The 115,343-nt window shown below is 49.0% G+C and carries 112 protein-coding genes and 1 tRNA gene (1 of these 113 only partly in view); 44 read left to right on the top strand and 69 right to left on the bottom strand.

What is annotated here, in order from left to right; genetic code table 11:
• Positions 1-308: 308 nt before the first annotated feature.
• The 6 genes from tig to TERTU_RS07170 all read right to left on the bottom strand — a co-directional run bounded on the left by tig (position 309) and on the right by TERTU_RS07170 (position 8,025).
• A complete protein-coding gene (gene tig, locus TERTU_RS07195) occupies positions 309-1,634 on the bottom strand; it encodes a trigger factor (protein WP_015817344.1) in 1,326 nt (441 codons plus the stop codon).
• 43 nt (positions 1,635-1,677) lie between these two features.
• Positions 1,678-1,762, bottom strand: a tRNA-Leu gene (locus TERTU_RS07190).
• Positions 1,763-1,947: 185 nt separating this feature from the next.
• Entirely contained in the window at positions 1,948-3,123 is a 1,176-nt protein-coding gene (gene fadA, locus TERTU_RS07185; protein WP_015817011.1) for an acetyl-CoA C-acyltransferase FadA, read from the bottom strand.
• Between the two features lie 4 nt (positions 3,124-3,127).
• Positions 3,128-5,290, bottom strand: a complete 2,163-nt coding sequence (gene fadB / locus TERTU_RS07180; protein WP_015818783.1) for a fatty acid oxidation complex subunit alpha FadB — start codon at positions 5,288-5,290, stop codon at positions 3,128-3,130.
• Between the two features lie 134 nt (positions 5,291-5,424).
• A complete protein-coding gene (locus TERTU_RS07175) occupies positions 5,425-6,027 on the bottom strand; it encodes a helix-turn-helix domain-containing protein (protein ID WP_015817942.1) in 603 nt (200 codons plus the stop codon).
• Positions 6,028-6,036: 9 nt separating this feature from the next.
• Positions 6,037-8,025, bottom strand: coding sequence for a beta-ketoacyl synthase (locus TERTU_RS07170; RefSeq protein WP_080516695.1), 1,989 nt, complete (start codon positions 8,023-8,025; stop codon positions 6,037-6,039).
• 21 nt (positions 8,026-8,046) lie between these two features.
• Between TERTU_RS07170 and TERTU_RS07165 the strand changes: the two genes are divergently transcribed.
• Positions 8,047-9,036, top strand: coding sequence for a GlxA family transcriptional regulator (locus TERTU_RS07165; RefSeq protein WP_015819420.1), 990 nt, complete (start codon positions 8,047-8,049; stop codon positions 9,034-9,036).
• 115 nt (positions 9,037-9,151) lie between these two features.
• Here TERTU_RS07165 and TERTU_RS07160 read toward each other — a convergent pair whose 3' ends face one another.
• The 3 genes from TERTU_RS07160 to TERTU_RS07150 all read right to left on the bottom strand — a co-directional run bounded on the left by TERTU_RS07160 (position 9,152) and on the right by TERTU_RS07150 (position 11,559).
• Entirely contained in the window at positions 9,152-9,790 is a 639-nt protein-coding gene (locus tag TERTU_RS07160; RefSeq protein WP_015817930.1) for a class I SAM-dependent methyltransferase, read from the bottom strand.
• 62 nt (positions 9,791-9,852) lie between these two features.
• Entirely contained in the window at positions 9,853-10,377 is a 525-nt protein-coding gene (locus TERTU_RS07155; protein ID WP_015818881.1) for an Hsp20 family protein, read from the bottom strand.
• Positions 10,378-10,632: 255 nt separating this feature from the next.
• Positions 10,633-11,559 (bottom strand): TIGR01777 family oxidoreductase, encoded by a 927-nt coding sequence (locus TERTU_RS07150; RefSeq protein WP_015820909.1) that lies wholly within the window; start codon positions 11,557-11,559, stop codon positions 10,633-10,635.
• A 396-nt stretch (positions 11,560-11,955) separates the two neighbouring features.
• On the opposite strand from TERTU_RS07150, the gene TERTU_RS07145 reads away from it, so the two are divergent.
• The 5 genes from TERTU_RS07145 (at position 11,956) to TERTU_RS07125 (ending at position 17,924) form a co-directional block, all read left to right on the top strand.
• Entirely contained in the window at positions 11,956-12,273 is a 318-nt protein-coding gene (locus TERTU_RS07145) for an HPF/RaiA family ribosome-associated protein (protein ID WP_015817645.1), read from the top strand.
• 641 nt (positions 12,274-12,914) lie between these two features.
• A complete protein-coding gene (gene speA / locus TERTU_RS07140) occupies positions 12,915-14,834 on the top strand; it encodes a biosynthetic arginine decarboxylase (protein WP_015818116.1) in 1,920 nt (639 codons plus the stop codon).
• A 19-nt stretch (positions 14,835-14,853) separates the two neighbouring features.
• Positions 14,854-16,053: a saccharopine dehydrogenase family protein gene (locus tag TERTU_RS07135; RefSeq protein WP_015817875.1), complete on the top strand. Its 1,200-nt coding sequence runs from the start codon at positions 14,854-14,856 to the stop codon at positions 16,051-16,053.
• On the top strand, positions 16,053-17,240 hold the full coding sequence (gene nspC / locus TERTU_RS07130; protein WP_015819501.1) for a carboxynorspermidine decarboxylase: 1,188 nt from the start codon (positions 16,053-16,055) through the stop codon (positions 17,238-17,240). The genes TERTU_RS07135 and nspC overlap by 1 nt, the downstream gene beginning before the upstream one ends.
• A gap of 18 nt (positions 17,241-17,258) precedes the next feature.
• Positions 17,259-17,924 carry a GGDEF domain-containing protein gene (locus TERTU_RS07125; RefSeq protein WP_015820890.1) on the top strand — a complete coding sequence of 222 codons (666 nt, stop codon included), beginning with the start codon at positions 17,259-17,261 and terminating at the stop codon, positions 17,922-17,924.
• Between the two features lie 41 nt (positions 17,925-17,965).
• On the opposite strand, the gene TERTU_RS07120 is transcribed toward TERTU_RS07125, so the two are convergent.
• The 3 genes from TERTU_RS07120 to TERTU_RS07110 form a co-directional block, all read right to left on the bottom strand.
• Positions 17,966-18,868 carry a hypothetical protein gene (locus tag TERTU_RS07120; RefSeq protein ID WP_015817143.1) on the bottom strand — a complete coding sequence of 301 codons (903 nt, stop codon included), beginning with the start codon at positions 18,866-18,868 and terminating at the stop codon, positions 17,966-17,968.
• A gap of 24 nt (positions 18,869-18,892) precedes the next feature.
• Complete coding sequence (gene msrA, locus TERTU_RS07115) at positions 18,893-19,546, bottom strand: peptide-methionine (S)-S-oxide reductase MsrA (protein WP_015817261.1); 654 nt, start codon at positions 19,544-19,546, stop codon at positions 18,893-18,895.
• Positions 19,547-19,709: 163 nt separating this feature from the next.
• Positions 19,710-20,348, bottom strand: a complete 639-nt coding sequence (locus tag TERTU_RS07110) for a class I SAM-dependent methyltransferase (protein ID WP_019602337.1) — start codon at positions 20,346-20,348, stop codon at positions 19,710-19,712.
• A gap of 221 nt (positions 20,349-20,569) precedes the next feature.
• Between TERTU_RS07110 and TERTU_RS07105 the strand changes: the two genes are divergently transcribed.
• From TERTU_RS07105 to TERTU_RS07095, 3 genes are all read left to right on the top strand, one after another.
• Positions 20,570-22,054 carry a Ppx/GppA phosphatase family protein gene (locus TERTU_RS07105; RefSeq protein ID WP_015820418.1) on the top strand — a complete coding sequence of 495 codons (1,485 nt, stop codon included), beginning with the start codon at positions 20,570-20,572 and terminating at the stop codon, positions 22,052-22,054.
• Entirely contained in the window at positions 22,054-22,788 is a 735-nt protein-coding gene (locus tag TERTU_RS07100; RefSeq protein WP_015819042.1) for a J domain-containing protein, read from the top strand. Before TERTU_RS07105 ends, TERTU_RS07100 begins: the two co-directional genes overlap by 1 nt.
• Before the next feature lie 150 nt (positions 22,789-22,938).
• A complete protein-coding gene (locus tag TERTU_RS07095) occupies positions 22,939-25,215 on the top strand; it encodes a YfiR/HmsC family protein (protein ID WP_041590098.1) in 2,277 nt (758 codons plus the stop codon).
• On the opposite strand, the gene TERTU_RS07090 is transcribed toward TERTU_RS07095, so the two are convergent.
• The 13 genes from TERTU_RS07090 to TERTU_RS07030 all read right to left on the bottom strand — a co-directional run bounded on the left by TERTU_RS07090 (position 25,212) and on the right by TERTU_RS07030 (position 40,646).
• Complete coding sequence (locus tag TERTU_RS07090) at positions 25,212-27,722, bottom strand: two-component system response regulator (protein ID WP_015818085.1); 2,511 nt, start codon at positions 27,720-27,722, stop codon at positions 25,212-25,214. The two genes, TERTU_RS07095 and TERTU_RS07090, sit on opposite strands and share 4 nt — an antisense overlap.
• Positions 27,723-28,164: 442 nt before the next feature.
• Positions 28,165-31,032 (bottom strand): endo-1,4-beta-xylanase, encoded by a 2,868-nt coding sequence (locus TERTU_RS07085; RefSeq protein WP_015816809.1) that lies wholly within the window; start codon positions 31,030-31,032, stop codon positions 28,165-28,167.
• Positions 31,033-31,409: 377 nt separating this feature from the next.
• A complete protein-coding gene (locus TERTU_RS07080; RefSeq protein WP_015820410.1) occupies positions 31,410-31,952 on the bottom strand; it encodes a flavodoxin in 543 nt (180 codons plus the stop codon).
• A gap of 187 nt (positions 31,953-32,139) precedes the next feature.
• Positions 32,140-33,435, bottom strand: a complete 1,296-nt coding sequence (gene clpX / locus TERTU_RS07075) for an ATP-dependent Clp protease ATP-binding subunit ClpX (RefSeq protein WP_015820140.1) — start codon at positions 33,433-33,435, stop codon at positions 32,140-32,142.
• Positions 33,428-34,309 (bottom strand): nitrogen fixation protein NifM, encoded by an 882-nt coding sequence (gene nifM / locus TERTU_RS07070; protein ID WP_015819482.1) that lies wholly within the window; start codon positions 34,307-34,309, stop codon positions 33,428-33,430. The genes clpX and nifM overlap by 8 nt, the downstream gene beginning before the upstream one ends.
• A gap of 32 nt (positions 34,310-34,341) precedes the next feature.
• Positions 34,342-34,782, bottom strand: coding sequence for a nitrogen fixation protein NifZ (locus TERTU_RS07065; protein ID WP_015819040.1), 441 nt, complete (start codon positions 34,780-34,782; stop codon positions 34,342-34,344).
• Between the two features lie 5 nt (positions 34,783-34,787).
• A complete protein-coding gene (gene nifW / locus TERTU_RS07060; RefSeq protein WP_015820512.1) occupies positions 34,788-35,117 on the bottom strand; it encodes a nitrogenase-stabilizing/protective protein NifW in 330 nt (109 codons plus the stop codon).
• On the bottom strand, positions 35,117-35,650 hold the full coding sequence (locus tag TERTU_RS07055) for a hypothetical protein (protein WP_015819931.1): 534 nt from the start codon (positions 35,648-35,650) through the stop codon (positions 35,117-35,119). Before TERTU_RS07055 ends, nifW begins: the two co-directional genes overlap by 1 nt.
• 43 nt (positions 35,651-35,693) lie before the next feature.
• Entirely contained in the window at positions 35,694-36,515 is an 822-nt protein-coding gene (gene cysE / locus TERTU_RS07050) for a serine O-acetyltransferase (RefSeq protein ID WP_015816849.1), read from the bottom strand.
• A gap of 2 nt (positions 36,516-36,517) precedes the next feature.
• Positions 36,518-37,666: a homocitrate synthase gene (gene nifV / locus TERTU_RS07045; protein ID WP_015817451.1), complete on the bottom strand. Its 1,149-nt coding sequence runs from the start codon at positions 37,664-37,666 to the stop codon at positions 36,518-36,520.
• Between the two features lie 437 nt (positions 37,667-38,103).
• Positions 38,104-39,312, bottom strand: coding sequence for a cysteine desulfurase NifS (gene nifS, locus TERTU_RS07040; protein ID WP_015820185.1), 1,209 nt, complete (start codon positions 39,310-39,312; stop codon positions 38,104-38,106).
• Between the two features lies 1 nt (position 39,313).
• The gene (gene nifU, locus TERTU_RS07035; protein ID WP_015820765.1) at positions 39,314-40,267 is read right to left on the bottom strand and encodes a Fe-S cluster assembly protein NifU; all 954 of its coding nucleotides are present in this window, start codon (positions 40,265-40,267) and stop codon (positions 39,314-39,316) included.
• A gap of 55 nt (positions 40,268-40,322) precedes the next feature.
• Positions 40,323-40,646 carry a HesB/IscA family protein gene (locus TERTU_RS07030; RefSeq protein WP_015820778.1) on the bottom strand — a complete coding sequence of 108 codons (324 nt, stop codon included), beginning with the start codon at positions 40,644-40,646 and terminating at the stop codon, positions 40,323-40,325.
• Positions 40,647-40,877: 231 nt separating this feature from the next.
• Between TERTU_RS07030 and TERTU_RS07025 the strand changes: the two genes are divergently transcribed.
• Entirely contained in the window at positions 40,878-41,147 is a 270-nt protein-coding gene (locus tag TERTU_RS07025) for a nitrogen fixation protein NifZ (RefSeq protein WP_015820783.1), read from the top strand.
• Between the two features lie 533 nt (positions 41,148-41,680).
• On the opposite strand, the gene TERTU_RS07020 is transcribed toward TERTU_RS07025, so the two are convergent.
• From TERTU_RS07020 to TERTU_RS06970, 11 genes are all read right to left on the bottom strand, one after another.
• Positions 41,681-42,046: a hypothetical protein gene (locus TERTU_RS07020; RefSeq protein WP_015820533.1), complete on the bottom strand. Its 366-nt coding sequence runs from the start codon at positions 42,044-42,046 to the stop codon at positions 41,681-41,683.
• Positions 42,046-42,555, bottom strand: a complete 510-nt coding sequence (locus tag TERTU_RS07015; protein WP_015820072.1) for a hypothetical protein — start codon at positions 42,553-42,555, stop codon at positions 42,046-42,048. The genes TERTU_RS07020 and TERTU_RS07015 overlap by 1 nt, the downstream gene beginning before the upstream one ends.
• 31 nt (positions 42,556-42,586) lie before the next feature.
• Positions 42,587-42,907, bottom strand: coding sequence for a 2Fe-2S ferredoxin (locus tag TERTU_RS07010; protein ID WP_015817666.1), 321 nt, complete (start codon positions 42,905-42,907; stop codon positions 42,587-42,589).
• Between the two features lie 178 nt (positions 42,908-43,085).
• Positions 43,086-43,391 carry a ferredoxin III, nif-specific gene (gene fdxB / locus TERTU_RS07005; protein WP_015816838.1) on the bottom strand — a complete coding sequence of 102 codons (306 nt, stop codon included), beginning with the start codon at positions 43,389-43,391 and terminating at the stop codon, positions 43,086-43,088.
• Positions 43,392-43,423: 32 nt separating this feature from the next.
• Positions 43,424-43,630, bottom strand: a complete 207-nt coding sequence (locus tag TERTU_RS07000) for a CCE_0567 family metalloprotein (RefSeq protein WP_015819742.1) — start codon at positions 43,628-43,630, stop codon at positions 43,424-43,426.
• A gap of 33 nt (positions 43,631-43,663) precedes the next feature.
• A complete protein-coding gene (locus TERTU_RS06995; RefSeq protein ID WP_015819540.1) occupies positions 43,664-44,134 on the bottom strand; it encodes a NifX-associated nitrogen fixation protein in 471 nt (156 codons plus the stop codon).
• 17 nt (positions 44,135-44,151) lie between these two features.
• Positions 44,152-44,619, bottom strand: coding sequence for a NifB/NifX family molybdenum-iron cluster-binding protein (locus TERTU_RS06990; protein WP_015820826.1), 468 nt, complete (start codon positions 44,617-44,619; stop codon positions 44,152-44,154).
• A gap of 2 nt (positions 44,620-44,621) precedes the next feature.
• A complete protein-coding gene (gene nifN, locus TERTU_RS06985; RefSeq protein WP_015820369.1) occupies positions 44,622-46,007 on the bottom strand; it encodes a nitrogenase iron-molybdenum cofactor biosynthesis protein NifN in 1,386 nt (461 codons plus the stop codon).
• Positions 46,008-46,010: 3 nt separating this feature from the next.
• Positions 46,011-47,426 (bottom strand): nitrogenase iron-molybdenum cofactor biosynthesis protein NifE, encoded by a 1,416-nt coding sequence (gene nifE / locus TERTU_RS06980; protein ID WP_015819985.1) that lies wholly within the window; start codon positions 47,424-47,426, stop codon positions 46,011-46,013.
• A 156-nt stretch (positions 47,427-47,582) separates the two neighbouring features.
• Positions 47,583-47,837, bottom strand: coding sequence for a hypothetical protein (locus TERTU_RS06975; protein ID WP_015818354.1), 255 nt, complete (start codon positions 47,835-47,837; stop codon positions 47,583-47,585).
• A 2-nt stretch (positions 47,838-47,839) separates the two neighbouring features.
• Positions 47,840-48,313: a NifB/NifX family molybdenum-iron cluster-binding protein gene (locus TERTU_RS06970; RefSeq protein ID WP_015819376.1), complete on the bottom strand. Its 474-nt coding sequence runs from the start codon at positions 48,311-48,313 to the stop codon at positions 47,840-47,842.
• Positions 48,314-48,625: 312 nt separating this feature from the next.
• Here TERTU_RS06970 and TERTU_RS06965 point away from each other — a divergent pair, with 312 nt between their 5' ends.
• Together TERTU_RS06965 and TERTU_RS06960 are read left to right on the top strand one after the other, a co-directional pair.
• Positions 48,626-48,952: a hypothetical protein gene (locus tag TERTU_RS06965; RefSeq protein WP_015819830.1), complete on the top strand. Its 327-nt coding sequence runs from the start codon at positions 48,626-48,628 to the stop codon at positions 48,950-48,952.
• Positions 48,953-49,254: 302 nt separating this feature from the next.
• On the top strand, positions 49,255-49,704 hold the full coding sequence (locus TERTU_RS06960; protein WP_228378284.1) for a hypothetical protein: 450 nt from the start codon (positions 49,255-49,257) through the stop codon (positions 49,702-49,704).
• A gap of 35 nt (positions 49,705-49,739) precedes the next feature.
• On the opposite strand, the gene TERTU_RS06955 is transcribed toward TERTU_RS06960, so the two are convergent.
• The 3 genes from TERTU_RS06955 to TERTU_RS06945 are packed head-to-tail and all read right to left on the bottom strand — an operon-like array spanning position 49,740 to position 51,287.
• A complete protein-coding gene (locus tag TERTU_RS06955; RefSeq protein WP_015818202.1) occupies positions 49,740-50,120 on the bottom strand; it encodes a GreA/GreB family elongation factor in 381 nt (126 codons plus the stop codon).
• A 7-nt stretch (positions 50,121-50,127) separates the two neighbouring features.
• Positions 50,128-50,892 (bottom strand): ankyrin repeat domain-containing protein, encoded by a 765-nt coding sequence (locus TERTU_RS06950; RefSeq protein ID WP_015818813.1) that lies wholly within the window; start codon positions 50,890-50,892, stop codon positions 50,128-50,130.
• A 2-nt stretch (positions 50,893-50,894) separates the two neighbouring features.
• Complete coding sequence (locus TERTU_RS06945) at positions 50,895-51,287, bottom strand: bacteriohemerythrin (RefSeq protein ID WP_015818335.1); 393 nt, start codon at positions 51,285-51,287, stop codon at positions 50,895-50,897.
• A 257-nt stretch (positions 51,288-51,544) separates the two neighbouring features.
• On the opposite strand from TERTU_RS06945, the gene TERTU_RS22435 reads away from it, so the two are divergent.
• The 3 genes from TERTU_RS22435 to TERTU_RS06935 are packed head-to-tail and all read left to right on the top strand — an operon-like array spanning position 51,545 to position 53,564.
• The gene (locus TERTU_RS22435) at positions 51,545-51,754 is read left to right on the top strand and encodes a (2Fe-2S)-binding protein (RefSeq protein ID WP_015818927.1); all 210 of its coding nucleotides are present in this window, start codon (positions 51,545-51,547) and stop codon (positions 51,752-51,754) included.
• Positions 51,751-52,227, top strand: coding sequence for a bacterioferritin (gene bfr / locus TERTU_RS06940; protein ID WP_015819766.1), 477 nt, complete (start codon positions 51,751-51,753; stop codon positions 52,225-52,227). The genes TERTU_RS22435 and bfr overlap by 4 nt, the downstream gene beginning before the upstream one ends.
• A 14-nt stretch (positions 52,228-52,241) precedes the next feature.
• Positions 52,242-53,564 (top strand): (Fe-S)-binding protein, encoded by a 1,323-nt coding sequence (locus TERTU_RS06935; protein ID WP_041590097.1) that lies wholly within the window; start codon positions 52,242-52,244, stop codon positions 53,562-53,564.
• 70 nt (positions 53,565-53,634) lie between these two features.
• Here TERTU_RS06935 and TERTU_RS06930 read toward each other — a convergent pair whose 3' ends face one another.
• The 5 genes from TERTU_RS06930 to TERTU_RS06910 are packed head-to-tail and all read right to left on the bottom strand — an operon-like array spanning position 53,635 to position 58,202.
• Positions 53,635-54,045 (bottom strand): hypothetical protein, encoded by a 411-nt coding sequence (locus TERTU_RS06930; RefSeq protein ID WP_015817369.1) that lies wholly within the window; start codon positions 54,043-54,045, stop codon positions 53,635-53,637.
• Between the two features lie 4 nt (positions 54,046-54,049).
• Positions 54,050-55,024 carry a DUF364 domain-containing protein gene (locus TERTU_RS06925; RefSeq protein WP_228378283.1) on the bottom strand — a complete coding sequence of 325 codons (975 nt, stop codon included), beginning with the start codon at positions 55,022-55,024 and terminating at the stop codon, positions 54,050-54,052.
• Positions 55,005-55,358, bottom strand: a complete 354-nt coding sequence (locus tag TERTU_RS06920) for a hypothetical protein (protein ID WP_015817412.1) — start codon at positions 55,356-55,358, stop codon at positions 55,005-55,007. Before TERTU_RS06920 ends, TERTU_RS06925 begins: the two co-directional genes overlap by 20 nt.
• A complete protein-coding gene (locus TERTU_RS06915) occupies positions 55,339-57,009 on the bottom strand; it encodes a nitroreductase family protein (protein ID WP_015816965.1) in 1,671 nt (556 codons plus the stop codon). Before TERTU_RS06915 ends, TERTU_RS06920 begins: the two co-directional genes overlap by 20 nt.
• Positions 57,010-57,011: 2 nt before the next feature.
• The gene (locus TERTU_RS06910) at positions 57,012-58,202 is read right to left on the bottom strand and encodes an NnrS family protein (RefSeq protein WP_015819526.1); all 1,191 of its coding nucleotides are present in this window, start codon (positions 58,200-58,202) and stop codon (positions 57,012-57,014) included.
• 207 nt (positions 58,203-58,409) lie between these two features.
• Here TERTU_RS06910 and ald point away from each other — a divergent pair, with 207 nt between their 5' ends.
• From ald to TERTU_RS06880, 6 genes are all read left to right on the top strand, one after another.
• On the top strand, positions 58,410-59,522 hold the full coding sequence (ald, locus tag TERTU_RS06905) for an alanine dehydrogenase (protein ID WP_015819074.1): 1,113 nt from the start codon (positions 58,410-58,412) through the stop codon (positions 59,520-59,522).
• A 17-nt stretch (positions 59,523-59,539) separates the two neighbouring features.
• Complete coding sequence (locus TERTU_RS06900) at positions 59,540-61,246, top strand: AAA family ATPase (RefSeq protein WP_015820514.1); 1,707 nt, start codon at positions 59,540-59,542, stop codon at positions 61,244-61,246.
• Positions 61,239-61,583 carry a NifB/NifX family molybdenum-iron cluster-binding protein gene (locus TERTU_RS06895; RefSeq protein WP_015819994.1) on the top strand — a complete coding sequence of 115 codons (345 nt, stop codon included), beginning with the start codon at positions 61,239-61,241 and terminating at the stop codon, positions 61,581-61,583. Before TERTU_RS06900 ends, TERTU_RS06895 begins: the two co-directional genes overlap by 8 nt.
• Positions 61,580-61,951: a hypothetical protein gene (locus TERTU_RS06890; RefSeq protein ID WP_019602353.1), complete on the top strand. Its 372-nt coding sequence runs from the start codon at positions 61,580-61,582 to the stop codon at positions 61,949-61,951. Before TERTU_RS06895 ends, TERTU_RS06890 begins: the two co-directional genes overlap by 4 nt.
• Positions 61,952-62,149: 198 nt before the next feature.
• Complete coding sequence (locus TERTU_RS06885) at positions 62,150-62,704, top strand: leucine-rich repeat domain-containing protein (protein WP_015817225.1); 555 nt, start codon at positions 62,150-62,152, stop codon at positions 62,702-62,704.
• A gap of 20 nt (positions 62,705-62,724) precedes the next feature.
• The gene (locus TERTU_RS06880) at positions 62,725-62,931 is read left to right on the top strand and encodes a hypothetical protein (RefSeq protein ID WP_015819981.1); all 207 of its coding nucleotides are present in this window, start codon (positions 62,725-62,727) and stop codon (positions 62,929-62,931) included.
• Between the two features lie 45 nt (positions 62,932-62,976).
• Here the strand turns inward: TERTU_RS06880 and TERTU_RS06875 are convergent, their stop codons facing one another.
• Complete coding sequence (locus tag TERTU_RS06875; RefSeq protein ID WP_015817425.1) at positions 62,977-63,258, bottom strand: DUF6156 family protein; 282 nt, start codon at positions 63,256-63,258, stop codon at positions 62,977-62,979.
• A 47-nt stretch (positions 63,259-63,305) separates the two neighbouring features.
• Here TERTU_RS06875 and TERTU_RS06870 point away from each other — a divergent pair, with 47 nt between their 5' ends.
• The 6 genes from TERTU_RS06870 (at position 63,306) to TERTU_RS06845 (ending at position 67,613) form a co-directional block, all read left to right on the top strand.
• Positions 63,306-63,635: a YegP family protein gene (locus TERTU_RS06870; protein WP_015820786.1), complete on the top strand. Its 330-nt coding sequence runs from the start codon at positions 63,306-63,308 to the stop codon at positions 63,633-63,635.
• 7 nt (positions 63,636-63,642) lie between these two features.
• The gene (locus TERTU_RS06865) at positions 63,643-64,263 is read left to right on the top strand and encodes a hypothetical protein (protein ID WP_015820205.1); all 621 of its coding nucleotides are present in this window, start codon (positions 63,643-63,645) and stop codon (positions 64,261-64,263) included.
• A gap of 407 nt (positions 64,264-64,670) precedes the next feature.
• On the top strand, positions 64,671-65,306 hold the full coding sequence (locus TERTU_RS06860; RefSeq protein ID WP_015816852.1) for an alpha-ketoglutarate-dependent dioxygenase AlkB family protein: 636 nt from the start codon (positions 64,671-64,673) through the stop codon (positions 65,304-65,306).
• The gene (locus TERTU_RS06855; RefSeq protein ID WP_015818819.1) at positions 65,306-65,929 is read left to right on the top strand and encodes a glutathione S-transferase family protein; all 624 of its coding nucleotides are present in this window, start codon (positions 65,306-65,308) and stop codon (positions 65,927-65,929) included. Before TERTU_RS06860 ends, TERTU_RS06855 begins: the two co-directional genes overlap by 1 nt.
• A 265-nt stretch (positions 65,930-66,194) precedes the next feature.
• Positions 66,195-66,845: an LON peptidase substrate-binding domain-containing protein gene (locus tag TERTU_RS06850; protein WP_015820704.1), complete on the top strand. Its 651-nt coding sequence runs from the start codon at positions 66,195-66,197 to the stop codon at positions 66,843-66,845.
• Between the two features lie 384 nt (positions 66,846-67,229).
• The gene (locus TERTU_RS06845; RefSeq protein ID WP_015820313.1) at positions 67,230-67,613 is read left to right on the top strand and encodes a NifB/NifX family molybdenum-iron cluster-binding protein; all 384 of its coding nucleotides are present in this window, start codon (positions 67,230-67,232) and stop codon (positions 67,611-67,613) included.
• Between the two features lie 49 nt (positions 67,614-67,662).
• Here the strand turns inward: TERTU_RS06845 and TERTU_RS06840 are convergent, their stop codons facing one another.
• The 9 genes from TERTU_RS06840 to nifH all read right to left on the bottom strand — a co-directional run bounded on the left by TERTU_RS06840 (position 67,663) and on the right by nifH (position 75,166).
• A complete protein-coding gene (locus TERTU_RS06840) occupies positions 67,663-67,881 on the bottom strand; it encodes a Nif11-like leader peptide family natural product precursor (protein WP_015819303.1) in 219 nt (72 codons plus the stop codon).
• Positions 67,882-67,910: 29 nt separating this feature from the next.
• Positions 67,911-68,360 carry a hypothetical protein gene (locus TERTU_RS06835; RefSeq protein ID WP_015820800.1) on the bottom strand — a complete coding sequence of 150 codons (450 nt, stop codon included), beginning with the start codon at positions 68,358-68,360 and terminating at the stop codon, positions 67,911-67,913.
• A gap of 403 nt (positions 68,361-68,763) precedes the next feature.
• Complete coding sequence (locus TERTU_RS06830; protein ID WP_015818081.1) at positions 68,764-69,525, bottom strand: 4Fe4S-binding leucine-rich repeat protein; 762 nt, start codon at positions 69,523-69,525, stop codon at positions 68,764-68,766.
• A gap of 9 nt (positions 69,526-69,534) precedes the next feature.
• Entirely contained in the window at positions 69,535-69,801 is a 267-nt protein-coding gene (locus TERTU_RS06825) for a DUF6129 family protein (protein ID WP_015819100.1), read from the bottom strand.
• Positions 69,801-70,505, bottom strand: a complete 705-nt coding sequence (locus TERTU_RS06820) for a dinitrogenase iron-molybdenum cofactor N-terminal domain-containing protein (RefSeq protein ID WP_015816974.1) — start codon at positions 70,503-70,505, stop codon at positions 69,801-69,803. Before TERTU_RS06820 ends, TERTU_RS06825 begins: the two co-directional genes overlap by 1 nt.
• A gap of 15 nt (positions 70,506-70,520) precedes the next feature.
• Positions 70,521-70,730: a putative nitrogen fixation protein NifT gene (gene nifT / locus TERTU_RS06815; RefSeq protein WP_015818714.1), complete on the bottom strand. Its 210-nt coding sequence runs from the start codon at positions 70,728-70,730 to the stop codon at positions 70,521-70,523.
• A 244-nt stretch (positions 70,731-70,974) separates the two neighbouring features.
• A complete protein-coding gene (nifK, locus tag TERTU_RS06810) occupies positions 70,975-72,546 on the bottom strand; it encodes a nitrogenase molybdenum-iron protein subunit beta (RefSeq protein WP_015820326.1) in 1,572 nt (523 codons plus the stop codon).
• Between the two features lie 141 nt (positions 72,547-72,687).
• A complete protein-coding gene (gene nifD / locus TERTU_RS06805) occupies positions 72,688-74,169 on the bottom strand; it encodes a nitrogenase molybdenum-iron protein alpha chain (RefSeq protein ID WP_015817787.1) in 1,482 nt (493 codons plus the stop codon).
• 118 nt (positions 74,170-74,287) lie between these two features.
• A complete protein-coding gene (nifH, locus tag TERTU_RS06800; RefSeq protein ID WP_015818692.1) occupies positions 74,288-75,166 on the bottom strand; it encodes a nitrogenase iron protein in 879 nt (292 codons plus the stop codon).
• 404 nt (positions 75,167-75,570) lie between these two features.
• Between nifH and TERTU_RS06795 the strand changes: the two genes are divergently transcribed.
• From TERTU_RS06795 to modC, 5 genes are all read left to right on the top strand, one after another.
• Positions 75,571-76,419: an SIR2 family protein gene (locus TERTU_RS06795; RefSeq protein WP_015819810.1), complete on the top strand. Its 849-nt coding sequence runs from the start codon at positions 75,571-75,573 to the stop codon at positions 76,417-76,419.
• A 38-nt stretch (positions 76,420-76,457) separates the two neighbouring features.
• Positions 76,458-77,021 carry a hypothetical protein gene (locus tag TERTU_RS06790; RefSeq protein ID WP_015818518.1) on the top strand — a complete coding sequence of 188 codons (564 nt, stop codon included), beginning with the start codon at positions 76,458-76,460 and terminating at the stop codon, positions 77,019-77,021.
• Between the two features lie 381 nt (positions 77,022-77,402).
• The gene (gene modA, locus TERTU_RS06785) at positions 77,403-78,164 is read left to right on the top strand and encodes a molybdate ABC transporter substrate-binding protein (protein WP_015818035.1); all 762 of its coding nucleotides are present in this window, start codon (positions 77,403-77,405) and stop codon (positions 78,162-78,164) included.
• Positions 78,165-78,175: 11 nt separating this feature from the next.
• On the top strand, positions 78,176-78,868 hold the full coding sequence (gene modB, locus TERTU_RS06780) for a molybdate ABC transporter permease subunit (RefSeq protein ID WP_015817327.1): 693 nt from the start codon (positions 78,176-78,178) through the stop codon (positions 78,866-78,868).
• Between the two features lie 5 nt (positions 78,869-78,873).
• On the top strand, positions 78,874-79,947 hold the full coding sequence (modC, locus tag TERTU_RS06775) for a molybdenum ABC transporter ATP-binding protein (protein WP_015816855.1): 1,074 nt from the start codon (positions 78,874-78,876) through the stop codon (positions 79,945-79,947).
• Positions 79,948-80,053: 106 nt separating this feature from the next.
• On the opposite strand, the gene TERTU_RS06770 is transcribed toward modC, so the two are convergent.
• The 8 genes from TERTU_RS06770 to rsxA form a co-directional block, all read right to left on the bottom strand.
• Positions 80,054-80,779 (bottom strand): dinitrogenase iron-molybdenum cofactor biosynthesis protein, encoded by a 726-nt coding sequence (locus TERTU_RS06770; RefSeq protein WP_015817356.1) that lies wholly within the window; start codon positions 80,777-80,779, stop codon positions 80,054-80,056.
• 349 nt (positions 80,780-81,128) lie between these two features.
• Positions 81,129-81,395 carry an RnfH family protein gene (locus TERTU_RS06765; protein WP_012779308.1) on the bottom strand — a complete coding sequence of 89 codons (267 nt, stop codon included), beginning with the start codon at positions 81,393-81,395 and terminating at the stop codon, positions 81,129-81,131.
• Between the two features lie 323 nt (positions 81,396-81,718).
• Positions 81,719-82,480, bottom strand: a complete 762-nt coding sequence (locus TERTU_RS06760) for an electron transport complex subunit E (protein ID WP_015820915.1) — start codon at positions 82,478-82,480, stop codon at positions 81,719-81,721.
• A complete protein-coding gene (rsxG, locus tag TERTU_RS06755) occupies positions 82,477-83,133 on the bottom strand; it encodes an electron transport complex subunit RsxG (RefSeq protein ID WP_015820283.1) in 657 nt (218 codons plus the stop codon). Before rsxG ends, TERTU_RS06760 begins: the two co-directional genes overlap by 4 nt.
• Positions 83,130-84,230: an RnfABCDGE type electron transport complex subunit D gene (locus TERTU_RS06750; RefSeq protein WP_015819734.1), complete on the bottom strand. Its 1,101-nt coding sequence runs from the start codon at positions 84,228-84,230 to the stop codon at positions 83,130-83,132. Before TERTU_RS06750 ends, rsxG begins: the two co-directional genes overlap by 4 nt.
• Positions 84,227-85,744, bottom strand: coding sequence for an electron transport complex subunit RsxC (rsxC, locus tag TERTU_RS06745; protein ID WP_015818707.1), 1,518 nt, complete (start codon positions 85,742-85,744; stop codon positions 84,227-84,229). The genes TERTU_RS06750 and rsxC overlap by 4 nt, the downstream gene beginning before the upstream one ends.
• Before the next feature lie 173 nt (positions 85,745-85,917).
• On the bottom strand, positions 85,918-86,445 hold the full coding sequence (locus TERTU_RS06740; protein ID WP_015817771.1) for an RnfABCDGE type electron transport complex subunit B: 528 nt from the start codon (positions 86,443-86,445) through the stop codon (positions 85,918-85,920).
• A 42-nt stretch (positions 86,446-86,487) separates the two neighbouring features.
• A complete protein-coding gene (gene rsxA, locus TERTU_RS06735; RefSeq protein WP_015817194.1) occupies positions 86,488-87,069 on the bottom strand; it encodes an electron transport complex subunit RsxA in 582 nt (193 codons plus the stop codon).
• A gap of 395 nt (positions 87,070-87,464) precedes the next feature.
• Here rsxA and nifL point away from each other — a divergent pair, with 395 nt between their 5' ends.
• The 9 genes from nifL to TERTU_RS06690 all read left to right on the top strand — a co-directional run bounded on the left by nifL (position 87,465) and on the right by TERTU_RS06690 (position 95,458).
• The gene (nifL, locus tag TERTU_RS06730; RefSeq protein ID WP_015820457.1) at positions 87,465-89,075 is read left to right on the top strand and encodes a nitrogen fixation negative regulator NifL; all 1,611 of its coding nucleotides are present in this window, start codon (positions 87,465-87,467) and stop codon (positions 89,073-89,075) included.
• A gap of 65 nt (positions 89,076-89,140) precedes the next feature.
• On the top strand, positions 89,141-90,718 hold the full coding sequence (gene nifA / locus TERTU_RS06725) for a nif-specific transcriptional activator NifA (protein ID WP_018013627.1): 1,578 nt from the start codon (positions 89,141-89,143) through the stop codon (positions 90,716-90,718).
• Positions 90,719-91,037: 319 nt separating this feature from the next.
• The gene (nifB, locus tag TERTU_RS06720; protein WP_015820366.1) at positions 91,038-92,534 is read left to right on the top strand and encodes a nitrogenase cofactor biosynthesis protein NifB; all 1,497 of its coding nucleotides are present in this window, start codon (positions 91,038-91,040) and stop codon (positions 92,532-92,534) included.
• A gap of 27 nt (positions 92,535-92,561) precedes the next feature.
• Complete coding sequence (locus TERTU_RS06715) at positions 92,562-92,840, top strand: 4Fe-4S dicluster domain-containing protein (RefSeq protein WP_015819691.1); 279 nt, start codon at positions 92,562-92,564, stop codon at positions 92,838-92,840.
• Positions 92,840-93,256 (top strand): ArsC/Spx/MgsR family protein, encoded by a 417-nt coding sequence (locus TERTU_RS06710; RefSeq protein ID WP_015819235.1) that lies wholly within the window; start codon positions 92,840-92,842, stop codon positions 93,254-93,256. The genes TERTU_RS06715 and TERTU_RS06710 overlap by 1 nt, the downstream gene beginning before the upstream one ends.
• Positions 93,256-93,846, top strand: coding sequence for a nitrogen fixation protein NifQ (locus TERTU_RS06705; RefSeq protein WP_015818508.1), 591 nt, complete (start codon positions 93,256-93,258; stop codon positions 93,844-93,846). The genes TERTU_RS06710 and TERTU_RS06705 overlap by 1 nt, the downstream gene beginning before the upstream one ends.
• Positions 93,843-94,589, top strand: coding sequence for an ankyrin repeat domain-containing protein (locus tag TERTU_RS06700; protein ID WP_012779309.1), 747 nt, complete (start codon positions 93,843-93,845; stop codon positions 94,587-94,589). The genes TERTU_RS06705 and TERTU_RS06700 overlap by 4 nt, the downstream gene beginning before the upstream one ends.
• Positions 94,590-94,612: 23 nt before the next feature.
• A complete protein-coding gene (grxD, locus tag TERTU_RS06695; RefSeq protein ID WP_015817230.1) occupies positions 94,613-94,939 on the top strand; it encodes a Grx4 family monothiol glutaredoxin in 327 nt (108 codons plus the stop codon).
• Positions 94,940-95,188: 249 nt separating this feature from the next.
• Positions 95,189-95,458: a BolA family protein gene (locus TERTU_RS06690; protein ID WP_015820517.1), complete on the top strand. Its 270-nt coding sequence runs from the start codon at positions 95,189-95,191 to the stop codon at positions 95,456-95,458.
• Between the two features lie 229 nt (positions 95,459-95,687).
• Here the strand turns inward: TERTU_RS06690 and TERTU_RS21245 are convergent, their stop codons facing one another.
• Positions 95,688-96,446 carry a metallophosphoesterase gene (locus TERTU_RS21245; RefSeq protein WP_015816789.1) on the bottom strand — a complete coding sequence of 253 codons (759 nt, stop codon included), beginning with the start codon at positions 96,444-96,446 and terminating at the stop codon, positions 95,688-95,690.
• A gap of 766 nt (positions 96,447-97,212) precedes the next feature.
• On the bottom strand, positions 97,213-97,518 hold the full coding sequence (locus TERTU_RS06685) for a phosphopantetheine-binding protein (protein WP_015819415.1): 306 nt from the start codon (positions 97,516-97,518) through the stop codon (positions 97,213-97,215).
• 235 nt (positions 97,519-97,753) lie between these two features.
• Between TERTU_RS06685 and TERTU_RS06680 the strand changes: the two genes are divergently transcribed.
• The gene (locus TERTU_RS06680) at positions 97,754-98,464 is read left to right on the top strand and encodes a 4'-phosphopantetheinyl transferase family protein (protein ID WP_228378282.1); all 711 of its coding nucleotides are present in this window, start codon (positions 97,754-97,756) and stop codon (positions 98,462-98,464) included.
• Positions 98,465-98,623: 159 nt separating this feature from the next.
• Here TERTU_RS06680 and TERTU_RS06675 read toward each other — a convergent pair whose 3' ends face one another.
• The 3 genes from TERTU_RS06675 to TERTU_RS06665 form a co-directional block, all read right to left on the bottom strand.
• Positions 98,624-101,863: an NACHT domain-containing protein gene (locus TERTU_RS06675; RefSeq protein WP_015818816.1), complete on the bottom strand. Its 3,240-nt coding sequence runs from the start codon at positions 101,861-101,863 to the stop codon at positions 98,624-98,626.
• A 796-nt stretch (positions 101,864-102,659) separates the two neighbouring features.
• Positions 102,660-103,925: a sensor domain-containing phosphodiesterase gene (locus TERTU_RS06670; protein WP_015817844.1), complete on the bottom strand. Its 1,266-nt coding sequence runs from the start codon at positions 103,923-103,925 to the stop codon at positions 102,660-102,662.
• A gap of 530 nt (positions 103,926-104,455) precedes the next feature.
• Positions 104,456-105,211 (bottom strand): SDR family NAD(P)-dependent oxidoreductase, encoded by a 756-nt coding sequence (locus TERTU_RS06665; RefSeq protein WP_015819701.1) that lies wholly within the window; start codon positions 105,209-105,211, stop codon positions 104,456-104,458.
• 527 nt (positions 105,212-105,738) lie between these two features.
• Between TERTU_RS06665 and TERTU_RS06660 the strand changes: the two genes are divergently transcribed.
• Positions 105,739-108,696, top strand: coding sequence for a TonB-dependent receptor (locus TERTU_RS06660; RefSeq protein WP_015820392.1), 2,958 nt, complete (start codon positions 105,739-105,741; stop codon positions 108,694-108,696).
• Between the two features lie 570 nt (positions 108,697-109,266).
• Here the strand turns inward: TERTU_RS06660 and TERTU_RS06655 are convergent.
• Entirely contained in the window at positions 109,267-112,239 is a 2,973-nt protein-coding gene (locus tag TERTU_RS06655) for a TonB-dependent receptor domain-containing protein (RefSeq protein WP_015820771.1), read from the bottom strand.
• Positions 112,197-112,616, bottom strand: coding sequence for a hypothetical protein (locus TERTU_RS21975; RefSeq protein ID WP_041590096.1), 420 nt, complete (start codon positions 112,614-112,616; stop codon positions 112,197-112,199). Before TERTU_RS21975 ends, TERTU_RS06655 begins: the two co-directional genes overlap by 43 nt.
• 462 nt (positions 112,617-113,078) lie before the next feature.
• On the opposite strand from TERTU_RS21975, the gene TERTU_RS06645 reads away from it, so the two are divergent.
• Positions 113,079-115,343, top strand: partial view of a TonB-dependent receptor gene (locus TERTU_RS06645; protein ID WP_015820107.1) — the 5' portion only. It continues 588 nt past the right edge of the window; the window shows 2,265 of its 2,853 coding nt (coding positions 1-2,265); the start codon lies at positions 113,079-113,081; its stop codon lies off the right edge, out of view.

The raw sequence follows: 115,343 nt of genomic DNA, 5'->3' as shown, positions 1-115,343 counted from the left end.
GCCCATGGAAAAACGGCCGACAACAATTATTTGGTACTGCCGACAAACTTTGAGTCAGCGAACAAACGAGGCGGTGACAGCAGGCATACCTGTTTTCTTAGCTAAAATTCATTATAAGGCGAGTTAACTCGGTTACAACGCCTTGATTCCACGGCGACGCAAAAAAATCCTGAAAACGCCTACAAAACCGCCAGAATGAGCGTTTCACGCCCACCTATCAGCACTAAATTTGGAGTGCGCAATGCCTTATTTCAACCCCAGTCAAAAAAAAACCCCTCCGAGGAGGGGTTTTTTTAGATCGTTACAGATCAGGCTTCTTCTGCTTGAGGCTCTTGCGGCTTGATCACTTCGTCGTAGCTCACTGTTGCATCCGTAACAGTCGCTTTTTCGAGCAGCAATTCAACAACCTTCTCTTCCAGCGCAGCAGCCTCGACATTCGCCAACAGTTGCTCGTTGCTGTAGTAGTAGTTGATCACTTCCTGAGGGTCTTCATAGGTCGAAGCGGCCTCTTCGATCAAGGAGCGAACAATATCCTTGTCTGCCTTCACTTCATATTTTTTCACTACTTCGGAAACAATCAGCGCCAGCGCTGTGCGTCGCTCAGCCTGAGCTTTGAACATATCGTCCGGCAACAGCGCCTGAAGATCCAGGTTCTGCGCGCTCTGACCGTATTGCTGAACCATCTGTTGACGCATTGCACCAATTTCGCTCTGTACCAACGCAGCGGGCAGATCGACCGAATTTGACTCGAGCAACGCATTCATTACCTGCTCTTTTACTTTAGCCTTGATAGCACGCTGCTTCTCACGCTCCATATTAGACTTAACCTCTTCGCGGAACTTCTCTTCTCCACCTTCGGTTACGCCAAATTTGGCATAAAATTCTTCGTCGAGCTTAGGCAGCTTTTCGCCGAGCACTTCGTGAACGGTGATTTCAAACTCTGCATCTTTACTGCGCAAATCTTCGACGTGATAATCATCTGGAAAAGTCACGTTAATCGGCTGTGTTTCGCCAGCCTTCATGCCAGTAATGCCTTTTTCGAAGCCAGGAATCATACTGCCGGAACCAAGCTCCAATTGATGCCCTTTTGCTTCTCCGCCATCAAAGGCTTCGCCATCAATTTTGCCCAGAAAATCGATAGTGACTTTGTCACCTTTTTTCGACTTGCGCTTAACGGGCTCCCAAGAGGACTGACCTTTTTGCAGTGTCTCGACCATTTTGTCGATGTCTGCGTCGGTGATTTCCGCGTCGTAGCGGGTAATTTCGATGTTGTCGAGTTCTTTTAACTCAACTTCTGGGTAGACTTCGAAGGTGGCGATGTATTCAACATCCTTACCTTCATCCATCTGCTTTGGCTCGATACTAGGCTGACCGGCAGGGCGCACAGATTCCTGGCGAACCGCGTCGTAAAAGCTGCGCTGGATGGTATCGCCCAACACTTCCTGACGAACGCCTTCACCAAAACGCTGCTTGACAACTTTAAAAGGAACTTTGCCTTTGCGAAAACCATTGATTCTGACGGTTTTAGCGGCCTGCTTAAGACGCTTTTCTACTTCCTGATCGATTATCTCGGCGGGAATACCAACAGTTAATCGACGCTCCAAACCGGAAGTCGTTTCGATAGAAACTTGCATTTCGTTCCTCTTACAATTTGCAGATAGATTTCAAAATAGAGTGTGGTGCGGTCGGAGAGACTCGAACTCTCACACCTTGCGGCACTGGAACCTAAACCCAGCGCGTCTACCAATTCCGCCACGACCGCGTTGCTTCACAAGCTACAATTTTTCTGACCTCACTTCCGTAAGCTATTGTTTTTAAAGGACAATTAAACGGTTTCTTGAGGTGGGTCAGTTTGAAGGGTGGCAATTGTGCCACAGTCCATTAAGGGGTTCAACAACAAAACTGTTTTGGACTGTGATGCGGGCCAAAATCGACCCGCAGGTGGGGCTATACGCGCTCGAGTATCGTCGTAATACCCTGCCCCAAACCAATACACATAGTCGCGACACCAAGAGATTTGTCTTCTTCCTGCATCACAGACAGGAGCGTTCCGGTAATTCGCGTACCCGAGCAACCAAACGGGTGCCCCAACGCAATAGCGCCACCATATAGGTTGACCTTTTCGTCCATGCTTTCCAGGAGATCGAGGTCTTTAAGCACTGGCAAAGATTGCGCAGCAAAAGCTTCGTTAAGCTCTATCGCATCAATATCGCCAATTGACATACCGAGCTGTTTCAACGCCTTCTGGGTAGAAGGCACCGGGCCATAGCCCATGATGGACGGGTCCACGCCAGCTAATGTCATCGCGCGGATTTTGGCGATAGGCGCCAAACCCAATGCTTTCGCTTTTTCAGCCGACATCACCAGCATGCCTGAAGCGCCATCGGTGATTTGCGAGGAGGTTCCAGCAGTGACGGTCCCACCCTTGGGGTTGAACACCGGTTTCAGGGTCGCGAGCACCTCAACCGTGGTATCCGCCCGAATCGTCTCGTCATCGACCACCGTGAAGGGGGTACCGTCAGAGTCGTGCCCACGCATGGGCACAATTTCCCGTTTAAACTTTCCGGCAGCGGTTGCCGCCGCAGCGCGTTGATGGGACCGCGCGCCGAACGCATCCATCTGCTCCCGTGAAATACCATGCAGCAAGGCCAAAAACTCGGCCGTCATGCCCATAGAACCAGCAGCCTTAGCCACCGTGTGCCCCATTGCCGGGTTGATATCGACACCCTCGTTCATATCGATATGCCCCATGTGCTCTACCCCGCCAACCACATAGACATCGCCCAACCCCGCCATGATATTGGCCGCGGCGGTATGCAGCGCAGACATGGATGAGCCGCATAAACGATTAATTGTCTGCCCAGGCACCGTGTGTGGCAGACCAGCCAACAAGCCGACATTGCGACCCAGGTTGAAACCCTGCTCACCCCGCTGCATAACACACCCCCAAAGAAGATCATCGATTTCGGCGGGGTCCAAGGCATCGTTTCGTGTGACTAGCGTCTTCACCAATTGAGCGCTCATGTCATCCGCACGCAAAAAGCGGAAGCAACCATTTTTGGAGCGCCCCATAGGGCTGCGGGCATAATCGACAATTACTACATCTCTCGCTTGTAAACTCATCGCGTTACACCTCGGCTTTTGGATAATAAGTTTGGCCAGTTTCCACAATCTTTTGCAGCCCGGGCGTGAGTTGGTATAGAGGACCAAGCGTTTCGCAGGACGACGCCATCTCTGCAATGACTTTGGCGCCAGCTTGATCTATCCAACGGAAAACCCCACCACGGAACGGCGGAAACCCTAAACCATAGACCAGAGCCATATCCGCCTCGGCCACCGAGGCGACAATTCCTTCCTCGAGACATCGGGCCATCTCGGTCACCATGGGTATCATCATCCGCGCGATGATATCTTCATCAGTAAAGTCCCTTAATGCCGCGCAATGAGGTTTGAGTAGCTCATAGCTTTCTTCGGTAGGTACTTTCTGCGGCTTACCCTTTTTATCTGGAGCGTAGTTGTAGAAGCCCTTTTCGTTTTTCTGTCCCAAACGGCCTGCCTCAAACAAAACATCGCTGGCAGCCTTGAAGGACTTGCCCATGCGGTCAGGAAAGCCTTCAGCCATCACCGATTCGGCGTGTACGCCCGTATCGATCCCCACAACGTCAAGCAGATACGCAGGCCCCATGGGCCAGCCCCACCGCTCCATTACCTTATCAACCTTTTGAAAATCTGCGCCGTCACGCAAAAGCATTGCAAAACCCGCGAAATAGGGGAAGAGCACACGGTTTACCAGAAACCCAGGGCAATCTTTAACCACCACCGGTTTTTTACCTAGCGCGCTGGCATAGGCCACCGTGGTGGCAACTGCAGAATCAGAGGTGTGCGTGCCGCGTATAACCTCAACGAGAGGCATGGCGTGTACGGGGTTAAAGAAGTGCATACCGCAAAAGTTCTGCGGCCGCTGCAGAGGCTCAGCGAGAAAATCAATGGAGATCGTCGAGGTGTTCGAGCAGAGTACGGCGGTGTCCGAGAGGTGTTTCTCTACTTCCGTGAGCACCGCGTGCTTGATATTTGGATTCTCAACAACAGCTTCGACGACAATATCGACCGCTCCGAACCCTTCGTAACTCAGGGTAGGTTGAATTCTGTTGAGGACCTCGGCCATCTTGGCTGTGTCGATACGGCCCCGCGTAACCTGTTTATTAAGCAGCTTCGCCGCCTCTGCCATGCCGAGATCCAACCCCTGGGTGGCGATATCTTTCATTACGACCGGTGTGCCTTTATAAGCACTTTGGTAGGCTATGCCGCCACCCATGATACCTGCGCCAAGCACCGCCGCTTTTTTTACTTCGCCCGGCGCGGACTTGATAAACGACTTGGCTTTTTTACCGAGAAGCTGATCGTTAAGAAACAGGCCAACGAGGCTCTCAGCCACCGGCCCTTGAGCGAGTTCGGCAAACAGCTCCGTCTCTACCGCCAGCGCAGCGTCCCGCTCCAGTTTGGCGCCATTCTGCATTGATTGAACTGCCGCTACCGGCGCGGGATAATGGCGGCCCGCCTGCCCTTTAATAAACATCTTCGCGCCTTCAAACGCGAGCAGGCCCTCCGTATCATTGATTCGAAGAGGGGACTTTTTCAGCTGCCGTCGGGGAAGATAAGGCAATGAACCCGAGATGGCATCGCGCAAAACTTTAATTGCTGCGTCATGCAGTTTTTCCGGTGCGACCACGCCATCGGCGACGCCCGCCCGCAGCGCAGCATCTGGTCGCTGATCCTTGCCAGAGGCGATCCAGTCAATCGCAACATCAAGACCCGCCAGGCGCGGCAAGCGGACCGTTCCACCCCAGCCCGGAATAATACCAAGCTTGGTTTCAGGCAGCCCGATTTTGGCTTTGTGACTTAAAATTCGAAAATCGCAGGCGAGACTGATCTCCATACCGCCGCCCAGACAATAGCCATTGATCGCGACAACAGTCGGTACCGGAAGATCTTCCAAGCGGGAAAACAGCGCATTGGTTTTGCCGTTATACGCCTTTACTGCATCGGTGCCCCCGGCAAATACTTTGCCGAATTCATTGATATCGGCACCAACAATAAACACCTCTTTCGCACTACTGAAAAGCAGGCCTGACAAACCTGGGTGGCTCTCCAATATATCCAGCGCATCGCCCAGCTCGGCCATGGCCTGCATACTAAATTTGTTAACCGACTCACCCTGTAAATCGAATTGCAGTTCCACAATTCCATCCTCTAGGGGGATCAACTTGAACGCCTTGCCATCGAAAATCATGCTCACCTCGAACAGGTAGTTGCTGCAGTGCCATACCTTAAATTCGCTGGTAGCACCGTGCAGTGAAAAATTCGCTTGAAACGTCTGTCGTAAACGATCATAGCACCCCCACCGGCGGGTTGCCGGGGAGTGTGCTAGGCTCGGCGATCGCTAAAAGATACCGTAATAACAACGCAGTCGTGGGCAGACTGATTGGCCAGACTGTGTGAGCGATGAAGTGAAAAGTGGAAGCCTTCGCCAACACCCAACTGATATTCATTGCCGTCAAGGCGCAATACCAATTCACCTTCGACAACAATACCGCCGACGAATCCCTTGCGGATCATCCATTCAGTCGAAATCTGGCTGCCAGGGCTGTATGTTTGGCGCGAGAGGTAAACCCCATCATGCCCCGCCTCCGGCAGCGGCATAATAAGATTTTCGGTGCCATCTTTGCGAATAGAAAGAAAATCCGCCGCCCGGTAAATAGGCGGCAAAATCTCCAATGTATCTGAAAAAAACTCCTGCAGAGTCATGGGGATTGCAGAAAGCACTTTCTCTAGAGATGCGACCGACGGGCTCACCTTGCCCTGCTCGATCATTGACAAAGTACTGTTAGTCACCTCTGCCCGACGCGCCAACTCCCGCTGGGAAAGTCCGTGCTGCTTGCGAACCGCCTGCAGCCGCTCGCCGAGTCGATTGTTGGCGGAAACCGCCGTTTGCTCCGACAGAACTGCTTGCGGAGATTGCTCTTCCATGATGGCTCCTTAAAAGTCATACCCCTCGTTATCTCCCAAGCTGACGGGATTAGCGAAACCGGGGAGTGTTATTTCGGTATTGCTGATCGAGATTTCCTCTTCATCGATCACCCGAGTCCCGAACTCGTATATCGGGCGTAAATCACCTTTGTCGGCCGCGGCTAAATAGCGTGCTGCATCGTCTCGGCTCTGCACCTGTTTATCCTGAAAAGCGGTCCATTGACCACCGGAATAATGGCGCTCTAGATAGCGGTTAACAACAGTCGGTGACAGCACTGTGGCAGTCGCATTGTTTCCACCAAAACCTTTCGAGTTCAGGAACGCAACGTCGATGTTACCGCATCCCAGGTCAATATCCTGGTTGGAGATGTGTAGCCGCGCCCCAAAAACGTCGTCTGCCACACCGTCAATTGTTTTGATGCCGGGCACCACGCCCTGCGCGAAGGCACCGAGCGTGGCCGCCATTTGATCGCCACTGGCGGGGCCCAAGGAATGCCCAAGGTATGACTTCACCGCTGCGACAGGCCAATGCTCAATGCCAAATGCTCGCGCGACCTGATCGAATATTTTGGATTCGGTAGTGCGGTTGTGCGGTGTACTGGAGCCGTGCGCCTGCACAAAACTCCGCTGTTGTATAGCTTCGTCACCTAACAGCGAACGCGCCAGACCAACTGCTTTTGCCATCGTCAGATAATTACCTGCGCCCGGCGCAGAAATAGACTTTTTAAACCCGTCAGCATTGATATAAACGCCGGGAACCGCGCCAAACACTTGCGCGCCCAGCTGCACGGCCAGGTCATCCGCCATCAACACCACATACTGAGCCGATTCCGCCAGAGTAAAGCCACAGTTTTCGCCAAAGGGACGACTGGCCCGGCGAAAATCAGGGCTTGCACCGACAGCAAGACCATCCAATTTGCATAAATCAGCATCGGTCGCGAGCGCACTCATTGCGGCATAGCCGTCGATAATTTCTGGAATAATAGGCGCCTCAGCGGAGCCTACAACCACAACCTTGCGACGACCTGACTTTATTTCAGCAACGCCCTGGTTAAGGTTATATAAAAAAGTGGCACAGGCGCCCGTCATACCGCCAGTGATACCCACACTACCCAGTACATAAGCGTTAATAAAATCTGCTGGCATGGTGTTTAACCCGAGAGCCAGCTGCTTTGACGTCACCCGACTCGCAAGCGCGCGCGACTGCATCATCCCACCTAAGCCAGTATTGTCTAACTGACTCATTACACTACTGCTGTAAACACCAATCTCATCTGGCGCAACCGCCGAGACAATACGCTGCCAATCGATACCCATCGATTGAACCGCATCGCTCGCAGCCAAAATAGCGAGCTGCAAGCCACGGGGATGATGCTGTGAACGATAGTGGGAGCCAGGATCGAAACCAGTAGGAAGCTGGCCAGCGGATTGAACCGCCATTTTACTGCGGCACTTCAATAACAGTGTCTGATCAGAGTCGATAGTGATTTTGTAGCGTCGCCCGCCTTCATCAAGCGGGTCTGCACGCCAGTGCTCGGGGATCGGGTGCGGCAAATCGCGACCGGCAATATCAAAGCTCACGGGCGATGTCGACTCGGCTTTTAAGGTGATATTTTTACCAATCGCGGTGTTGTCCACATCGAAAAACGACGATTCGATTCTTCGAATCAGGGTTCCGTCCAACACCGATTGAGGGTCTAGGTCCGGGCTCCCCATCAAGTGGGCAAGCGAGTCCAGTGTTGCGGCTTTGTCGCCTGCTGAAAGACTCTCGAAAATCATCCGCTGGTACGCCTGGTGACCGGAGCTTCTACCGGCGGCGTTATATCCACCAAATCCAACAATAAGAGGTAACGGAGTAGGCATAAAAAAGGGCTCGAAAATAGCTTCAGGGTTTTTGCGCACAGTGTATTGCCCAGCTTCCCCAAACACACAAGCCTTTTTGGACACCAAATGATGCCATTTTGGCCACGCAGTCGTACAATTAATCAAGCTGACCACTAATTCGACTGAGCACCTCCGATGCTACAAATTTGCTTTCTGCTCTACCCTAATATGCTGGCAACCAGCACGACTTTGCCCATGGAGCTGCTGGCGTCAGCGACCGCTCTGGCAAAGACACAACACCCCCGCAAGCGCGAGCACATAGAGATAACCCTGGCATCGTTGGATGGCAAAGCGGTGGTGACCCATACGGGAATTACACTAACACCCGATTGCCCGCTCGATGCAGTACCGCCCCCAGATATCGTTTACCTACCCGCGCTGTGGCGAAACCCCGAGCCGGTTATCGCAAAACAGCGTGAGCTACTCCCTTGGTTGCAGCGCGAACAGCAGCGAGGCGCTGCTCTCGCTGCGGTTGGAACCGGCTGCTGGTTTCTCGCTGAAGCCGGACTGCTCGACGGTAAAGCCGCGACAACTCACTGGTACTACTTCGACCGGTTCCAGGCCCGTTATCCAAAAGTGCAGCTAAAACGAAGTAATTTCATTACCCAGGCAGACAACATATTTTGTGCTGGCAGCGTCAACTCGCTGGCTGATCTCACCGTCTACTTTATTCAGCAACATTTCGGGCAGTCCGTCGCTCACCATGTGGAACGGCATTTCTTTCACGAAATACGGCGACTGTATGAAACAGCACATGCAGGCGACCAAATAGCCAAAATGCATCCGGATGAGGTGATAGTGCAGGCGGTCCACTGGCTGAGCGAAAACTATCACACCGATGTCAACGTGAGTGAGCTCGCTGCTCGATTTGATATGAGCGTGCGCACGTTCAACCGACGATTCAAACTGGCGACGGACACCACGCCGCTCAGCTATTTACAGGATCTTCGCGTAAAAAACGCACAAGAACTATTGAAGAGTACCAATCTGAATCTCTCGGAAATCATGTTTCGCGTTGGCTACCAGGACATCGCCCACTTCACGCGTCTGTTCAAGCGAATACTGGGGCTTACTCCCACCCAGTACCGGGTGACCGTGAGGGCAAAACTTTTTTCAGCAGATTAATCGTCCAGATTTATCCGATTCAGAGAGAAGTCGCTGGTGCCCGGGCCTGAATTAATGAACGCACGGAATAGTTTGGGCAGGAATGCACTGAGCGATTCAAGCGTCGTGCAAGGGTTTAGCAACCTTTAATAAAAACAAATGCGTCCGCCGCGAAAAATACCAGTGTCGCATTCCAACGCGAAGCAACCCACTGCAGAGTTTCGCGAGAAAAGAACGCGACGTGTGTAGGATCGTTTTTGTAATGCCAGTTTGCAAAAGCCTGCTGGCTAATTACGAGCTTGGACATAGCACCAAAATGACCACCTGGTTTGACGCACTGCCAAACCTGCGCTAAAGATACTGCTGGATTACGGAAATGCTCTATAACCTCGGTCGCGATAACAAAATCGAATTGCTCGCTTAAAAAAATCGGGTTGTTTGCGTAAATCGGATCGTAATTTTTTACGTTATATCCGTTCGCTCGCATCATTGATGCTACAGCTGGACCAGGTCCACACCCAAAATCCAAACCGCGGGCACCCTCCTGTAAACGCGCCTGCAGAGGCACTACCAGTCGGCTTAAAAAATTAACGTAGCCTGCGTCCTGAGGATCGTTTTCGTGCTTGTCGTACTCGGCTTGCTCATCGGTGTGGTTCAGATGAAATTGGTCTGGCACAAAAACCAGCCAGCAATTAAAACAACGCTTGTAGTGTCGCCGAGAATCCCGGTAAAAAACCACGTTGGAGTTGGACGAACAGAGAGGACATTTATTCATAAAAAAACCGGAGCCTTTAAGGCCCCGGTTCCTGCGTCAATTAGTACAGACGATTTTACAACTTAAGCGACTTTGTGTTGTGCCGGCTGGTTGTGGCTCGGCTCAATCACGGTTTCAGATTGGCTACCGCTCGCGTGCTGATCGATCACTTCTTGCTTTCTGTTGCCGGAGATCGATATGGTTCGCGGTTTCATCGCGTCGGGTATCTCGCGAACTAACTCGACATGGAGTAAACCATTTTCCAGAGACGCTCCGGTGACAATCACATAATCCGCGAGCTGAAAGCGGCGCTCGAAATTTCTTGCGGCAATTCCCTGGTGCAGGAATTTTCTTTCTGCCTGCCCGTCAGTAGATTTTTTCCCGGTGACGGACAAGGTATTTTCTTTCGTCTCAATCGACAGTTCTTGCTCGGAGAATCCGGCCACTGCCATCGAAATTCGGTATTTGTCTTCACCGGTCAATTCAATATTGTACGGTGGATAACTTGGTTGGCTCTGTTCAGATCGGGAAATCGCATCCAGCATATTTGCCATGCGGTCAAAACCAATCGCAGAACGGTAAAGGGGAGTAAAGTCGATGTTACGCATAATTCTATCCTCATAATTGAGCAATATTTTGGGTAGCCCATCCGCAGATCGGGCAATGTAAGCGAGCCACGCACTAGCCAGTTTTATTATCGAAGCCTGCTCCACACCTGATAACTTTCAGCGTGTGCAACGTGTAAACTTTCGAAAAAAACAACTAAGGTGCTCACTTGTTTCGGTTAGAGCCGCATATATACCTGCTCTGATAACCAATGTAAGGGCCAGTTTTCTGGCTTCAAGTGTGATCAAGAAAAAATTTTAATTTAATACTGACTTTAGCGCAGTCTCCAACCTGTCATATTCAAACTTGAAGCCCGCGGCAGATACACATCCTGGCAAAACATATTGCCCTCCGATCAGCAGTTCCTCCGCCATCTGCCCGTAAACCAGGCGCAATACCGATGCTGGCGTTGGCAAGCAGGCAGGACGCCCCAGCTGGCGACCGAGTTCGCGAGCAAACACACGCTGTGGAACGGGGTGGGGAGCCGTGCAATTAAGTGCCCCTGTGTATTCGGGGTTAAAGAGAGCCGTCATAAACAGCCGACAAAGATCGTCGATATGAATCCAGGACATTCCCTGCTTGCCATGCCCAATTGGGCCACCTAATCCCATTTTAAACAGGGGCAGCAATTTGGCGAGTACGCCGCCATCGCCAAGTACAACACCAATCCGCATCAAGCAAACACGCGTGCCCAGCCTGGAGAATCCCATCGCCGCCGTTTCCCAGCTCGCGCATAAGTCAGCGGCGAAACCCTCACCCCGGCCAGCATTTTCGTCTATTTCACCGGTTGTATTTGACCCGTAAAAGCCGACGGCAGACGCATTCAGCAGGGTATCAGGCATGTGCCCTGCTGCTTCCACCGAAGCCAGCAAGGCCTCAGTCGCAGCCACTCTGGAATCCTGCAGCATTTGCTTGCGCTTGTTTGACCAACGTTCATCAGCAATCGGCGCTCCCGCGAGATTAATAATCGCATCCGGGGCTACAGCTTCCGGCAGCTGTTGGTAATTTTTGACGAATTTAATGACGCGATGCCGATGATGTTCCGGCCGTCGAGTCTGAACGTATAGAGTTACGCCCGCTGATTCACTGCCTGAGATGTGCGGGGCGCTCTTAAGTATATGAGCGCAGAGCGCTCTACCGACAAAGCCAGTGCCTCCGGAAATGTATATCGTCCTCGGTAACATTGGGCTTCTCCCCGGGCTTTCGGACAACTGTTATCGTGTTAACTACGCTTGTTAAATACGATTGTTAACTGCGCGTAATAACTACGCGTGATCACCACCACGAGATCACTGCGGAGCGGCGCTTTTCTCAAGTCGAGAATTAAGCATCAGCGGATGCCCCAGAGTATAGGAGACAAAAACCACCTCCACGACGTTCAGCACCTCAAAGCACTTGGATACGCTTTCAAATCGCTAAAGGGTGTAAAGCAACCTCGTTTTTATTACCATTTATTTATAAAACACCCTTTGGATATGATTAAAAAATACTTGAAATAAAATCTGAAAAGACGATGATTAAGGCGTGGGCCCACCTTTCTAAACATTTATTTCATCGTAACCACTGATGGAGGTACGCCTATGAAGTCCAACGCCGATGTTGTATATCGCGACCTTGACGCATCCCCTGCGTTAAATGACATCATCTCTAAGAAAATTGAAAAACTACATCGTTTTTCAGATTCCATCATTCACAGCCGCGTCGTACTGGATAGCCCGCACAATCACAAACACAAAGGCAAAATGTACCGCGCATCAATAGAACTTGGCATAAAAGGTGCTCCTATCACAGTCACCAGCGACGACCCTTCCGTTCATATCGCAGTTCGCGAAGCCTTCGCAACCTGTGAACGCAAGCTCAAAGAGGAGTCCAATCGCAAGAAGTCGACTCGTCACTAGACTTCACACACTTCAATACAGCCAAGTCACCGCATGCCCGGTCATGAGCTGCATGCGGCCCCCAGCGAACTGCGTACCCCATCGCTGGGGGAGGACAATACCCACATCCAACCGTCGATGTTTGATCCAAGAGCCCCTATGTTCGATTGTATGGCCGTATCTGTGTTGAATTAACACAGGCAATTGCTGTCATAATTAGTCGCTGTTCTAGTCAATCAATGTCCAGTACTACCAAACACCCGATGAGGCACTAATTTGCCACCCACGTGTTGTGTTAACGGGGTAGGCTGCGTCAACGGTTTACAGCTGACTCCAAGCCAAATGACCGCTTCGCCAGCCATAGTGCTGATCAGGAAAGCAGGCCAGCACGCAGAATGGTAGCGACTACGAACCAGCGGTATGAGACTTAAATTGAGCCCTGCTTTGGATCGCTCGATATTCTGTAACAACTGGGAGTAATTATGCGGCTGAACCCTAGTATTTCCGCTACATATCTGCGATAGTTCGCGCCTTCCGGCGCTACCCCGGCTTCGACAAAATCCCTAACTTCCAACAATTTACCTGTGGGTCTGTTCACCCCCGCAGTAAGCGCTATGCTTGCGGTAATACATCCCACCTTGTGAACCGAGAGAGAACAAGAATTGAACAAACTGTTAAATAAGCAATGGACTTCAGCCGACTCAGCCGATCTTTACGGCATCCGTGATTGGGGTGCCGGATATTTCGATGTCTCAGATAAGGGGCTGCTTACTGTTACCCCAGAACGCGCCGGCAACAAGGTTGCACTGCCATTGCTTGATATCGTTCAGGAGATTCGCGAGCGAGGCATGGATATGCCCGTGCTGGTGCGTTTCGAAGACTTGCTGGAACAGCAGATTGGGCGATTAAACAACGCATTCCGCAAAGCGATCGCGGATACAGGGTATCAGGCGCCCTACCGTGGCGTGTTCCCGATCAAGGTGAATCAGCAGTGTCACGTGGTGGAGGAAATCTGCAACGTCGGCGCTCAGTTTGGGCATGGGCTGGAGGCTGGCTCCAAGCCAGAGCTGATTATTGCGCTCGCTCACCTGGAATCTCCAGACGCCCATATTGTATGTAATGGCTATAAAGACCAAGAGTTTATCGACCTTGGCCTGCATGCATGCAAAATGGGTTACAGCTGCTTCTTTGTTGTGGAAACGCCTACAGAGCTGCCGATCATTATTGAACGCAGTCGCGCCCTTAACATCAAGCCACTTATTGGTGTACGCGTTAAGCTCGCATCTATGGTGGGCGGGCACTGGACCGCCACCAGCGGCGATCGCAGCATTTTCGGCTTGTCTATCACGCAGCTGGTAGAGGTTGTCGACACACTGAAAGCAGAAGGCATGCTCGATTGTTTGCAGCTGCTGCACTACCACCTCGGTTCGCAGATTCCCAACATTCGCGACATTCGCACCGGCGTCACCGAAGCCTGTCAGGTCTATATGAACCTGGTGCGCGAAGGTGCTGCCATGGGCTTTTTGGACCTGGGTGGCGGCTTGGCGGTTGACTACGATGGCAGCAACACCAACTACATTCACTCGCGCAACTATACGCTCGAAGAATATTGTGCCGACATCATCGATGTCATTATGAGTACGCTCAACCCAGAACAAATTGCTCACCCGACAATTATTACTGAGTCTGGGCGGGCGCTGGTTGCCTACTCGTCGGTGCTACTGTTTAACGTGTTGGATGTAGCCAGCTTTCAGGTAGGGCAATTGCCGGAATCCATTCCGCGGGAAGAACACCGCTTGATCCACAGCCTGAAAGAAGCATTGGAAACAATGAGCGGAAAAAACATGCAAGAGTGCTTTAACGATGCGCTCTTCTACCGCGATGAAGTGCGCGAATTGTTCAAGCGCGGCCAGATTGGCCTGCGCTCACGCTCACTCGGCGAGAACCTCTTTTTGGCAGTAATGCAGAAAGTGCTAACCCTGACCGAAACATCGCCGAAGCAGTTTCAGGAAGCTGACAAATTGCGGGAGCAACTGTCGGATATTTATTACTGTAACTTCAGTTTGTTCCAATCGCTTCCGGATGTATGGGCCATCGACCAGGTCTTTCCTATCGCACCCATCCATCGTCTTGATGAATGCCCGACCAGAGAGGCAATTATCGCAGACATTACCTGCGATTGTGATGGCAAGGTAGACCGATTCACCAATATGCACGACACCAAAACCACTATCCCTTTGCATACACTGAAGGATGGGGAAGAGTATTACATTGGTGTATTTTTAGTCGGAGCCTACCAGGAAACACTTGGCGATTTGCATAACTTATTCGGCGATACGAACGTTGTCAGTGTGCGCCTAAACGATGACGGCAGCCACGAATTTGCCGACGAGCTGGAGGGCGATTCCATTGCCGACGTACTGAGCTATGTGGAGTATCAACCTCAGCAGCTGCGCGAGCGCTTTCGAAAAATTGCCGAACGCTCTACGCGCGAAGGCCGCATTACCGCAAGCGAACGCCAGGAAATAATGAAAGCCTTTTCCGAAAGCATGCTTGGCTACACCTACTACGAAAAAGTTTAATACCACGAGGAATAATGTTATGAGCAAAGTAATCATTGTTGGTGCCGGCGGCGTTGGCGGCGTAGTTACTCATAAGTGCGCACAGCTCCCCGAGGTATTTACCGATATTATTCTGGCGAGCCGCAACGAAGAAAAATGTAAGGCAATCGCGGCACAGCTGCCGCGAGCAATTCGTACGGCACAGGTGGATGCCGACAACGTAGCGCAGATGACTGCTCTGCTGGAAGCCGAAAAGCCTGACCTGGTTATCAACGTTGCCCTGCCGTACCAGGATCTGCCGATCATGGACGCCTGTCTGGCTGCCGGAATCGACTACCTGGACACTGCGAACTACGAGCCACCTGAAGAAGCCAAGTTTGAATACAGCTGGCAGTGGGCTTATCAGGACAAATTTAAAAATGCCAACATTATGGCGCTACTCGGCAGCGGGTTTGATCCCGGCGTAACCAACGTGTACACCGCGTACATCAAAAAACACTACCTCGATGAAATTCACGAGCTGGATATTATTGATTGCAACGCTGGCGATCACGGGCAGCCGTTTGCGACAAACTTTAACCCGGAAATCAATATCCGCGAAGTCACCGCCAAGGGCCGCTTCTGGGAAAATGGCCAATGGGTTGAGACCGACCCACTGTCGGTAAAAGACAGCTACGATTTCCCTGAAGGTATTGGACCGAAAGACATCTACCTGATGTACCACGAGGAGCTGGAATCCATTACCAAGCACTTCCCGGAAATTAAGCGTGCGCGCTTCTGGATGACCTTCTCGCAGAACTACCTGAAACACCTTGAAGTTCTGCAAAACGTAGGGATGACGGGTATTGAACCCGTAGTTTACGAAGGCAAAGAGATTATCCCATTGCAATTTTTGAAAGCGGTGCTGCCAGACCCTTCAAGCCTTGGCCCTTTGACCAAAGGCCGCACCTGCATCGGCTGCGTGGCTAAAGGCATCAAAGATGGCAAAGAAAAAATTGTTTACATCTACAACATCTGTGATCACGAGAAGTGCTACGAAGAAGTACAGTCGCAGGCGATTTCCTATACCACGGGTGTTCCTGCAATGATCGGGGCCAAAATGATTTTGGAAGGCAAGTGGAAAGCTTCTGGGGTATGGAATATGGAACAATTCGATCCAGACCCCTTTATGAACGACCTGAACCAGTACGGCCTGCCCTGGCAAGTGGTGGAGCTCGACGCTACCGGGCTGACCGATTAATGGATAAAGTTTTAATGGGCAATACAGGATACCCAGGCTTCGAAAACTTCGACAAAAGCACGGTGCAAACACCGTGTTACGTTGTCGACGAATGCCGCGTAGAGCACAACTTGAAGATTCTGCATCACGTGCAAAAAGCCAGTGGTGCGAAAGTATTGCTCGCGCTCAAAGCCTTTTCGATGTATTCGCTGGCACCGTTGGTCATGCGTTATCTCCACGGTGTTTGTGCCAGTGGTATTAACGAAGCGAGGCTGGGGCGAGAGGAGTATCAGGGTGAGGTGCATACCTATTGCGCGGCATTCCGGCCCCACGAGTTCGACGATATAGTCGCCCTCTCCAATCACGTCATATTTAATTCGGTAAGCGAATGGCAACGCTACCAGGCCCGCGCGCTGGAGCACCTGGACGCACGCGATAATCTGGCCTTTGGGCTGCGTATCAATCCGCAGCACAGCGAAGGGGAAACACCAATGTACGATCCCTGCGCGCCTTGCTCACGCATGGGGATTCCGCTGGCGTCACTCGACGGGGTTGATTTAACCGGGATTTCCGGGCTGCATTTTCACACCCTGTGCGAACAGGATTTCGCACCTTTGGCGCGTACGCTTGACGCCGTCGAAGAAAAATTCGGGCATCTGTTAACTAAAATGCGGTGGATTAACTTTGGTGGAGGCCACCATATCACTCGTGAAGGCTATAATGTAGAAGGTCTTATCGAGCGGGTTAAACTTTTTAGTAAAACCTATGGGGTACAGGTGTACATCGAACCCGGCGAAGCCATCGCGCTTAATGCAGGTGTGCTGATTACTGAAGTCCTCGATACCTTGCACAACACCATGGATCTCGCCATCACCGATACGTCCGCCACCTGTCATATGCCGGACGTACTCGAAATGCCTTATCGCCCTCGTATTACAGGGGCTGGCGAACCAGGCGAAAAACCACACACTTATCGGCTGGGCGGCCCGAGCTGTCTCGCCGGAGATGTGATTGGAGACTATAGCTTCGACGAACCACTGCAACCAGGCAGCCGGCTGCAGTTTGAAGATATGGCGATTTACACCATGGTGAAGAACACCACATTTAACGGCATTAATCTGCCGGACATTATGGTGTGGAATAGTGAAACACAGTCTCTCCGCCTGGTAAAAAGTTTTGGCTATGAGGACTTTAAACGACGGTTATAACCTGGAACCTCAGAGCCAATGAACGACTCGACGGCTGATACCCCAGTATCTCTGCACTGCCCTCGCGGCAACGATTGCCCAATCAGTGCAGAACTTTCGCAATTGCGGGATCGCGTGACTGAGCTGGAACAGCACGCGCAAACCGATCCGCTGACCGGCCTGTACAACAAACGCTATTTTGACTCTGTACTGCACCGGGAACTTGAGCGCACGCAACGCACCGGTATGCCAACCACACTGATCATGCTCGATGTTGATCATTTCAAGCGTTTCAATGACACCCATGGGCACGTCGCTGGTGACCACGCCCTCAAACACCTCGCCCGCACACTGCGTTCAAATTTACGTAATTTGGATATCGCCTGCCGGTTTGGAGGTGAGGAATTTGTGGTTGTTCTGCCCTCTACGCCGCTCCTGGTCGCGATTCAGGTTGCTGAGCGGCTGCGGCAACAATTAACCAACAGCACCCTCGTGATTGATGCGTCAGCAATGAAGCTCACCGCCAGCTTTGGCGTCGATACCTACACTCACGAACACAGAGATAATCTTTTGGATTTTGTCGAGCGCGTCGACAAACAGTTGTATCTTGCGAAGAGCGCTGGGCGTAATTGCGTAAAACACGCCACCAACGCTCCCCGCAGTGCCCATGAGGTAACCCCCGAAGAGCGGGACGCGTTGTTCTAAAAACTATTGTTTTAAAAACTGTTGTTTTAAAACCTATCGCTTTAAAAACTGTTGCTCTGAGCCTGGGAACTGGCGGGCATTGGGTTTGCCTCTGTCTCCACAGCAGCCGACGATTCGGTTTCCGGCGTACAGCCGGGCTTGAGCTCGGCCTTGCTGGCCGCCACCGCACCAGTAACATGCCCCGGTAGCGCAAACGCGGCAGTCAGGTAGGTTACCGGCACAACATAGCCGAAGGTGCCACCAACATAGGTGCCGTAAGCCGGATGCAGCGCGTGATACGCCGACTTCTCTTGCGATAAATCGCAATTGTCGTGCAGATAACTCAACGCCTCATTGCTGGCTACAGCTTCATGGTAAAGCGCCACACCGGGAATACCGTAAATCGCGGAGTAAATGCCTTTATATTTTCGCGAATTGAAATCCTTGGCGTGGCCACCTTCATGCAACAACACACTCGGGATATCCGAGTAGATGCTAATGGTGTTCGAATAGGGGTTGAAGTGATCGCCACCAAAAAACCGCCCGGGTAAAATTGTATAGCCAACCGCATTAAAAATGCCCAGGGTAAATCGCCAAAAACCGCCTATCTCCCGATTTCGAAAGGTGCGCGACCACTGTACTCCAGGCTTGTAGGTATTAACCAATACCTGAACATCATCCAGTTCATTACGCTCCAGATATTCGGCCAGAACATCAATTGTTTCTGCTGATACTTCATGGCTATCGACTTTTTTGTTCCACAGCACCAGCTTCGCCAGCAGGCTACCAGGCCAGATCCAATCGGATGCATCGAGAAAACGGTGCGGTTCGCCAACAATTATGGGATTGATGGTTCGCGGTCCTTCCCCATCAATGGCGTCTCGTCCCTGAGTGCCGTAAACGTAGGTATTCGAAGCGCAGCCGCTCAGCCAGAGCAGCGCAATAAGACAACATCCAAATTTCACGGGTGTTCCTTTTTGTGGTTGTATTTATGAGCAGTATTTCAACCCGATTCCGCCCAAACCACAATAGCCACCAGGATTTTTGGCAAGATATTGCTGATGATAATCCTCGGCATAATAGAACTCAGTGCGCGCCACGATCTCTGTCGAAATCTGACCGTGGCCTTCTGCGGTGAGCACCTCCTGATATTTTACCTTCGACGCTTCAGCCACCGCGCGCTGCTCGGGTGTGACATATAACCCGGAGCGATACTGGGTACCTATATCGTTGCCCTGACGCATCCCCTGGGTCGGATCATGCGCCTCCCAAAAGCGCGCCAGCACATCCTCGAGCACTACCTTCGCCGGGTCAAACACCACCAGCACCACTTCGTTATGGCCGGTTTTTCCGGTACACACCTCTTCATACGTGGGGTTGGGGGTAAACCCACCACTGTAACCAACAGCCGTGGTATGGATGCCTTCCATTGTCCAGAAGCGACGTTCGACTCCCCAAAAGCAGCCACACCCAACAATCAGCGTTTCTGTGTTCTCTGGGAAGGGCGCAACAATACTGTTGTGCAGTACATAATGAGTTGACGGTTCCACAATCGGCGTTGTACGCCCCGGCAGCGCCTCTTCAGGCGTGGGCATCTGTTGCTTTTTTGCCATGCGGTCATTCATACGATCAAATAGGTCCATAGACAATAACCTCGTTTAAGAGCGCGGCAAAGCCGCACTCGCTCAGTGACATGTTACAGCTCACTATACGCATCACAGGTCAACGGGAGATTTCTAGCGAGCCAGGAATCACAACAATCTTTCTCTGGAAATCCGCACGCGCTCCCCAAACGCTTAGCTGTCATTAATCCTCAACCCAATTAGGGTCCAGATCCATTATCCAGCCAGACGCATTCTCTGGATGTGGTACCGACCAAGGCTCTAAAAAGGCGCCCAGTTTTGCAGAGCACTTCTCTGCCATGGCAGTAAAGGTTGGACGACCTGGATCCGCCAGCACCACGCGCAGGCCCGGTACTTTACTGGCGCGGCGCACCAGGTTGTATAGCGGGTCTACCATTTCATCCCAAAAACAAATGTCGGCACCAATCACCAGATCGAACGCCTCGAGGTCAGCTTTGCGTACCTTTTCGTAGCGACACTTCCAGGTTGCCACGTCCACGTCGTTGATAATGGCGTGGTGCTCCATGTAAGGAAACACCGTCTCGTCAGCATCAAGCCCCGTGACTTTTGCATCGAATACCTTCGCACAGTAAATGCCAGACAGCCCCCAGCCACAGCCTATCTCGAGCACTTTCAACTTCTTTTTGTTGCGCGTAATTTGCGGCGGATACTCTTTTAAATAATCCATGACCAACAAACTGGATTTCCAAACTTTGTTGCCATGAATATTCGGCACGCCCGTCGCTTTGCGGATACGCTTAATATCGGGATGACTGTTTTGTTGAATTTTTAGGCCGTAAGCTTGCCTCTCGTATTTCGGCATCTGGCTCCCCTTGAAGTACAACCGAGTTTTTGAAGGCATTGTGGCAAAATCAGTAGTAAAATCCCAGCCGCAGCTCTCTTGCTGATGCAAAATGAACGAAGAAACCGCAGAATAACGCCAATACACGTAACAACTCTTTGGTGTTGAGCGGCGGTTGCTCAAAGACACATCAAACTGGCGCATCGCAAGCGGGTGCCATCGTCCAGGAGTAGTATGGCCCTATGACACAATTCCCCTCCCCGTACTTCGCCGCGATTGATCTGGGTTCCAACAGTTTTCATATGCTGGTCGTACGCATGCAGGACGCCCGCATTGAGATCGTCGACCGCGAGAAAGAAATGGTTCAAATCGCTCGCGGGCTGGATAAAGAAAATAATCTCAGCGAAGAAGCTCAAGAACGCGCGCTCGCGTGCCTGCATCGCTTTTCCGAACGTTTACGCGGTATCCCCCAAGAACAAATCCGCGCGGTTGGTACGAAAACCCTGCGCGCAGCGCGCAACTCCAGGCGTTTTTTAAGGCTCGCGGAGGAAGCCTTGGGCACCCCCATCCAAATCATCTCCGGCTACGAGGAAGCACGCCTGGTGTATATCGGCCTGTCCCAGGCTGTCGTGAACGAGCATGATCAGCGTTTGGTAATTGATATTGGCGGCGGTAGCACCGAATTTATTATTGGCAAGGGGCATAACACCCTCTGTATGGAGAGCCTGGGCATGGGCTGTGTCGCGTTTACTGCTGCGTTTAAACTCGACCCGGACAAACTGTCTGCCAAAGCTATGAATGCGGCTACTCTGGCCGCCTGCGGCAAACTTGAGCTGATTCGCTCGCAATACCTTGCGCAGGGCTGGGAGGTTACCTACGGAACTTCGGGCACCATGCGCGCGGTTGCCGAGCTGTTAGGCGCAACAGATGGCGGCGCAGTCATTACCCGAAGTTCGTTGGAGGATTACGTCCAAAAAGCAATCGCGAACAAGCAGCTGGACGCGCCCGGAATCACTAAGCTCCGCCGCGATGTGCTGCCCGCTGGCCTCGCGATACTGCGAGCCATATTTGAACAGCTGCAACTGGAAAAAATACACGTGGCCGACGCGACCCTCAAGGAAGGGCTCATTTACGATAATATCGGGCGGTTTAACAACCAGGACAGTCGCGTCCACGCGGTCAAACTTCTTCAAGACAAATACCGTATCGACAAAGATCACGCAACACGGGTTAGCGAGACCGCGCTGCACCTTTGGCGACAAATCGACAATGCTCCAATATTAATAGGGTTATCGCGTACCAAAATTCTCGATTGGGCCGCGAAACTACATGAAATCGGCCTCTCCATTTCTCACTCCAGCCACCATAACCACGGCTATTACATTCTTCGTCACTCGGATTTGGGCGGGTTCTCACGGCACGAACAATACATGATGGCAAACCTGGTGCGCTCCCACCGCAAAAAAATACTGGCGAGTCGATTTGAAGATATGGACAGCGCCGCGTTGGCCGCATTTTACCCGCTCCTTTTTTGCTTGCGTATCTCCGCTCTCGTGCACAGACGGCGGGAAACTGTCGCTATCCTGCCAGAGCTGCGGGTCAAGAAAGAAAACTTTGTGCTCAAACTCAGTGATACCTGGTTAGATCAACACCCATTAACCCGCGCTGGTCTTGAGCAAGAAGTCCATCAGCTGAAAAAAATAGATATCCAATTGAGTTTTGACTAATGCTGTTCCGATTGCTACTGGCCGCAGCCGTTATTGCGGTGTTGTACTATTTTATGGGGCGTTACAAGCGGCTCGCCCCGGAAGAGCGAAAAAAATGGCTCCTGCAAGCTGCACTGATCGGCACGTGCGTATTGTTGTTGCTGGGCGCCGTTACTGGCCGCATGCATTGGATCGGTGCGGTGATTGCCGCGCTCTTAGGGTTCGCACGTTTCGGCTTGCGATTGTTTGGCGGTTTATCACCGTTCCTCGGGCTGCTCGGCAAAGGTGCCGGTCTCGCTAACCCGATTTTTTCAACGCCTCACCTGCGAGTGACCCTCAATCTGGAAAAAAAACAGTTAAGCGGAGAAGTAATCGCAGGGCCATATACGGGTAAGAATCTGGCGGATTTAACTGATACTCAATTACTCGAGCTTGAAAAGTTATACGAAACTGATGACAAACGCTCCTATTACCTGATTAGGCTTGTACGTCAGCAATCCACAGCTCACGGCTTTAATCATGCGCACCAGAACCAGAATTACGCTGAAGTCGGCAATCCCAGCTACAACGAAGCCCTTCAGATATTGGGGTTGGAGGCTTATGTGGACCAAACACCGCCAGATCGGGCACTTGTAATCAAAGCTCACAAGCGCTTGATGCAAAAACTCCATCCCGACCGTGGCGGCAACGATTATCTTGCTTCCCGAGTAAACCAGGCGAAAGACACCGTACTCGCTCGATTGAACAGGCCATAGCACCTGTTCCGCACAGAAAAACGGAACAGCTCAACACTACATCACTCGATCATGCAGAACTGCCACAGATCGGCAAGTGCGGGCTCGCTTCTTACTTGTGAACTACACTTAGCAGGTTAAATGCCATCCACCTGTATATAAAGCGGTTTCATGACCATCTCCCCTATCAGATCCTGCGTCGCGGCTATTCTGCTTGTCTTTAGTACGCTTCCGGTGTTCGCCCAGACATTTAGTCAAGACCAAATTACTGCGTCTTATTTGTATAACTTCATAAAATACACCGACTGGCCAAACACCGAGACCAGCAGCCAGATGAGCATTGGAATTTTTCGGCCTGTCGATAGCGACTACACAAGCAGACTCGCGAAGCATTTACAAGGCGTTGAATTAAATCAACACACTGTCGTCGTATCAGAATTCGATGATATTCAAAAAGCCGCTGATTTTCAGATTGTATTCGTTGAGCAAAAAAACAATTCTGCAATTTTAGATTTGCACCGTGTTATTCAGGACAAGCCCGTACTACTCGTAACAACAAACCTCGCTAACAAGCAGTTGGTGATGATCAACTTATACACGACGTCTAGCGAACATATGCGCTTTGAAATTAACAAAGCCAACCTTTTAGTTCACCATCTGCGAGTGCAAGATGCCATCATATTTAACGGCGGAACAGAAATTGATGTAGCCAAACTTTATCGCGAAGGGCAGGATTCGTTAATTGCCATGGAACAAACGCTCCGTGAACACGAGCGTAAATACCATCTCCTCAGTAAAGAAAACAGCTCTCTTAACGAAAAATTGGCTGAATTACGTAAAGCCATCGCTGAAAGCAGTGAACAAATCGTCAGCCAAAAAAATCGCATTGCAGAGCAACAAGCCCAACTGGCGGATAACCGACGACAGCAATTTCAATTACAGGAAGAAATATCAGCGAAAACCGCAGAGCTGGAACGACGTCGACAGGAACTCAATGCCCACCAGCTAGAGCTCAATAAAATTTCTGACATTATCGCCAGCAAGGAAATTCAGCTAACAAACCTGAATAGCACCCTCGCGCGCCAGCAAAAACGCATCTCCGAAATGGACAACACCATCAGCACGCAGGGCACCATGCTGGTCAACATCGGCATTTTGGCGGCAGGCGCCTTCCTCTTAGTGGCTGTAATCATCTGGGCTTACCTCAATAAACGACGGGATGCGGAGCGTTTGGAAGCCCGTACACGAGAACTAAATATTACTCAGGACCGCCTGGTTATCGCAAAAGCCAAGGCTGAAGAGGCCAATCTCGCAAAAAGTGAATTCCTGTCGTTAATGAGCCACGAATTACGCACGCCACTACAAGCCATAATCGGTTACACCGACGTAGTTATAGAGGATCTGTACGTTGAGGGAATGGATCACCTTTCAACGGACCTGACCAGGGTTGTCAACAACAGCCAGCGACTGTTGCGACTTATAAACGGCGTACTCGATCTCGCTAAAATTGAATCCGGGCATATGGATCTTACCCTTGAGCACCTGGAACTTCACAGCCTTGTAAACGAGGCAATAGACAATGTTAAGCCACAATTCGATGAAAAAAACCTTCCGCTTGAAACCGATCTCGAGTCCATACCCGAAGCGGCACTCGTCGACCGCGAAAAATTGCTCCACATCATACTTAATCTGCTAAGCAACGCCTGCAAATTTACTGATCGAGGAAGAGTCACCCTCGCAGTGAAACACAACGCAAACGCTATTACGATTACTTGCCGCGACACGGGAATGGGGATAGATGCGGCGGCATTACCATTTGTGTTTGATCGCTTTCAGCAGGTGGACAGCTCTGCAACGAGACAACATTCAGGTAGCGGGCTCGGGTTGGCAATCACAAAACAGTTCTGCGAACTCATGGGCGGGCACATTACAGTGAACTCCGAGCCGGGGCGAGGAACGCATTTCAAGGTGGAAATTCCACTACCAATTAAACCAACACCTAAGGCACTTGAAGCTCCATTGGTTGGCGCGCATACAGATCGCCTCGCCAGCGCAATCAATTTACCATCAATTACCGATGGCCCCACATGCATCCTGATGATCGATGATGACCTGGAGTACCTGGAGCTAATGTCGCGCATGTTGGGCAAGGCTGGTTACCGGGTGCACACCGCCACTAGCGCGGCAGAAGGCTTTGAACTCAGTGTACGATTGCAGCCGCGGCTGATCATTCTCGGATTACTGTTACCAGATGAGAACGGCTGGCAACTACTGGCCAGGATAAAAGCCCAACCTACACTGGCAGACACGCCGACGATTGTTGCTTCAATTTCCGATGAGCGCGGTAAAAGCCAAGCCAATGCGGCCGACGCGTTTCTCGCCAAGCCAGTTTCCCCTGCGCGCCTCAAAAAAGCAGTAGAAAAACTGATCTCGGCCGCGTCGGTTTAAGCCATCATATTTTTATCCAGGCATTCGTCCATCAAGCTTTCGAAGGGTACCGGACGACCAGTGTGATAACCTTGAACACAATCCACGCCGAATTTGCGCAGAATATCCAGAATTTGTTCGTTCTCAACAAACTCGGCAACGGCTTTTTTACCCAACGCTTGTACAACCTGGATGAGCGATCTAACCAATGCTTTATCTACATCATCCTGGTGCAGATTTTTAATAAACGAACCGTCGAGCTTAATAAAGTGCGCTGGTAACTCTTTTAAATACGCAAAGCTACTGAAACCAGAACCAAAGTCATCAATGGCAAACGTGCAACCAATCTCGTTGAGCTGGGTAATCATATTGCGGGTGATCGCCAAATTAAACAAACTCGCGCTCTCTGTCAGCTCAAAAGTAACACATTCCGGCGCTACGCCATTTACAGCCAAAGCCTCTTTAACCACCGGTACTAGATTCTCGTCTTTAAATGCCTGAACAGAGAGGTTAATGGCCACACGCTCAATCTTTTTACATTCTCGAACCGAACGAATCGCAAGTTTAACAATCCAGCGGTCCAGCAGGTGCATCTCACCGGTATTCTCCAACGCTGGGATAAATTGATTCGGGTAAACCAGATTACCCTCCTCATCTCGCATACGTACCAAGGCCTCGTAATACACGATATTTTTATTGTGCGCGTCAAACACCGGCTGAAAATGCAACACAATGCGATCTTCAGAAATTGCCTTGCGCATGCGTTGCGTCCAGTTAATCCGACTGCGCAATTCTTCGCTCTCCTGGTCTTGCGGGTCATAAAGATGAATTAAATTTCGTCCGCGTCCTTTGGCCACGTATAGTGCGATATCCGCCTGCATTAAATACTCTTCGGCACAAACGGCCTCGCCATCGATAACACTCAGGCCGATACTACACCCCAGATTGACCCGGTGGTTTTTTGCCTGATACACAAAATCGTTAACAATCGCCTGCAATTCACGGGCGATTTCAAGCAGCTTTTTACTGCAGACGTCGTGCACCAACACGGCGTATTCGTCGCCGCCCAGGCGACAAAGCAGGTCCGCTGCACGTATGCGACGTTTCATTAGGTGCGCGACTTGGCGCAGCACCTCGTCCCCTTCGTGATGACCAAAGGTATCGTTAATCACCTTGAAATAATCAAGATCGATGTAAATAAGACCGTGTTGGCGTTGATTGCGAATTGCATCCGCAAACGACTGACGCAAGGATTCCTCAAAATAGTGCCGATTAAACAGCCCTGTGAGTGAATCGTGCATCGCCAGATATTCCAGCTGCCGCTGAGCTTCTTTGCGTTTTGTAATATTATCGAGACAGACCGTGAGCGATGCCGCGTTGTGATTTTCACTACGCCGAATTTTCACTTGTGCCCATAATTTTTGGCCACGGCTATCGAGCAGGCAGAGTTCCAATTCAGCCAATTCACGTGCGCCACTCAGCACTTCCTGCAATTTGGCTTCCAGGCCCACCCCATAACTGTCGTCGTCATCGAACACAAACTGGGTGAGCTTACAACCCAGCGATGCATCGAGATCGTAGCCAGTGAGCCCACGCCAAGGCACATTTAAAAATCGAATTCGGAAATCCGCGTCCAGCTCCATGACCACCGTCTGCAGGTTGTCGAGCAGCAGTTGATGTGTTTCGGATATATGGCGGAAATCACTTTCGCTGCGCTGCAGCGACTCCACTTTTTCCGCAAACTCGCGGTTACTGGTTAGAAAGTCATCGCGCCGGATAGCCAGCTCGCACACTTTGCGGAGCGCCTCGGTGCGAAACGGTTTTGGCAGAAAGTCGGTCACACCCGACATCATCATCTGTTCTGCGAGTTCCGGAGATGAGTGCGCCGTCATCATGACAACCGGCTGCGTTGGGTCTTCTTTTAATATGTGCGCTAAAATATCTTTGCCCGACATTTGCGGAAGCATGTAATCCAACAATATCAAGCGATGTCGGCCCTCCCGCCACAGACGTAGCCCATGTTCACCGTCGTTTGCGACATCGATGGCAAACTGCCTGTCGAGCACCCGCCGAATCAGATCTGCGGTATCGGGAGCATCTTCAATAACCAGTAAACGCGGCTTGTCGTATGGAATAGCAGCACCATCAAGACACTCTTCAATAACGGGCACAATTTTATGGAGCTGCGATTCGGGAATGAGACGGTTCACACCGTATTCCCGCGCCGTCACTTCTGCGATGCGTTGACACCATACTTCTGTCACAACCACGATGGGCAACTGAGTATTCCCCCCCAGGGCACCGCTGCGAATCAGGCGGGCCATCCGCCATCCGTCGATATCCGGTAGGTCAATACCGCACAGCAGAAGATCATACCCACCAGCCTTGAGCAGACCTAGTGCCTGCGCGGCCGATTTTGCCGGTGTTACCTGGATGATGCCCCCTCGCTGCAGTTGATGGGTGAGATCGCGCAGCTTGTGCGGGTACTGATAGGCAACAAGTATTTTTATCCCTTCCACATTTATCATCAGTGAAATCTTGCCTCTGTATATCTAGCTATAACCAAAAGAGCGTTTATGAAGTTTAGCTGACATGCGCGAAGACTGCTTCAAAAGTGCGCTCTAACATGTTGTTAGCAAAGAAAAAATTGTATGGGTGAGCAGTACAGCCCTCGCGTATAGCAGCAAATCCGGCAACAAAAACGAATATTGCGGCGATAGAAGGCTAACTTAAGCGCCTACCGGACGTCACCAGAGTTATTTTGATTCCTCCCAGCAAGGTTTAAGCATCGGTGAACTGACCCCCATCACGTACTATTTAATCGCGCACCGTTGAAGTACTGGCGTAAATGTGTGAATTTTCTAATACTTCAGGGGCTTACATTGCCAAGTTAATAGGACTCGTCACCAGCCGTTACTTGAGCAAAAAAAACCGCTGCACAGCAGCGGCTTCTGATTCTGGTGAAGAAACTTAGTTCACTTGGACATTATCCAGGTAGATTTCCGCACCGCCGGATGGTCCCTGAACATACATCATCAAATCGGTGAGTTCACAATCGGGAACGGTAATTTCACCAGCCAAGGTAAACCACTCGTCGGCGGCAACACCTTCAGCATTGGCAATCCAGCTGTAAACATCCTCTCCATCACAACTGGTCTTTAGCACCAATTGCAGATCAGACGAGTCTGCGCCGCGCACCAATAAAGCCAACGACGTGCTATAGGTGAGACCGGGACTAAGTAATCCCAGCAGGCTTGTTGCAGCAGGACTGTCGGTTGATTCACGATCGGTCAATGCCATCGCGTAGCTGCCGTCGTAAACAATGTCGGAAGTCACGTTCAGCTCCCCACTCCAGGTAAACCACCCTTCCGTACTTGCGTTTTCGAAAGTACCGTTGACCAGTAGTCCTGAACTTTCTCCTGCATCAAGTGAGCGAAGACTTACATTGTCTAACAATAGCGCAACCCCTGCTCCAGGTCCTTCGACAATTAACTGCGCGCCGGTGAAATCACAGTCGGGAATAGAGAATTCAGTCGTCAGCTCCTGCCACTCACCGTCCACCAGCATCGTCGGGTTAACGATCCAGCTATAAGCCGTCTGATCACCACAGACGGTACTGAGTGTCACGTTCACGTCCGCAGTTACCTCACCAGTGATGGCTGCAGCAAGACTGAGGGTGTAAGTTCCACCTGCGGCCACCAGGGATGAGATATCGTAAGCTGCGGGAGCGTTACCTTCTCTCTCCGCAACCTGAAGGGCGTAGCTGCCGTCAAAAACACGCGCGATCTGCGCGCTTACGACCCCACCACCCCAGGTGTACCAGCCCGATGCAGTACCATCTTCGAAATCGCCGTTTGACATCAGCTCTTCACCAAGACCTGCAGGCAAGCCGAAGCGGACGTAATCTACGTTGCCGCCACCATAAGAACCGTTAAAACGGAAAAACACGTCGTGCTCACCGGCAACCGCAGGAATGTCGACGATGAGTTCTTTTACCGTACTCCAGTCACCGCTGTTGGGCATATCGATACTGGCGATCGCAGGGCTGTCCAGTGAGTCCAAATGCACGCTGAGCGATGTTTCTGTGTCCATTCCCTTTGCGTAACCAACGGCAAAGGTATCCCATGTAGGCTCAAAATTGACCTTTGCATAGCTGAACCAGTCTCCACCATCGGTGTAGCCGATGTTCTCCCCAAGTACAGCTAAACCAACAGCGTCATCGTACAGCTCCGCTTCCAATGTGAGCCCCTCGGGTGTGCCCTTCCAACCCGCTGGTACGTACTCCGGTAACACACAGTCAGTGCCACCCGTTGAATAGCAAAGCATCCAGGACATTCCCGCGCGCAAGGAACCATCACGGTCGATAAGGTAACCATTTTCCCGCCACATCTCGCCGCGCAAATGCCCCCAATGGGTCACACCAACAACAGAGGGGTTATCCCAAAAGATTTCAAACAAACCAGCGAGGCGTTGCGCGTGGCGTGCATCATCCGCAAAATCTACATCGAGCTCTGTGATATAGATTGGAAGCCCCGTAGCCGCCAAGGTTTCCACGTTCGCTTGCACAATGGCGAGATCAGCGCGCTCCAGAAAATGAGATTGCAGGCCGATACCATCAAGCAGCCCCCGCGCCTGTAACAGTTCAATGATTTCCAGATACTCTGCGGTGTACGCCTCTAAAATCAGTATGTTGTAATCGTTGATCAGCAACTCTGAATCTGGAAAGTACTCGCGGGCCAGTTCGAAAGAGCGGATCACCCAATCCCAACCGGTTTCACCGTCGCCACCAAGGGCGTCACGGAAAGTCGCGGGCGCGTGCAACGCCTCATTCACCACATCGATCATCTCCGCATCCGGGTAGCGCGAGGCAAGTGCTGCGTACCACTCTTCAACTTCTGCCAGTTGTTCAGCAGGCGATAAATTATCGATCCAGGTGGGTGCTTGCTGGCCCCACACCAGTGTGTGGAGTTTCATCGGAATGCCGTTTTCGCGGGAGTAGGTATAGGCCTTGTCCATTCCCGACCAATCCATCACGTCGCGAACAGCTTCCACACTCCCCCATTTACCCGCATTTTCCGGCGTCAGCTGCTGAAAATAGGGCGACATCGCAGCAAACGATTTATCGCTGGAGGCCGCGCTACCTAAAAACCTCGCACCGACTTTCGCAAATACCGGCTTGCTCGCTGCCGTTGCTTCATTGCCGTTCAAATCCACCGCAGTCGCGGTAAACGCAAACTTGCCATTCATGGATGCATCGATTGGCATAGAGAACGTGTAGGGCGCGTTGTAATCTTCTGCAATCACTTCTCCGTTCTGCTTAAACACCACTTTGTTGACGGCTACATTATCTGCCGCATCCGCATTCAAGGTCAGCGTACCTGCGCTTGTGAATACGGTCTGGTTTGCGCTGAGGGAGACAACTGGCAGGTCTGTATCACAGGGATTACCGTTTATGGAAAGCACGTAAGGCGTTACCGCACTATCGAATACGCCCTCGCTGATATAGCCAAGCCGATAACCTGTACCGCGGGGTATCGTTTGATAACGCAGCCACTCGGGGGCAGACAATATGTAACCGCCATCAACAGCGCGGTACTCAGCCTGCATCGATTCGGTGATCGCAGAATTAGCGAGTCGGTAAAAAATTTCAAAATCCGTGGCGGTTTCACCGGATTCATTGGTCAAATGGGTCCATGCTTGATACCCGGATTCCCATACCGAATCCGTTCCTGTCGCTAAACTAAATCCACAGTTTGCTGGCCTTACGTCTTGCGATACGGCCAAGGCTGAGCTCGACGCTAAAACAGCGGCAAGCACACTTAGATGTGCGATTTTCATTGGGCATGTCTCCTATGTTCGAGTGTGCCATTCGAGGTCCCATGGATGAAAAGCATCCAATTACCACAAACCTCTATACATCTCTTATTCCATATCGAAATAAGAAATATATTATTAACTCGAAATATTTATTGATACATGCTGTTCGACGACCGAATTACACATTTTGTTAACTAGCAAACAGTACGACGAGAAACTTTGTGAGGGGTGTTAAATTATTATTGATTCGCGCCAAAACAATGAATACATTGACGTGTGCGGCCTGGGTATTAGAGCGTGTGAAATATAGGCTGAAAGGGATTGTAATAGGCTCAACGCCGGCACTGCAGAGCGCACCGGACTAAGAGCCCTGAAGAGGTGGTTAATTCGTGATCGTATTAGAGCGGTAAACCAAATTCTGGAGCAATCTGGTTGAGCCAAGTACCCAGACGCTCTTCGGACATACTGCTCTGATTGTCCTGATCAAGTACCAAGCCAACAAACATATCGTCCACAACAGCTTCAGAGTGTTCGAACTCATAGCCTTCGGTCGGCCAGGCTCCTACAATGGTTGCGCCGCGCTCTTTTACGAACTCATAAATCTCGGCCATTGCGTCAACGAATTCATCCGGGTAGCCAACCTGATCACCCAAGCCGTAGATCGCAACCGTTTTACCAGAAAAATCCACATCTTCGATTTTAGGCAGAAACTCTTCCCAGCTTTCATTCTCACAGTCTGAAGAGAGCCCTGGCAGATCCCCTTCACCCAGGGTTGGCGTACCCAGAATGAGGTATTCATAAGACGCGAATTCGTCCACTTCCACTCGGTTAACGTTAAGCGGTTTCGCCATTAACTCATCGTCGAAGCGCTTCTTGATGAGCTTTGCAATTTTCCGGGTATTGCCGGTATTTGAACCGAAAAATAAGCCAATTTTTGCCATGTTCCACTCCTGATTGTGCGGGTCGTTTTTATGGGTCAACAACGATAGAGCAGGAAACACGCCATATTGTAAGATCGCTATCTTACTGATAAAAAAGGCTTTTTTTTCCGACAATTCGTGCTTGTCGCAAAGACGACAGGCTGATGATCGCGTCCCCTTGATCGATTGTCAGCTTACGGACAAACAACTACAGCGAAGCGGAACTCTCAAGCGCCGGCGGTACTTCAGCATCCGCATCCAGGTCGTCGAACAAATTACGTACTACCAAAGCACGTGGCTCTTCGGTTGTAACATCCAAAACGCATCCTCGTAAACCTTGCAGCGATGGCATTTCGAACATGGTTTTATGCAATGCAGCCTCTAGTACAGAGCGTAATCCACGAGCGCCGGTATTCCGACTGACCGCTTCTTCGGCGATAAACGTTAATGCGTCGTCGGTCATCTCAAGTGTTTTACCCTGATACGCAAACAGCTGACGGAATTGCTTAACCAGCGCATTTCGCGGTTCGGTCAATATTTTTAACAGCGCTTCCACATCCAGTTCCTGCAAGAAGGTGGTTATGGGAAAGCGACCAATAAATTCTGGGATTAACCCAAAGCCTTGAAGGTCATCTGGCAACAGATTTTCAAGTAACTCGTTAACATCAGGCTTCGCATTTTCGGTTCTGGAATGAAAGCCTATGCTGGTATCACGTGGTTTAACGCGATTGCAAATAAGTTCTTCCAAACCTGGAAACGCACCGCCGACGATAAACAAAATGTTGCGCGTATCGACAATGACCTCTTCGCTGTTTTCGCGACGTCGACCAGATTTGGAAACCTTTTGCTCAGTACCCTCAACAAGTTTCAACAATGCCTGCTGGACGCCTTCACCAGACACATCACGCACGCTGGTAGTACCGCCACCGCGGCGCGCGATTTTGTCAATTTCGTCAATATAAACAATACCCCATTGGGCCTGATTTACATCCCCCTCTGCAGCATCCAGTAAACGATGGATGATGGAGTCCACGTCATCACCCACATAACCTGCTTGGGTTAAAGAAGTCGCGTCGGCGGATACAAACGGTACCCCAAGAATTTTCGCCAGACTGCGGACAATCAACGTTTTACCAGTACCAGATGGCCCAACCATCAGTACATTAGATTTGTCCAGTTCAATATTGCTGTCGGATTCTTCCAGCGTTTCACGGCGAGTATTCATCAGCCGCAAGTAGTGGTTGTACACTGCGATAGCTAGCGTTTCTTTTGCCTGTTCCTGACCAATCACATAGTCATCCAGATGCTTTTTAATAGCCTCAGGAGTACGCAACTGGGGCGTAAGCGCACTGGTTTTTTGAGTGTGCCCCCAACTTGTGACCACTTGATGCGCAAGCTTTACACAGGCCTCACAAATGCGCCCTTCGTTGCCAGAAATTAGTGGCACCTGCGCACTTTTTTCAACCCCACAGAATGAACAGTGAATCGCGTCTTGCTTAACCATTGGCGGCCTCCCCATTTTCATAGTGACTATCGTTGCTGCTCGTCAAGATACTTTCGAGCCATTGTCGCTGGCGCTGCTTACGTTTACGATTTAGCAAAAACTCTTCGAGTCGCGGGTAGACGTCCTGCAGCGGCAACGTACCTTCCTGCTGAATTTCCTCGCACAGTACAATATGGAAACCCAGTGGCGATTCAACCACTTCGCTCAACTCCCCAACTTTGAGCGCAAATAATGCCTGCTCAATTTCCGGATATAAAACACCGCGTTTAACCTTGCCCATCAACCCACCCTGTAGCGAGGTTGGACATTCGGAGTGTTTTAGCGCCTGCTCGGCAAAACGATCAGGTTTTTTATCCAAGCGCGATACGATCTGGTTGATTTTTTTAAGTGAGTTGGCTCGTGAATTCTCAACATTGTCTTCGTTGATTGTCACAAGAATATGCCGAGCGGTACGTACTTCCGGCATTTGAAATTTGGCTACATTCATGTAGTAGTAGAGACTGATCTCGGTTTCAGTGACGCCATCGCAATCACTGCTAATAAAATCGAGAATTGCTTCGACGTGAAGCTCGCGTGATAACGCTTGATAAAAGAAGGTTTCGTCGACGCCAACTCGCTGTATGTCGGTGTAGAAATCGCTTTCTTCTTCATATCGGCCCCGTATCTGATCCAGGGCCTCATCAATTTGATTGCTTGGAACAGACACTTTTGCAGCGGCGCTGCTTGAAAGTACTGCTTCCTCTATTCGGATTTTGCGCTGCGCTATGCGCAATGCATCGTCGTACTGTGGCTTTTCCAGTTTATCGATGGCCTCTCCGTATTTCTCTTGGGCCACCTTAAACAGTTGGAATGCCAAGTCCTGCTGTTCAGGCATAGTGTGTCCTCTTGGTGTGACTGCGTTATCTGCTATTCAGCGGCCTCTAACGCAGCTTCCGGCATTTGGAACATACGGTTAGCGAAATGCACGTGATAGTTCACGATGCCTTTCTCGCAATCCCTCAGTACTTTCATAACCAGGCCCTGACGGTTTTCTTCAACCACGGTCTCACCGTCAATCACAATCGGCACTAGCGTAACCACTTTCTGGTTAAAGTCGTATTTGTTCGGTACCCATGGGTCGCTGGCCAGAATAAGCTCCTCTTCCCTGCAACCCACCGTCTTCGCTTCATCGAGAAAGTGCACGCGGTAAATGATCTGATCTTGAAGGTAGGAGCCCACATCGTATATGCAGCCAACAGCGCCTCGCTTAATCAGCAACTCCCCAACCGCCGTACCAGGATATGTGCCATCGTTACGCACGTTACGGGTCAGTCGAACTTCAGTTCCATATTCGAAAGCTGGCTGCATGTCTTTTACCCCTGCAATTGATCAATCGAAACAAAGGTCGTTTGAGGTTCTTGCATTTTGAAAACTTTGAACACTTTTTCGGTCGCTGCATCCGAGTCTACGAAATCCCGATACGCGCGTTCTAACAATGCTTTGTGTACTTTTTTCAAAGCGTCTTGCGTATCCGCCTCCGCCACAGCATCTCCGGCTTTATCGAGATAATCGTGATACCGCTGCATAATGTGCAGGCGGTTCACGTGCACGACCTTCTGATCGAACTCGATTTCAAAGTAAGTGAGAAAATCTTCAGCGGAGCTGAGTTCGTCCATATCTTCATCTAATTCGAACTGAGTCATTAACAGGCCTCCTGTTTTAAACTACCCGGGAAAGACAATACATCTGCCTTATTGTTATCCAACACCTGGAGCAACAAACGCGCACCGACGCGGTCAGCGCTATCCATCGCCACAACTTTTTCAAGCATTTCGCGGCCTTCTTCGAAGTGCGACATCCGTAAATGCAGGTAACCTGCGGCTTTTAGCGCAAAAAAGTACAATCGCACCAAGCAAAAAGAACGGGTCAAACCGTTGACCACCGAGTACATACTGATATCGCGCCAGTTAGCTGGAAATTCAATTCGCTCGCCAACAACCGACATCACCTGATGGGCTATTTCAACGCCGTCGGCGTAACGGTTTTGGTAATAATAGAATCGGTATAAGCCGATAAGCGCTAATAAATTACCGCTGTCGATAGCGAGCGCTTCTTTCAAAAGCTCTTCGCTCTGCGGACCGTAATTCGAGGCGGCCTGTGCTACCAACTCTTCAATGGCAGGATTTATCTCTTCCTGAAAGTAAAGCATCTCGGCACTAAATTCTTGTAAGTCCATGGCTCTGTACCCGTAAGTAAGAATAAAATCGATGGATTGGCTGTTATGATTTTGCCGCAGCGATTTTCATACCAATTGCGCAACTTTCTGCGCAAAATTCGTTATCTGGCTCACAACTCTCTTCTAACGTGTTGTAATGACACACAGCTTCACGTGAAAGTTGATTCAAGCGCCCCTCAAGGGTGTCTATTCGTTCAAGCAGGCAAGAAATTGCCTTGCCGACCGGGTCTGGAATGAGATGGTGGTTGAGGTCTATACCATGCGCAAACTGACCGCCAGATTTACCGACATTCACAACCCGGCCAGGAATGCCAACAACCGTGACATCATCGGGCACGTCTTGCACCACGACAGAGTTCGCACCGACCCTGACATTGTTGCCAAGGGTGATAGCACCAAGTATTTTCGCTCCAGTACCAACAAGTACGCCGTCGCCTAAAGTTGGGTGGCGCTTGCCTTTATTCCACGTGGTGCCACCAAGCGTAACTCCGTGATAAAGCGTGACGTCGTTACCAATAACCGCTGTCTCACCTACAACCACACATGCGCCGTGGTCGATAAAGAGTCGTTTACCTATTTTTGCACCTGGGTGGATATCCACATTACTTAAAAAGCGGGCAAAGAATGCGAGCAGCCGCGCTGGATAACGCCAGCCAGCGCGCCAAAGTTTCGAACATACCCGGTGCAGCAATAACGCATGTACGCCAGGATAGGTCGTGAGTACTTCCAGGACAGAACGAGCCGCCGGATCGCGATCAAATACGCATTGCACGTCGGCACGCCATTGTTGCCAGAGTGAGCTCTCGCGAGTTGGCGTGGCATCCTCTGTATAGCAGCGAGTGGAATTTTCAGTTGAACTAACCATGACTACACGCCTCCTTCAATCTCTAACAACGGTTGATCGTGCAAATCTTCGTAGAAAAGGAACAGCTCACCGCGACTCGGAGAACGTTTATTCTCAGTAGAAAAACGACGTACGCGTGTTAGCAAGTTAGTTGCCTCGTACTCACTGAGGGAGATCCCGAGATCAAGATATGAATCTCTAAGCAGGCGAGAACCGGAATGTTTTCCCAACACTAAATGGTGAGAGCGCCCCAATTCTTCTGGGTTAAGCCCTTCATAATTTCGGCGGTCTTTGATCAAACCATCCACGTGAATACCTGATTCGTGCGTAAAAACACCTTCGCCAACCACGCTTTTCTGCCAGCTCACTGCTCGCCCTGATGCAAGCTCAACCAAGTGGGACAATGTGGGAATTTTCCTCGGATCAATGCCCGTATCCACGTTGTGTAAATGCTTTAACGCCAATACACATTCCTCGAATGGCGCATTGCCTGCACGCTCACCTAAGCCATTCACGGTGGTGTTTATATGCGTCGCGCCCGCAGCTACCGCAGCCAGCGTATTTGCGGTTGCCAGCCCGTAGTCATCGTGTGCGTGCATTTCCAACTGAATATCGGTTTCGCGGCGCAGCCGTGAAATTCGTTCAAATACACCAAACGGTTCAAGGACACCGAGAGTATCAGCGAACCTAATTCGCACCGCGCCAGCGCCCTGGGCCACGTTTGCCAACTGCGCCAAAAAGTCAGGATCGGCCCGAGAGGCGTCCTCACAGCCAATACAAACTTGCAGGCCGGCGTTTAACGCTTTCGGCACCAGCCTGCATATTTCGGCAAGTACCCAATTTCGGTCTTTCTTTAATTTGTTGGTAATTTGTTGATCAGATGAAGGCACAGACAGATCCACCATCTGTACGCCGGTGGACATCGCTGCCGCCAGGTCGTAATCGTGTAGCCGACACCAGGCAATTAATTGCACCGGTAAACGAAGCAAAGCAATTGCTCGCATTACCTCACACTCATCATCCCCCATTGCGGGAATGCCTACCTCAAGCTCACCGACACCGGTTTCAGCAAGCAACCGAGCTATCGCAATTTTTTCTTCTGCCGTAAAAGCTACGCCAGCGCTTTGTTCGCCGTCACGTAAAGTCGTGTCATCAATCACAACTGATTTCATATTTAATCACCAAACAGCAAATGTTTTTGCAGCAATATGTTTCAGGTTTTGGTTGATACAAATCATTGATCGATATTGCTAACTGTATATGGACAGGAGCAATTCTTATACCCGCAGCTTGACTTATATTTTATTTATATTTTTCAACAACTTAGAGTTTTTAGCTCAAAGCCGGGCAGGACAAAAGCCCACAACTGCCGACAATTGTCATTAATACGACATGTTACTTTCTGCTTCGAGAAATACTGCGCACGTTGGCGTAAAAGATTCTGCGAAAACAACTAGATTAAATAGTAGAGGCTCAGGATGGGACACAAAAAAAGCCGCTAGTTAGCGGCTTGGTTTTACTCCAGAAATACGCGGCGCAGGCTTCAATACGCCACGCGTAGAGTAAAGAGCTTAAAGCGTATTTCAGCCAAAGCTCGAGGAGGAAGAGTTTACGCGTATACGGGTGCGAATGCCTGCTCTGGCTCAGCAACCGGACCTTCACCATCCCAATACGGAGAAAGCTTACGCAGTTTTGCAACTATGGGTGGTATCGCTTCGATAACGCGATCCACTTCTGCCTCTGTATTGTAGCGAGACAGCGAAAAACGCACGGTTCCATGGGCTGCAGTATAGGGAATGCCCATCGCTTTCATTACGTGTGATGGTTCCAGCGAGCCTGAAGTACAAGCAGAACCACTGGACGCAGCAATACCATGTTTATTCATTAACAACAAGATCGCTTCACCTTCAATATATTCGAACGCAATATTTGCGGTATTTGGAAGACGATTTTCGGGATCCCCAGTTACAAAACAGTTGGGAACCGACTTCAAAATACCTTCCTGCAGACGGTCGCGCAAACCAGCCACGTAAGTATTTTCGTTTGCCATGTTTTCCATAGCTAGCTGAGCGGCTTTCCCCAAGCCTACAATTGCTGCAGCGTTCTCAGTTCCTGCTCGGCGCCCCCGCTCCTGATGCCCACCGCGCAATAAAGGACGAAAACGTGTGCCGCGCTTCAGGTAAAGCACACCAATACCTTTAGGCGCGTGGAGTTTATGGCCAGAAAGCGACAGCATGTGTATTGCACTGTCTTTCAGGTTGACTGGCAGTTTACCCACCGCCTGCACGGCGTCAGTGTGGAACATAATGCCTTCTTCCTGAGCCATTTCAGCCATTTTTTCGACTGGGAAAATAGTTCCGGTCTCGTTATTGGCCCACATGACACTGACAATTGCGACGTTCTCTGTCAGCAACTTTTGGTAAGCGTTCAGATCGAGGCGTCCCTTACCATCTACCTTCAGGTAATGAACGGTGTAACCTTGAGTTTCAAGATTTTCACACAGATTCAGTATCGCTGGGTGCTCAACTTCTGTGGTAATTATTTCTTTGCGTTCCGGCTGTGCGCGCAGCGCCGACAGGATAGCCGTCGAATCCGACTCAGTACCACAGGAAGTGAAAATAATTTCCGAATCGTGCTCAGCGCCTAACAGCGTTTGTACTGTTTTACGCGCTTTTTTTACTGCGAATCCTACCTTGTTACCAAAGCTATGCAACGATGACGGATTACCAAACTGTTCAGTAAAAAACGGTAGCATTTCTTCCACAACAACCGGATCGACCATTGTGGTTGCGTTGTTGTCCATGTAGATATCGTTCATTTTACGCTCCTACAAGAGTGGTCAATTGCTCTTCTGTAACAGGGGTGACCTTAACGAATTCACCAAGCGCTTCCATCAGCTTTTGTTGGATACCGCCAACGGTGGCCGTAGCCAGCTGGCAGCCTGAGCAGGCACCAATAAGCTTGATATAAATATTTTTACCGTCGACATCAAGTAATTCGACATCGCCATGGTCGCGCTGAAGTGTCGGGCGAATTTCGTCGAGCGCTTTTTCAATAACTTTAATACGCTGTACAGAAGTCAGCTTGCGTGCTGAAACAGCTTTTTTCTCCTCAGCAACAACGGGCTCAGGTTTCGGCTCTTCTTTCTTGATTTTCACTACTTTCTTCTTGGAAACTACGGGCGCAGGTATAAAAGTTTCGCCTCGCGCGGTCATTTCCTCTGAAAGAATATTTTCGATAGCTTCATGACAAGAAGAACAACCACCACCCGCTTTTGTATAGTTGGTGACTTCTTCTACAGAAGACAGGTTGTTTGCGCGAACGGTATCGCGAACCATTACCTCATCAATGGCAAAACACTTACAGACTAAAGCACCTTCTTCGTGATCATCTTCCAGCTCAATGCCGCGATAATCGGCAACCGCTGCTTGCAAAGCCTCACGCCCCATGACCGAACAGTGCATTTTTTCGGGTGGCAGTCCATCCAGGTAGTCTGCAATGTCCTGGTTGCTGATTTTTAGTGCTTCATCAACATGTAAGCCCTTGATCATCTCAGTGAGTGCTGACGATGACGCAATCGCAGAACCGCAACCAAAGGTCTGAAAACCCGCATCTTGAATAATATCGGTAGCCGGATCAACCTTGAGCGTTAACCGCAATGCATCCCCGCAACTCAACGAACCCACATCGCCAGTCGCATTAGCATCCGCCACTGCACCGGCATTTTTTGGATCGAAAAAATGTTCTTTAACTTTTTCTGAATAGTCCCACATAATCTGCACCTCCAGTCGCCAGACTGCTTAATATTGCACCATCTGTTAAAAAGGATTAACAGGTAAATGAATTACCGCAGCCACAGGTTCCTGTAGCATTGGGGTTTTCGAATTTAAAACCACTGCCTTCCAGATTCTCAACAAAGTCGACTGTGACGCCGTCAAGCATTGAAGCACTGGCCTCATCGAGTAACAGTGTTACGCCACCGCAATCAACAAGCTGATCGTTAGCAGCAGAGTTTTCCTCGAGACGCATAGTGTATTTAAAGCCTGAACAACCACCGCCCTCTACCTGAATACGCAAACCTGCAACTGGCTTGTTTGCGCTTGTAATAAATCGATCTACCGCTTCAACTGCTTTTCCGGTTAATGAAATCATCTTCGTTTCCTCATTCATACTGAACTGTTGCATGGCACCCCTTGGCAAAAACCTTGCAATCAGTGTTTCAGGGTTCTCGTAGGGATAAGTGCAAGCCATGTGCCACAGAGAAACTTAGAATTTTATTGCGGAATATCAAACAGTTACGTAACCGCCCGCTGAAACGAGGATGTTGCGAAAAACACCAGTCACAACCTTTGTCGCCTTTGCGACAAGCCATAGGAGTCTAAAATGCTGATAGACACACTCGCCCCAGGAGATATCATTTACGCTGCTGACGATATAGTGAACGACGGTAGCTTACCCGGATTACCCGATGACGCCTTGATAGCCGAAAAAGATCGTCGTGGCGTCATTATCAATACCGGCCACCTTGAGGAAAATCCAGATAAGGTTCTTGTACTGGTGCGTTTTGAAACAGGCGTCGCAGCGGGAGAATTAGGCCCAGCTGTCGCCTGCTGGCCAGATGAACTGTACATCCCGATGGATAACATGAACTAAAAAGCTGACGGCGAGCGCATAAAGCCACAACACTATGTGCACTTTAAGACATATTGTTGTGGCTTTCCGAACGGTCGAGTAGGTCGCGGGCAACATACCCGTTAGTAGCTGCACACCTGAAATGCGAAGTCGTGTCGCCAACTTTACGTACCTCAGTTCTATCAAGCAGGTTTTCACCCTAGAGCTGGCACGAATTGCGTCTTTGCAGCTAAAAACCGCCACAAGTGTCATATAGCACTCAAAATCTCAAATACACCGTAAACGGGTTTTGTAACTTACAACTGGTTTTTTCCACCAGCGCACACGAACACTGCCATGGTGATTTTGTGAGGAACAGTAAAAAAGAAATAGTGTGTCAGCCCAGTAGCTTGGTCATCCGAAACAACGACAAGCTCGAGGCAATACCGTCACCGAACAGCCAGCGGTTTTTTTGTCCTAACAGAACCACTTAACTAAATCGCAAAGCTAGTTAAAAGACAATTTGAAGAAGACAGGAATGACCCGAAAATTCCAATTCGGGTCGAGAGAAGTATTCAGAGAGCAGGTAACAAACGCAACTCGCTTGCCAGCGCTCCGGACTTACCCCAAGCCGTAGTTGCTTCTATAAACCATTGCGGTTTACTGGGATGCGGCTGAACCACATCATATTCTGCGTATGCCTGACCGTTCTCGTGCACGATAACACTGCCAATCAACTGACCGTTAACAAGCCATTCACCTGATAGCGACTCGGAACTATCGAACGGATCTTTTTTTAGCTCCGTGCGAGTAAAAGCCGCTGGCTCTGCAGGAAGCTTGTCTTGCAAGCCTACAGCGTCTAGAGCACCACGTAGCGCTTGCCAAATTTCACACACGACAGGCCAATCTCGCTGCAGCCGCTCGGTAATAAGATCAGACACTAATCATCCTCATCAAAAAAGGAAGACGCGATAGTGAAATAGGCGTAGCCGCCGATTTCATCACTCGTATCCAGTTCCAAAAGTTTTTTCAATACTGAATACGCCGCAAGCACTCTTCCTCGGCGCAAACGACAAACGCCCAGCGCTTTCAAGCTAAAAAGGTAAAGCCGTTCAGCTCCCGCCTTTTTATGCCATGCTGCAGAGTCATTATTCAACCGACGATAATTTCGGTCAAAACCCGCCAACTTGGCAGCTTGTCGCATCGCACCCCACACAGCAGCTTCTGCCTTGTTGTACTCGGCGGCGACAAAATAAAATTTGTAGAGCGCAATATGTGTGTCCGGCTCATCCGGCCAGGCGAGGCGCGCCTTCAATAAAGTCGCTTCGCGCTGTGGAAAATCCCCCGACGCCAACGCTTGATCCAAGACTAATTGAAGTTGCGCTGGGGTACTGGGTGAAAAAAAAGCTCGCTCGTCCCGAAAAGCCAAAACACTTGCTGACGTGTTCATTATAGTTAACCTGTGGATTATTTAGTGCGCATTACCAGAGTTCAGCTGGTGCGACTTTATCTGCATACACTTCACCACCAAGAATATGCTGCTCGATGATTTTTGGCACATCATCCGGTTCGACCCAGCCATACATAACGCCGCTCGGATAAACCAAAACATTGGCCCCGGCTTGACATGGCCCCAAGCAGCCTGTCTGTGTCAGCGCGACATTTTGTAAGTTGCGCTGAATAAGCTGTTGAGAAAATGCGTTAAATACTGCTTCCGAACCGCGTTCCCCACAGCTCCCCCGGGGATGGCCCGGCGGGCGCTTTTGCATACAGATAAAAATATGATGGTCTGGTTTAGGCATAGCTGTACCCCAAGTCTGGTTTCAATAGTAATTAAAATCGATAGCTGAATCGTCGAGGCTCGGCAGAAAGAATTGCCAAAATATCTGAACCAATATTTCGGTCCCTTATCTCGCCTGCCGCTGACGATTCAGTCTGGCTCACACTGGTCCACGGACTATTCTATGGACTCAATCTAAGCTAAGCCGCCATTGGCTCATGTGTATGGCAGTTTTTCGGACAGACTCTGGAGCACGACTTACAGCCAATACAGTCCATTTCGTTTTTAATAGCCATGACCTTCATTTCATCATCGTCATCATAATCTTCGTCGTCATCCATATCTTCGACGAGATCGGCCCGGTCCACCAGCTCAAATACGTCGCGCGGGCACACCTTGTAGCAACGGCCACAACCTATGCAGGTCGATGCATTTAAAGCGGTAACGAACTCCGGCGTCCATTCCTCGCCGCCACGGGTGCGACTAATCATCACTTCATCAGACATAGTTTTTACCTCCGCCGACACGGCGATTGTAGTCAGGCGCTAGCCTCATCAAGTTTTGCTTGCGCAGCTTTCCAGTCTTCGCAGGCCGCGATAGTACTCTGTGCAAGCTCGGTTAAACGGTTGTAATCCGTCCACAACGTATCTTCCACCACATCGTGAATTTGAGACGCCCAATCGGTTGCGATACGTTTTTTCTTTTTCACATCTTTATTGAGGGCTTTCAACTCGTCTTCGTTCACGTTTATTCCTCCTAGCAAAAACCGTTTTTCAATTTACAGTTTTGCAACTTCTTTAAATTGTGTTACTAGTTCTACAGCTTTAGATATTAGCTTTTCTGCGTCTTCGATCAGCTTCTCTGGTGTTTCAAAACCGAAGCGATGTACGTCACGCAACGTTTTATCGAGCGCCACCAGTTTGCCGACAACGATCATCGCGCGCCCAAAGCCTTCATGAGTCAAGTTGATAACCGGTACCGCCATAATGCCCGTTTCTTTTTCGATCATCTGCGCAAGCCCGTTGTAAAACGCTTTAACGCGAGATATGGTTGTTTCGTCAGGGTCGCCAACAACCGGAATTTCGCGGCGGCGTGCTTTAGTCAGAATCATTGGGTCCAATACCTTGGCGTCGCTCCAGGTATCGTAGGTCCCATAACTGTCAACAGCGCGAAGCTGGACAATCATTTGCTTGAGAAATGGATGCTCTAAAACGGCAGATCCTTCTTCGAGTACGGCTTCTTCGCTCATAAAATCACCTTTAACGTTTATGTGTCCTGATGTCCTTCCATGGAGCTACAATCGCCCATGGATTTTTGTCTGTTTATCGCTCGCGCCAACCAGCTGCTGGGCCCTTCTTGCAACTCCCGTTGAAACGCTTTGATCAACGCTTTTATCGGCGTGTCTTCAACCACTTTCAACGGTTGAACCTGCGACTCCAATAGCTGACGGATGGCCGAAGCGCCGCAGGCACGACAATAGACTGCAATGCAATCCTGCAGAAACTCTAATTTTGCTATCAACTTATCGTCAACTTGGTTATCTTCGATCCCGCCAAATTCAGCGATACTTTCGATATGCGAACCGTCCGGCGTTATGTTGTAAATCACAAACGAACGCGAAGAACCAAAGTGTTGGTTCACGAATTCACCGTCGTCAGTAGCAAAGGCGATTTTTAAACCTATTGCTTCGTCACGGCTGCCAACAACGCTAAATCGTCGCGTTAATTGCGTCACCGTTAGTGCCTCGCATCAATTTCTTCGTCGATCTTTTGCGCTAGTACCGAATGATACGGCTGCATGCCGTGGTGATGTTCAACCAAAAGATTCGCCACATCAAACAGGGTTTGCTGTGTTCCTCTGTAGCCGAACCAACACCGCTGAAAACCGCCGATAAGATCATATTGTGGGAAACCGATTCTCAAAATCGGTATACCAAGTCGTTTTGCGCTCTCGACCGCATGGCTATTCCCAAAAAATATTTGAGCGCCGTTTTTCTCAGCCATAAGCTCTGCGTCTTCAAGGTCGCCGATTTTAATTTCTGCGATAGCGCTATCGTTCAGAGCGCTATTTTTGGACGCCATTTTCGCAGGAACAACTGCCGCCACTGTGCTGGCGCCCATTGACGCCATCAGTTCGCTAAAGCCCAGCAACAAATCCGGGTCTGAGGCAATAGCGACCTTTGAGTCGCCAATCATAAAATGCGTATCCAACATCGCATCTTGCAATTGTGCACGATGACGTTGCCACTTAACCGGAACCTCGCCATCACTGATGTTTGCAAGAGTCATAAGCCATTCGTCGACAACTTCGAGCCCCATAAGGTGGCCAAAGCGAAAATCCGGCACATCTGTTCGAGCCTTCAAGGCATCTGCCGCCGCACTCAGGCTTTTCCCAACCACCAGCGTCGCAGCCGATTCCCCTGCTATCTTGAACTCGTTAATTGTGGTTCCACCAGTGGTGAGAGAGCTGAATTCGCTTTTTTCCAGATGCCCATCGAGAGATGCGGACAGGTCGGGAATCATCAGCGGACGCAAGCCGAAACTTTCAATCGAGTCAACCACGTACTCAAGGTCGCCCGGCGTTAAATTGCCACCGCACAACACGTTAACCTGTTTTTTGCGCAAACCCACGCGTGATTTATCTTCTGGAACGAGGTTTTCGATAATCGCTTTTACTGCCAGTGAAAAGCCACTTTCAAAGCTTCCTGAAAAGTCAGGTGTGTTCACAGGTACTACGGCCACATCGGCAAATTGTGGATACCGACGACGAAACTCGCCGGTCGCACGCTGAATATCACAGCCCTGCGTCTCTGCCAGACCCGTCGTCACCAAGCCGATCACATCGGGCGAATTCTTCTCTGCGATTGTTTTCAGCGCCTCGACGATATTATCGTCTGCGCCCATCACCGAGCTCACCTGATCCATCGCTGTCGTTTGCAAAGGAATCGGTTCGCGGAAATGTCGTACGAAAAACACCTTTGCAAAGGCGGTGCAACCCTGGGAGCCGTGCATCAACGGCATTGCCTTATTAAGCCCTAGAAAAGCCAAGGCACCGCCAACGGTCTGACTGGTTTTTAACGGACTGACTGATAGGGCTTTTTTTCGCTTAGTCAAATCGGCCATGGATCACCCGTTTACGGTTAGGGGGGTTGCCAGTGTTTGCGCGGAAGACTCCCATGGTGCTGGCTTTCTCACCGCTTGCCACACCGGATTTTCCAGAGTCAGGCATAGTTGTCTTACCAGTTCGACCATACCGTCATAACCGGCGTAAGCGAATTCCCGCTCCTGGTTAATATCCAAAAATGGAATCTTCGCTTTCAACGCGGTGTACATGTTGCGGCCGCCGGCAATCAATATATCGGCCTTATAGTCTGCGACCGTCTGTAACAAGACTTTTGGGCTGCCTTCGTCGAGCATTTTCACATCGTCGCCCATCAGTTCTCGAATCCGGGCCTTATCTTCTTCGGTAGATTTTTTGGTGCCGGTTGCAACAACCTGCATACCTAAATCCTGTAGCGCAGAAATTACAGACCAGGACTTAACACCACCGGTGTACAACAATACACGCTTGCCAGCCAGCCTTGGCCTCCAGGCCGCAAGAGCATCTCGAATTTTCGCCTCTTCGCGCACGATCAATTGTTCTGTGCGCTCGGTAAGGTCATCGTCGCCAATCAAGCGTGCGATGTCGCGTAACGACTGAGAAGTATCCGTAATTCCGTAAAAGCTGCCTTCAAACCAGGGGGTACCCCAATTATTCTCCAGTTTTCGGGCTACATTTAGCATGGCTTTCGAGCAGACCATCATGTTGGCTTCTGCGCGATGCATGGTTTGCACTTCGCGAAACCGTGCGTCCCCGGACAAGGTGCATAGTACACGCAATCCCAGCTCATCAAATAACGGCAACACGTGCCAGAATTCGCCGGCGATGTTGTACTCGCCGATCAAATTGATGTCGTGTATTTTAAGATCCGGTCTCGTCGGGTGTTTTGGCTGAGGATCTGGTTCGCGTGTACCAACCACATATTTCAACATCGCCTCGCCAGCAATACGGTTACCGAGATTTTTAGTGCCGTAAAAGCCCGCAGCATCAACGGGAACTACTGGCACACCGAACCGCTGCTCAGCCTCTTTACAAATTGCATCTACATCATCACCGACCAATGCAGGAACACAGGTGTTGTAAACAAAAACGGCTGGAGGGTTGTAGTCTTCTACCGCTTGCTTAATTGAGTGAAACAAGCGCTTTTCTCCGCGCCCCATCACAACGTCCTGCTCGGTTAAGTCGGTGGTCATACCGATACGGTACAGGTCAGGACCGCTTGAGCGAGTCCCCCTGTTATCCCAGGAGCTGCCGGCACAAGCGATTGGACCGTGGACTATATGCGCTACGTCTGCGATTGGCAGCAATGCGATTTGCGCGCCATCAAAAGCACATCCACCCGCAGCAGAGCCGGGTTTTGGCTTCGCGCAACCCGATTTTTCTTTCTTGTTGTGGCTACAGGCTGGCTCGTCCAGTAATTCTGCGATTTCGTTAGCTTTCATATACAGCAACCCCGTGCCCATTAAACTGTTGAGTTATCTGGCTATTTGCAATCCGCGTTCCAGCGTGCAAGCCATTGATATTACTAAAATTATTATTTTATTATGTCGTGATTGCGACATAGCTCTGCGACGTAAGGTTAGGTTAGATACACTCAGTTAATCGCTGTCACCCCAGAGGTACTCATCAATTTCACGCATCAGGTAGGCGTTGGTATTAAAATTTTTTGCTACGGACTCCGCCTCTTCCTGGCTGTATCCGTGTAAATTAAAACTCGCTACGCCTGCTGGTTGATTCTCATAGAACAACTGCACACGCATATTCCAATAGCCTGCGTTTTTTTCATGACTACATAACGTGATGCATGCTTTCAAATCACCCTCGAGCTGGGTGATGTAGTTAAACCCATCCATCTCTAACCCCAATCTTCGTCGTCCGCGTCATCAAAACGCGATGCTCCGGCCGTCTGTTTTTGTTTTTGTTTCATGACATTGGCCAACCAGAATTCCGGCTCGCCATCAAGTTGCGTCTGTAGCTCTTCAATTAATTCATCTACATCTGGTCCACCTGTAACCTTCTTCGGTGTTATACCTAAACTCACCAGTTGACGTGTTGCTGAACCCCCTATAGAACCGCAGTAGACGACATCGCTTCCTACCAACCACTGTAACTTTGGCTTCAATTTATCCTCATTGCCGTCTTTTGCTTCACGCGCGAACTTTTTACTCGCGATGAGTGTTGCTGCATCGGCAGTGACATCGTAAACAAAAAATCCTTGCGCCGAGCCAAAATGCTGGTCAACCATATCCCCTTCCAGTGAGGCAAACGCAACAATCAAATTAGCTCCCTGAGGCAGATGCTCCGCAACACAATCAATGTTCTCGTTCATAGATCACCTCGTAGTGAATTTTTACTATTGCCAAAGACGGGGTTTAGCAAAAAACAATCCATTGTAAAAACACCCGACCTAACGCACTATTCCATTGAATTTTAACGATTTATTTTAATACCCATGTTTCGTCTTGCAGTTGATGTTGTGTGGTTGTAGCAAAGCAGACAACCTTGACGGCGTTATTGGGCATGCTATTTGAAAACGCCTCTTAACACCGATTTGAATCGTCCCAATAAAGCGCGCGGTTCACATAATTGGGACTAGAGAAATAGTTCAACACCCTACTGACGTCTGTTATTTCCTGTGCTCATGAATTTTTTTACGCTGGATAGAGACCCGACCATCAAGCAACTGCTGATCTCGCTGGACAGTGAACTGTCTGGCGTAGCGCCTTGTGTGGACACGGATTTCGCGACTGATTCAAAGGCGATCTTTTTACGCCACAGGGATAACGCAGGTATGTGTGCCTATATTTACACCCTTGGCCAGCGAGATAATCGGTACGGCGTACAACTGGAGTTCCCACCGGAAAATGGGCCCGTGTTGGCCATGGAAACCTATGAGAATATTGGTTACAAAACACTCAAAGATATACTCATGGTACATCTTGATTTAGGGGAAACCGGATTTCGCTAGAGTAATTAGTGAACTCACTTTCCGCCGTCGAAAAATTAGAAGCACACATATTCAAAACGTCGGTCTAAAGCAACACTAACTAAATTTCATGAATGGATATAATTTTCTGCATTAATGCAAAACACACCAATCAGGGCAATACTTTTGTATCCGCCAGGATGATTATCGCCTAAAGAATAGTATTGGTTGGGAACTGGCATAGGAACGCAAGTTTAGCGCCCCAAACGTTCATTGCTTGCCATTCTGAGACTATTTTTATACTGACGTAGTTTAAAAAAGCTAAGCGAAATAAAAAATACCATATGCCTAACTCTCAAGACACCCTCATCTCTCGCCCAAAAACCGCTGCGATGCGATTTGTGATTTATCACATACACCCGGTCAGCGCGCGCCTACGAGTACTAAAAACGACATCCAATCAGCTATGCTTCCCAAAGCAGCTTCCCGCACTGGCCGAATTGATTGAGCAACCACGAGAAAGTACGAAAGTATCAATACACCCCGGCGTTTATGTGCACGAATGCTGCAACGAGATGCAAATCCCAGAAAATGCTGTGGCAATCACCAAGCACCTAAGACTGTGGGTAGATGTTCCGGGTGGTCCAGCGCCAATTTATTTTTTACAAGTCACCACACCGCAACCTTTCAAAATAGGAAAGGCCACCGAGTGGATGGAGTTTGCTGACTGCTTTTGCCTCATACCGCTGGAGCGGGAGATACTTCAGGCGCTATACCGTTGGCTGCTCGAGTGAACGACGCGCAACAGGAAACAGCACAGCAAGCGCATTTAGACCGGTACATTGATGTGAGTTACTTCATAGTCGCAATTCGACCCATTCTGTAACAGCACCCTAACGACCTCTCCTTCACGCGCGCCAAATAATGCTTGTGCCAGCGGGCTGCGTTGATCAAGCAGACCTCTCCCGCTCAACGATTCGTCGCTACTCACAATCTGAAAAGATTGTTCCTCTTCCTCATCAATACTAAACACCGTTACCAAAGATCCAAACTGGACCCGGCCGCCCATAATATCGTCGTTATCGACAACAGTCGCTGAGGCGAGCCGCGTACGCAGCTCTGCTGCATCTGTATCGGGTAAACTAGACAAGTTCGCTTCCAATTCTCTGCGCCATCGCGCAGTCATCCAGGTGTCGAATCGCGTTGTCATACACTTTTTACCGGCAATATGGTTTCAAGAATTTTAGAATTTCTTCGGTAGCACTAAGATCCAGCGCGGAAAAATCGTCTTTACTCTTACGATGTACGTCTGCACCATTTTCAACTAAAAACTGGACTGCTGCGAATTTACTTGCCGATGCAGCGTACATTAGAGCAGTGACACCATCGGCATTAGCCTGGTTTAAATCGGCACCAGCTTCTTTTAGCAAGCGCAAACACTCCAGGCTCTCAGAGTAGCACGCCGCCCAAAGTGCGCCGTTACCGTCACTGTCACTGCAGGTCGTATCCGCGCCAGACGCCAGAAGCTCTGAAACCACTTCGGATTTATTCTGACGGCACGCCAGAATAAGTGGCGTTACCTGGCCAGGGATTACTGTGTTTAGCGCCTGTTTTTCAAAACCTTCGGTAACTAACCAGATGTTAGTCGCTTCGCTGTAAGCTTCTGTAGCGTATAAACGGTCACGCTTTTTCCAAGCAGTGTAACCACCTTTCATACTGTAACAATATTTGAAGCCAGCGCGCCCGAAAACCTCTGCCAGATCTTTACTGCTGTTGCCGTGATAGCAATAAACCAAAACCGGACGCTCGTAATCTCCAACGCCAATCAAGTGTTCGACTAACCCGCCATGCGCTTGCATTGCGCCGTCAATGTGGCTTTCTTTATAGGAGTATGCATCGCGCGCATCCAAGATAAGCGCACTGCCATCGGTAATCACTTTTTCTTGTGCTTCTTGTGGAGTAATTTCTGCGTAATAACTCATCGTTATCTGCCCTTAATGTGGTTGGCAAGTGCCGAGTCCATGGTTGTTGCATGTAAGTGGAACCAGCCGGGAATTTGCTCTTTTACAAACGCCTTTGCCATCATCAAATTGCCGCGCTGTACTCGCCGTTGAAGTTGAAGTAAATCGGCCAGCACTCGGTTGTGCTCACCTACATGCTCGTTCAAGGCGGGAAAATCAGAAGCTGTCATCATATCCTTTTCGCGATCGAAATGGCCTTGTGTATGCGCAACCAGTTCATCAAACCCCTTGCAAAAGTCGTCTCCGGTCACCTGAGAGAGTGAATTTACCAGCGTAATAAATTCCGCATGAGTAGAGTCCATATCAGGATTACCCAGGCGGTAGAGATCTTCGTCAGGATTAATTAGCAGCGGCATAAATCAGACCCAGCGTCTTTATTGAACCCCATGCGGTTTGCAAATTTAGCACCACCTCATAGGAATCACACAAAACAGAGCCTGCTCGTGCCACCACCTCTGCGTGTAGGGCACGCCATAAGCTCGCTATGCAGCTTGGCCAGGAGATTGCAAATCATTCTCAAAACCGGCGCTATAGGTGATTTTTTGTTACAAACAAAACAAAATTCCCCATAAACGCTGTGCCTCTCCATACCGACGATTGTAGGGTTTATTACATGTATATTTGCTTATGTAATGCCGTGACCGAAAAGCAAGTCGCAGAAGCTATCGCGAATGGTGCACGCTGCATGAAAGATTTGCGCCACCATCTTGGGGTAACAAAAACATGCGGTCGATGTGCACAGTGCGCCAGCGAATGCCTGAGAAACTCAGTTGCGTCGCTAGAGAATTACAACAACCAATGCAACCTCGCGGAGGCCTCATGAAGGGTGACGTTAAGTCAATTGAATATCTCAACAAGCAACTGACCAATGAGCTTACAGCTATCAATCAATATTTTTTACATGCTCGCATGTACAAAAATTGGGGCTTGGTTAAGCTCGGCAAACATGAATACGAAGAATCTATCGAAGAAATGCATCATGCAGACTGGCTGATCGAACGTATTCTATTTTTGGAAGGACTTCCCAATCTGCAACAATTGAACTTCTTGCAAATAGGCGAAAATGTGCCCGAATGCCTGCAAGGTGATCTCAACCTGGAGACAGGGTCACGCGATACTCTGGTCGAGGCGATCGCTTATTGCGAATCAATAAAAGATTATATTTCTCGTGAAATTTTCGAGAAAATTCTGGATGACACCGAAGAGCATATTGACTATCTCGAAACACAGCTCTCACTAGTCGACCAGGTCGGTATCGAAAACTACCTGCAGAGCCAGATGGAACCCAGCGAGTAGACTCATTACCCACAATGAAAACATTTTTGGACTGGTCCGCCTATAAGGATGCCGGCATGGGCGACGCATATGCCGACATTCCCCGCCATGGGGATAACTACGCTAAGGCGATTGCCGTTTGTATAAACAGCAAACAGTGCGAAGCCGAAGGCAAGCAAGTGATGTGCCCCAGCTACAAGGTGACTGGCAACCCAAATTTATCTACCGGAGGACGCGTCCGTCTACTCAAAGCGGCGCTATCCGGAGACGATTTTCAAACGAAATTATTCGAGCCTGAGATAGTGCAGGCGCTACAGTCGTGCCTCTCTTGCAAAGGCTGTAAACGCGAATGTGAAAACAATGTCGATATGCCGCTAATTAAAGCGGAATTCATGGCACAGCATCGCGCCCGACATGGCACCAGCTTGCGCAGCTATATTATCGGGAACCTACCGCGCCTATTATTCGATTACCCAGCACTTGGCAAATTAATACGTCTCAGAAATTCATCGCCATTGCTAAGACGCATTGGCGCTCGCCTGACAAAATTTGCAGCGGATGCGGATCTCCCGCAACCGGTGAAACACAAGTTCAAAAAACCGTCCAATTTACCCCAGCGGCCCGATGCGAAGCACAAGGTCGTGCTATTTATCGATACCTTTACCCGGTATTTTGAACCTGAAATTGCTTATGCCGCGATCTCATTGCTCGACCACCTCGGTTGCAGTATCGACATCCTCGAGTCACAGCAAAAAGAAGCACCCTTTTGTTGCGGTCGCACCTATCTTTCTCAGGGCATGATAGATGAGGCTCACGACCAGGCACAACGACTGGTATCTGCCTTACTGCCGCACGTGCGCGCAGGTAAAACTGTAATCGGTCTGGAAGCATCCTGTGTACTTGGATTGCGAGATGATGCGAAGGCGCTTCGACTCGGCGAGGAACTGACTGAAGTGGCGAGCGCGACCTTCCTCCTGGAGGAGTATCTCGCTCGTGAGCTGAAAGGCGCGGAGCTACCACAGCTGTCCTCTGATGCACCTGCCGCGTTTATTCACGGGCATTGCCATCAAAAAGCCGTCGGCGCTATGAAAGCAGTACGTCGATTGCTCAAAGCATTTTCAGCACCCGACTTCCAGATTATGGATACCGGGTGCTGTGGCATGGCCGGCACTTATGGCCTGGAGGTAGAAAACAGGGAATTGTCTCTAGAGGTTGCGCGTCACTCGCTGTTGCCAGCACTGGAGAGCACCGAGAAAGGGTTGATTGTTGCCAACGGCTTTTCCTGCAGACAACAAATTAATACGCTTACCAAACGACGCGCGGTGCACCTCGCTGAATATCTTAACGGATACCTCTAGCCAGGCTTCGTCACACGCGGTTTCCAGACAAGCGGCTTTCACCACTCCTGTGATGAGCAGGAACCACCAGCTAGCTGGTGGTCGCTTCCGGATAAAGCTCCTGAACCATTTGCATATGCGCTTCTTCATTGAAGCTCATTTCAATTTCTTTTAGAAATTCCCCAGCATTTTCCACGGCATCTAAAATAGCGGCAATAACATAGGCTTGCGCGTTTGTTGCGTTAACAGCTTTCTCCGGCACCGCACTTTCCACTACCAATGTGGCTTCTTTTGAGTCGTAGCGGCGAATACGCATACCCTCAAAACCCGGCGAATCGAATTTGCCACTCAACATAAATACCACTTCAATTTGCGGTGCGCTACGTTGGCTAATGTTAGAATTTTCTTTTGCCAACGCCATCGCAACTCGGGTTAATGCATTGGCAAATGCACTTTCTTTTAAGTGTGCGTCCGGGTAAAAAGCACTAACGGATATTGACATAGCATTAACCTCTCGTTGCATCCCACAATCGTTTATAGGCGATATCTAATTCAGACAGTTCTCGGTCAACCTGATCTAGCTGTAAATAATCAGGAAATCTTCCACGTTCACCGCGAGCATACCAGCTTTCCATTTGTTGTTTTAGTAAATCGCGTTTTTTTACAGTATTTGCGATGGAATGCTTTAAATCCTGGCAGCGCGCGCCACTGACATCAGCAACACAATACTTTACGCCACCTTCAAATAGCCGCGTTCCGCCACCCTCGGATGCAATACGCGAGGCAAGTTCTCGGTTTTCCACTGACACTCCTGCGATAAAATCAACACCAAACTCATTAAACTCCGGCATCCAAGGTGTTGTCGGCCCCATCAATACAGTGACCGCATTTTTCGCCAGCTGACTTAAACGCAAAAACGTTTTATTAACAATACTTGTCGATGTAATAAAGACCCAGTCCATCTGTGGCAACAAAAACTCGGCCGCTGTGTCCGGCAAATCTTGATCAGAGGGAGTACGCTCTACAACCGTATAATCGATCCCTTCCAACACTTTATCTAAATTGGGGTATCGTCCAATAACGGCGACCTTTTTATTTTCCAATCGCGGTTTAAAATAATCGAAGACAGCAGTATTCCCAGTTGTGGAACTTTGTACAGGCTGCGCTTCGCGCAACAACGGATTCGACGGTGCATTTATCACTGCATTACACGCGGCCATGGCCACAGTCGCTTCGAAATTATCCCAGGAATACAGTTTTTTACTCAGCGTTGAAACTGATTGGCCAGCGATGGTGCCAGGCCATTGCAACACACGGGTTTTTTCGCCCGGGCTCATGGCGAATCCCAGACTCTGTTGCTCACCGATTTGAACTAAACAACTGGTCCAGGTAAGCCCTATTTGCAGATGATTAACCATCGCTTGCGAAGTCTTAACCGCGTCAATGATTTTTTCGAGAGGGTCAATTTTTAGATTCATCATTGGATTCCGCTTCCATCCGCCTTTTTAATTGCAAACCACCGCGAAGCATAATTAAATCGTGAAGGTCGCACAGCATAAAATGGCGATTGTCGGTATCGCCCATATGAAACAAGGTCGCTTCGTCGCCGCGATGATAGCGGTGCGCCACTTTGCGAAACTGCTCGGGTAGCGACAGATTAAATGACGAAGGTTTTAGCAAAAGTGCTACGATTTGCTCAAACAGCAAAAAATACGGATCGCTCTCCGACTCCAATTGGTAAATAGACCCGAGATCTTTACCATAAATATGGAATAGGCGAACATAGTCTTCGAGTTCAGGAAGTGACCGGCTCATGGAATGGTTCCCTTTCCCGCGTTAAATGATGGTACCCAGACAAAGTCGTCAATCGCTGGTCTTCACGCGCTTTGCCAACCGTAAAATGATATAGACTCTGCCAGTTTCCCTCGTGCGCCAGACCTAACAGGTCGTGCACGTGATCATCAAAATAGCAACCTATCCCGGTGCCGCTCAGATTTGCTGCGCCGGCTTCAAGATAAAGAAGCTGACCAAGAATTCCTGCCTCCCAGAATAATCTACGATACGCCCAGGCTCCCTCGGCATCCATTACAGTATCGAGCGGCGCCAGCATGCCCAGGCTAAATGCGCTGTGTCCGGCAATTCCCTGGTAACAGGACAACTGCGACGCTGTTTTACGCATATCCTGCCCGTCGACCAGCGCATAGAGTGGCAAACCAGGGACTTGCTCAACCGGCTGCCACAACAAACCATCAGCTTGGCAGCTCACCTTCAAGTCTGCCAACAGGTCATCGGAGCGCGCTAGCATATAAAGCCCTGGTGGTAATTCAGCCACCTGGTGCACAAAAACCAGCAGATTGACCGCTGGTGCATACGGAAAAATATCGAAGGGCGCTCGCTGCGCGCTGGGCATACACAAGGTTAGCAGCCTAACAAAGTCCGTCAGTGTTGTCCCCTCCCCCAGCATCATCCGTTGCGCGCTACGCCGTTGCCGGATAATGCGCTCCGCATTGGGTGCGACGCAATTTAGCGATAACCGGGCTGAAGGGGCATCTGGTGGAGCTAGCAACACATCTCCGGCCGCGGGCTTTTTGAGCGCAGGCATCACACGGGAAATATGCGGCCAGTAGGCGTGTTCCGCGCTCAATTGATTTGGCTCACCTCGCCATTCAACGAGTTGTTCGGCAAGGTAGGTCCAATCTATCTCAGCCGCTAACTCATGTGCGGCTCCTGTACCAAGTATTGCGGCAACATCGGGAGTCTCAGGTTCAGCGTCGCCCCAGTCTCTATCAAGTCCCATTACACTCGCCAACTGATCATCACCGAGTAGAGTGCTCATTCGCAGCCGCCACCCCAGGATCCCCGCGGCATAACGTGCGGACGCCAGTGCATGGCCAACATCGTGTTGGCAATATCGCAACGCTCGGGCGCCGTACTTCCATTCTTCCCGCCAATGAACAGAGCTAAAACACAGTGCACCCATACTGCTGGGGTGCAACGCCGACATCTCGTCGGCCGCAGCAGGTTGTAACAGTGCACGCTGCTCCAGCGCATGCGAATGTGGCGCGTAGTGATAAAGGCCTGGCGGAAGAGTATCGTCAACTCTACCCCAGAGAAGCACATAGACTTCAGTCGGATGCAAGTTGCCACTGGAAGGGTTGTGGCGCAGCGACCAGGATTCCATGCCCGTGGTTTTCCACGCACTCAACCCAAACGCCAGCTCCAGGTACAATCCCAACGAGCGCTTGTTCAGCGCCTGTGGCTCTATGTCGCTTTCATAAAGATCAGCGTAGGAAACGGTGCTCTCACTCGTCACCAAGGGGAGCTCGACCTCCGGCGCTCCGATATATCGCCGGAAAGGGTCGGGCTGGGAGTCCCAGTCCAAAAATCCGGGGCTCGGGGCGTAGCCCTTAAAACTGTGTTTAGTAAGGCGGTGGTATTCTCTAACTTGCGTTTTAACGTCTGACATGTTCAACCCGGCTTTCCGTCGACGCGCGGCGCCGATAAAATTGGAAGATAACTGACTACAAAAATAGCGAAGGCTACAATCCAGCTAACCGATGATAGCTGCAGACCCCACTGGTAATAAGCAGGACCGAGAAGCGGCCCTAGAACGCGTAACAGCCCCCCGATAAAAATAAACACCAAAGCAATAGGCATAAACCGCGGTAACTGCATGGCGCGCCCGGTGTGTCCGAGCGAAACCCGCGCAGCCATCGCGAGAATCAGACCGCCCATTGCTCCCGTAGTAAACGCATGTAATGGAACGCTCAGCAAGGGCACCCAACCAACACTGAAACAGGCGAGCAACACTAAGCCCAATGGAATAAATCCATAGGCTGTAAACAAGGACCATAAGATACTCCGCTGCATGATGCGAACATCGAACCAGACGGCTATTTTTATAATCTGAAAGACACAAGCAATCAGGCAAGCGATGGCGAGCAAGTACGGTGGTACGCTGTAAAACCCTACCAGCGCTAGCGCTACCAGCGAAAACATTGACACACTACCCATCAGCTCTACGGCGGTATGGGGTCTCGGCTGTGGAATACCAAACGCCTTGCCCACGAAAAAGGGCACAACCCGGCTACCCATCAACACCATCATAAAGACCACCACAAAAATTCCTGCGTGAATGAACCTAAGCGCAGATCCCTCTCGAAGAACCGCCGCAATACTTAAGGTAGCGAACAGCCCCATAAGCAGCAGTAGCGGGACGAAGATAGCGAGATTTTTGTACTGGCGAGCCACCAGCAGTGGACGCGCGAAAAGTCCGGTCGACAACAAATAAAATATGGCTTCCGGCATAACTACCCACCAGCCTGCTCCAGGAATGCCCTTGACGAGGCGCGCCGCCAGCCAACAGCCAAACAAAATCTGCAAGGGCAAGCCGAAAGTGCTACGGACATTGGTCCAGTTTTGCACTGCCGTTAGCAGGAAGCCAACCACGATTGCCCCGGCAAAGCCAAACACTAACTCATGTGAATGCCACCACAGGCTACCACCAAAAAACTGCAGCATGGGTTGACCGCGCAATGCCAACCACCACAACCCGATTGCGACGATCGCAAACAGACTGCCAGCGAGAAAAAACGGTCGAAACCCATGTCGCCACAAGGGCGCTATAGTTTCCTCAACAGATAAAGATTGGTCGCTCATCTTTTGTCACCCGCGCCTGAAGTTGTCACTTTAAATACCCCAATAGTGGAAGTTTTTGGCTGATATCCCACAACAACCTTTGCTAAAAGCCTTACAAAATCAGAAAATGCAAACAGGCTGCCAAGTCATAGACACTGGCACTTACCAAGTGGCATGTTTATTGACAGGCAGTTGAATTTTTCAGAACTATTTATTACGAGGTGATACATGCGCATTGGCGTACCCACAGAAATCAAAGCGCAGGAATTTCGCGTCGGCCTTACCCCGGCTGGCGTGCGCGAGCTTTGTTCCTCAGGCCATTCTGTCGCAGTTCAATCGTCAGCCGGCATAGGGATTGGCTTATCTGACGAAGCTTATTTAAACGCAGGTGCCACAATAGTGAGCACTGCAGAAGAGATATTCGCTACCAGCGATATGATCATAAAGGTAAAAGAGCCCCAGCCGGTTGAATGTAAGATGCTGCGCGAAGGTCAGATTCTTTTTACCTACCTGCACCTTGCGCCAGACCCAACGCAAGCAAAGCTGCTCCAGGACAGTGGTGCAAATGCTATTGCCTACGAGACAGTGACCAGCGCGACCGGCGGCCTGCCATTACTGGCGCCAATGAGTGAGGTGGCCGGGCGCTTGTCGATCCAGGCTGCAGCGCACTGCCTGGAAAAAATCAATGGCGGCGCCGGGGTGTTGCTAGGCGGCGTTCCTGGCGTTCCCGCGGGCAGAGTGCTGGTGATAGGCGGCGGTGTTGTCGGCCTTAACGCTGCGCGCATCGCTATGGGCATGGGCGCGTACGTCACTATCGTTGATCGATCACTGGCACGTTTGAAAGCAATCGATGAAGTGTTCGGTCCGCGCATTGCCACACTCTATTCAACCCAGGAAACCATTGAACAGGAACTTCAACAGGCAGACGCCGTTATCGGCGCGGTGCTGGTTCCAGGAGCATCCGCGCCGAAGCTTGTGAGCCAATCACAACTCGCGTTGCTGAAAACCGGGGCGGTATTGGTAGACGTCGCCATCGATCAGGGCGGTTGCTTCGAAACCAGTAAGCCGACCACTCACCAGAATCCGACATACATCGTGGATGGAGTCGTACATTATTGTGTAGCAAACATGCCAGGGGCCGTTGCCAACACCTCAACCTGGGCGCTCACCAACGCGACCCTGCCCTACGCTGCAGCGCTGGCGAATAAAGGATTGGCCGCACTCAAGACAGACCCGCACCTGCGCGCAGGTCTGAATGTTGCAAACGGCAAAATCACGCACCCCGCGGTTGCTGAAGCACTCGGTGAAACCTGTTACGCCGCGGAGGAATTTATTGGCTAACAGAATTGTGAGTTCGCATGAAGCTACAAATAGACCGGCCATTTGTGGAGGCGATGGTATCCGAGTTTGAAGAACTCGGATTTCTCGCAGAACAACTTAAGTTTGGTAATCGCGCGGAAGCAACGCTACAGCGTTTTACCGCGCAACACATGGACTATTTAAAACAGCTTTATACGGACTACGGGCCGTCAATGATGGGCCACGTTGCACACATCAGCACATTACAACGTGCGATGTGTGCCAACGATGAAAAATTCGGCAAGGGCGATCTGGAAAAGCTCGTTCCCGCTGTATCAACATTTCTCACAGAAAACGCCCAGCGTGGCTGGATGTTCAAAATCAATACTGCGGGTAAAGCGCTGCCCTACCTGGTTACCCGAATTGATTTTACCCCGCCAGGCGAAGAAGAGAGTGGGCGCCTTCTCATCGAGCTTAAAACCAACAGTCTCGGCAAAATCCAAACTGTAAACATCAGTATCCTCGACAAAGATATTGAGGGTAAATCGATTGCAGAAATATTTGCTGAAAAGGGATTTTTACGCGAAACCCCCGAACTGCTCGAAGCCTACGACACCTCCAGCGAAAAATACTTCCGTTGGCGCAGTGCTTACGGTAAACAGTTTCTGGCGCAAGGCACAGGGATATTCGCAGAAGACCCCAGCGCGAGCCACCGCAATCAGGATTGGTCCCGCAAAAGTGTTGTCGTGCTTTCTTCATCCGGCAGCGCAGCCAAACTCGTCAACGATGAAGAGATCCTGCAAAACAGGGAACTTACTCTGGACGCGCCGGGCAACATCCTCGCCAAATACTTACGCAAAGCGGGGCGCAGCGTAAACTTCAGTGACAAGGTTGAAAAGGCTACGGAAGCGGTGGCCAACGCGATTCCGGACACGCTATTTACCGAATTGCCCGTTCACGGTTATGTGCTCATGTTCCATCTCGATCTCCATCACCATCTGTGGGTGCATGTGGACGATATGCAGGAGTACATTTACCAGCCCGAACTTAAAGACAAGCTCGTACTGCCACCGGAGCAAACAGATCTCATAGATATTCTTACTGCTGAAATGGATATGCTGATGGACGATATTGTCGAAGGCAAATCCGGCGGTACGACAGTGCTCTGCGCAGGCCCGGCCGGAGTGGGAAAAACCCTCACCGCAGAAGTCTACTCGGAAATCATCCGCCGACCGCTATACCGCGTCCATTCAGGCCAGCTCGGTCTTAATGTTACTGAGATGGAGAAAGCACTGAAAGATACTCTCACCCGCGCGCAGCGTTGGGGGGCGGTAATGCTTATCGACGAGGCTGATGTTTACATCAAAAGACGGGACGACAACATCGCCGCCAACGCCGTAGTGGGCGTATTTTTGCGTGTACTTGAATACTTCAATGGTTTGTTGTTTCTCACCACCAACCGCGTACACGATATTGATGAGGCGATCGTCAGCCGATGCATTGCGTTAATAAAATATCACCCGCCTGAGCTTGAAGACCGGGAACGGATATGGCAGGTGATGAGCGACCAATTCGCACTGAACCTGAGTGGCACGCTTGTGCACGATCTGGCTGAACGGTTTCCGCAGGCTTGTGGGCGGGATATAAAAGGGCTTGCAAAACTCGTCGCAAAATATTGTCAATATAAGTCGGTACCCCCTGATATGACGGTGTTTGAACGCTGTTGTATTTTCCGAGGGCTGGAGGCCAAAACACCCTATGGCTGAGCAACCTCTACAGAAACTTGCCGTCGCCAGCAAAGACGGCATATCGATTAATTTGCATTTTGGTCACGCCGATACCTTCTGGATTTACACGGTCAGCGGTAAAGAAATCGCTTTACTGGAAAAACGCGAAGTCGATAAATACTGTCATGGCCACACCGGCAGCCAGAGTGCAATGCAAAAAATCCTCGCCACTATCAACGATTGCACCGCTGTATTTTCTGCAAAAATCGGCGATGGCCCCACCGAAAAACTGCGTAAAATCGGTGTGTTTGCCGTATCCGATTACGCCTATGAAGCGGTTGAAGAATCACTGCTCGCCTACGTAAACGACCGATGACATCCCCGCTGAAAGACTGGCTTGCAGCCAACCCCATGTCTCCATCTGATGTGGACTGTGCTACTACCGTGATGCTCAAAATTCTGGATGGAAAGTGCAAGATGAAACCCGTTGAAAAGCAGGTTATGAGCCTGCTCTACGCATCGGTATCGCACCTTCCCGGCAACCTGTTCGACGAAAGTATGCACCAGTTTATCGAGCGCACAAGGCACTCGCTGACAGAAGATATAAAGCTCGAAATCTACGAACAGCGCGTGCTTGCAGAAACCGTCTTATCCCGCCCCGTCATGAAAGAGTTTAAAGCGCGTATACGCAGCGCCGGCCTATTTGCCGCCTGCGACATACAAGCCACCGAAACATTGTCGTAAACACGACACTCCCCTGAACACGCTTCCCGGCGCTTTTCTTAAAAATTTCCCTGTAGTTTCAAGCAGTTCGCGCCTTGCGCTGGATCAACTTCGACAAATAAAGACTTGGCCAATATATTGCTATTTAGCTTTGTGTTGACCTCAAACAACCGTGTTTAATTTTCTACGACCCTGGAAAATTTGGAAAGGTGAAAACGTATGAAATTGAGTGACATCCCTTTTGAAGACGAAGCGCTACGTGCTGCGGTATTGGCCACGGGAGTGGAAACTGCCGAAGAGGTGCTGGAGATTCGCGCACGAAAATGTCAAATCGAAAAGGCGAGCGGGCTGGAAAATTTTCCTAACCTGAAGCTACTGGACTTAACCCGGAACCGCCTCACAGAAATTGATTTAAGTGGTAACCCCAACTTGGAAGAAGTGTATCTGGGTAATAACGAGTTGGAAGAAATAGATTTTAGCGCGAACAAGAAGCTCAGCCATGTGGAGGTATTTATTAACGACCTCTCAGAGCTGGACCTCAGTTCCTTGGCGCTGCTCGAAAATCTATATGCATCAAAAAACGATTTGACGGAGCTGGACCTTTCCAACAACCCGAAAATTGAACAAATCCAAGTCAGCGATAACGAACTGGAAAGCCTGATTTTACCCGACGAATGCAAGCCATTCGCGATCAAAATCGAGAACACCAAACTAGACGACATTACACGTGAAAAGCTGCAGACACTTGTCTCAGCACACAACCTTAAAATGTAATTTTAAAGGAGCATATTCCCATGGCCGAATTTTTCATTTCTCTCGATAAAGAAGAAAGCACAGCAGCCCACAAAATCCACAACAGCAACTGCGCTGAACTCCCTGAGGCCAGCACACTTCGCTACCTGGGCTCATTTGCCAGCGGCGATGCTGCCTACACGAAAAGTCGTGGTTTTTACGACAAAGTAAGCTACTGCCCCACTTGCTTTGCACAGGCATCTGCGTAGTTGAGCACACAACCCTGGGAGTATCAGCGCCAGGGTTGTCACTGACTACTTGTTGTAGTCAATGCGTTGCTCTTCGCCGTCGGCGTTAATGATATCAGCCCTCAACAAGGCACCATCAGATCCGAAATGATAAGTGTGCGAAAGTTCCACATCCCCGTACACAACTTTGTGGATCACATATTCTCTGCCGACATCATCGAGCAACGCGCCAAAAAATGTGTTGCGATTGTCAATCTCCGCTGGATCCAACGGATTTACCAGTTTCATCGGCAATTTTATTCCAGTGTAGGAAAGATAGTATCTATCGTAGAATTCATTAGCTTTCATAGCACACTCCATTATTTTTACGGCGCATAATTTAGCGAGGAAAAACCATGGCTGCAACCTTTCAATTACTCCAGCAAGACGGAAACTACACTTTCGCACTGGTTAGCGAAAAGGGCGAAAAAATGTTGCTCGGCGGGGAATTCGATAGCCGCGAAGATACCGAAAAAGCCATCCAGGATGTACGCGTCGGAAGCTTAATGAGCCAGCAAATCGCAGCAGGAAAAGTCGCAAGCGGCGAAATGTTTTTCGTAATAAAGGATAGTTCAGGGCAAATTATCGCAAAAAGCTTGCTATTCGATAATCAGATGACCTTTGATGCCGCATTACACAACGTTAAAGACAACGCTTGTGTTGCCGAAATTGCGGAATTAGCGTGAGGTTATCGTGAGCCCAGATTTCAAAATAGCCAAGGAATTAGCCACTATCTATTCCACCGCTGCGGAATGGCAGCGAGTCACCCAAATTATTTTGGGAATGCTGCCAAACAACGAATTCAAGTCGCTGTTCAAAAAAATGGCCGACACGCTGCCAGGACTATTTCCTGTAGTGACGGAATCCGTGGCTCCGTTGCTTCGCATTCAGGAATTCGCTGATTTCGAGCGCGATTTTGACAGCATACAGGCAAGTTACCAACAATCCTTTCTTTCTCAGGCGAGCAAGCCCCGGCATTATGCAGAAGCGACCCATGAACTCTATTTAGAGCTGGTTCAATTTAAAGAAGTGAAAACCAGCTACCCCATATTAAAACGCAGTTATTCAGATCTATACGATTATATGGATAAGTGGGTCACTAATGACGCCTGGTTAGTGATGAGCTGCGATGTCGTATTTAAATCGACGAACCGTTTGTTATTGGATTTCGCGAATCAAAAAAAACAAGATTCCGAAGAAGCTTTCTTGCTATTTAGCGGGTTTGTATCGCCAATATCGACGTTACTGACAGCTCTTGAAGCGCTATATCCCGCAAAACTCACTACGCCAACATCGGCGCTAGAAACAGCTTAAACACGCTATTTGCCTTGCTACGCGAACCACCGACGTTTAAATACTGGATGCGTCACCCGGCGCTCGCAGCCCCATCAAAATAGGCAACCTGTTTCGGCCACACTAGTTCACATATTAACTATGTGTGGCACAATTTATTCGTCGGTATTAAACCAGCACAACTATTCTCAGAAATTACCGTTACCTCATTTTGTGAATGTATTGTGTCAATTGCGACGAAATTGATGTCACCAATATCACACCGCAGCGGATCGCAATATCTAACCCTCTGAATTTACAAGATTTTTCTCGCCAGCCAATTGGCCGCGCTTTTGCTACTCCCTTGCGACTAACTGTTTAAATATGGGGCCAGCCGCGTTTTGTTTTAAATAGTCGAATATTTGAAAAGCGCGAATAGAGGTAAGCTTATGTATGACGACGTAGTCGCAATAAACGAAACACACGCATCCGCAAGCGAGAATTCCCTATCAATCGACGGTCTGCTAAAGCCGTTAAAATTACCTTTTGGCCGCGACATGTACGACCATCTGCTAAGCCAGTTAGAGCAGAGCATTCCTTGGCAGCAGGATTCGTTCGTCAGTTTTGATCGACGTTTTACTATTCCCCGCATGCAGGCATGGTTTGCCGACGACGGATTGCAATACCGCTATGCCGACAATTTAATGCATACACAACCATGGCTGCCCGAACTCTTACAATTAAGACAAATAATCAATAACGCAACTCAGTGTGAATTTAACGCCGTACTCGCTACTCTATATCGGCATGGCAACGATCATGTTACATGGCACTCGGATGACGAGCGCGAACTCGGGTATGCGCCGGTTATTGCATCACTCAGCCTCGGTGCCACCCGATGTTTTCAGTTTCGCCATAAGGAAAACGATACCAAAGGTGAGATAAGCCTTCACCACGGCGATCTAATCGTTATGGAACCCGCCTTTCAGCACTACTGGGAACACCAGGTTCCCCCGCAACCGGATGTGCTAGAACCACGAATTAATCTCACCTTCCGACGGGTGTATAGTGAGGCAACCTATTAATGCTCAATTTTTACATGACACCCGGTTCCTGTTCGACCGGCATTCATATTTTATTAGAAGAACTTGATTTATTATTCAGCGCCTATGTACTTAATCTTCCTGCTGGAGACACACAAAAACCTGATTTTCTTGCGATCAATCCTAAGGGCACTATTCCTGTACTAGTGACCGACGAGGGCGTCGTGCTGACTGAATTTGCATCTATCGCTTGGTGGCTTGCAGTAAAGCACCCAAAAGCCGGGCTGCTTCCTGAGGATATAACATCGCAAGCCCAGGTCCTCGAAATACTGAACTATGCAGTGAGCACTATTCACGGTCACGGGTTCACTCGCATATTTACACCAGAGAGGTATCTGTTTCGAGAGGAAGACAAAGAAGGCATTCTCCGTCAAGGCAAATCACTGGTCGCGAAGGGGTTCAATACGATCGAAAAGCAATTTGGGGGTAAAACCGGATATCTATTTGACCAATTTACCATCGCAGACGCCGCTCTTTTTTATGTAGAGTTTTGGGCAAACCGCACGGAACTTCCCCTCCCACCATTCTGCCGCCAGCATTTCAACACAATGATCAGCCGCCCCGTGGTAAAGCGGGTGCTAGCAGAGGAAGGCTATCGCGTCTGATAACCGTTGCGTAGATAGTAATTCAAACGCGGACCAACCACTCTCGAACACGCTTAGTTAATGGCGGTTTCAACGAACCATCGTGTCACTCGACAGCGTCGTCTCTTGATGTCGTCGTCTCTTGACGTCGAAGTGACATACCGCGCCAAACAATCAACACTACCCAAAGCCACTAGGCAGTACCACCGAAATCTCGCTCTAGTGCAGCCGCGTCTAGCTAAGGTAAACTAACTGCCCTAGAGTCATCTGAGTGATTTAAGTGCCCATGTCGGATACCAATTTTGAGAACCGGTTAGCAGTTTTTCCGTTAAACATCCCGCTTTTACCCGCCTGCCGTCTTCCGTTACAAATATTCGAACGACGCTACCTCGATATGGTCTCTGATTGCCTACAAACAGATTCGGGGTTTGTTATCCCCCTGTTGAAAGAAGGGAGTGAAGACCAAGAAGTGCTCAAAGACCTGCCAAAGGCCGCAAATAGTCCAGACTTACCCTTTTACAGGGTTGGTACACTCGCGCATATCGAAGATTTTGGCCAACGGGAAAACGGACTTCTTTCACTATCTGTTGTGGGAACGCAGCGATATGTTCTCGATGATATAGTCCAAGGTCCCAGTGGACTTTGGAGCGCAAGCGCCAAGCCGCTGGATGAAGACGGCATACTGGATAGCAAACTGACCACCTCGCTAACCCAATATCTGGAGGACGCGATAACCGAACAAACATGGCAACAACTTGGCCTTGAACGAGAAGCACTAAGCGGTGAGCAGGTAATCAATTATTTAGTTACCCTTCTCCCTCTGCCAAGTCAATTGAAACAAATTCTGATTGAAACCGATCTTCTTCCAGTGCGGCAACAAAAACTAGTCGATTTTATACGATTACTTAGCGCAGACGATTCACAGCCATCCCAATAGGGGGAGTCCTGCGTAATAAATAGTTTTTAATAAAAATTGCACGCAATGACTCACAGCGTTTATTCCACCACCGCACCCAGCTAAAGCTAAATAGCCTCGGAATTCGGCCTTTCAAGTTCACACTTGGAGCTAAATCGTGGCGATCGCATCTGTAAAAAGCGACCAGATAAATTTGTGTGAGCTGATATCCGTTTTGCGAACATAGATTTCGCGGTGTAGCAAATCATCTATAACGTACCTCAATAGTAAGCGTACGACTGGCGCCAATTTTTATATTTTTTCGGCGACAAACAATTACAAAAACCAAGCGTACGGATTTGCCTCACATCAACGTGGGCCAACACAATACCGGTATTATCGTGTTGACATTACGAGGAGCTGACAATGAACAGAGAACTAATAGCTGTTGCACTGCAACGGGACGGAAAGGTATCACCGCATGCGGGCCGAGCACTGATATGGCAGGTATACAACATTGAAAATGGTAAAAAGGAAGCAGTTTGGAAAATTCAACTGACAGAAAAGTCGAGCTTGCATGAATGGCACGTACGAGGCGATGGTAACCGCCATCCTATACACGGCGTTGAATTCGCAATAGCTGGATCAGCGGGTGACGGCGTAATTCGACGCCTGGCAGAACGTAATACGACGTTGCTATCGACATCTGAAACCGACCCCGATAAAGCAGTAGACGCCTACATTGCTCATGAATTGCCCGCGCCCAGACCCCATAATATGGAATTGTGTACCGGGCATGCCGTTATGTAAAAAAATGCCGTGGTCAAGTGGCGAGCTTGATCACGGCATCAGCGGAAAACTAAACGCGCAGTAACGCTTTTACAAGCTTCTCACTGAGCTGGTCTTCGGTAAATTGAGGTTCGTTAGGCGGATAAAGCTCGACCTCGTCCATAGCGAAACCATATTCGGTTCCTAAAGTAAGCATATCACGTATTTTTTGGCACTCTTTCAGCTTGCCGCCCAATTCTGAATTTTCACGAGCCGCATCTGAAAAGGCTTTTATTTGTTGCAGTGACATTCCTGATTTCTCCGTACTAAATAATTGAATTAATTAGCGTAGTATGCAGCGCGCAGGGCAACCAGGGAGTTGCCACTCAACTCTTTGCTGTCTGCCGCACGCACGACGCTATATACGCCGGCACTTATAACAACTTCTTCGCCTTGCTCAGCAAAGGCAACAACATTTTTTTCGGGGTTTAGCACACGCTTGTAAATGCCACCCAGTGACTCATTAAACGTAGCGACAATTCCCGCATGAGGAGGATGATCCACTACAACCCACCAGGGAGCGGCAACAGAATCATGTGGCCAGGCCGTGCCCACTGACTCTGCTGGTAAATAGCGCTCGACCAGAACGTCACCTGCAACGCCGTGCTGCAGACGCGGTGCAGAATCGGCTCCGCCTTCGCGAAACTCCAGCACTTCCGGCTGTAAAAAGGTTTCCGCCGCTGCAAGCGTGCGGTATTTACTTCCATCCAAATTAGCATGTTCAAACATATTAGCCCCCGGCGTATGTCCAACTTAAAAAATACAAAGCACACGTGCTTCGGTTTCAGGCTCCTATCAGCTTATTCGTACCGCTTATTCCTACAAACAAGAAAACTGTTTATTCACCCACAAACAACCAATTTTCACGATAAACGATAAGAGCCGTAATTTTTAACAACAATCAAAACGATTTATTTATAAAGAAAATCTAAAATAACTAGCCGAATACAAAACCATTTCCACACAAATCAAGGGTGAAAAAACATTTTAAATTAGGATTTAATAGGCGATAGAACGCAAAATATGATAACGCCTCTACTGTAATGATCGACATACACGCGCAGGAGCAACTGGAGTTAGAGTTACAACAAAGTATCACCTGCGCAAAAGGTCATGCGCTCCGCTGACTGACTTATGTGTCAGAAGTTTCCAGGCGTTCGCTAATAGCGATTAACACCTCTTCATCTTCCTCGTCCAATCGACACAGCTCCTCAAGCGGCGCATTTTTTACCGCCTCCAATCGAACTGTCCAATCCTCGTCGCTCAACAGGGGTACGACATCGGCACCCGTCAAACGTTGGGCGATAATACGACGGACCTCCGGTTCACGATCAGAAGCCATTAGACCGAGACTCTCTTCCGGCAGTCGACCAGCAATAATTTTTCTGACCTGAAGGTCAGGATCTCTAATGAATCTGAACAGACGACCTTCACTCAACCGCTGAGCGACATAGGCACGCACCAAATAATCACGGTCGTCCGCCATTTTTTCCAATTGCTCTAACGGAATTCGGTCGGCGACGGTAATTCTCACCTCGCGATCTTCATCATCCATTAGCTGAAAGAGCTGCTCTCTCGGAAGTCGGTAGGCTACGGCCCTGCGAACAGCTTCGTCCGGGTCTTGTATCAGTCGGTCCAACGCATCTATCGGTGAATAACGTACCGCGATAGCCCGCCGCTCCCAAAAGTCATCGCGTAGATAAACTTCTGCGTACTGCGGATTGAATCGAAAGAAACGATCTATCTGACGACCGCTATCCACTTTTACGCAAACGTCGCCTGGGGAGCAACGACCACTCATAAGGAGGTTTGCTCGATACGAGCAAAACCGACAATCGGCGATAGGCGTTCTATCGTCAGGGCCGTCGAAATTTCCGTCAGTTGGCTTATTCACTATACGTCTCTATTCTTCAATCAATTCCGCAAGAACGAATCCACTTGCGCTCTCGAGATCGTTGGTGAGCACGGAACAGTGGTCCATAGAGTTAACCACATATATATCGAACCCTTCACCCTCGTATACCGGCTTGCCGGAGTGAATGTCATCCTCCATACACCAGGTGAAATGCTTACCCGGAAACTTCGTTCGTAACTCGGCGATGACTGCTTCAGATAAACCGTTTGTTTTTACGAATTCGGCAACGTCGAAAAGCTCTTGTTCTGCAATCATCAGCTATTTTCTCCATAAAGTTTTACGCCAAGTGAAGGTTTACCCATTGCTTTCACCAGCCACGGTGGCGGGCTGTCTTGCGCGAGTACGGCCTGCAGCCTGCGCAACGCAACATGAGCCAACAAGGGTTTACCTAACTGCATGACATGTAACCCAACTTTTACAACTTTCGCAGTCGCAGCGGCACCAATGGAGATTGTGTATAGCATCGAACAATCTTCGATTAGTTTGGCTCGGGCTGCACCGCGCTCGGTAGCTTTAATTTTTGGCGAAGGCTCGCGTATGTCTATCAAACGTATATAGTCAGGTGATACCTGATATATAAGAAATCGCATACAGTCGCTGAACTGGCCATCGATATTTTCGCCGCGATTCGATGAACATGCGATCCTCACCGAACCTCTGATTTCGCAAAAAACACCCTGCTCAAGTTCAGGCTTTGGATTTAAAAACTGGCGAATGCCGCGACCTTTTAAAAGTGCAAATGCACGTTCGAAAGTTTCTGACGACACTGTGTCCAGTGACTCGCCTGCCAGCAATTTCACTTTTTTAGCCCGGAGTTTATCGAGCTTTGCAGGCGTAATAGGTTCGCCCATTATCTTAATCAGCAAACCCAAGAATTCCTGCGTGCTGATGGCGTCCAGCTCTTTTACGGCCAGGCCAATTCGCAGCGCGACTTCTTTATCAAGTGGCTGTGTATTCACAGCGAAGCCCCGCCTTTAAAGGCGTTTCGCGCGCACAGTGATCGGGAGTTTGGGCGTCGCTATAGGTTCAAGATAATACGCAGAACCGTCAGCAAGCTTTACTTCACCACCCCAAGTCTCTTCTGTGTCGTGCTCAATTGAAATAATATCTTCTTCCAGGTCTCGCTTAGCGACGTACAACGTCAGCTTTCCGTCCATATTTTTTCGAATCATCACGCTTGGCATTTTGTTCTCCGCTAAATTAAAAGATGCCGGAGTTCGTGCAAACCGGACTCCCCCCGGCAAAAGGTGCAATAATCGAGGGGAAACTCTACTCGTAAAACCAACCACCAGGAGTTGATCGTTCGAGCTTTGCACATTCGACAGGCAACGCTTAACAACAGGCGCTACACAGCGAATCCTCCTATCGCATCCAGCAAATCAAAAGCAGTATCGACCCATTTGAACCGATACTGCTGGGGTTACGATATTAGCGAACCAAGTCGTAGTTGTAGTCAGTGGTTTGCATACCGCGAGTTTCGTCATCAAGACGCTCAAGTACAGCATTGACCAGAGTAGTCAACATCTGCATAGCGCCTTCGTAGCCCATAGTGGTCTGACGATGCAGGTGGTGACGGTCGAAGATTGGGAAACCAATACGGATCAGTGGTACTTCATGCTCTTCACCTTTGTACAAGGTATCGCGCTGAATGAACTTACCGTAAGAGTTACCAATCATGAAGTCTGGCTTGTTGGTAAATACCAGTGAGCGCATATGCCACAGGTCTTTACCCAGATGAACTTCGCTGTTTGAACCGTAAGGAGAAGTTGCCAGTATCGCTTCCATCGCCTTTTTCCAGCGCTTGTTAGCGTTGTGGCAAAGGATGTGTGTTGGCTCGGCACCCAGCTCCATCAGGAACTTGGACATACCCATGACGAAATCTGGATCGCCCCAAAGCGCAAATTTCTTGCCGTGCATCCACGCGTGAGAATCCGTCATCATATCAACTAAACGACCACGCTCTTTGGCAAGACTATCAGGAATCGGTTGACCAGAGATTTCGCTGACTTTCATCAGGAATTCATCTGTCCACTCAAGTCCCATCGGGATGTTGATGCGAGGAGCTTCATGCTTCCAGGTATTGCGCACAAACTTCTCAGTTTTTACCAGCTGCCAAGCTTGCAACAACAAAGTGTCTTTCGCGTTAGGTGCGTCTCTCACTTCGTCCTGAGTCGTGCCGCCAGAGTACATACGGAACTGACCGTCAGCAGGGGTATCCAGAACTTCTTCCGGATCAGAAAGCAATTTAAACGGTACGTCCATTTCATTAAGCATGCGCTTAATAACACGGTAGTTACCAAGATAGGTCTCGAAGCCAGGAACGATATTAATTTGACCGTTGCTGCCAACTTCTTTGTCTTCCATGTAGTTAAGGGTAAAGTAACGAATAATACCCTCAAACATGTTATCCCAACCGGTAGTGTGGCTACCAACGAAACTGGGCGTATGAGCGAAAGGAACTGGGTAGTCCTGAGGCACGTGACCTTCGTTCTTCGAGTTATTGATGAACGCATTAAGGTCGTCGCCAATTACTTCAGCCATACAGGTAGTTGATACCGCAATCATGTCAGGCTTGTACACTTTCATGCAGTTTTCCAAGCCGTCTTTCATGTTTTGCTGGCCGCCGAATACCGCAGCGTCTTCAGTCATGGAATCTGATACGCAAGAAATCGGCTCTTTAAAATGACGGTTAAAGTAGGTACGGAAGTATGCAACGCAACCTTGTGAACCGTGTACGTATGGCATAGTGTTCTCAAAACCAAGAGAGCACAAAACGGAACCCAGAGGCTGACAAGCTTTTGCAGGGTTAACGGTGAGCGCTTCGCGCTGGAAGTTCAGCTCTTTGTATTCTTCCGTAGTGGTCCACTGGAATACTTCGTCGATTTTTTCCTGCGGGTGCTTTTCTTCAAAATTATCGCGCTTGTTAGCAAGAGTGTCGCGATATTCTTGTTCACGGAACAAGGGATAACTTGGTTTGATGTCTTCAACATCCTGACTCATGACGATTCTCCTTCCGCGTCACTAATCTGTGAACGAGCGGATTTGAGCTCCAGACACGAGCTGTGTTCGTCGCGTAAGACAAATACAGACTCGCGCTGGAGGAGTTTATCTATTCAGAAAAATAGCGATTAGCGCACCAAATTAAGCGGTTGCTGCCAATTCTTCTGTAGTGGTATCAGATTTTTTCCAAGGTGCTGCCAGTTTATGCCAGCATGGATTGTTCAGTGTCATATCCATGTCGCGTGCGAAAATCGCAAAGCCATCGAAACCATGGTATGGACCTGAGTAATCCCAGGAGTGCATCTGACGGAAAGGGATACCCATTTTCTGGAAGATATACTTTTCCTTGATACCAGAACCGATCAGGTCTGGCTTAACCTTTTTAACAAACTCTTCGAACTCATAGCCGGTAACATCATCGTACAGCAGAGTCGCGTTACCCATTTCTTGCAGAGTACGGTCGTAGTCATCGTTGTGACCAAATTCATAACCGGTACCAACAACTTCCATGCCGAGATCTTCGTACGCACCAATCACGTGACGTGGACGCAGACCGCCAACGTACAGCATGACGCGCTTACCTTCGAGGCGTGGACGGAATTTGTCGATCACAGACTGCCACTCAGGCTGATACTTAGCGAGTACTTCTTCACACTTAGCCTGAATGCTTTCGTCGAATTGTGCTGCGATTTTACGCAGAGATTCAGCAGTTTTGGTTGGGCCGAAGAAGTTGTACTCCATCCAGGGGATACCATATTTCTCTTCCATATGGCGAGAAATGTAGTTCATGGAACGATAGCAGTGAACCAGGTTCAACTTAACTTTTGGTGTCAGCTCCATTTCAGACAAGGTGCCATCACCAGACCACTGGGCAACCACGCGCAAGCCCATTTCTTCAAGCAAAATACGTGAAGACCAAGCGTCACCACCGATGTTGTAGTCACCGATAATTGCTACGTCGTAGTCGGTTTGCTCGAAGCTGTTATCTTCGTCGCGTGCGCCCAAAACCCAGTCGCGGACGGAGTCGTTAGCAATGTGGTGACCCAAAGACTGAGACACACCGCGGAAACCTTCACAACGAACAGGAACAACAGTTTTGCCGTGTTCTTTTTGTTTGGATTTAGCCACAGCTTCAATATCGTCACCGATCAAACCAATTGGACACTCGGATTGGATAGTGATGCCTTTGTTCAGTGGGAACAATGTTTCGATTTCGTCAATCAACTTAGCAAGTTTCTTGTCGCCACCGAAAACGATGTCTTTTTCCTGGAAGTCGGAAGTGAAGTTCATGGTAACAAAGGCATTAATACCTGTAGTACCGATGTAGTAGTTACGACGTCCAGCACGTGAATACTGTCCACAACCAACAGGGCCGTGTGAGATATGAATCATATCTTTTACCGGACCCCAAACAACACCTTTAGAACCCGCGTAAGCACAACCACGAATGGTCATCAAGCCAGGTAAGGACTTTTTGTTGGAAGTGATACATTTTTTGCTTTGTTCCAAAGAAGTATCGTTAGGTGAAAGGTGCTTCTCACGATTCTTCTTCGCTTTTTCTGGATAAACTTCCAGAACTTCTGATATGAGGGCTTCAACCTCTTCGCGTGACATTTCAGACATGATTGTGTCTCCTGAAAGTGTGTTTTCGGGTAATAGGAGCACAAGGATTTGTGCTCCTAGCTAGGCTATTTCGCCCGCCCCGCCGTGAACTTCCTGGACTAACAGCAGGGTTGCTTAATTAAGCTTCGAGCTCAGCTGCTGTTTTACCGATTACGCTTTCGTCTTCTTCTTCAAGAATACCGAAGTCCATCAACAGTTCTTCCAACTCGTCCATAGTTACAGGAGTAGGAATAACCAGTTTTTCGTTGCTGATAATTTTCTGTGCGAGTTCGCGGTACTCATCTGACTGCTTGGCAGCAGGATCGTACTCGATGCAAGTCATACGACGGATTTCTGCACGCTGTACCACATTGTCGCGAGGGATGAAGTGAATCATCTGAGTACCCAGACGCTCAGCAAGAGCGATAATGAGTTCGTCTTCGCGGTCAGTATTACGGCTGTTGCAGATCAGGCCAGCAAGACGCACACCGCCAGAGTTAGCGTACTTAACGATACCTTTTGAAATGTTGTTAGCAGCGTACATCGCCATCATTTCGCCAGATACAACGATGTAGATTTCCTGAGCCTTGTTTTCACGAATAGGCATAGCGAAACCACCACATACAACGTCACCCAGTACGTCGTAGAATACGAAGTCGAGATCGTCTTCGTAAGCGCCTTCTTCTTCCAGGAAGTTGATGGCAGTGATTACACCACGACCAGCACAGCCAACACCGGGCTCTGGACCGCCGGACTCAACGCACTTAACGTCGCCGTAGCCAACTTTCAATACATCTTCCAGTTCCAGGTCTTCAACGGTACCGGCTTCTGCAGCCATTTCCATGATGGTGTTTTGAGCCTTGGCGTGAAGGATAAGACGGGTAGAGTCCGCCTTAGGGTCACAACCAACGATCATTACTTTTTTACCAGCCTCAGCCAGAGCAGCTACAAGGTTTTGAGTAGTGGTAGACTTACCGATACCACCTTTACCGTAAATCGCACATTGACGCATTGCCATGATACTAATCTCCTCAGTTTGTTCGTTTCGCATCGTCTACCCCACGCACGCTGAGCGCAGACATACGCTGGGTATAGAGCAGGCTTTGTGCCAAAGCCCTTACCAAAGCATAAAGGCATTGATTTAAAAGGATTTTTTAGATTCTTCGGGTCACACACATACCAGTATTGTTAGTTACAAACGGGCCTTTCGTTGTGTCAATAACGACAATGCGACAAAGGTTATTTTTTTAATCAATTTCTTCTCTTTATTTGTCACAAAGCCAACAATTTGTTTCTCCCTTCACGTTATTAATCTGTAACGCCAAAAGTTTTTCTTTAAATTTCAATAGCTTTTAATTGGCTTAGTAATTGCTCCTGCTGAACCTAATAATTAAATTCATTCTCAATTCCAGGAGTAAGACTGTGACATCCGATCTCAATCAACTAATAGAAGGTATACGAACAGGCTCCATTGTTCCTTATCTGGGGCCAGGCACTCTCAACGGTGTAACAAATAAATTGGACGGCGCGGCGATTCCTGCAGACAGCGATAGCCTGATAATGGCGATGACAAATGGTCAGCCGATGTCGCCACGTTTAATGTACGAATTCCCCCGCGCAGCGATGCATATAGAAAACAAAAAAGGCCGCAGTTTTATCGAAAACTTTTTAACCAAAGTTTATGGCGAAACACAATGGAGCACCTCTGAACTACATGTCGCGCTGGCAGAAATGGGAGCGCCTTACGTTATCGATGCAAATCGAGATATTCAGTTGCTTCAGCAATATAGTGATCGGGAACATACATTAATCGTCGGCGCTGCCCGCTTAGCGGCTCACCCATATCGCTTTGATATATACCACTTCGCCAACGGCAGCTACACGCTGATTGAGCAAGACCAGGTAAACACTAAAATTCCCGCCATCTTCAAACCAATGGGCTGCCCTCTGCCTAAACCCAGCTATGTAGCCTCAGACGCAGACTTCGTCGACTATATAACTGAGTTGATGGGTGGCTTTGCCATTCCTACCTGGCTGAAAGATTACCGCCAGGAAAAACAATATTTGTTTTTGGGGATGCGTTTCACACGCGACACCGAACGTATGGTCATGAGCGATTTGATCTACGGAGCAAATAAAGAGCTTAGCGGCTGGGCACTCATTGCAGATCCAACCGATAAAGAAAGAAAGTTTTTGGACAAGAAAAATATTCAGCTTATAGAGCAGGACTGGGTATCACTTTTGGAAATTACTGCGGAAAACGCCGCTTAAACACACTTAAAGTCTACAACTAGACATGGGGAAATTTTATGATATTAGAAACTTACGCACAAAACGCCCTGCTCTGCAATGTGAGCGTCAATGGTGAAACATCGTCCAGCGGCCTATATGCTTTTCGTGGCGATATGGTTGTTGAAGAAGGTGAAATTGCTGATGCCCAAGGCCGTCGCCACCCTCCTAAATCCGTCGTCAAGCAAGCGGTTGTGCTTTGCAACGCAGAAAAAATTACAGCTATTGCAGGCGCGGTTGACGACCTTGGCTACCTGCCGGGTTTTATCGCCAAATATAATGCCGACTTCGCCGATGGCATAATTATGCTGTTTTACGTTGCTAACGTTAACCGTCCAATGATGGTAGCCATTGAGGGTTACCAGGCCGTAGTCATCCCACATGACGATGGCGCTGTCTGGACCATGCTGATGGATGATTTGCGCATGGAAAAATCCGACTTTAAAGGCCAGAGTGCGGAAGATAAAGTTATTACTATCGTCGACGCTCTTAAAGAGTTTAATCCTAAGTACGAAGAAAAAAGTTTCAACGATGCGCTCAGCTTCACAGTAGAAGTGAAAAAAGAAGCGCGCGGCCCAGTTTAAGGGCCATATTTAGCGTTGAGTTAGTTCCCCACGCTTGGAGTTAGCTCAACGCGAAATAGCACATAACACGATGCTAACGTTCGTGAACAATCAACTTACCGCTTTTAATATTACGTCATCGCAATATACTTATATTGCTAAGCGAATATAGTAGTGCTACGCAAATATAGCGCTATACATATACACACCAGCCGAAGCGTACATTAAATTGGAACGCACCGCATAACGCTCACAGGCGCCAGCATTTCATCTCATAGATCCCCTACCCGCTCGATCTTATATCGCGTTCCCTTGCTGTCGTTTAGCGGCGATGTTTTACTCATAGCAGCGCAACTGTGAATACAGTAAACTGGACTTTTAAACGCCAGTATTGGAGTGAATATGCGAGCTGTGCCTCTTGCGATTTTAGTTTTTACCTTTGCTCTCACAACTGTTTGTCAGGCGGCAACAGTAAGAGTGGCAGTGGCTTCCAATTTTTCTGGTCCGATGAAGAAAATTGCTCGCGAATTTGAGGCAATCAGTTCCCATAAAGTAGTATTAACTTTCGGCTCATCAGGCAAGTTTTACGCACAAATCCGCAGCGGCGCGCCGTTTGACGTCTTTTACTCTGCAGACGAGCAAAAGCCCACACGACTTGTTTCAGAGCATCTGGCGGAAGCCAAAAGTCAGTTTTGCTACGCAGTAGGCGTGCTAGCACTCTGGAGCGCAAACCGACCACAGGTTGTATTAAACGAGCGAACCCTGTCACAGGCCTCATTCAGTAAATTAGCTATAGCGAATCCTCGCCTTGCGCCCTATGGTGCGGCTGCCGTGGAGGTGATTAAAACCCTGGGACTTTGGGACGCATTACAGAAGTCACTCGTTCAAGGTGAGAACATCACTCAAACGTTTCAGTTTGTACAAAGCGGGAATGCTGACCTCGGTTTTGTCGCACTTTCTCAATTGCAACTACAACCCGAAACTTCGGCCAATACCTACTGGATAGTTCCTGATTCTCTCCACACGCCCATCCGCCAGGATGCAATATTGTTAAACCGTGGCCAGGATAACGCTGCTGCAATGGCGTTATTGGAGTTTACAAAATCAGCAAAAGCACGCACTATTATTGAGAATTTCGGCTACCGAATCCCTGACTCTGATTAAACCGATGCACTATGGAGCTGTTTTCCACTGAAGATCTGCAGGCGATCCTGTTGACGTTAAAGCTAGCGACTGTTGTGACATGCGTGCTCATTATCATTGGTACGCCTTTGGCGTGGTGGCTCGTGAACACTCAATCGCGGTGGAAATCGTTTGTCAGCGCGTTAGTGGCACTGCCTTTAGTGCTACCTCCCAGTGTTATCGGATTTTACCTGCTACTCGCTATGGCGCCTGATGGGCCCATTGGTCATTTTACAACTCAGCTGGGACTCGGCACCTTGGCATTTACTTTTCCAGGCCTTGTTCTAGCTTCTGTGGTCTATTCGCTCCCCTTCGTTGTACAGCCGATACACAATGCTATTGATGCCCTCGGGAAACGGCCACTCGAAGTCGCAGCCACGTTACGTGCAGGTCCTTGGGATACGTTTTTTAATGTTGTGCTGCCACTCGCAGCGCCAGGCTTTATCACGGCTGCCGTGCTCGGATTTGCCCATACAGTTGGCGAATTCGGTGTTGTTTTAATGATCGGTGGCAATATCCCCGGGGTCACCAGGGTTGTATCCGTGCAGATTTACGATCATGTCGAAGCCCTGGATTACGGTCGCGCCCATATACTTTCCCTTACAATGATCATCTTCTCGCTTCTCGTGTTAGCTGCGCTCTACAGCATTGGAAAACCCTCCGCCCACAAACTGAGCAGGTCCTAGCTTCGATGACGGGTATAGGTATTAAGCTTGACCTCCAGCGGAAAGACTTCCATTTACGGATTAACACTACGCTCCCAGCAAAAGGGGTGACGGTAATATACGGGCACTCTGGGTCTGGTAAAACAACGCTCTTACGGGCACTCGCGGGTCTAGAAAATATCCCTGGAGCAGACATCCAGTTTCAAGATAGCCTCTGGCAAAAAGCTCAACAGTTTGTGCCCGTTCACAATCGCCCACTGGGCTATGTGTTTCAGGAATCCAGTTTGTTTGAACATCTGAGTGCGCGCAAGAACCTGTTATTCGCGCAAAAGCGGGCTGACAAAAGCCGTTGTAAAATCGATTGGGAACAGATAGTCGAGCTACTGGGAATAGGTGACCTCCTGGACCGGTTTCCGGCACAACTCTCCGGTGGTGAACGACAACGAGTGGCTATTGCGCGTGCGTTGCTGGTACAACCAAAACTCTTGCTAATGGACGAGCCCCTGGCATCCCTCGACCAGGCGAGAAAACGAGAAATTCTCCCCTACCTCGACAAGCTAAAACGTGAGCTAGACCTCCCGATGGTCTACGTCACCCACTCCCCAGAAGAGGTCGCGCACCTGGCAGACTACCTCGTAGTTCTGGACAAAGGCGAGATCGTAGCCAGCGGCAACCTGGCAGAGACACTGACACGTCTGGATTTTCCGATACACCTGGGCGAAGAGGCTGGTGCAGTCCTTGAAGCTAAAGTCGTCGAAAGAGACGCGCACTGGGGTTTGAGCAAAATAGAAATATCCGGTGGTCACCTCTGGTTTCGAGACAACGGTATCGCGGTGGGAGAATACGTTCGTATTCGAATATTTGCTCGGGATGTGAGCCTCGCGGTCACACCCCACGATGATACAAGCATTATTAACTCTATACCCGCTACGGTTCTGGAACTCGAGGCGGATAACCACAAAGGTTTAATGCTTGTAAGACTACAATTGAACGACGATATTATTGTCGCTAGAGTAAGTACACTGTCGTGCCACAAGCTAAACGTAGAGCCGGGTAAACGATTTTGGGCACAGATAAAATCCGTCGCTATTGTGCAGTAAGCAATGCTAAAGATCGAATATGTTTTTCCGTTCGAATACACTTACCCAGTTAACAAAAGGCAGACAGCGGTAGCTTGCCTGCTAGGCAGATGTGGAAGTGGGTATGTTAAACAATGTCTTCTTCCGAACTGTGTTCGAAGCGAATACGTTTTTCTGCAGAATCGCCTAGGTGTTTCGCTAACCATGGAGGTGGCGACCCGGCCATAACCTTTTGGAGCTCGGCCAATATATCGGCCGCCTCACCGCCTTCAATTTTTTTGATGGGATAAACACCTGCGCGAACAACCTTAGCCGCCGCAGGGCCGCCCACAGAAACCACATATAAGACCTGACAATCAGCAATCAGATTAGCGCGGAACGCGTTGCGGTCATCGGAAAGATCAGCCTCGAGCGCAGAGCGCAGATCAATCAGCTGATAGGAGTCTACAGTAACCTGATAGACCAAAAATCGTAAGCAACTGCCAAAATGACCATCAAGCTTCTCTGCCGTATTCGACGCAATAGCGACACGAACAGAGCGCGCTGGAATCTCTTCCAAGGGTGTGACTTCGGGAAGATCTTCTACATTTGCCTCACCCCACAAAATGCGTACAGCCTCTTTCATTTCAGGCAAACCAATGCCTATATCTTCCCCGTCCTCTTCCCCATCGGCACTGGCGAAACCGGTTTTCAGGTCTGTAACAGTTATCGTCGTTAGGGTTTCTTCGTTAATTTCACCTTCGATTCGCTGATGAATTATCTCCAGAAGCATGCCTACGTCTATGCCGGGTAGGACCCTGGCTGCCAGTGCAATTCTTAAAGCGGATTCTCTATTTATTTGGGGTACGGACATATGCTACGCCTCAAAAAGGGGAAAGATTCATTGCTCGATAAAAGAGGTTTTAATAATTTCAATGTTCCAACAATCAACTGTGACAAATGGAGAAACTCCACTCCAAATGCGTATCTATAAACCTGGCGATTAAATAGATGATCCCATATATTTAATCGCGCACACTTGAAATACTGGCGAAAATGTATGAATTTTCTGATATTTCAATGAACTACATTGCCCATCGGGCGATGGCGGTGCTTCCCTGCCCCAATTAGTAACTTCGCAAGTTTCATTGCCAAGCCAATAGAATCATGCAACATCAGAATCTAAAACCTTTTCCTGCATCCACCAATATGGATCGTTGTATTTAGTCATCGTCGTCTTCGTCATCATCATCGTCATCTAATACGCGTGTGATTTTCCTGTATATCTCGATACGATCACCTTCTTTTAGCACGTTATCCAGCTTTACAAATCGACCATAGATACCGATTTTGTGGCGTTTAAGATCAATATCCTGACACATGCGTAGAATACCCGACGATTCAATTGCATCACCAACGGTGGTGTTGTCATCCACATGACACTGCAGCATAACCTGCGTTTCACCAGCATATATCAATCCTACTCTCATAGCTTCCTACCCTCAGCCATAACGTTCTACTATCTGTAGTGATGTATCTTTACGAGACTTAAAATACATAAACTCGAGATTCTATTTCGCGTCGCCAGGCACCTGATGCACTGCAAACGCTATAACGACCTGTACAAACCCACAGCCACAAGCCCAACAGATATTTTTTGAAAAATTAAGCTACCCGACAGATAACTCTATTTTTCTCATGTTGCTGCCAACCGCGCTCTTTAACCAGCATTGGAGAAAGCCGATTCATTAACTACCCTTCCCCTCAACCTGTCTTTTAGCTCAACCTGCCTTTTAGCTCAACCAATGGGTGTTCAGGATTGAATAGCAACGAGATCTCCGCCCTCATCAGACTTACCGGCCGCAGCGATGCGCTCGTCCACCACGCGCTTTAAGGCAATCATAATTCCCAACACGATAAAACCACCGGGCGGCAATATTGCTAAAAGAACACCCGAGTCGACCTCGACGAAAGTAATTTCAAGCCATTCAAAATGACTACCTAGTAAAGATGAAGCGTGAGCAAAGAGTGTACCGCTGCCTAAGATTTCGCGGGCACCACCCAGCAGAACCAATGCCCATGTAAAGCCCAATCCCATGCCGACACCATCGGCTAAAGCGGCCATCGGAGGCTGTTTCATCGCAAACGCTTCGGTTCGACCGAGTATCGCGCAATTGGTTACAATCAAGGCGATAAACAAGCCAAGCACTTTGTAGAGTTCATGCATCCAGGCGTTCATTGCTAAGTCGACCAAGGTAACTGTGCCCGCAATTATTGCAATCATTACCGGGTTTCGCACTTGCGCTGGTATGGTATGTCGCAAAGCAGATACAAGAACGCTCGAAATGATCAGTACCGCCGTCGTAGCAATCCCCATTCCCAGTCCGTTGGTGGCAGATGTGGTCACCGCCATCACGGGGCACAGCCCTAGGAGTTGCACAAGCGCTATATTGTTTTCCCAGATACCGAAACTAAAGTAATCGCGATAGCGTTTAACCGCTTCACCATTGGTCGACGCACAGCTCGAGCAGTCGTCGTGAGAATCGGGTGATTGCTCGCTGAGTTCCTGATTCATGACTGCTCGCCCTCCGCCTTAGCGTTTTGCAAAAGTTTTTCGGATTGTCTTGCGTAAAACTCAAGTCCACTCACCACGCCTTTTACAACAGCACGCGGTGTAATTGTCGCGCCAGTGAATTGATCGAACTGACCCCCGTCCTTCTTTACTGCCCACTTTTCTTTTGCGGTATTAGTTAAAGAAAGACCATTAAAACCCAATATCCAATCACTCTTATCCGTTTCAATTTTGTCCGCGAGCCCCGGTGTTTCCTTGTGACTCAAGGTGCGTAAACCGACTATTTCTCCTTGGGGCGTTAGCGCTAACATTAAAGTAATTGTGCCACCATAACCTTCTGTTTCGACCTGAAAAACAAATGCGCTCGCAGTTCCATTCTTAGTCGCGGTATAAACCTGAATTGGAGAATCCGACAGCGATGCATCGACTATTTCGGTAGCGTTGTGAAGCGGGTCGTTGTCAAAATATGCCTGTGGCAGTACTTGCGCCAATATAGCCTGTCGGTCTTCCGCTAGCCGGGCCTGAATAGGTGCATAAGTTTGCTGTTGACCAACGACCAAAAGAATCGTCACCACCGCACATATAAATCCGAGAATGCCGCCTTGATAATCAACCCGATTTCGCAAGCTCTCTAAATTAATTGCTAAGGCTGTCATCGTCGTTTGACCTCTCTAGCTAGATCAACTGAAGAAAGCGGTGGTAAAGGCTTTCCACCCGGTAGTCGACCATACACCCTGGGCCGACAGTAGCGATCAATCAGCGGCGTGAGTGAATTCATAAACAAAACGGAAAATGCCACCGCTTCCGGAAATCCGCCCCAATTTCGGATAACAAATACCAATAGTCCGCACCCAGCGCCAAATATTAGTTTCGCTAGCCGGCTAATGGGTGAAGTAATCGGGTCTGTTGCGATAAAAAATGCACCTAACAGAACACCACCCGAAGTTAAGTGAAACAAAACACCGGCATAATTTTCACCGTCAGCAACTTGGAAAATCAGCGAAAAAACCGCTAGAGTTGCTAGCATAGAAACAGGTATTTCCCATCGAATAATACGCCGCCACATTAAAAACACTGCACCGAGTAAAACCAATACTTCGGAAGTTTCACCCATACTGCCTGCACTCATGCCTAGCAACGCTTTCCACCAGACGAAGTCATTGGCTAATACATCACTCGCAGAATGATCCAGGGTTAACGCTGTTTTCAGGTGGCCAAGCGCTGTTGCGCCTGTAAGCGCATCAGGCGCTGGCGCTGATGCGAAGGTTATTGAGAGACTTTGCAGTAAAGTTGGTGCTAGCTCCGATCCCAAAGGCGCAGGCGCGACCCAGCTGGTTAACTGCACAGGGAAAGTGATTAGTAGCGCAGTACGTGCCAGCATAGCCGGGTTAAAAATATTCTGGCCAATTCCACCATACAACTGCTTACCCACTGCAACGCCGAAAAACGCGCCGACAACGCCAATCCACCAAGGAGCCCAGGGTGGCAAGGTAATGGCGATCAGCCATCCAGTAAGGAGTGCAGAACCATCGAGAACTCTGTACCAAGGTTGTTTTAACCAGTACAAGCACAGTAGTTCAGTGAAAACAGCTGCCGCGCAAGTTACAACAAACAGAAATATTGCCGGCCATCCGAACAGGTATAAGCCAAACAAGGTGCAGGGAACGAGCGCAAAACAAACCTGTAACATTACGTAGGTAACGGAGTTTCCCGTATGCGCGAAGGGTGAAGAAAATACCGTAGCATCGCTCATACAGACTCCTCCTCAGACGGCGACTTTATTTCATCAGTCTCTGCAGGTTTTGTGGCAGTGACCGGTTTCTTTTTCGCCGCTTTTTTAGCAGCTTTTTCGGCTGCTTTGGCTGCTTTCTCTGCATCGATGCGAGCTTGTTTAGCCAAACTTAATTCGACCGTATAGTCCATTTTTTTAGTTGCCGTCCGCTTCGCATCCTGCTCACCCTTTGCGTACTGAAAGTATTGCACTAAAGGAATATGTGAAGGGCATACATAGGCACAGGAGCCACACAAGATGCAATCACGCAGGCCGTAGTCATCGGCACCTTCAAAGTCGTCAGCGCGGGAGCGCGCCGCCATTTCCAGTGGTAGCAAGCCCATTGGGCAAGCTTCGACACAACTGGCGCAGCGAATACAGGGGGATGCCTCTGAACGTGGGACCTCATGTTTTGCCAAGGCCAGCACACCTGTCGCCCCCTTAATTGTTGGCACTTGAGTTGACAGTAAGGGCACCCCCATCATTGGACCGCCCAATATCAGCTTAGCGGGATCGCCATTTAATCCTCCGCACGCGTCTATTAAATGCTGAACCGGAGTGCCCACCAGCGCGTTCACATTTCGCGGCCGATTAATCGCACCACCAGCAACAGTTACGATTCTCGAAACCAATGGTCGGCCGTATGTTAAAGCCTGATGAATCGCATACACTGTACCCACGTTGTGTACCAATACCCCAACCGAAGTGCTACGCGCCCCGGCAGGGACTTCACGGCCGGTAATTTCCTGGATCAACTGCTTGGCGGAACCCATCGGGTACATAGAAGGCACGGCCTCGACTTCTACCATGCCGTAAGGTTCTGCAGCCGCACGCATAGCGGCGATCGCTTCAGGCTTGTTGTCTTCGATTGCTATCACAGCTTTATAGGCACGCAAGATATGCCGAATTAATCGCGCACCTTCAACGATTTCTTCAGCCTTCTCTCGCATCAGCCTATCGTCGCAAGTTAAAAAGGGCTCACATTCACTACCATTGACCAGCACGGTCTTTATTTCGTGACGCGTACCCTGCTTTAGCTTAACAGCAGCAGGAAAGATGGCGCCGCCCATACCAACAATTCCCGCGTTAGCGACGCGGTTGGCCAGAGTTAACGGCTCTTCGTCGTATGGGTCACCGCTCACACCCGTATCAATCCAGCGGTCTTCTCCATCTGTATCAATGATGATTGCCGTAGATTTAAGACCTGAAGGGTGGGGAGCCATTATCTCGGCGATGTCGACTACCCTACCAGAACTTGAGGCATGCACCGGCGCTGATATTTCCGATGGCGCCACTGCAACCATCTGACCTTTTAAAACTTTATCGCCAACTTTAACCACTGGGATTGCGTCAGCACCAGCATGCTGACGCAGTGGAAGATACAGGCGTTCCGGCAGAGGGAGCTCCAAAATATGAAGTGCGGCCGATCGATCTTTGTGACCGACTGGATGCACACCGCCACGAACTTGAGGCAACTTCAATAAACCACGCAACATGACGTCGACGCCTCCCGGGACATCTAAATTTTTTGTTAGTCAAACAGAAACTGTACGCTGACGTTTACTGCCAATACATTTATAAATTCACGTCAGGCGTTGCGAACACACACCATATTTCTGATCAGTTCGCCAAGGGTAGAAGCGAAAAAGTAGCGTTAATTCCAAACGGCCTAGGCCGCGTGCGGTTTGGGCCAGTGCCAGGTGTTGAGCGATTCCTCTTCCGGAGACATTGAGATGCAATTTTCCGGACACGCTTCCTGGCATTTTTTACAGCCAGTACAAGCCGACGATATAACCACATGGATTTGGCCGTTCGCGCCGACTACCGCGTCGGTCGGGCACGCTTTAAAACATTTAGTGCAGCCGACACAAAGCTCCTCATTAATCGCAGCCACTAATGGCTTGGCAACTTCTCCAACGGAATTTGGATCGATGTCCAGCAATTTCGCCAGATCTTCCACCAAGGCGCGACCGCCTGGCGGGCAGAAATTAATACCTATCTCACCATCAACCACCGCCTTTGCTGCTGGTGAGCAGCCGGGAAAGCCACATTGGCCGCACTGACTTCCAGGCAATATATCTTCGATCTCTTTCACCAGAGGATTTTCTTCTTCAACCGCGAAAACCTTACCGGCAATACCCAACAAAAGACCTAAGCCTGCACCCAAAACTGTAATTGCTAAAATGGCCAGTACCATAATCAGAATCCCCACTAATCCTGTATTACGTTAAGACTTAAATTACACACCTTTAACCAAGCCGCTAAATCCGAGAAAGGTCATCGCCAACAAGCCCGCAGTCACAAGCGCCACTGGAGGCCCGGCAAAAGCCTTTGGAACCTGTGCGAGTAGAAGTCGTTCACGAATGCCTGCGAATATCACCATAATCAGACAAAACCCCAAAGCCGAGCCAAGACCAAATACCAACGCCTGAAGAAAGCTTTGTTGCTCGCGCACACTTATAAGCGGTACACCGAGAACCGCGCAGTTAGTAGTAATTAAAGGTAGGTAAATCCCCAGCGAACGGTACAAAGCAGGGCTGAATTTTTTGATCGCGGTTTCAGTAAACTGAACGACACCAGCAATAACCAGGATGTACGAAAGTATCCGCAAAAAACCGATATCCAGAGGCTGCAATACATACGCCTCCAACAACCAACTGCAGCCGGATGCGAGTGTCATGACAAATGTCGTCGCGGCACTCATGCCGATGGAAGTGTTCAACTTTCCGGACACACCCATAAATGGGCACAAACCCAAAAACCGAACCAAGACCACGTTATTCACCAAGACGGTACCAATAAGCAGGCTGATATACTCCATCGTCATGTATCCCCGTCGCTACAAAATTGTTCTTGATAGCGGCGATGCATCTTGTGTGCCACGGGATTTTGGCCCGCTTAGTTTGTCAGTTTAGATACGTTTTTTTTGATCTAGCTTAATTAGGTTGGGTGAAAACGCCTAAATCTGGGGTTTATCACAGGCGATAAATTGTCGCATTAACGACAAAATAAAAATTATGTAGCACTGATATTTTGTCGGCTAGGCAACAATACAGCGCATTGTCACATTTCAATCACGGCTTTCCGGGCGATTTGTCGCCCGGCACATTTATTGCTGTTCCTGATACGGATGGTGCCAAGCATTCATGGATGCAACAAAATGATTTAAGCGCCAAATAACTCACATCGTATATTCGAATTCCGGAACGCACTGCTATGAGAACACCAGAGTCGCAATCAGCAAAAACCGGCGCCGAAGAAGAAGCCTCTTATGACTTAAGTAGTTCCCTCGACTCCGCTTCAAATAAAAACAAAATTTTCAGTATCAGCAATACGGACCTTTCCCCCGAGGTATTTCATCAAGCGGTGGAACATGCCCCCGTGGCAATCTCCATCACAGACCTGCAGGCAAATATTCTTTACGCGAATCGCGCTTTTAGCAAAGTAACGGGTTATAGCAGCGATGAGGTGATTGGCAAAAACGAGTCAATTCTCTCCAACCACACTACACCACGGCTCGCCTATCAAGCCCTGTGGGGAAGATTACTGCAGAAAAAAACTTGGTCGGGATTACTGGTAAACCGCCGCAAAGACGAATCTCTCTATCTCGCTGAGCTTTCTGTCGCGCCCGTTCTTAATGAGGCGGAAGACGTTGTTTATTATTTGGGAATGCATCGCGACTCCAGTGATTTGCACGAACTCGAGCAACGGGTGAACAACCTGTCGCAAATGATTTCCACTGTAATTAATTCGTCACCTATTGCCATAGCTTTATTAGATAAAGCCAGTAACATTATATTAATGAATCCCACGTTTCAGAAACTGGTGACAGACCTCGCGCCAGATAAGTCACTCGAAGACGCAAAGGAGATATTGTTCCATTTGCTGGGAGAAGACTACGCGACTCTAAAGGCAGACGGCATTGGTTTCCATAGCCATGAAGTCACTTTTGCTGAAGGCGGGCCCAACCAGCGGTGGTATGTCTGTAATGGTACAGCTATCACGCTTGAAGATGAGAACCCTGGCGGCTTTTTTAATCAGCCAGAATCGCAACACAATTTGCTGACGATCGACGACATCACCGAGTTTCGCAAACGACAGCAGGATTCACAGCTCAACGCACTCAAGGCACTCATTGCAGAGGAAGAGCTCGCGCATGCGACGCGCGAAACCTTTAACGGGGCTATTCACAGCTTACAAGGGCCCGTCAACCTTATTGGCGCCGCACTTACTATGCTCGAGCGGCGCCCAGAAAAATTTAGTCAGGACGATCCCGTACTGCAAGCGTTGCGGGACGCACAAACGGCAGGCAATGAAGCACTCGAAAACCTTATATCGTCATTGCCTGTAAGCCAGGAACAGACAAAAATTCCCGTCAATATTAATGAAGTTGTACGCAATGTTATTTCCCTAAGTACCCAAAAGCTGTTGGCGCATGGTGTCGTTATTGATTGGCAGCCTGCAAAGTATTTACCGACAATTGCAAGCAGGGAAGGCAAGCTGGTTAGCGCATTCCGCAATTTAGTAGACAACGCGATAGAAGCAATGAGCGATAGCCACATCGTAAATCGCGAATTGATAATTCGCACGTCTTCAGATAAGCATGTGGTGCGCGTAGAAATTATTGACAGCGGCCCCGGCATACCAGAGCAATTAAGATTTAAAATTTTTGAGCCTTTTTTCAGCACCAAGACACCACACAAAGGTGGCCGAGGTATGGGCTTGTCCATGGTACAGGAAACAATACTGGAACACGCAGGTACCGTTACGGTAAACAACAAACACACTCCTGGTTGCTGCATGGTCGTAGAAATTCCTTACTGCTGATGGGTAAAACCTTCAGTTGACGATCCCTTAGGCGTGAAAAACAAGTTGCAGAGACAATGTTAAAGATGAATACGAAAAATTCTGTGCTCTCTCCGCCGAAGTCGGTTACGCGCACCGAACTTCTTGAAAAGGAAATGCTCGCCGTTAGTAGCATTTCTCAGATCATATGTCACTCAGATAATATTGAAAAAACATTTCAGGAAGTGCTGCAGGTACTCCATGAAGTTGCCGGTATGCAGCACGGGCTCATCTCCATCAGTGATCCAGAATACAGTGCCGTACAAGTGTCAGCCATTTATAGCGGGGACGGCGACAACGTAAAAGTCGGCAATGTTAAATACCGTAGTGGTGAAGGGATTATTGGCCGCATCCTAAGCCACGGTAATCCGATTGTTCTTGGCCGCATATCAGCGGAGCCGAACTTCCTCGACCGCTTGGCACTGTACGATTTCGAACTGCCCTTCATTGGTGTTCCGATTGAAAACAACGAAGGCCTTATTATCGGCGTTCTCGCGGCTCAGCCAGACACACCTGCGGATGATTTACTCAACGAACGTACCCGCTTTATGGAGACCGTGGCTCATCTGCTGTCGCAAACAGTACGGCTTTTAATAAATGTCGAATTGGGCGAAGAAATAGCCAGCGAGCGAGATGAGCTCAGACGGGAAGTTCGAGGCAAGTTCGGCTTCGAGAATATGGTTATCGGCCATACCTCATCTATGCGACGCGTATTCGATCAAGCACGACGCGTGGCAAAATGGGATAGTACCGTACTGGTTCTCGGTGAATCGGGCACAGGTAAAGAACTTATATCCAGTGCAATTCACTACAACTCGCCTCGTGCTAAACAGCCTTATGTGCGGTTAAATTGTGCGGCTCTTCCAGAAACGCTTTTGGAATCCGAACTCTTTGGCCATGAAAAAGGCGCGTTTACCGGCGCGATCAAACAGCGAAAAGGTCGTTTCGAACAAGCCCACGGCGGTACGCTCTTCTTAGACGAAATTGGTGAGATTTCTCCCATGTTTCAAGCTAAGCTTCTGCGAATTCTGCAAGAGGGGGAGTTTGAACGCGTTGGAGGAACCCAGACAATCCGCGTCGATCTGCGCATCGTAGCGGCCACCAATCGCAACCTGGAAGCTGAGGTTGAAAAAGGCAAATTTCGGGAGGACTTGTACTACCGTTTAAACGTAATGACTATCAAGATACCTCCATTGCGCGAACGGCGTGCTGACATTCCTGAGCTTGCTGAATTTTTACTTTCCAAACTGTCAGACAAACAAAATCGCACCCTAACCCTGACCAATAGAGCAATTGGAATGCTGATGAATTACAGCTGGCCCGGGAACGTTCGAGAACTCGAAAACTGTCTTGAACGGGCGTCGATTATGAGCGAAGACGGTAGTGTCGACTGCGACGCAATTTCAATGACGGGCTTAAACCAGGAAGTTAACCCTCATCCATCCCACATCAATATTCCGCCAACAGATCTGACAGATGAAAACCTGGATGAGCGCGAAAAAGTCATTGCAGCACTTGAACAGGCTGGATGGGTTCAAGCCAAAGCAGCGCGCCTCTTGGGTATGACACCTCGTCAAATTGCTTATCGTATTCAAACGCTGAATATCAACGTCCGCAAGATTTAACCCAGGTACGCAATACCTTTTTGTCGTCATCGACCGGGTGGACTTCGTTCGCTTTCAATTTCCTGAGCGAAAAGAATACCCCGTTTGTTCGTACTCCAGCGATGTAGCGTCACATAGACACAAGGATGTGTCGTACACCATACAAGCTTTACCTCACGCTTTGTATGGAGACCAACAAAAAACCTTTCAAAATAGAACATTTATCCTTTTAAATCAGATACTTATAATCACGGCATAACGATTGCTAAATACCATGTGAATATCCTTTTAGCTCACGGGTAGACGCGCAAAGTCACGCTACCCTAACTGGAGAGTCGTTATGGAACTCGAAGTTATTGGACAAGAAAGCGGCGGCGGCTGCTCATCAAGCGGCTGCGGAAGCACCGACGATCAGCTGTCTCATCTTCCGCAAGATATCGTAGACAAAGTTCAGAACCACCCTTGCTACTCCGAAGAAGCACATCACTACTTTGCACGTATGCACGTAGCTGTTGCCCCTGCTTGTAACATCCAGTGTCACTACTGCAATCGCAAATATGATTGTTCGAATGAATCTCGACCAGGTGTGGTTTCAGAGCTGCTTACACCAGAACAAGCGGTTATGAAAGTGCGCGCAGTTGCCGCAAATATTCCCCAGATGACCGTACTTGGTATCGCTGGCCCTGGCGACCCCCTTGCCAACCCCGAGCGAACATTTTCCACGTTCCGTATGCTGAGTGAGCAAACGCCAGACATCAAATTATGTGTATCAACAAACGGTTTGGCTCTGCCTGAATCAGTTGAGGAACTGGCGAAACACAATATCGACCACGTGACTATTACGATCAACACTGTAGACCCAGAGATCGGTGCAAAAATCTACCCCTGGATTTACTGGAACAACCGTCGTATCCGTGGTGTTAAAGGCGCAAAAATTCTGATCGAACAACAACAAAAAGGCCTGGAAATGCTGACTGAACGCGGCATTCTGGTAAAAGTTAACTCGGTAATGATTCCTGGCGTAAATGACGATCATTTGAAAGAAGTCAGTCGGATTGTTAAGCAGAAAGGCGCATTCCTACACAACGTAATGCCTCTAATCGCAGAAGCCGAACATGGCACTTTCTACGGAGTAATGGGGCAGCGCTCTCCAGAACCAGAAGAACTGCAAAATCTGCAGGACGCATGCTCGGGCGATATGAACATGATGCGTCATTGTCGCCAGTGTCGCGCAGATGCGGTTGGTCTGCTTGGTGAAGACCGCGGTGAAGAGTTCACCATGGACAAAATCGAAGAAATGGAAATCGATTACGAAGCCGCTATGCAAAAACGCGCTGTTATCCATCAAGGCATTATTGAAGAGCTGAACGAGAAGCACCAGAAGCGCACTCAAATTGCCGGCATGTCTATCCCATCTAACGAGCCGATTATCCCCGCTGACACCCGTCCAGTGCTGATGGCGGTCGCAACTGCTGGCGGCGGTATCGTAAATCAGCATTTTGGCCACGCCACCGAGTTCCTGGTTTACGAAGCATCACCCAACGGAGTTCGCTTTATTAGTCACCGTAAAGTAGACCAATACTGTATTGGCAACGACACCTGCGGCGAAAAAGAAAGCGCACTCGACGGATCTATTCGTGCACTCAAAGGTTGTGAAGCAGTCCTCTGTTCGAAAATAGGTTTTGAGCCTTGGGGAATGCTTGAAGACGCTGGCATTGTGCCAAACGGAGAGCATGCGATGGAGCCCATCGAAGAAGCGGTTATGGCGGTATATGAAGAAATGATTACCACCGGCAAAATCGATGAACATCCCGTTGCAATGAAAGCGCAGGCATAAGCCTGCGCCCAACCTCAGGAGTTTCTCATGGCTGTTGAAATTGTTGATTTGTGCGTGAGCTGCTGGGCTTGCGTCGATGTGTGCCCAAGCGAAGCAATTGCCAAAGGCGGCAAGCATATGCAGGTAAATGCCAAAAAATGTACTGAGTGTGAAGGTGATTTCGCCGACCCTCAATGTGCCAGCATTTGCCCAATAGAAAACTGTATTGTTGATGCGGGTGGTCTAGCGTTTAACCCACCGGGATCGCTTACAGGTATTCCGCCTGAACTTCTCGCTGAGGCGATGAACGAGATTCAGGCTCGCTAATGCAAACACTGGTGTTCTTTGAGAAGCCCGGCTGTATATCCAACGCCAAGCAGAAGAAGTTGCTCAGCGCGGCCGGGATTCCCTTTACCACTGAAAACATTCTCGAATATGCATGGGATCCGCTGAGCCTGGCTCCTTTTTTCAGTGGTACACCGGTAGTTGAATGGATTAATCCCAACGCTCCTGCTGTGAAAGACGGCGAGATTGATCCAACGCAAGTAACAGAACACGAAGCTCTCGCTATGATGGTGAACTCACCGATTCTCATTCGCAGGCCGCTAATTCAGGTCGGCAATTTGAAATGGGCTGGATTTGACCTGCCATACATTGCGGAGATACTTGGCGTATCAGGCGACTACGCGAGTACGCAAGGCATTGAATCCTGCTCACACCCCCAAAAGGGAGAATGCGACTAATGAATGCGCCTGAAACCAGCCTAAGCAGTGCGGGCTTTTTTTCCAGTAAGCTTGAAGGGCCACTACCGAATCAAGGTTTTCTTGCCACCATCTTGATAGCGCAGAGAACGGGCCAAGGCTGCCTGCCTTATACCCTAGGGTTAAGGGACGAAGATTACCAAACCATGTTGGAAACCTATTTCTCTGCTATCAGAGGAATGATCGACAGCCCTGGTAACTTCCGTGAACAACACGCGATCCGCCAGGAATTACTGGAATTGCGCAGCCAGGAGTTCGGAGAGTTGACCGAACTCCTGGTTCAAAATTCCCAAGGTGTACATGCCTCTGAAGCCTGGCTAGCACAGATAATTGCCGCAGGATGTATGGGCGGTGATCACCTTTGGCGAGACTTGGGGCTAGTCAACCGGGAAAGCTTGAGAGCAATGTTTGTGGAAAATTTTCCCGACCTTGCGGAGAAGAACAACGCAAACATGCGCTGGAAAAAGTTTCTTTATCGCCAACTTTGTGAAACAGGTGGCCATTTCGTATGCCGGTCGCCCAGTTGTGAAACATGTCCAACTTACGATGAATGCTTTGGAGAGGAAGTATGAACCATTTTAAGCGTATCTCAGTCGATGAAGCAGACCAGATACTTGCCCGCTTCCCAGAGGCGCTGTTGCTTGATATCCGCGACGAACGCAGCTTCCAAGAAAGCCATCATCCTCGCGCGCAACTGCTCACCGATGCAAATTTGCGCAAGATAATGAAAAACACCGATAAAACCTGTCCTGTTTTGATCTACTGCTATCACGGTAATAGCAGTCAGGATATCGCGCGTATGTTTGCAGATTTCGGCTTTAAGCAAACCTACAGCGTAGATGGCGGTTACTCTGCCTGGAGTCACCACATCAGCAGTGAATTTCAGGTCGGTGAAAAGCTACAAAATTGGCTTGATAGTAAAGGTTACGACGGTGGCGATATCAATGCCCGAATTGACGATTGTAACCGGACAGCAATTATGATTGCGGCGAGAAGCGCAGATTCAGAGATTGTAAGGGAGCTGGTCAATGCCGGCGCTAACCCTAACCTGGCTGACTGTGAAGGTAATAACGCACTCTGGTATGCGTGCATGAGCCAATGTATTGCCTGCGTAAAACTAATGCTCAAGGCCGATGCTGAGGTGGATAATCATAATATTCACGGCTTTACACCGCTGAACTATTCCGTAGGTATGGACGATATTTTTAACCTGCTGGCAAACTATTTTTGTGACGATTCTCTTCTTCGACTCCACGCTACTGGTGGAGACGAACAGAATCACAACTTAATTGCGACACCGGCAGTTGCACTATAAACCCAGAGGTTAAGGAGAAAAACATGGCTACTACTGAAGAAAAGATACGCGAACAGATTTCCAGCAACTCAATCCTGTTGTACATGAAAGGTACTCCGGAAGCACCCGAGTGCGGATTTTCTGGCGCTACCGTTACTGCACTTAAGAAAACTGGCCACGATTTCGCTTACGTAAATGTACTTGCAAACCCCTTTATCCGGGAGCGCCTGCCAAAGGTATCTAATTGGCCGACCTTCCCTCAGCTCTTTGTAAAAGGCGAACTCGTGGGTGGATGCGACATCGTTTTACAGATGGTAGAAGATGGCTCTCTGGATCTTCTCTTGGATGAAGTCGAAGAAAAAGCCAGCTAAGCCCCTTGTAGCCGCGTTAGCTTCTATCTGGAAGGCTATCGCGGCAGCTTTCTTTGCCAGCAGAGACGCTTCCGGGAATACTTTCTACCGAACTCGTTTCCGCCGCCTGAGCGCTCTACTCCCTAATGTATTGTACCCAAACCACAGCTCGCACTGCGGTAGATACCGTATACCTTCAAATTAAATGCACAAATCAAATGCCAATTTTGCGTAAGTATTCTCCCCAAACTTGAACCCGAGGCGAACAACATGGAAAAGCAGGAAATTATCGATTTAGTTAAAGTGGCAATGCCCGATGCTGCGGTTGAACCAGAAGGTGCCGATTGCAGTTTTACACTTAATGTCGTCAGTCAGGCGTTCAAAGGTGAGAAACTACTCGCCCGTCAACAAAAAGTTCTAAAAGTTTTTACGGATCAACTGCAATCAGGAGCACTGCATTCACTTTCGGTTCGTGCTTACACTCCAGAGGAATGGGAAAAAATATTAGCCAACCAGAAGTCAGTTCAAATAGAAATGTAAAATCGGTTGGATTCTGAAGGAACCTGAGATCGGCAGCATCTTTGACAGAACTACTGAACGTTTAACGAATTATTTTAACTCAACCAACAGAAGATCCGTTGCCTGTTTCAGGTGTTTTTTAGTTCGCCAAAACAGAAATCACCGCTTCCACGCTAGTATGCCGACCTCTAGCTAGACATTAACAGAGCATGCTATAGCTATACTTTGAACGGGGAATCACTTTTCCCAATTAGAGATCTTCGATTACACACTGTAGACGCTTATCAATCCAGGTTTCTGACGGATAACCCTGAGCATTGTTAATGTATCTTACGCCGTTCAAGTGCAGATCTCTGTTCACATGACTATGGCCGTATATGTGAACTGACGAGCCCAGTTCTCGTAATTGTTCGTCTATTCTTAAACTTCCTAGGACGGGGTAAACGACGCGATGACGTGGAGGTATATAGTGCGGCATTAAATCTATTCTTGGTACAAAATGTGAAAAAGTGACCACTCGTTTTGCAGTACTTCTTTCAAGTGAATTTTGAGAGAGAAAGTACTCGCATACATCTGAAGTAGTGCTCAAATCAGACGGCCACCTGCAATTTCTAAAATCCATCCATGCGCGCTGCAGCTCTATCGTAAGCGATCCAAAACTGTAATCGTACCACCCCAAAAGTGGAATAATCTCTGTCGCTCCTATGTGAGATCGCGAAATTTGTATACCGTACTGTCTACAGATAGACTTCAGCAGGCCAAATTTTTTTATTGAGTTTTCACTACCACATCGGTTAACCCAAAGATCGTGATTACCCGGCACAAAAAAAACCACCTCGAAACGCTTGCACACCTGCTCAAAACAGCGCTCAACTCTGGTGATAGAATCCGATACGTCTCCCGCTAAAATTAACGCGTCATTGAGGTAATCGACTTTAGAAAGTTGTCCCAGCCAGGACTCGTTTTCCTCAAAATCAGTGTGGATATCAGAAAGGGCGAATAAGCGCATGGCAACGTAATTTTAGCGGGCAGTAAGTGTTGTTATGAATCCAAGCAGAGTTAAACATAAACAAGCGAAAAAGCCTAGTTTAAGCCTAACAAATAGCTTCAAAGACCGGTTTTTCAAAGTTGCGCAGCAAAGCAGGCAGATTGAAGGCTTACATCTGAGCATATGCGTTGAACCGACCTAAACAGGAACCCAAACACTTTTAAAGGAAAAGTGCTTAGCGAGGTTTTTCTCATCTGGCGACAGCTCAAAATAAGTTCAGTAGGTTGCGCTCGCCTAGCCCTTTTTTTCCGAGTTGAATGGATCGGGATTGGGGGAGGAAAAAAAAGAGAGAAAGAAAGCGCACAGTTTTCTATGTAGAGGGGGCTTATTAAAAGGCTAGCAGATGTTGTCCATCACCAAGCAAAGCAGGCCATGAAAAGCGCTGCAGATTGAACTCACGAAATCGAAAGGACAAGCCGCCGGATGCGTTGCCACACAGCGAGTACTACTGAACCATCAATGTAGCCGCTTCCTAGCTCCTACTCATGTGTTATAGCCGTCTATTTTCTAGGTGCCAACCCATAATCTCCACAGAGTGTGACAAGGGGCCTGTTCAAGTAAAAGCTGCAAGCCAATGAAGTGAATCTTAACTCAAATAATTTTTGGCCATTCAATTAGATTTTTCAGATGCACAGAGCGTGTGATGTTCTTACCGATGGGCGGCTCGACAACGGATGTTACCCATGAAATACACTTGTGCAGCTGAAAACCTGATCCAATCAGACATTCAAAAATTAATCTGCGACTTGGTTTCACTCATTTTGTGGCTATGAGGAAAGTTCAAACTGCAAAATAAGGTAACTATGTCACGAATATTGTTTGCTTGTACGAATACGTCAATCGAGCAGTGAACGTCTAACTGCTCCATCACGATATTGGCTATCTGGCAGTAATCGATAGAACTCACGCCGAGATCGACCAGGTAAGCATTTTCCAGGCGGTGCTCGTCCCACCCTTCCATTTCCTCCCGTGCATAGGGTGATACATCCTTTATTGCTTTTACGAGAGCATTGAGCACAAGTTGTCTGTCCATTAGTTAACTCCAAGTTAAATCAGGGTTGTCGATTCAACATGCTATGAATAGTTGTTATCATAGCCTGCACCACACCCGGCGAATAAGGATAAGTATCACCGGTAATACGTGAACAATTTACAAGTTTCACCAACTATACGTCAGACTGAATCCAACCCGGCGGATAGCAAACGCTTCACTGAAATCAAATCAGCAAAGTAATATTCAAACCTCACTACAAACCATACTGACCAATATGACCTCTGGCTTTTTAATCTCCCAGTCCACTCGCCCTTGGATGGACACCGATATCTCCTGGTGCGACTGCAAGTTCGACGCAAATCACTATCAAGACAGCCTCTACGCTGCGTATGGTGTGTCGAAACCGCCCTCACTTCAAAACGCTGTTGTTAAGCGCAAAGCAGAATATCTGGCGGGGCGTTTATGCGCGTTCTCAGCGCTGGAGCAACTCAAACTAAAGCCCCAAGATATTTCTTCAGGAAAAATGCGCAACCCAATATGGCCGGCACACGTCCTCGGTTCGATCAGCCACTCCAACGATCGGGCCGTCGCCGTGGTAACGACCTCTAGCACACTTAGAGGGGTTGGCATCGACATTGAAAAAAAGATCGACACCGAACGAGCCCACAGTCTTAAAGACAAAATAATCAATGCCCAGGAGATAAGGCGATTCGCAACAGAGCCTGAGGAATTCGGCTACTGGTTTACCATTGCTTTTTCAGCCAAAGAAAGCTTTTTTAAAGCCGCATTTCCAACTGTACAAGCCTATTTTGATTTCGATGCCGTAGAGATTTCTAGCATTGATACGGCCACACAGGGACTGCAGCTGACCGTAATAAACAGCCCGCATCCCTCACTTCCAAACGGATGCAACTTCTATGCGCAATACGCATCGCTCCCGGACGATATGCTCGCAACCTTTCTTACTCTGCCGGCTCTTGACTAGGTTCGGTCGCGCAAGCGATAGGGCATCGCGTTTTTTGGGTGTCTAAATTTCAAGGCTGTTCCTAACCCATTTCCAACTGATCCCCGAAGTTTTTTGCCCACCAAAAATCCGTCAGCGATGTATCGCGAAAAACTTCAGATTATCCATTGGATAATAGCACTAGTGGGTTAGATTCTCGTCGTGCTGCTTGTCGCCATCGGCATCCGCTTTATCCAGGATTTCATTAAAACGGCCTTCGCCTAACACACTTTTTATAACTGTTAGTTTTTGCTGCAGTTCTTTTAATTGCGCATCTTGAGAAGCCGCTTTTGCCCGTGACCAAAGTTTGCTCATTACGGGTAAAGCTGCCTCATAATTTTGCATCCCATAGTCGATGTCGCACTCCACGTTTATCAAAAGATCCTGCAAATGTGGAGGAGCGTCTTGATACGCTTTGATTTCGTATAACAGTTTGTGCGCCCGTTCAAACTCTTCTGCAGCTACCTGCGAGAGTAAAATCTCGATCTGTTGTTGTAGTTTAAAGCCGGGTTCCGCGTCTTCGTAAGGAACATCATTTAGTAGTTGATCCTCAAGAAGCCAGGCCTGTTCTTTGTCGCCTGATGCACGATGAAACCGAACCAGTGCTTTCAATGAGGCAACAACCCTTGGCCAGGATTCATAATAGCGATACACACCTAGTGCCCGCTCGGCTACCATAATGCATTCTGCCCAGAATGTATTACGTTCGTAGTACGCTAATAAAAATGTCGCCAATTGATGGAAATACGGCAGCGCACTAGTTGAAGCTGTCGCATCTAGTTCCGAATAGCTTGTGCGACAGCGCTCAGCCGTTGTAGCAATCCACTCGACGTCTATTTCAGGTGGCATCCTATTCAACTCAGCAGCAAGCGCGAGCCATGCGACAACGTGGTCTTGTGAATAATCGCGATCGGGAAGCGGATGGCGGTGAAGCAGTTCCAAGCACCAAGTTGCTAGCTCGGGTACCAACCCGACTGGCATAAACAACCGTTCGATTGCATTCTTAACGCCGAAAAATTCAGGAAATTTATAGTTATGCCAAAGCCGCTCGAGATGTAATACCCAATCTGCTCTATTTACGACCAGGTAATTTAATATCTCACTGTTATTCTGCTGGCTCACCCTACCCGATAGAAAACAAAGCGATTCACATACCCAACCACTAAATAAAACCGCGTGCTCATCATCAATTTGAGCTTGCTGAGCCACGATAAAGTCGATTTCATCACGCCCGAGCATATGTCCCAGATTAGAGCGGCGGAGAAAGCCATGCTGATAATTCTTATCAACCCAAGCTTTATAATTCTCGTTCGTAGATTCTTCTCCACAGAAAGTGTGCCAGTAGCTGTCGTTTTGCTGGATTACAGCGCCTAGCATTTCCATCAAAACCGCGGGCGATTGTGCTAAAAGAGAGAAAAAAACCTGTTCATTTTGGGTGAGAGTGGCCCAATATTGCTGATAAAAACCTTCTTTAACAGAGCCGTGAGGATAATCCGTCAATCGCGTTAATAGTTCCTCGACAGAATACAGCGAGAGTTCCGGAACTAGTTTTTTCTGCAACCACGGATTTCCACCGCAACGCTCGGCAACCTGCATCGCAGGCGCAAATATATTTTGTTGAGAGAGTTGAGCAACGCGAATTGATTCACAAGCAATCAATCTTCGGTCAATATTAATTAATCCAGCGAGCTGAAATGACTTGTAATCTTCCGAAAATACGTCTTTTCCGGCGGTAATAACGATTTGATTGAATCGCTCCAGTAAATTCACCACATCGTGAGAAACCGGATGCAAGTCAAAGTCGTCGAACACAAAGCAACAGCGTTTTTGTGCAAGTGCTTCAGCGAAGTTATCCGTATCCTCTGCACCTGCCTCTAGTACCCCCGCGGTCATATGAATGATGTCGGCGAGTTCGTACGAAAACCTTTGGCAGGAAAAATAGAAGGCATAGTCGACTTTTTCTGCGGCTGCTAAATAGACCGCAACACGTTGCGCGGTATACGTCTTTCCCATTCCCTCAGAACCGACGATAGCGACTTTTCCACCGTGTGTTTGGCAGTAATCCGCCACAGGAAGTGCAACATTATCGCTCGTATTTCCAGCGCACGCAGAAAGTCGTTCAAGATCAAAGCCGAAAATTCGTTCTTTAAGCGCTCCCCAGCCAACAGGGGTGTCACTAATCTGGGAGTCGCCCTGCCGAAAAAATCGCACCTTCTGCTGACCAAAATGCAGAAGTAGCGGCCACATTGGGAATGGCACAGGTGATGGATTAAATGATTCGTCCAGGGAATTGCGTTGTAACTCTTTTCTCGCCTCGACCACGGCCTGCCCCAGTTCAACCGCAAGGGTTAAAGCACGATAAACCGAGTGAAACACCACGCTTGAAAATTGCGGCAGCACAGCTTGCGAAAGGCCAAGTATATTACCCTTATAGGCCCGGCAAGCGGTTTGTGTAATCGCATGAAAACCGCGTTGATGTGGTACTGCAAGACCTTGCTCGTTCACATACTCACGTACATCCATAGCAACACATCCCAAAGATGCAGATCCACATGCTTGGAGTACGCCTAGTAAATCGTGGCGTTGATCGTTAACCAGATAATAGATATTACCCTCACCAATGCAAACATCACCGAAGTAATGCAAAATATGTATGGGCTTCTCCAAGACCTGCAGCCTGTTGTTCAGCTCCTCTGGCGACGGATTCAGCATCAATTCATAAATAAGGTTACCACCTTCGCTAACCGCGCGGTTAGCGAAGCCAACAGCTTGGCTGAGATGGTTGGTATCCACAGCGCCGCCCGACTGAGCAACTACCCACAGTACGCGCATGGCAGACGTCTGCGAATCAATAGGGTCCCGCGCTTGCTCACCCAGAAGCGATGAGAGCTGGCCGGACATTGGATCATTGGCGACTAAACCTAACTCGATTTCCGAGTCAGGTTCACCGTATAACTGAGAGTTGGTCCGTGAAAATCGGCTGACGCTGGCCGAAAGCACATACTTCGTATCTGGCAACACTACAGTTTCCCAAAATTCCTCAAAGAAATCAGAATCGTCAGAATCAATAGAGACTTCCAATTTGGCAAACCCTGCCTGCTCTATTTCTTGGACGATTTTCATTAATTCATGATCCTCGCCCAACAGATTATCAGCCAACCGCTGCCCACCGGAGATGAGCTTTTCGGCAATATTCAGCACAGTCTTATCTGGCTCAGGGTCACTCGGAACATCAGCATAAAACGAGGCAAACGCCTGGCGTAATGCTTTGCTGTGGGGGGAATCGAATGCATCTACGTGGTACGCAATAATCTGCCCCTCTTTTTCGAGTTGTACCAGTACCTGGCGAGTTTCCCTTTTTTGCTGTATACGCAGATGCATTTGTTCTCCTGGATGGGCTTTGACTATAGCCCGGCAGAAATTAATTCAATAGATGACCTTAGCTATTGAGTTACACGCTTATTACACACTAAATTCATCCGCAAATAGTATTTAGTTTCAATCAGTTAAGCCAGCCCTCGATCTAAAGCGTTGAAGCAGCGTATCGGCTGCCCACTTCGCATGAAGTATCCCGAGGGTTGGCACGCGAATTTTTACAGATAGCTCAGCCATACACAACGGCGCTTCCATTTAAAAAATCACCGTTATTTAATCAATACTTGAAAATGCCAATTTCGCACTCGCGGACAATGGATTGGCTCACTCACAAACGGAGCCAAACCCATAATAAAAAACTATTATAATTTTTACTAACTCGTGACCACTCAAAGTACCCCCTCGTTAACACATTTATATTTCCTCTTAATGTACGCACACACGCAGATCCCCCTGTACAAATCACCGTCAACATGAAAATCGTTACAAAGTGAAAGGAACAAGCCACAGCCTCTAACCGTGACATCAAAGGTCCAGCTGATGCCAGGTCAACTAACCTGCCTATTGGCGCTCATTTCTTCTTTAATTATTGGATAAAGGGAATTTTTCGGAGGAGCTTTCGCCAACGAAGATGTTTGCCCACCAGCGTCCCAGCGCACTACGAAAGCCGCGAAGAACTAATGAGATCGGTTAGCGGAAAGGATATGACAAAAGATGAAACAACTGTGCGAAACCTAGTTACCTAACATCTAGCAATCTATAGTACGGTTTTTATATAGCAAGCAATTTACTGCAAGCACAACTAATCCAGAACCGGAGCATCCCAGGTGGAAAAATACGCAAAAGGGTAAGGTTTAGAGATCAAATAGCCCTGAATCAAGGTAACACCCAAGTGACGTAGTGTTCTAAGCTCTTCTCGAGTCTCAACGCCCTCAGCAATCAGTTGATACTGGCACCTGTGCGAAAACTCAACCAACGCCGAAGCAAGTGCCTGCTTATCGGAGTCGCGATCAATATTGCGGATCAGACTTATATCTAGCTTTATTATATCTGGCTTCAAAAGCAAAATATGCCGAAGGCTGGCGTAACCCGCACCAGCGTCGTCCACTGCCAGCCGGGCCCCCCGATCTCGCAGCGGTGCCAGGATCGCACCAATCGCTGAGTAGTCTCGAACTACATCGTGCTCAGTAATTTCTAACACCAGATTACTTAGGTCATCGATTCCGGAAAATATGTGCGCAAGCTCCCCTGTGCACGCCAACCCAGGTGAGACGTTACAACTCAGATACTGCCCTCGCTCAAACTGACGAAGATATTCCAGGCCCTTCGCAATAATATGGCTATCTAAGAATCCACCCAAGCCTATCGCTGTTGCTTGTTGAAAGAGCTTTTCTATTGGCAGAAAGTGCACTCTTGTACGACAGAGGCATTCGTAACCAACGGTCCTACCTGCTTTCACATCGAAAATAGGCTGAAAATTCAGGTCAATTTTCTTGTTGTGGACAAGTGCACGAATTTGCTCATGCAAGGTTTGACGGCGCAATTCCTCATCCCGACTTTGCTCGATAACTATCGCCGCGATATCTGCGAAAACGCGCATAAACCCTAGATCTTTGTCACAAAGACTGTAGTTCGGCACCCGACTGAACCCACAGAAAGTGCCGAACACACGCCCATCTGAAAACTTTAATGGCACACTAACATGTGACCCAACGGGCACAGCGCGCGTCGCTTCTATTTGCAACGCCAACAGGTTATCTTGCGCGTTGCAGATAAGTTCCGGCAGCGTACCATCCACAATACGCTTGCAGTAACTCTCGTCTAAAGGATTGCTCGCGCCTACAGAAACGATGTCCACATCCGCCTTTGATTCCACATAACGAAAGACCCTGTGTCCATCAACGAATTCGGAAATAAAAGACACTTCAAAGTCCATCCGCTCTTTGACGGACGCCAACAGGTGCTTCAGTACGAAATCTGCGGAGCTTTCTTTTTCAGACAATACACTATCAATAGCAGAACCCAGGCGCTTTGCTGGGTCTTGGACATTATGGGGAACGGAAGACATATCTGCTGCCTGTTAGTTGGAGCGGTATTTCAATGGCACCTTTTTAGCCTAATCCCAAAGTGCTAAAAATCAATCTACCGCTGTGTTTTTGGCACATGTATCTACATCAGAGCACCTCGGACTCTAAGCGGGGAAGCGTGCGATAGATAAATATTGCAGCAACTTTTGCGTCTCAGTTTGGCAAGGCGCTGTCTTAATGTACTGGGTGCTGTTGCTAGTCGGTACTAGATAAGAGCTGTAACCAAGTGCGGGAATGGGAAATAAATCGAATAGCAGGAATTATATAAAACTTACGCAGGCTGACATCCGCCGGCCGGCGCCGATTGAGCGGTTAAATTCAGCCCCGTCATTGCCCAAGGTGAAATTTAAGCCATTCAAGTATAAGAACCTACGTACGTTTCACCATTATGCATAAGGCGTGCTGCTGAATGGACAGAACCATCTATTTAATTGGCGGGCTATAAAGGTTTGTTTAGGAACCTCTGATTAACCTAGTAATTCCTTTACATTTAATGGCACCCAAATTCCGGCTAGTAGGGAACGACACGGCCATCCCAAGCGAAAACCCGTCCGTTCGCCTCCGGCCCCAGCGACTCCACTACCGATTGAAGCTGCTGGGCTGCGAACTCAGCGCTAAACAATTTTCCTTTGGGAACCCGGCTCTGAAAGGGTTGGGATAAATCGCTGTCTACGGTTCCCGGGTGAAGGCCCACCACAAGTGCATTGGGATTCGCTCGGCGAGCTTCGATACTGGCTGTCTTCAACAGCATATTCAATGCAGCCTTAGAGGCCCGGTAGGCGTACCACCCGCCAAGATGATTATCTTCAATACTGCCCACTCTCGCGGACAAAGCAGCGAATACAGACGTTTCATGTTTTGCCAGCAGCGGAATAAAGTGCTTTGCAACCATGGCAGGATAAAACGCATTCACCATAAAAACAGTGGAAAGGCTTTCGTAGGAAAGCGCCTTCAAGCTCTTCTCTGGCGTAATACCATTTGAATGAAGCATACCGGTAGCGACTATAACGCGGTCTAAAGGGCCGCTGGCGGCAACTTCTGACGCCAACCTGCGCACTGACTCATCGGAAGGGACAAACAGGGTAGACTCTCCAAGTTTGTCCGCCACGTCCTTTATACACATCGCGTGCACATTATTCTGATGCTCCCCCCCAACAAACTGCCCTTCCCTGCGTGTTAGGTTGTAAACACTATTCGATGGATCCTTTGCATAAACGCTAACCAGAGCGCGTCCTATAGCACCGGCGCCAATTACCACGATTCTCATAAAAACAGCTCCAAAGCACAACTTAATTTGTCGCCCAGATGTATTACGTTGGTGCCTCTTATCCGGCTCAGTCACCTAACAGAGACCAGACCATTGACGAACACCTGTTTCAAACTGGTGCATACCCAAATGTCGCTAGCCAAGTTTCGATGATCCAAATAGCGCATTCATTTTGATTGTATACAACAAGCTGATTCGGATTTCACAAATATCAACGGTACGGCGCCTAATATCGCGTTTTAAGACGCACACAACGCCCGCGATCACCTTCTCTTCATTTAATTTGTGTATAGGCACATTTGTTGCGAGTCCGGCGCCACAAAACAAAATCTTTCATCACTTCAGCATCTCGTTAACTCGTTAAATTAATTATTTTTTATCCAATTGGGGGTAATTGCGTTCAACTAAAACACGAAATCAAATGCTCAAGAATAACCTAGGCAACAATTCGCTAATTCAAGAGGGAGGCTAGCCAATACCTATAAAAGAATGGCGGCATAACAGCACAATAAACACGAGGAAACTTCATGAAAAACTATAGTAAGCTTTTTATTCTGCTCATGTGTTTTATTTCGGCAATCGCATACGCCGACAAGGGATCGTTAAAAATACTCGTTACTGATGAATCGGGAAAGCCAATATCAGGCGCGAAAATCGAGGCCAAGAGCCCCGATAGTCTCGGTACAAGAACTGCGACCACAGACAGTGACGGAAACGCTAAAATTTTCGGCTTGGATCCATCCCACCAATATTCTGTGACGGTTAGTAGCGAGGGTTTTAACCGCGAACAACGTACAGATGTCATTGTTATTTCAGACCAGACTTTTCAGCTTGAATACAACCTAAAACCTATCGCGGTGGGTTACGAGGAAGAGATGGTCGTCGTCGGTCAACAGCTTGCAGCAGTCGATACCACCTCCGCCACAGTCAGTCAGGACATTACGCTCGACCTAACTGAGTCGCTTCCGACACAGCGGACCTTTCAGTCGTACTTGCAGCTGGTACCAGGGGTTAAACCCTCACCCGATAACAACCCGTCATCAAAATCCGGCGTTAACTATTCAGACGCCACCAATGCCGAAGGTGACACATCGGGTTACTCAACTGATAACGTGTATTACATCGAAGGTATCGACGTCACCGACAACTATACAGGTACGTTCGGTGCCAACATCAACTCTGAAATAATACAGGAGCAAAAAGTTATTACAGGGGGCATTCCCGCAGAGTATCGAGGCACGGCAGGTTTAATCTCCAATGTAATAACAAAATCAGGCGGTAACGAATTCCATGGATCAGTGAATTATTATTTTCAGAATGATGGCTTGGTTTCCAGCAACAAACACACGGAAGATGAAACCAGCTTCTCAACCTATGATGCAGCATTCACTCTAGGTGGACCAATTATCCAGGATAAATTATGGTTTTTTGCCTCCTATCAGAAAAAAGAGCGCACTGAAGACGTACAGAAGCTGGACGATAACACCAAGCAGCGTAGTGTAACCACAGATCGCGATCTTGGCTTTTTAAAGCTATCCTGGCAAATATCTGAGCAGGACCGCCTTACAGGCATGTACTTCAATGACCCCGTTTCAATCGATAGCGCGGTTAGCCCAGAAGTTATTAATGGCCGTAACTATACCCGCGATCAAGGGGGAAACAACTATCGTTTAGAGTATTCCCACGTGCGTGACAACCTTCAGGTAAGTGTGCACACATTTAAGCATGACGCGGAACTAAGTCGTACACCAACAGATCAGATCAACCCCCGAAACGATGTAATATTTCTGGCCGGCGAGTACAGCCCCACTCCAGAAGAAGCGCAGCTTGGTGGCTTTGGTGCTCAAACCGAAGAGTACCGACGCAAAGAGCAACACGGCATTAAAGGTCAGTGGGTACTTGAAACAGGATTCGGTAGTCACGAATTTAAGTCCGGATATGAGATGTCAGAAGCCGAGCGGGAAATCAACTCTCAATATCTTGGCGACAGTGCTCTGTACACGTCAATCAGTCCGCTCCACTCTGGTATTACTCTCGGTGAGTACACAAATACCGACTGGATTGGTGATGCGGAGTTTGTTGAAGATGACTATGCGCGTATTCTTACTGAAATAGAAGCCTCCGGCGACTATGACTACTATGTCGATCTACTGGATGCGGATGATGACGGACTCACCGCCGAAGATATGGCGAATATAGTTTTCAACAGCACGGAAGGTAACCCGAACGGACAGATCAACTCTTATCGTACGCTGATGGTTACGACTGAGCCCGCCACGATGAAAATCAAAGGCAACGAGTTTTATGTTCAGGATAAATGGAACCTAGATAAATGGACCGTAAACCTCGGTTTCCGCGCAGAAAAATGGACACACTACGCGAGTACGGGCGAAAAAATATTTACATTCGACTGGGAAGTCGCACCACGCCTAAGCGTTGTATATGAAGTAACCGATGAATCCAAAGTCTGGGCCTATATGGGCCGGTACTTCGATCCAATCCGTACCGATATGACCTCCTTCGCAGGTACCTTGACGGGTCCGTTGCGTGAAGAACAGGTTTTTATTGGCGACCGTTGGCAAACTTACCGCTACCGCGGCGGCTCAGTTAATCCTGATGCCTATTTTGCACCGTCCACCAAAACGCCCTATACCGATGAAATCCTCATCGGGTACTCTCAGGTTATCACCAGCGATATTACCGGTGAGGTGACTTACAGTCGCAGAAAAACAAAAGACCTGCTAGAAGATTATGATCTCGGCTTATATACCGACCCAGAAATCGCCGGTGACCTTGCATTGCCGTTATCGTATTTTGGTTATGATGAATTACCCGACTCGAACTACGTTATCGGTACCCTCGCTGGTGGCGAGCGCAAGTACCAGGGCTTCGAGTTTACCCTGCGTAAGCGTAAATCCGACAACTGGCAAATGCTTGCGTCATACACCTATAACGATGCGGAAGGTAATTCCAACTCGGACGGTAACGCCGATTTCCAAGGCGACGTCCTCTGGCTGGACCCACGCGCACCTGGCATGTACGGTGAGCAACCTGGAAATATTAAACATATTTTCAAAGTCGCAGGCTCCTATACGTTCGATTTTGGATTGGAGCTGGGCGCGAGTTATTTCTGGAACTCTGGCATGCTCTACAGCAATACCTTTTCGGCCTCAGGCCGACACCTGCCATCTAGGGTAGACAGTGCCTACGAATGGGGTGGTGTTGAAACCCGCTGGGTAGACGAAGGCAGTGTAGGTAGCAGTACAACGCCATCTTACGGAACCCTGGATTTACGCGTGAAGTATGTATTGGATTTCTCTCGCTATCAGGCAGAATTCTTCCTCGATATCTATAACGCACTGGATGATCAGGCCGTCACCCGAGAACAGGATCTCGCAGCAGGTGACGCGTTCACGAGTTACGGCGACGCCCGAGCATGGGTAGAACCTCGCCGCATGTACCTTGGAATGCGATTTTCGTTCTAATTCATGGTATAGCGCTGCTAACGTTCAAATAATTTAGCGTGTATTTTTAAGCAGCCCGCTGACGAGTTTAGCAGCGGGCTTTTTAGTACTTGGTGCTGGCGCATAACTTTTGGCGTCGGCGAGTTCTCACCACAGCACTCTATCGCATCTCAGTCAGAGAAGTTTTTCTCTTAGTTAAATATTTGATTCCCGCGCAAAGACCTACACCTAACATTCCCAGATACGACACAACGAAAGATGGATAACATCGGGGAGGCACTAGCGCTTTCTTAAATTGCAGTTAAGACTCTCCATACACGCGGCAACCTCAACAATTCAATTGTCGTCACCACATATGAATCTAAGTTCAACATGATCGGACCCGAATATTCTATGTCTTGAGGAAATTTTCTTTTTTAGCCTAGCTAGCCAGTGATTTTGCGGTAGAAATTTTCAGTGGTATTACGCTGACAATCAAGTGCATATTTATCAGCAACAGTTCTGAATTCCAGGATGATCACGCAAGCCAATTTGCGGGCACAAAAAAAGCCCCAGCAAGCTGGGGCTTTTGATCAACTAAAGCAATTGCTGTTAGAACTTCGCTTTAAAACCAGCGTAGAAAGAACGGCCGATTGCGTCGTATACACCAGCAACAGTCTCAGTACCGGTATCACTGTTTGTAAAGCCCGAAGAAACGATGGGTGGATCTTGATCAAACATATTTTCCACACCAGCAAACAGCTCGATATTACCACTCATAATATCACGCAGGGTGTAACGCACCTGCATATCAGAATAGGTAATTGCGTCTGTATAACACTCAACGCTGTACTCTACACAGTCTTCGTTAGATACATCGGTGTCTTCGATTCGCGATTTGCCGATATATCGCATCTGCCACTGAACAGTCAGGTCTTCCAACTTATAGCGCAAGGTAGAAGTGAACTTGTTCTTAGCGTTACCGATTTCACCTCTTTCGTTATCTGGTTCCTCACCACGCAAGTTAACAATTTTATACTTATTAAGATTCGTGTATGCGAGGTTCCAGCTGATAGCACCCGGTACCGAGAACGCCATCTGCAAGTCGTAATCAAGGTCAATCGCGACATCTATACCGGAAGTACTGATTTCACCAACGTTTGCGGACCCAGAATTCACTTCCTCGAGAGCACCACGGTAAGGGTGTGTTGAGGGGTAGCGAGTAATTTGGTCACAAAATTGATTGTTAGGGAAACTCGCAGAACCATAGCAGAGGTCTGCTACATTGTTCTGAGTTACGGTAAAGATAGCGTCATCCACCTGAATATCCCAGTAATCTACGCTGACAGAAGCTGACAGGCTGTCTGGCAGGTAGGTAGGAGTGTGAACAAAGCCAAAGGTGTAGGTGTTCGCGGTTTCTTCATACAGCTCTGAGTTACCGCCAAGGAAACCAGTGGTACCCTGCAGCTCTGGCTGCGACAATGTGAACTCACCAAACTCTTCGATTCGAGCAGCGATTTCAGGAACCGCTCGGCAGTTATCTGCGACCACGCCCTGGCTTGCCGCGGTAATGCCGTTACAAGGGTCATTAACCTGCGAGAAAGTTTGCGTACCTGGATCATACAATTCGTCTACGCCAGGCGCCCGCACCGCTTGCGCAGCAGAGCCGCGAAGCAAGATATTGTCGTTAACCTTAATATCTAACTTCCCTTCATACGTAGACGTTGTGCCCACTGTCGAGTAGTCGGACAAACGGCCAGCAAGACCTAACGAAGCGCTCTGAACGAAGGTATCTTTCAGAAGCGGTACGTTAACTTCGGCGTAAAATTCATCTACATCGAACTGACCTTTTACATTCGGTGATGCGTTCGAGGAGTTCAAGCCGCGAACGGTCAGTGCATCGTTGCGAGCAACAGAACTTTCTGAACGGGATTCAATACCCGTTGCCACTGCGAGATCGCCCGCAGGCATTTCGAAGAGAGCACCGGAAATGTTAGCCTGGAAAACCTTCTGCTTGACAGTCGCATTTCGGGTTTGATCTGCAGATACATATGCCACAGCTTCTGGACTAGCACTGTTGAAACCGAAAACGTTCAAAGGCATACAGCCGAACTCTCGAGCTGTCGCATCAACACAACGAATTTCGCCAGGATTATCAGGGTTTTCTTCGGAAAGCAGTGCATAGCGCATCGCGGTAATATCTACTTGCCCTTGAGAAACCTGGGCTTGAGTAGTTTGACCGTAGTTATAGCTAACGTCCCAGCGCCACGAATCATCAGCAAATTGGCCTTCCAACCCGAATACAGTTCGGAAAGTCTGACGTTCGTTCTCAGAGCCACGTCCACCAAATTCAGACAACCGGCGGACAAACGAAACGCCGTCAAGGCCGTTTGCAGTTGCAGCATCATAAATTTCTTGAGGCATATAGGGGTTAGATATCATGTCCCCAGCACTGTTTTCGTACTGTAGAGGAATACCACCGTTATTGGCGTCGCCGAAAATATCGTACGAGTCCATTGGGAAAGGCTCTAACTCTGATTTAGTTTTCGTAGTGGTATAAGTACCTTCTATGAAAGCGCTAACAGAGTCGTTGAAATCGTAGTGCGTATTCGTGGCAAGCAAAAATCGCTCAGTTGGAATGGCAATCAAACGGTAATCCATGCGGTTGAAACCATCCGCAATGCCTTCGTCTCCAGTACCATTATTATCGAAATGGTCGATCAGAATGCCATTGCCAGGACCTGGACGGTAAGTGTAGTTTGCTGAACTTGAGCCTGTGCCAGTCACATTAAAGCGACCTTGAGGAGGATAGCTGGAGTAATAAGGCGCGTAATGGTCAAAGACTTCACCGTCGTCAAGAACCCAATATGAGCCAACCGCGTCAACAGCGGTGCGTTCACGATCGCGAGAAAAAACGGCTCCCTGGTCGGTGTAGCCGAAAAAGACAGTTGCGTTACCTTTCTCATCAGAGAAGTTGGAGCCCATCAACAAGCCGAAATCGTACTCTTCACCGTCGCCTTCACCAGTGACCTCATACCGGCTGCTTAATTCGACGCCTTCGAAGTTCTTTTTGGTCACGAAGTTAACAACACCAGCAACCGCATCGGAACCATATACTGCGGAGTTACCACCCGTGGTAATTTCCACTCGCTGAATCATCGCAGAAGGGATTGCGTTAAGGTCAACTGCAGAGCTACCTGGCACACCCGCAACAAACCTACGACCATTTACCAGCACCAAGGTACGCTCAGCAGCAAGGTCGCGAAGGTTGACATTCACAACACCAGAGTTGGAGATATCAAAGTTAGAGTTTGTCCGATTGAACAGGGGTGTACCTGCTGCAGGCAATTGGTTGATCGCGTCACCGATATTGACTTCAGCACCAAGGTCCAAATCAGCAGCGTTCAATACCTGAACAGGGGTAACCGAGTCCAAACCGGGTTGATAAATCCGGGAACCGGTAACCAAAACTTCCTCTGTCAATTCAGCGCTCTGTTCCTGAGCGATCGCCCCAGAAACCTGAACACCAGCAATCAATGCGCTTATGGCACCGCTGATTGCCATGGATAGATATTTTTTTTGCATATATTTTCCCCAAGAGAGATTTTTAGCTTTAACTGCGTAAGTGATGCTTCCGAACACGAATGCGGTGGCCGGGATAACGGCGCGTACTCACGTACTGGATCACAATTGCGCAAGAAAGCAAACTTTATACCACCGATAAAGCAAGCGTTTGCTCGCGTTTCACGGGGCATTTTTTCATATCGGCTCGTTAATAACGCAAAAAAATGCGCCAATAACGAGCAGATAGAAATATTTGCACCATTTTGGTTTTTATAGGCATTCATAACAATACAGCCACAAGGCGTTTTCAGCAATCCATCAAGGCGTGCTGGTGCCGCTTTTTGGCGCGGAGCAAGCCTGGAAAGCAAAGACTTGCGCGTATAACCTTTCGGAGGCACATAGCACGGCACAGAATGACAGCAATTCCGTCAGCCAATGGCGCGTATTTCATCTAACCTTATCATATTCTCAAGCCATACCAAATTAACCGCCAAGCGAATTGTGTTTTATGGCGCCCACCCCCTGAACTGATCATTTTTTCATGCTTATTTCCCAGCTGGCAGTTGGCTCGCAACCCGACCAAAAGCGAATTTTGAGCCTCCCGGCGAGATAGCTTTTGGGCGTTAACGTTCAGCCGGCAAGCCTGCCAATCACTTAAATTGAGGGCATATAAAAAGATTTATGCGCCATATTAAGAGAACCAAGTCACTATTTTTCCTATTTGTCATTTTTATATTTGATAGATATTGCACATATAAAATCGTTAGCCTAGTATCATTCCGGTCGCATTATTCCGCACAACACCCATCGCGAACCGAACACTCGGCTTACGCGCACTAAATAATAAAAACGGGGGAGTTATGACGCATACCTACACGCGTGCAGGCGTCAGCACATCAGTTTTCCTACTTTCTACTCTTGGTCTCATAGGTCCAGCCGCTGCGCAGGGCGAGCAAGATATTGAAGAAGTTATCGTTCGCGGGCTCCGCTCAAGCCTTGAGTCGGCGCAAAATCTGAAGCGGGAGGCCAACAGCGTTGTCGACAGTATTGTTGCTGACGACATCGGCAAATTGCCTGATCGCAGTATCGCGGAGGCGATCCAGAGAATTCCTGGCGTTGCCGTGTCCCGCTTTGACCAGCCGGCCGATCCGGAGCATTTTGCCGGCGAAGGTGCCGGTGTTTCTATTCGCGGTTTACCGCAAGTGCGTGCCGAGTTAAACGGACGCGATATATTCTCGGCCAGCGATGGCCGCAGCCTGAGTTTCGACGATGTTCCTGCGGAGCTGATGTCGGCGGTAGACGTACACAAAACGCCTACCGCCGACATGATTGAAGGCGGCTTAGGCGGTATCGTCAACCTGCGTACGCGGATGCCTTTCGACAGTGAGGATATGTTGTTGTCCGGTACTGTAAAAGCGAACTACGCAGATAATATCGACGAGTGGAACCCCGAAGCTTCGGTTCTCTACAGCAACAACTGGACTAATAGCGCAGGCAAGTTTGGGGTGCTGATTGACCTGTCCACATCTGAAATATCCTCCCGCGCAGACAACCTCTACAACCGAGCATTTTTTCCTCGAGACGACATAGAGGACGACCGTGTGTGGGTGACTAAAGGTTCAGATTGGCGAAGAAACGACTACAACCGAACCCGCTCGGGGCAATATCTTGCACTCCAATGGTCTCCCGGTACTCACCTCGAAACCTACGTTACTGCACTGAGGAGCGAAGCCACTCGAGAGTGGTACGAGAATGCTTTTTTCCTGGACGCCGGGGTCTACCCCGTACCCCCGGAAAACAGTGATTGGGTTTACGACGAAAACAACGCACTTGTAAGCGGCACCCTCACTTCACCATCGGGAATCGCGCTTGGCACCAGCTCGCGAGTTTCTAAAAACGAAAGCACCACCACCGATATTTCCGCGGGCGCGACCTGGTTTGTTAATCAGTGGACTGTATCGGCCGATTTACAGCAGGTTAAATCGACAGCGGAACGCAGCGACTACACATTGGGTACAGTAATATTCCCTGAGCAGATTTATGTGAGTGGACTGGACAATGATGATGGGCCAACTATCGTCGATGTTGATAACACCCTGCGTGATATAGGCAATTACAGCTACGGCCAAATGATGACCTGGCCCGTTAAAAACGAAGCCGAATCGACAGCCGTCAGAGTGGATGCAGAATACGAGTTCGAAGACTCTATCGTTTCTTCCGTGAAAGCAGGCGTACGCTACGCCAAAAAAGAAGCCGACAACCGAGAAGCGTTTAGCTGGTCTGCACGAGTACAGCCATGGAACCTGTCCGCCTGGGGCGATGACGTGCCTAAAATTACCGATGCAAGCCTGATGCAAGCTTACGAATTCGATAATTTTCAGCGAGGCGATGCCCAGGTTCCCCTGTCGGCATGGATGTACAAGCGTGAAGCGCTCAATGACTTCGCAGCAACCACCCATGCGATGGCCGCGACCACACAACCACCCGCTGGCTCCGAATGGGCGACCAGCCTGCCCGATTTTGCAGAGCAGGGAAATCTTAACTACGCACCGAATAAAAATATCCAGGACGAAACGTCAAACGCCGCCTATATCCGCATGGACTTCGCGCTATCCGATCGCTTCGGTGGTAACGCTGGCATTCGCTACGTCAGAACGGAAAACACGGCGTCCGGCTATTTTCAGGCGCCGGGTCTCACTGTTGGAGACGAACAGATTTTTGCATTTCCGTCCGAGCCGATTTCAGCAAAAAACAGTTACAACAGCCTTCTGCCAAGTATGAATTTACGCTTCGACGCAACCGAAAACGTTGTGTTGCGTTTTTCGGCATCGAAAGGTATTTGGAAACCGGAATTTGAGCGCCTGAAAGCAGTGTGGACACTCGATGTCGGCTGGAACGATGCGATACCCGAAGACCAGCGGCCAACCGATGGCGATCAGGTTACGCGGGACATGGTCAAAATTAATTTAACCTCGAATGAAACCAATCCATACCTGCGACCAATGCAGGCCAAACAGTACGACCTTTCGGCTGAGTGGTACTTTAATGACGCCGGTGGGGCACTGACTGCCGCCTTATTTAAAAAAGACGTTTACGATTATTTTCGCGTACAAAGCTACAGCGTA

Source organism: Teredinibacter turnerae T7901, assembly GCF_000023025.1.
GTDB classification, from domain to species: Bacteria; Pseudomonadota; Gammaproteobacteria; order Pseudomonadales; family Cellvibrionaceae; genus Teredinibacter; species Teredinibacter turnerae_B.
This window is presented reverse-complemented; position numbering and strand designations above follow the sequence as displayed.

What these genes read in the sequence shown, in the direction of transcription:
- TERTU_RS06965 (WP_015819830.1), top strand. Translation starts at nt 48,626, where the DNA reads ATGAATTTTTTTACGCTGGATAGAGACCCGACCATCAAGCAACTGCTG.
- TERTU_RS06915 (WP_015816965.1), bottom strand. Translation starts at nt 57,009, where the DNA reads ATGTCAGACGTTAAAACGCAAGTTAGAGAATACCACCGCCTTACTAAA.
- TERTU_RS07135 (WP_015817875.1), top strand. Translation starts at nt 14,854, where the DNA reads ATGAGCAAAGTAATCATTGTTGGTGCCGGCGGCGTTGGCGGCGTAGTT.
- bfr (WP_015819766.1), top strand. Translation starts at nt 51,751, where the DNA reads ATGAAGGGTGACGTTAAGTCAATTGAATATCTCAACAAGCAACTGACC.
- nspC (WP_015819501.1), top strand. Translation starts at nt 16,053, where the DNA reads ATGGATAAAGTTTTAATGGGCAATACAGGATACCCAGGCTTCGAAAAC.
- TERTU_RS06970 (WP_015819376.1), bottom strand. Translation starts at nt 48,313, where the DNA reads ATGAACGAGAACATTGATTGTGTTGCGGAGCATCTGCCTCAGGGAGCT.
- TERTU_RS06935 (WP_041590097.1), top strand. Translation starts at nt 52,242, where the DNA reads ATGAAAACATTTTTGGACTGGTCCGCCTATAAGGATGCCGGCATGGGC.
- TERTU_RS07110 (WP_019602337.1), bottom strand. Translation starts at nt 20,348, where the DNA reads ATGCCGAAATACGAGAGGCAAGCTTACGGCCTAAAAATTCAACAAAAC.
- nifS (WP_015820185.1), bottom strand. Translation starts at nt 39,312, where the DNA reads ATGAACGATATCTACATGGACAACAACGCAACCACAATGGTCGATCCG.
- TERTU_RS06890 (WP_019602353.1), top strand. Translation starts at nt 61,580, where the DNA reads ATGACATCCCCGCTGAAAGACTGGCTTGCAGCCAACCCCATGTCTCCA.
- TERTU_RS06840 (WP_015819303.1), bottom strand. Translation starts at nt 67,881, where the DNA reads ATGTCACTGCAACAAATAAAAGCCTTTTCAGATGCGGCTCGTGAAAAT.
- nifL (WP_015820457.1), top strand. Translation starts at nt 87,465, where the DNA reads ATGAGAACACCAGAGTCGCAATCAGCAAAAACCGGCGCCGAAGAAGAA.
- TERTU_RS21245 (WP_015816789.1), bottom strand. Translation starts at nt 96,446, where the DNA reads ATGCGCTTATTCGCCCTTTCTGATATCCACACTGATTTTGAGGAAAAC.
- tig (WP_015817344.1), bottom strand. Translation starts at nt 1,634, where the DNA reads ATGCAAGTTTCTATCGAAACGACTTCCGGTTTGGAGCGTCGATTAACT.
- TERTU_RS07085 (WP_015816809.1), bottom strand. Translation starts at nt 31,032, where the DNA reads ATGAAAATCGCACATCTAAGTGTGCTTGCCGCTGTTTTAGCGTCGAGC.
- TERTU_RS07025 (WP_015820783.1), top strand. Translation starts at nt 40,878, where the DNA reads ATGCTGATAGACACACTCGCCCCAGGAGATATCATTTACGCTGCTGAC.
- TERTU_RS07145 (WP_015817645.1), top strand. Translation starts at nt 11,956, where the DNA reads ATGAAGTCCAACGCCGATGTTGTATATCGCGACCTTGACGCATCCCCT.
- cysE (WP_015816849.1), bottom strand. Translation starts at nt 36,515, where the DNA reads ATGGTTAGTTCAACTGAAAATTCCACTCGCTGCTATACAGAGGATGCC.
- TERTU_RS06690 (WP_015820517.1), top strand. Translation starts at nt 95,189, where the DNA reads ATGGAAAAGCAGGAAATTATCGATTTAGTTAAAGTGGCAATGCCCGAT.
- nifE (WP_015819985.1), bottom strand. Translation starts at nt 47,426, where the DNA reads ATGAAAGCTAACGAAATCGCAGAATTACTGGACGAGCCAGCCTGTAGC.
- TERTU_RS07015 (WP_015820072.1), bottom strand. Translation starts at nt 42,555, where the DNA reads ATGAACACGTCAGCAAGTGTTTTGGCTTTTCGGGACGAGCGAGCTTTT.
- TERTU_RS06665 (WP_015819701.1), bottom strand. Translation starts at nt 105,211, where the DNA reads ATGAGAATCGTGGTAATTGGCGCCGGTGCTATAGGACGCGCTCTGGTT.
- TERTU_RS06870 (WP_015820786.1), top strand. Translation starts at nt 63,306, where the DNA reads ATGGCTGCAACCTTTCAATTACTCCAGCAAGACGGAAACTACACTTTC.
- TERTU_RS06950 (WP_015818813.1), bottom strand. Translation starts at nt 50,892, where the DNA reads ATGAGTTATTACGCAGAAATTACTCCACAAGAAGCACAAGAAAAAGTG.
- nifD (WP_015817787.1), bottom strand. Translation starts at nt 74,169, where the DNA reads ATGTCTGAAATGTCACGCGAAGAGGTTGAAGCCCTCATATCAGAAGTT.
- modB (WP_015817327.1), top strand. Translation starts at nt 78,176, where the DNA reads ATGGAGCTGTTTTCCACTGAAGATCTGCAGGCGATCCTGTTGACGTTA.
- TERTU_RS07125 (WP_015820890.1), top strand. Translation starts at nt 17,259, where the DNA reads ATGAACGACTCGACGGCTGATACCCCAGTATCTCTGCACTGCCCTCGC.
- TERTU_RS06850 (WP_015820704.1), top strand. Translation starts at nt 66,195, where the DNA reads ATGTCGGATACCAATTTTGAGAACCGGTTAGCAGTTTTTCCGTTAAAC.
- TERTU_RS06885 (WP_015817225.1), top strand. Translation starts at nt 62,150, where the DNA reads ATGAAATTGAGTGACATCCCTTTTGAAGACGAAGCGCTACGTGCTGCG.
- TERTU_RS07155 (WP_015818881.1), bottom strand. Translation starts at nt 10,377, where the DNA reads ATGCGTAACATCGACTTTACTCCCCTTTACCGTTCTGCGATTGGTTTT.
- TERTU_RS06945 (WP_015818335.1), bottom strand. Translation starts at nt 51,287, where the DNA reads ATGCCGCTGCTAATTAATCCTGACGAAGATCTCTACCGCCTGGGTAAT.
- TERTU_RS06770 (WP_015817356.1), bottom strand. Translation starts at nt 80,779, where the DNA reads ATGTCCGTACCCCAAATAAATAGAGAATCCGCTTTAAGAATTGCACTG.
- TERTU_RS06740 (WP_015817771.1), bottom strand. Translation starts at nt 86,445, where the DNA reads ATGGTACTGGCCATTTTAGCAATTACAGTTTTGGGTGCAGGCTTAGGT.
- nifV (WP_015817451.1), bottom strand. Translation starts at nt 37,666, where the DNA reads ATGAAATCAGTTGTGATTGATGACACGACTTTACGTGACGGCGAACAA.
- TERTU_RS22435 (WP_015818927.1), top strand. Translation starts at nt 51,545, where the DNA reads ATGTATATTTGCTTATGTAATGCCGTGACCGAAAAGCAAGTCGCAGAA.
- modC (WP_015816855.1), top strand. Translation starts at nt 78,874, where the DNA reads ATGACGGGTATAGGTATTAAGCTTGACCTCCAGCGGAAAGACTTCCAT.
- TERTU_RS06835 (WP_015820800.1), bottom strand. Translation starts at nt 68,360, where the DNA reads ATGTTTGAACATGCTAATTTGGATGGAAGTAAATACCGCACGCTTGCA.
- TERTU_RS07080 (WP_015820410.1), bottom strand. Translation starts at nt 31,952, where the DNA reads ATGGCAAAAATTGGCTTATTTTTCGGTTCAAATACCGGCAATACCCGG.
- TERTU_RS06910 (WP_015819526.1), bottom strand. Translation starts at nt 58,202, where the DNA reads ATGAGCGACCAATCTTTATCTGTTGAGGAAACTATAGCGCCCTTGTGG.
- fdxB (WP_015816838.1), bottom strand. Translation starts at nt 43,391, where the DNA reads ATGTCTGATGAAGTGATGATTAGTCGCACCCGTGGCGGCGAGGAATGG.
- TERTU_RS07055 (WP_015819931.1), bottom strand. Translation starts at nt 35,650, where the DNA reads ATGGACTTACAAGAATTTAGTGCCGAGATGCTTTACTTTCAGGAAGAG.
- TERTU_RS06670 (WP_015817844.1), bottom strand. Translation starts at nt 103,925, where the DNA reads ATGTCTTCCGTTCCCCATAATGTCCAAGACCCAGCAAAGCGCCTGGGT.
- TERTU_RS06760 (WP_015820915.1), bottom strand. Translation starts at nt 82,480, where the DNA reads ATGAATCAGGAACTCAGCGAGCAATCACCCGATTCTCACGACGACTGC.
- TERTU_RS06750 (WP_015819734.1), bottom strand. Translation starts at nt 84,230, where the DNA reads ATGAGCGATGCTACGGTATTTTCTTCACCCTTCGCGCATACGGGAAAC.
- TERTU_RS07150 (WP_015820909.1), bottom strand. Translation starts at nt 11,559, where the DNA reads ATGTTACCGAGGACGATATACATTTCCGGAGGCACTGGCTTTGTCGGT.
- TERTU_RS06660 (WP_015820392.1), top strand. Translation starts at nt 105,739, where the DNA reads ATGAAAAACTATAGTAAGCTTTTTATTCTGCTCATGTGTTTTATTTCG.
- TERTU_RS06920 (WP_015817412.1), bottom strand. Translation starts at nt 55,358, where the DNA reads ATGAGCCGGTCACTTCCTGAACTCGAAGACTATGTTCGCCTATTCCAT.
- TERTU_RS07095 (WP_041590098.1), top strand. Translation starts at nt 22,939, where the DNA reads ATGACCATCTCCCCTATCAGATCCTGCGTCGCGGCTATTCTGCTTGTC.
- TERTU_RS07100 (WP_015819042.1), top strand. Translation starts at nt 22,054, where the DNA reads ATGCTGTTCCGATTGCTACTGGCCGCAGCCGTTATTGCGGTGTTGTAC.
- TERTU_RS06675 (WP_015818816.1), bottom strand. Translation starts at nt 101,863, where the DNA reads ATGCATCTGCGTATACAGCAAAAAAGGGAAACTCGCCAGGTACTGGTA.
- nifM (WP_015819482.1), bottom strand. Translation starts at nt 34,309, where the DNA reads ATGCCTGAACAGCAGGACTTGGCATTCCAACTGTTTAAGGTGGCCCAA.
- TERTU_RS06995 (WP_015819540.1), bottom strand. Translation starts at nt 44,134, where the DNA reads ATGAGCGAAGAAGCCGTACTCGAAGAAGGATCTGCCGTTTTAGAGCAT.
- TERTU_RS07090 (WP_015818085.1), bottom strand. Translation starts at nt 27,722, where the DNA reads ATGATAAATGTGGAAGGGATAAAAATACTTGTTGCCTATCAGTACCCG.
- nifA (WP_018013627.1), top strand. Translation starts at nt 89,141, where the DNA reads ATGAATACGAAAAATTCTGTGCTCTCTCCGCCGAAGTCGGTTACGCGC.
- clpX (WP_015820140.1), bottom strand. Translation starts at nt 33,435, where the DNA reads ATGGTTAAGCAAGACGCGATTCACTGTTCATTCTGTGGGGTTGAAAAA.
- TERTU_RS06700 (WP_012779309.1), top strand. Translation starts at nt 93,843, where the DNA reads ATGAACCATTTTAAGCGTATCTCAGTCGATGAAGCAGACCAGATACTT.
- rsxA (WP_015817194.1), bottom strand. Translation starts at nt 87,069, where the DNA reads ATGGAGTATATCAGCCTGCTTATTGGTACCGTCTTGGTGAATAACGTG.
- TERTU_RS06710 (WP_015819235.1), top strand. Translation starts at nt 92,840, where the DNA reads ATGCAAACACTGGTGTTCTTTGAGAAGCCCGGCTGTATATCCAACGCC.
- TERTU_RS07010 (WP_015817666.1), bottom strand. Translation starts at nt 42,907, where the DNA reads ATGCCTAAACCAGACCATCATATTTTTATCTGTATGCAAAAGCGCCCG.
- TERTU_RS06705 (WP_015818508.1), top strand. Translation starts at nt 93,256, where the DNA reads ATGAATGCGCCTGAAACCAGCCTAAGCAGTGCGGGCTTTTTTTCCAGT.
- TERTU_RS06860 (WP_015816852.1), top strand. Translation starts at nt 64,671, where the DNA reads ATGTATGACGACGTAGTCGCAATAAACGAAACACACGCATCCGCAAGC.
- TERTU_RS06685 (WP_015819415.1), bottom strand. Translation starts at nt 97,518, where the DNA reads ATGGACAGACAACTTGTGCTCAATGCTCTCGTAAAAGCAATAAAGGAT.
- TERTU_RS07175 (WP_015817942.1), bottom strand. Translation starts at nt 6,027, where the DNA reads ATGGAAGAGCAATCTCCGCAAGCAGTTCTGTCGGAGCAAACGGCGGTT.
- TERTU_RS06845 (WP_015820313.1), top strand. Translation starts at nt 67,230, where the DNA reads ATGAACAGAGAACTAATAGCTGTTGCACTGCAACGGGACGGAAAGGTA.
- nifT (WP_015818714.1), bottom strand. Translation starts at nt 70,730, where the DNA reads ATGCCAAGCGTGATGATTCGAAAAAATATGGACGGAAAGCTGACGTTG.
- nifB (WP_015820366.1), top strand. Translation starts at nt 91,038, where the DNA reads ATGGAACTCGAAGTTATTGGACAAGAAAGCGGCGGCGGCTGCTCATCA.
- TERTU_RS06680 (WP_228378282.1), top strand. Translation starts at nt 97,754, where the DNA reads ATGACCTCTGGCTTTTTAATCTCCCAGTCCACTCGCCCTTGGATGGAC.
- rsxG (WP_015820283.1), bottom strand. Translation starts at nt 83,133, where the DNA reads ATGACAGCCTTAGCAATTAATTTAGAGAGCTTGCGAAATCGGGTTGAT.
- TERTU_RS06975 (WP_015818354.1), bottom strand. Translation starts at nt 47,837, where the DNA reads ATGGATGGGTTTAACTACATCACCCAGCTCGAGGGTGATTTGAAAGCA.
- TERTU_RS07105 (WP_015820418.1), top strand. Translation starts at nt 20,570, where the DNA reads ATGACACAATTCCCCTCCCCGTACTTCGCCGCGATTGATCTGGGTTCC.
- TERTU_RS07065 (WP_015819040.1), bottom strand. Translation starts at nt 34,782, where the DNA reads ATGCAGCCAGCTTTCGAATATGGAACTGAAGTTCGACTGACCCGTAAC.
- fadB (WP_015818783.1), bottom strand. Translation starts at nt 5,290, where the DNA reads ATGATTTTCGATGGCAAGGCGTTCAAGTTGATCCCCCTAGAGGATGGA.
- grxD (WP_015817230.1), top strand. Translation starts at nt 94,613, where the DNA reads ATGGCTACTACTGAAGAAAAGATACGCGAACAGATTTCCAGCAACTCA.
- nifN (WP_015820369.1), bottom strand. Translation starts at nt 46,007, where the DNA reads ATGGCCGATTTGACTAAGCGAAAAAAAGCCCTATCAGTCAGTCCGTTA.
- nifK (WP_015820326.1), bottom strand. Translation starts at nt 72,546, where the DNA reads ATGAGTCAGGATGTTGAAGACATCAAACCAAGTTATCCCTTGTTCCGT.
- TERTU_RS06930 (WP_015817369.1), bottom strand. Translation starts at nt 54,045, where the DNA reads ATGTCAATATCCGTTAGTGCTTTTTACCCGGACGCACACTTAAAAGAA.
- TERTU_RS07165 (WP_015819420.1), top strand. Translation starts at nt 8,047, where the DNA reads ATGCTACAAATTTGCTTTCTGCTCTACCCTAATATGCTGGCAACCAGC.
- ald (WP_015819074.1), top strand. Translation starts at nt 58,410, where the DNA reads ATGCGCATTGGCGTACCCACAGAAATCAAAGCGCAGGAATTTCGCGTC.
- rsxC (WP_015818707.1), bottom strand. Translation starts at nt 85,744, where the DNA reads ATGTTGCGTGGTTTATTGAAGTTGCCTCAAGTTCGTGGCGGTGTGCAT.
- TERTU_RS06880 (WP_015819981.1), top strand. Translation starts at nt 62,725, where the DNA reads ATGGCCGAATTTTTCATTTCTCTCGATAAAGAAGAAAGCACAGCAGCC.
- TERTU_RS06655 (WP_015820771.1), bottom strand. Translation starts at nt 112,239, where the DNA reads ATGCAAAAAAAATATCTATCCATGGCAATCAGCGGTGCCATAAGCGCA.
- TERTU_RS06960 (WP_228378284.1), top strand. Translation starts at nt 49,255, where the DNA reads ATGCCTAACTCTCAAGACACCCTCATCTCTCGCCCAAAAACCGCTGCG.
- modA (WP_015818035.1), top strand. Translation starts at nt 77,403, where the DNA reads ATGCGAGCTGTGCCTCTTGCGATTTTAGTTTTTACCTTTGCTCTCACA.
- TERTU_RS07030 (WP_015820778.1), bottom strand. Translation starts at nt 40,646, where the DNA reads ATGATTTCATTAACCGGAAAAGCAGTTGAAGCGGTAGATCGATTTATT.
- fadA (WP_015817011.1), bottom strand. Translation starts at nt 3,123, where the DNA reads ATGAGTTTACAAGCGAGAGATGTAGTAATTGTCGATTATGCCCGCAGC.
- TERTU_RS06855 (WP_015818819.1), top strand. Translation starts at nt 65,306, where the DNA reads ATGCTCAATTTTTACATGACACCCGGTTCCTGTTCGACCGGCATTCAT.
- TERTU_RS06900 (WP_015820514.1), top strand. Translation starts at nt 59,540, where the DNA reads ATGAAGCTACAAATAGACCGGCCATTTGTGGAGGCGATGGTATCCGAG.
- TERTU_RS06715 (WP_015819691.1), top strand. Translation starts at nt 92,562, where the DNA reads ATGGCTGTTGAAATTGTTGATTTGTGCGTGAGCTGCTGGGCTTGCGTC.
- TERTU_RS06825 (WP_015819100.1), bottom strand. Translation starts at nt 69,801, where the DNA reads ATGATTGCAGAACAAGAGCTTTTCGACGTTGCCGAATTCGTAAAAACA.
- TERTU_RS06925 (WP_228378283.1), bottom strand. Translation starts at nt 55,024, where the DNA reads ATGATGAATCTAAAAATTGACCCTCTCGAAAAAATCATTGACGCGGTT.
- TERTU_RS06875 (WP_015817425.1), bottom strand. Translation starts at nt 63,258, where the DNA reads ATGAAAGCTAATGAATTCTACGATAGATACTATCTTTCCTACACTGGA.
- TERTU_RS07160 (WP_015817930.1), bottom strand. Translation starts at nt 9,790, where the DNA reads ATGAATAAATGTCCTCTCTGTTCGTCCAACTCCAACGTGGTTTTTTAC.
- TERTU_RS06955 (WP_015818202.1), bottom strand. Translation starts at nt 50,120, where the DNA reads ATGACAACGCGATTCGACACCTGGATGACTGCGCGATGGCGCAGAGAA.
- nifU (WP_015820765.1), bottom strand. Translation starts at nt 40,267, where the DNA reads ATGTGGGACTATTCAGAAAAAGTTAAAGAACATTTTTTCGATCCAAAA.
- nifH (WP_015818692.1), bottom strand. Translation starts at nt 75,166, where the DNA reads ATGGCAATGCGTCAATGTGCGATTTACGGTAAAGGTGGTATCGGTAAG.
- TERTU_RS06895 (WP_015819994.1), top strand. Translation starts at nt 61,239, where the DNA reads ATGGCTGAGCAACCTCTACAGAAACTTGCCGTCGCCAGCAAAGACGGC.
- nifW (WP_015820512.1), bottom strand. Translation starts at nt 35,117, where the DNA reads ATGACTCAGTTCGAATTAGATGAAGATATGGACGAACTCAGCTCCGCT.
- TERTU_RS06765 (WP_012779308.1), bottom strand. Translation starts at nt 81,395, where the DNA reads ATGAGAGTAGGATTGATATATGCTGGTGAAACGCAGGTTATGCTGCAG.
- msrA (WP_015817261.1), bottom strand. Translation starts at nt 19,546, where the DNA reads ATGGACCTATTTGATCGTATGAATGACCGCATGGCAAAAAAGCAACAG.
- TERTU_RS06790 (WP_015818518.1), top strand. Translation starts at nt 76,458, where the DNA reads ATGATATTAGAAACTTACGCACAAAACGCCCTGCTCTGCAATGTGAGC.